Source organism: Sulfitobacter sp. (genome assembly GCF_036961165.1).
Taxonomy (GTDB): domain Bacteria; phylum Pseudomonadota; class Alphaproteobacteria; order Rhodobacterales; family Rhodobacteraceae; genus Sulfitobacter.
The window spans coordinates 57,672-146,146 of the sequence record NZ_JBALVJ010000004.1 but is presented as its reverse complement, the minus strand read 5'-3'; the positions used below and the strand labels follow the sequence as shown (position 1 = coordinate 146,146).

The window sequence follows — 88,475 nt, the reverse complement described above, 5'->3', positions numbered from 1 at the left end:
CCTGAAATCAGAGACGCCGCATGAAATCGGCGGACAACACCTTTGACAAACACCGTTTCCAAATCCGTCAATCCAGCAGGATACAGGACGGCCCCAGATCTTTGCGACGAAAACCACCATCAGAATTGCAGCAATTGCCAAACGCAACGGGCTGCCAATGCCAGTCACCAAGCTGAATGCCGACGCTGCGCTGGCGAAAAAAAAGGATGCCAGCCCTGTGTTCCACTTCCATTTTTTCCCCGATTCCTACCATGCAATCAACGCGGCGAAAGTAGCGGCAAAAATTAGATAGGGGAGATATGGTAGCAGAATGAAGAAAACGGTCCCAAAGAGAATATGGAAAATAAGGATCGGGGCTCCAAACCCATTGAGGTCGGTTGGCGTCAGACCAAGCGCTGTTTCATCGACGACCCCAAGCCACCACAGAAAAGAGGTCACGCAAATGATCAGGAGGTATTTTAAGGCTCGGTCAAAGGTCATTCAAACAGGTTCCGATTACTGTTTATCGACAACCCATAAACGAATTGCGGCACCAATTTGGCAATGATGTCAGTCACTCAGCGTCACCAGCGTTTTCGGGATGTCCTACCTCGCGAGGTGCCCTCGACCGATCTTCAAACTTTTTCCAGAGCGCTGTACCGTGAAAGAGCCACGGCCGATAGAGCACGCGCCTGGGATCCAAGGGGCGTCGGGACGTGGTCGTTATCTTCCGTGTATCCGCACCGAGGCGCATTGCCGGTGTGTTCATGACTGGTGTGTTTTTGCGGCGCTGAGGCGCCTCGCTAACAACTTCTGAACCCGGGCGCTTGATCGCCCGGAGTCCCCCTGTGGCAGCTTGTTGCTTGGACTCCTTGGCGTCATGTGCCGCATAGGGACGTTCTTCGAACCAGTTGTAGTAGATCCGATATATATTCAGGAAAGCAACGAGGACAGCCGGATTGAACGTGGCCCCGTTAATGAAGCTTGGTCCGTTCCGGGCAGACTTCCCGCCTGCGCGTTTGGTCGGATTGATACGTTCCCTCATTGAATTCATGAAAGCGGACACAGGCTGGATAGTCGCATTCAGGTAGCGTCGGGACAATGCAGCGAGCACATCTGGGTCTTGAGGCAGAACGTCAAAGGCAACGGGTTTGAGTTTGTCGCGATAGGCCTTCCGGATCACTGGAAACCCTACGGTCTTCCGTGTCTCGCCGCGCGTCTCGACCTCTGTTCGCACCCACAGTTGCGGGAACTGCCGGGATTGAAAGCTTACAATCGGGAAGGGGGAAATTTGCCCACCCCGTTCGACCCGATGCTGCGGTGACATCGTGCTGGCGCAAAACTTCTCCAGGAGTTCCCAGTTTGACAACTTAGAACGGGTCCCATGGCCTTTCTTGAAGCTCTCGAAAGATAGTTTGAAGCTCTCAAAGCGATGCCTAGCGTCTTTCAGGGGCCGACGCGGGGCTGACCGACAACGACTAGTCGAAGGGTGATTGCGGATAGCCAACGTGCGCCAGATAAAGTCCGTGCGGCGGACAGACAGGTCCGCAAGCAGCGCGGTCACGTGCTTCTAGCGCTGCCTGCACATCATCCGCTGTCATTGAGCCGCTGCCCACACGCTCCAACGTGCCAACAAAGCTGCGCACCTGATTGTGCAGGAACGAGCGGGCGCGCACATCGAAATGCACCTCTGTCCCGTGCGGTGTCTGAACCTCGGTGATCTCCAGCCGACTCAGCGTTTTGACAGGCGTGAGCGCCTGACAAATCGTGGAGCGGAAAGTGGTGAAGTCATGCTGCCCCAATAACCGGCTCGCGGCTTCTTGCATTGCAGTCACATCCAGCTGGTTCTTCACTTGCCAGACATAGCCCCTTTGATGGGTCGCGGGGGCGCGGCGCGTCAGGATGCGGAATAGATAGCGCCGCTCTAGCGCGGAAAAACGCGCGTGGAATTCATCTGTCACCGCCACGCAGCGCATGATTGCAACTGGATGGGGCTTGAGATGGTAATTGACCGCTTCGGACAGGCGGAAGGGTTCCCAGTCACGCTCCATATCGCAATGGGCCACCTGTCCTAACGCGTGTACGCCAGTGTCCGTGCGCCCTGCAGCGGCGATTTTGTGGGTACGCGGCTCGATCTTGGCAAGGGCGTCTTCAATCGCGCCCTGAACCGATGCAAGCGACGTCTGGCGTTGCCAGCCATGGAACGGCGCGCCGTCATATTCAACCTGAAGAGCGTATCTGGGCATAAAAGGGGCTTTATCGCGGGGGCAGGCCTGTGGCAATCCCTGCATAAGCGACCTATGTAGGGTGCGGTAAAGAGGGCAGGGCGCGCGTGGTACTATCTCAAATCGCTGACGGGATCTGGCGACAGGTCGAAGCCGTGCAGGACACGGTGTCCGAGACATTCTTCGAGCCGGTGATCCGGCTGGGCGTCACGGGGCTGGCGCGTTCAGGCAAGACGGTGTTCATCACTTCGTTGGTGGCCAACCTGATCGACCGTGGACGCATGCCGGGCCTAGTGGCCGCAGGTGAGGGGCGGATCGAGGCCGCGTTCTTGCAGCCGCAACCCGATGATACCATTCCGCGTTTCGAGTATGAGGCGCATATGGCCGCGCTGACGGATAAGACGCCGCATTGGCCCGACAGCACCCGCGCCGTGTCGGAATTGCGGCTAAGCCTGCGGGTGCGGCCCAAGGGGCTGCTGTCAGGTCTGCAAGGGCCGCGCACGATACATCTCGATATTGTGGACTACCCCGGCGAATGGTTGTTGGATTTGGGCCTGCTGGATATCAGCTATGATGAATGGAGCGCGCAGACCCTCGGGCGGATCGCCCCACGCACGCAGGCGCAGGCGTATCTGGCGCTGGTCGAAGCAACCGATCCACAGGCGCCGCTGGCCGAGCCTCAGGCCAAAGCACTGGCCGAGGCCTTTGCGAGATACCTTAAACAAGCGCGCAGCGACGGGTTTTCAGATTGTACGCCGGGCCGGTTCTTGCTGCCCGGTGATCTGGCAGGCTCGCCTGTGCTGACATTTGCGCCGCTGCCTGCGGTCGACGGCGATGCGCGCAAAAGCCTGCGCCGTGAGATGGCGCGCCGGTTTGAAGCCTACAAGCGCGAAGTCGTTAAGCCCTTCTTCCGCGATCATTTCGCGCGCATTGATCGGCAGGTCGTGCTGGTGGACGCGCTGGGCGCGATCAACGCAGGCCCGCCCGCCGTCGAAGACCTGCGCGCCGCCATGAGCGAGACCCTAAGCGCGTTCCGGCCCGGCAGTAACAATTTCCTCAGCGGGCTGTTTCGGGGCCGACGGGTAGAAAAAATCCTTTTTGCAGCGACCAAAGCTGACCACCTGCACCACAGCCAGCACGCACAGTTGACCGCCATCATGGAGGCACTCACCCGCGAGGCGTGCGAACGTGCGCGTTTTGCGGGTGCGCAAACGCAGGCGCTGGCGATTGCATCGTTGCGTGCCACCACCGAAGACACGATGACTCATGAGGGCACGGCCCTTGATGTGGTGCGTGGCACTTTGCTGGATAGTGGCAAACAGGCGGCGTTCTACCCCGGTGACTTGCCTGATGATCCGGCCCATCTGCTCAGCCCTGCGCGGTCGGGTGCCACACAATGGCTTGACGCGGACTATAAGATCATGCGCTTTGCACCGGCACAATTAACCTTGCGCCCGGGAGACGGACCTCCACACATCCGCCTTGATCGCGCAGCAGAATTTTTGATCGGAGACCGGCTATGAGCGCTGTTGTGATCCGCCCCGCACGTTCCTTGGATGCGGGCAAGCTTGGCGATATCCTTGCGGCTGCGAACGGACAATTCGAATGGCTCCCACGGCTTTATTCCTCCGCCGAAGAGATCATGCTGATCGGCGACATGATTGATGCCGGCTGGGTGCGGGTGGCCTATGTAGACGATATGCTTGCAGGCTTCATCGCCCGCAAGGGGACCGAAATTCTTGCGCTTTGCCTGCGCCCGCATTTGCAAGGCCAAGGGATCGCCCGCGCGCTGATGCGCGACGCGCAGCGCAACGCCAAAAAACTCGGGTTGTGGAGCTATCAGGCCAATGACCGCGCCACGTTTTTTTATGAAAAAGGCGGGTTCAAAGAAATCACGCGCACGGATGGGGCGGGCAATGATGCCTATCTGCCCGATATCCGATATGAATGGTACAAGGAGGCTGCCTGATGGCCAAAGGCCCAGTCCTGTTCGACCTTGATGCTGACACCGGTGCGCGGCCCTCTGTGGCCGATGCGCCTGCGGTGGTGGACCTGCCGACGCAGGACGCGCCTCAGGGACAGGCGATGCAGATCGCCGCACGTTTGGCCGCCCGCAAACCATCGTTGTTGAGCCGTCTGTTCTGGGGCTTGGGTTCTGTGTTGGTCGGGGCCTTTATATCGCTGGCGGCATGGACCTTTGTCACCGACTTGATGGTCCGCTATCCCCTGCTGGGGACAGCCATGGCTGTCCTGCTATTGGCATTCTTGTTGGTTTTGGCGTTGGTCGCCCTGCGCGAATTGGCCACCTTTGGCCGTCTCGGGCGGTTGGATAGCCTGCGCCACAGTGCCGTTCAGGCATTGGCGCACGAAGACCTGAAGGCCGCGCGGGATGTAACGGACCGTCTGGTGCTTCTTTACAAAGGACGTGAGGATACCCGCTGGGGCCGTGACCGTTTGGCGGAGCTGCGGACAGATCAGTTGGACGCGGCAGGCTTGTTAGCTGTGGCTGAGAAAGAGGTGCTTGCACCGCTTGATCTTGCGGCGCAGCGCGAAGTTGAGGCCGCCGCGCGGCAGGTGGCCACGGTGACGGCATTGGTACCGCTGGCCTTGGCGGATGTGGCCGCAGCGCTCACTTCGAACTTGCGGATGATCCGGCGCATCGCCGAGGTCTATGGCGGACGCTCCGGCTTTTTCGGCAGCTGGCGTCTGACCCGCGCAGTGCTGTCGCATCTGATAGCCACGGGAGCTGTCGCGGTTGGCGATGACATGCTTGAGCCGATCCTTGGCGGTTCATTGCTGGGCAAGCTTAGCCGACGTTTCGGCGAGGGGCTGGTGAATGGTGCGCTGACCGCCCGCGTGGGCGTGGCCGCGATGGAGGTCTGCCGACCATTGCCTTTCACCTCAGCCCAACGGCCCAAGGTGCGCACCATCATCACCCGCAGCCTTGGCGGTCTGTTTGGAAAAGGCAGCAAAGAAAACTGAGGTTTTCCTTACTGTGCTTCCCTTAACGCCATCGCTAAGGTTACTGAAAACTCAAGATAATGTGCGGAGTATATGCATATAGACGGTCTTTTCGTCATTTTGGCGCTCGTGGTTCTGGCGATCCCTGTCACGCTGGTTGCATTGGTCATCGGACAGTCCGGATTGCGCAACAGGCTTGCTGATGCTGAAAGCCAAATCAGGAAGTTACAGCGCTCTCTTGATGCTGCAGGCGCTATGCGGGAAAATCTATCGACCACTCCGGCAGATGTCGTTGAGCCGCCAGAGCAGGTGACTGCCACACTGCCCGAAACTGAGGCGCAGAAACCCCCTGAGCCCGCGCCGGCATCACGGTCCAAAGCGCAAAGCGCGCCGCCGCCTCTTGTCCAATCACCACCAAGCGCCCCTCGATCGCCGTCTCCAATTGCCCAAGCGCTTGCAGATTTCGGACCTTGGCTCCAGCAGAACTGGTTTTACGCTGTCTCTGCTGCGTCGCTTGCCTTGGCGGGGATATTCCTGGTGCAATACGGCATGGAGAACGGACTGCTGCCACCGCGCGCGCGGGTTGCTGCGGCATTGGCCTTTGGCGCGGCGCTCATTGGTGTGGGTGAATATATCCGCTGTAGATTTGGTGATGGGGCGCAATCTGCTTCGGCTTATCTGCCGTCCGTGTTTTCGGGTGCGGGGATCGTCACGTTGTTTGGCGGCATCCTGTCTGCGCGTATGCTCTATGATCTGATCGGGGGTGGCGCGGCCATGGTGGGTATGGTTGGCGTGGCGTTCATTGCCGTTGTTCTGGGCTGGATGCACGGCCCGCTTTTGGTTGCGGTTGGCGTGATCGGCGCCTATGGCGCACCGGTGGTGCTCGGCAGTACCAACACTGACGCCAGCCCACTGTTTGGCTATTTCGCCATTGTGGCGGTGCTGGGGCTTGGCGTGGACACGATCCGCCGCTGGGGCTGGATTGCGGCGCTGACACTGGTGCTGGCCTACATCATGGGTTTCTCCATTCTGCTCGGCGGCGGTGGGGCGACTTCTTGGACAGGTCAACTCTATTTCTTTGCACTGCCGCTTCTGGCGATCCTGATCCCTGCGCGTAGTTTTGCGCCGGACCATGCCGGACCGCCAGCGCTGCTGGGGATTCTGGGCCGAATGACATTAGGCGCAAAAGAGCGCGGCGTTGCGTGGCCCACTTTCCCGACGCTGCTGGCGTTCGCTAGTGTTGCGGCAAGTTGTTTCATCCTGCTTATGATGTGGAAACCGGGCGAGGCAGAAATCTGGCTCAGCGTAGGCCTGCTGGCAGTTCTGGCGGCTGCACTTCTCATGTGGTCGCACCGTGCGCCCGCTTTGCAGGATGTGGCGCTGCTGCCTATGGCTGCGTTGCTCCTGTCGGTTTTTGCTCAGGCCGAGAACCGGCGCGTGAGCTATAGAAACTTCGCTGAGACCTTCAGCGAAAATCCCGAAGCTGCCTTTCCTTGGGTGATTACGGTGTTGGTCGTTCTGGCTGCGGGGCTGTCCGTGCTGGCGCTGTGGCGCGCCCTGCGCGGTGGCCGGTTTGGCGTAATCTGGGCGGCAGTGGCGGCAGTTTTTGCCCCTGCTATGGCAATCGTCCTTGAAATGGGATGGCAGCCTGCGTCGGTGATTGGCGCTTACCCGTGGGCGCTGCATGCCGCCGGTCTTGCCGTTCTAATGGCCGTCTTTGCAGAGCGGTTGGCCCGCGCCGATGGCGAGGCCCGCTTGCGGGTAAGTTTTGCAGTGATGTCGGCACTGGCTTGCATGGCATTTGCCTTTGTTATTGTACTGAGCGCAGTCGCGTTGACAGTGGCCCTTGCGGTGACGGTGGTTGCTGCCGCTGCACTTGATCGCAAGTGGAACCTGCCGCAAAGGGGGTGGTTCATTGCGGTTGGTGTGGTCACGTTGGGCTACCGGTTGGTGGTTGATCCGGGTCTCGATTATGCGGGCAGCGGTCCGTTGCCGGGGGTATTGCTGGCGTATGTCGGGACGTTTGCGGCTTTTGTCGCCTCGCTTTGGCTACTGCGCCCGTTGGAGCGGCCTAGTGCCAAGATCATGCTGGATTCCGCGGCGTGGTCCACAGCGGGCCTGACCGTTAGCATTCTGTTGCTGCGCTGGATCGACCGCGAGATTGGTGAGAGCTTTATCAACACGCACTGGAGCCTCGGCCTGAATGCCGCGATCTGGTTGGGGTTGGCGCTGGCACAAGTGCAACGCTCGGACGGGCAGACCAACGGCTTGCTGGCGCAGGTGCGCTGGGGACTGGCCGCGCTGTTTACTTTATTCGGGGCAGGGGCGCTGCTGGCTGCCTTGACCGAGGCAAACCCGCTGTTTGCGCGCTTTGTTCTCTACCCGCCACTGGGTGAGGGGCCGCAACCTGAGCATGTGTTTGGTCTCGTCGTGTTTAACACGCTGGCGGCGGCTTACTTGATGCCTGCGCTCGTTTTACTGGCAGGTGCATGGCGGCTGCAACGGCTCGACCGTGTCCTGCGGCTGGCGCTTACGACTGTTGGCGGCGGGCTCGCAGTCTTCTGGGCATTCACGGTGATCCGGCATTTCTGGCAAGGCGGCACGCAGATGCCTTTGTCGTGGAATATCTCTCAGCCTGAGCAGTATACCTACACCATCGTCTTACTTATGTCGGGCGCGACGCTGTTCTACCAATCTCTGGCGCGCCGCACTGCGTTGCTCCGCAAGGCGGGGCTGGTGGTGATCGGGTTGGCTGTGGCTAAGGTGTTCTTTTTTGATATCAGCGATCTGGGCGGCCTAACGCGGGTGTTTTCGTTTCTTGCTCTAGGGCTTGCGCTTGCGGCGCTGGCTTGGCTCAACCGTTGGGCGCAAGAGCGTGACAAGGCCGAGCGGGCGGGCAGCACACCACCGACGCTGCCACCTGCGCCGGAGTAGCCAAGACAGGCTTGCTCCCCTCACGGAGCGGGCCTATAAGCCTCACCAAGATGACAGTACAACTGATCATACAGCGAATTACTTCCCCGGCGCTCAGCCAGTCCTGAGCCGCCGGGCAAAGGTGTTTGAGCAGCTCGCACCGACCCCATATCCCCAGACATTGCCTATGACAAAGGACGCCCTCATGTGCGCCGAGACCCCCGACTATAAATCCACACTGAACCTGCCTAAAACCGATTTCCCCATGCGCGCTGGCCTGCCCAAGCGGGAGCCAGCGTGGCTGGAGCGTTGGGAAGAGATGGGTATCTATGACCGCCTGCGCGAAAAGACCGGACGCGAATCCTTTACGCTGCATGACGGCCCTCCCTATGCGAACGGGCATCTGCACATCGGCCACGCGCTGAACAAGACAATCAAAGACATGATCGTGCGCTCCCACCAGATGATGGGCTTTGATGCGCGCTATATCCCTGGGTGGGATTGCCACGGCCTGCCCATCGAATGGAAGATCGAAGAGCAGTACCGCAAAAACGGCCGCGACAAGGATCAGGTGCCAATCAATGAATTCCGCGGCGAATGTCGCAGCTTTGCGGAAGGCTGGGTCGACATCCAGCGTGAGGAGTTCAAACGCCTTGGCATCACCGGCAACTGGAAGAACCCCTATCTGACAATGGACTTCCACGCCGAGCGTGTGATCGCCGAAGAGTTCATGAAGTTCCTCATGACAGGCACGCTCTATCAAGGTTCCAAGCCTGTGATGTGGTCACCGGTCGAGCAGACTGCGCTGGCCGAGGCCGAGGTCGAGTACCACGATAAAGACAGCTTTACGGTTTGGGTTAAGTTCGAGGTTGTTGGTGGTGGTGATCTGGAAGGATCCAAAGTTGTGATCTGGACCACAACGCCTTGGACCATGCCGTCCAACAAGGCTGTCGTCTATGGCGCTGGCATCTCTTACGGCCTGTATGAGATTACAGCGACACCGGACGAATGCTGGGCAAACGTTGGCGACCGCTATCTGCTGGCCGACAATCTGGCCGCGAATGTTCTGGGCCGGGCGCGCCTTGAGGAAGGGCAGTGGACCCGTGTCCGCGATGTCACCAACGCCGAGCTGGAAACCATTAGCCTCAAGCACCCGCTGGCGGGCGCCGAGGGTGGCAACGGCGAGTGGGACGATCTGCGTGACTTCCGCGCGGCGGACTTCGTGACCGACACCGAAGGTACAGGTTTCGTGCACTGCGCGCCTTCACACGGTCTGGAAGAATATGACCTCTACCGTGAACTGGGCATGCTGGAGCAGGTGATCACCTACAACGTGATGCCAGATGGCCGCTACCGTGACGATCTGCCGTTCTTTGGCGGCAAGGCGATCCTCAAGCCGAACGGTAAAGAGGGTAACGCGAACAGCGCTGTGATCGACAAATTGGTCGAGGTTGGCGGCCTGCTGGCCCGTGGCAAGATCAAGCACAGCTATCCGCACAGCTGGCGCTCCAAAGCGCCGGTGATCTACCGCAACACGCCGCAGTGGTTTGCTGCCATCGACCGCCCCGTTGGCGACGGTCAGGACCAGTTTGGCAAGACCATCCGCGAACGTGCGTTGACCGAAATCGACAATGTCAAATGGACGCCAAAATCGGGCCGCAACCGTCTGTATGCGATGATGGAGGCGCGCCCCGACTGGGTGCTGTCGCGCCAGCGCGCATGGGGCGTTCCGCTGACGTGTTTCACGCTCAAAGGCACGCTGCCGGCAGACGCCAACTTCTTGCTGCGCAACGAAGAGGTGAACAAACGCATCGTTGAGGCGTTCGAGGCGGAAGGTGCTGACGCATGGTATGAGGAAGGCGCAAAAGAGCGCTTCCTTGGCGGCGTGGTCAATCCTGACGATTACGAACAGGTCATGGATATTCTTGATGTGTGGTTCGACTCCGGTTCGACCCACGCCTTTACTCTGCGCGACCGCGAAGATGGCTCGGATGACGGGATCGCGGATGTTTATATGGAAGGGACCGACCAACACCGTGGCTGGTTTCATTCGTCCCTGCTGCAATCGTGCGGGACTTATGGCCGCGCGCCTTACCGTCAGGTGGTGACACACGGGTTCACGCTGGATGCGAAGGGCATGAAGATGTCCAAATCCATCGGCAACACCATCGTACCGCAAAAGATCGTGGACCAATACGGCGCGGATATCCTGCGTTTGTGGGTGGCTCAGACCGATTACACTAATGACCAGAGGATCGGGGACGAGATCCTGAAAGGCACGGCAGACAGCTACCGCCGTCTGCGCAACACGATGCGCTACATGCTTGGCTCGCTGCCTGATTTCGATGCGTCAACAGCTGTTTCGCACGAAAAGATGCCAGAGCTAGAGCAGCTCATGCTGCACAAGCTGGTGGTGCTTGATGGCGTGGTGCGTGATGGCTTCACGCGCTTTGATTTCCAAGGCGTGTTCCGCGCGATCTTTGACTTTGCCACGCTTGATCTGTCCTCGTTCTACTTCGATATCCGCAAGGATGCGCTGTATTGCGATGGCGATACGCCACGCCGTCTGGCAGCACTCACCGTGCTGGACCACCTCTATACGCGCCTGACCACATGGCTTGCACCGATCCTGCCATTCACCATGGAAGAGGTCTGGCTTGAGCGGAACAGCGCGGACACATCTGTGCATCTGGTCGATTTCCCCGCCACACCGGCAGAGTGGCGTAATGACGAATTGGCTGCACGCTCTGACAAAGTGCGCACAGTGCGCCGGGTTGTCACCGGCGCGCTGGAAGAACAGCGGACCGCCAAAGTCATCGGCTCTTCATTGGAAGCGGGTCCAACGGTTTACCTGTCATCCGAACTGGCACAGATCGTCACGAACCCCGACACTTTTGCGGATCTATGCATCACAAGTCAGATCACAATCGTCGAGGGTGATGCACCGGAAGGCGCATTCACCCTTAATGAAGTCAAAGGTGTCGGCGTGAGCTTTGTCAAAGCGGAGGGCGAGAAATGCGCGCGCTGCTGGAAAGTGCTGCCTGATGTGGGCACTCATTCCCATGAGGCCGTTTGCGCCCGCTGCTACGAAGCGATGTAATATAGAAATAGACACGGGGCAGGTCATAAGATCTGCCCCGCGTTCTTTGTGCATCATCCGGATTGAGCCTTTACCGCTTAAGCCGCATAATGCCCGCATGAAAACATGCACCGTTTCCACACAATTCGGCAGCCTCGTCCTTGTTGAGGAAGAGGGTCGTATCACCTCCCTGAGTTGGGGGCGCGGCTCTGGCGAGGATAGCACGGAACTGCTTGAGGAGGCCCGCCGCCAATTGCGGGCCTATGACGCAGGCAAGCTTGAGGTGTTCGACTTGCCTCTGCATGTGCGCGGCTCGGACTTCCAGCGCGCGGTTTGCACTGCCATGTCCGCTATCCCGTTCGGAGAGACCTGCACTTACGGCGATATCTCGCACCAGCTTGGCGCGCTGGCTCAGGCAGTTGGTCAGGCATGCGGAGGCAATCCCATTCCAGTGATTATTCCGTGCCACCGCGTTATGGGCGCCAAAGGGCTGACCGGGTTTTCAGGAGCAGGAGGGGTGGAGACAAAAGTCACCCTGTTGCGCCATGAAGGCGCAGGCGGTTTTTTGATCTAGATATCGCGACCGTCAAACAGGATTTGCTGCGCAAAACCGGCGAGCAGCAAGTAGATCGAGGTCACAACCAGTCCCCATTGTGCCCAGCTTTCGGGATGGAAATTCACTAAGGCTGCCCAACCGGCAAAGAATGTCCACGCCAGTGCCATTGGCAGCGTGACTGTGCGCCAGCGTTCAGTGCGCACTGGATGCACGAATTTGATAGGGACAAACATGGTGATCGAAAGGAATGTCACCAGCACAAGGCTGATGTACCACGGGATGCCCAGTGCAAAGATAACAAGAACCAGCATATTCCAGCATCCCGGAAAGCCGGAAAAGGAGTTATCTTTTGTTTTCATGCGGGTATCCGCGAAATACAGCGCGCTTGCAAAGGTGACGATGATGATCATCAGCCACCCGCTCCACCCGTCCATCAGGCCCGATTTGAACAGGGCAAAGGCGGGAATGAAGACGTAAGTCAGATAGTCGATGATCAGATCAAGTAAAACGCCGTCAAACTCGGGCGCGTTGGTCTTTACGTTGTATTTACGTGCTAGCGGCCCGTCGATCCCGTCCACAAAGAAGGCGATCACCAGCCATAAGAACATCAGATCGTATTTTGCCTCTGTGGCTGCCAGCATGGCGAGCATGGCGAAAACGGCACCTGTTGCAGTGAGAAGGTGAACGGCGAGGGCTTTTTTTTGCTTTGTCATAGGGGTGTCTCGCAAATCGGGCTGCATCAATCAAATGGAAAACGGATCAGGCGCGCGGATGGGCGCTGTTGTAGACTTCCATCAGGCGAAGTGTGTCTACGGCGGTGTAGGCTTGGGTCGTCGAAAGAGAGGCGTGGCCCAGTAATTCTTGAATGGCACGTAGATCACCGCCGGCATCCAGCAAATGGGTGGCAAAGCTGTGGCGCATCGCGTGTGGGGTCGCACTTGCGGGCAGGCCAAGTTGCATGCGCGCACTGGCCATGACCTTCTGGATCGCTCCAGCGGATAGCTTCCCGCCGCGCACGCCGCGAAACAGGGGTGCCTTTGGGCCGCTCGCATGCGGGCAGGCCTTTAAATAGGTATCAACCGCATCGCGGGCGGCTGGCAGTACAGGCACAACGCGTTCTTTGCCACCCTTACCAGTGATGCGTAGCACCTGCGGCAATGGTGCATCGGCGCCTGTCAGTCCCAATGCTTCGGATATCCGCAGGCCGCAGCCCCACAGCAGGGTCAGCACGGCAACATCACGCGCCGCAACCCATGGGGCGCGTGCCTGAGTCTCAACACAGTCGATCAATTCGCGCGCTGCATCAATCGCCAGAGGCCGCGGCAGTTTCTTGGTGAACTTCGGGGCACGAGTGGACAAAACGGCGGTCGGCTCGAACCCCTCCCGCTCTGCTAGCCAGCGGTAGAATGCTTTTACAGCCGAGAGTTTGCGCGCAAGGCTGCGTGGGCCGACGCCTGTGCCACGGGTTTGGGCCATCCATGCGCGCATGTCGCTAACGGTGATCTTTGCCAGGGCGCCCAGACCATGCGGCGTGCCGTGATGCACGCTGATAAAGGCCAGAAATTCGGTCACATCGCCGCGGTAAGCAGTCAATGTGTTTTCAGCAGCCCCTTTCAGGGCACGCTGATGATCCAGCCATGTTTGCAAGGCGTCGCGCGCCGCGGCGCTGATGGCAAGGGTGCTTGCCGGATCGCTCAAGACAGCCATCGGCGCATAGAGCGCTCGAATATGCCGGTGAAAAACGCCAGCAGGTCCGTGCCTTGTTGCGGGCCGAACATATGCGGGTCCTCGGCGCCCATTACCAGCATGCCGGGCAGGCGACCTGCGCCAAAGTCCAGCTTTAGACACGCTTCAGAGCGGATCCATTCGGCATTGGGTCCGTAAATATGATCAGACGCGTCTTGAACCGACCGCAGGGTGACCTGCCGTACGGTGCCACCGCGCCCTTGGGTCAGGTAGCGGTCGATAAATCCGGGCTCTGCCACGCTCAATACGGCACCGAGGCGCTGCACGGCTGGATCAGTATCGTTCTGAACTGATTCCAGCACCAGCTTGACCGCATCCACGCGCAAAATCTCGGCCACTTCGCCACCCAGATCACGCAGGAAAGTTTCGAATTCGACCGGATCAAGCATCCGCAGGATGGCGCGGTGGATCTGGTTGGTGCCTGCAAGGTTTTCATAGGCGGCGGCGATGACGCTGCGGTGGGTATCTTCAAGGCGGTCAAGCCGCGTCTCCAGCCGTTCCATCGCGATGCCGCGCAGATCGACGATATTACCGCCCATCGCTTTCTCATTGGCCGCAATCAGCGCCTGCATGAGATCATTGTCATCCAGAATCACATCGGGTTGCGAAATGATCGCCTCACGAAGGGCGTCTTCAATTTTTGGGCTGCTGCTCATGCTGCTCTCATCTTGTTTTGACTTTATATAGCACGGCAGATTTATCTTTTCTGCTCTTTTCTCCCCTGAGTGCAGGGGATCGTGCCAATTTTGCCGTGTGGGGGGAGGGCGCGCTGTCCATTCCCCTGATTTCTATGCGTCGCTTGGAGTAGGCTTGTACTATGGAACATGTACAAAGCAATATGCCCCAACAGCTTTTTCCGCTTAGCCCTGAACAGTTGCGCGCTCTTTTCGCCAGCAAGGCCTGAGAATAAGGGCGGCTGTCGTCAGAGCAGCCGTGGTTATCCAGCGTAAGGTGGGAAAAATCCGCGACAGGGCCGCTTGGCGGTTGGAATGGCGCGCAGGGCGGTTATGTTGGCCAGGCTGTAGCAGTCTAGATGCGGCCGCCGCTGCCCCCCGTTCCGCTCAGCCATAAGGATGCCCCCTTGGCGCAACAGATGTTCTTCGATGAAGGTGCGTTGGTCGCTGTGCTGACCACACAGCCGTTGGATCGTGCGCTTGATTACAAGGCGCCCGAAGGTGGCTGCCATCTGGGTGCGTTTGTCGAAGTGCCGCTGGGGCCACGCAAGGTCATCGGCGTTGTCTGGGGGCCGGGTCAGGGGGATTATGATTATAACAAGGTCCGCTCGGTCATGCGGGTGCTTGATGTCTCCCCCATGCGGGCCGAGATGGTCAGCTTTCTAGAGAAATCCGCCGCTTACACACTGACTCCGCTCAGTGCGATGCTGCGGCTGTGTACCCGTGCGCCGGGCTTGGGCGATCCGCCCTCGATGCGCAAAGTCTACCGGCGCGGCACAGGAGAGCCGGACCGTGCGACCAAGGCGCGCACGCAGGTGTTGGAGGCACTGGCCGAATACGGTGATCTTTCGTTCACGCTCAAGGAGCTGGCTGACATGGCTGGCGTCACGTCATCGGTTATCAAAGGGCTGGTGAAGCAGGACGTCGTACATGAAGAAGACAGCCCGCGTGATCTGCCCTATCCGCGCCTCGACCCTGCCTTGCCGAGCAAAGAGCTGAGCGCGGATCAGGAGGCTGGCGCAAAGATGCTGGCAGAGGGTGTCGCCTCAGGCAGCTACGGCACCACCTTGCTGCGCGGCGTCACCGGATCGGGTAAAACCGAAGTCTATTTGGAGGCTGTGGCCGCTGCCCTGCGGACCGGACGGCAAGCGCTGGTGCTGTTGCCTGAAATCGCGCTGACCTCCGAATTCCTGACCCGCGTTGAGGCGCGCTTTGGTGCGAAGCCGGCCGAATGGCACTCGGGTGCGACCATGACCGAGCGGCGGCGGATTTGGCGCATGGTCGGGCAGGGGCAGGCGCAGCTGGTGATCGGTGCGCGGTCGGCCCTGTTCTTGCCGTTCCAGAACCTTGGCCTGATCGTGGTCGATGAAGAACACGACACCTCCTATAAACAAGAAGACGGTGTGCTGTATAATGCGCGTGATATGGCGGTGCTGCGCGCCTCCATTTGCGGCGCGCATGTGGTGCTGGCCTCTGCCACGCCCAGCCTTGAAAGTTGGGCAAATGTGCAGGCAGGAAAATACGCCAAGCTTGAACTGACCTCGCGCTTTGGTCCTGCGGTGATGCCCGCCATGGGCACGATCGACATGCGCAGTGAGGGGCTGCCCTCTGACAGGTGGGTGTCGCCGACGCTCAAGAAAGAGGTGGATGCGCGGATGGCGCGCGGTGAACAGGCAATGTTGTTCATCAACCGTCGTGGGTACGCGCCGGTCACCCTGTGTCGGGCCTGCGGGCATCAGATAGCTTGCGACCACTGCGATGCGCGTATGGTTGAGCATCGGTTCCTCAAGTGTTTGATCTGCCACCAATGCGGCGAGAGCAAACCCATGCCAAAGGCATGTCCGTCGTGCGAGGCCGTGGACAAGCTGGCGGCAGTCGGCCCCGGAGTCGAACGGCTCGGCGAAGAGGCGGCAGCGCTTTGGCCAGAGGCGCGGATCGCCACGCTTAGCTCTGACATGTACGGATCGGCGCGTGCTTTGAAGGCAGAGATCGCGGGCATTGCCGAGGGGGCGGCGGATATCATCATCGGCACCCAACTGGTGGCGAAGGGGCATAACTTTCCCAAGCTGACGCTGGTTGGGGTGATTGACGCGGACCTTGGCTTGTCGGGCAGTGACCTGCGCGCGGCGGAACGCACGTTCCAGTTGATGCGGCAGGTGGCGGGGCGGGCAGGGCGTGCAGAAGCCCCCGGCGCGGCATTGTTGCAGACCTATCAACCCGACCATCCGGTAATCCGTGCGATTCTGGCGGGGGACGAGGAAGGCTTCTGGAAGGCCGAAGCTAAAGAGCGTGAACAGGCGGGCATGCCGCCCTATGGCAGGCTGGCGGGCATCATTATCAGCGGGCCAGATATTGCTGCGGTGTTCGAGGCGGGCAATCAACTGGCGCGCAATGACCGTGCGTTACGCGATGTTGGCGCACAGGTTTATGGTCCGGCGCCGGCGCCAATTGCACGGGTGCGCGGACGCCACCGCGTGCGGCTTTTGGTCAAGGCGGATAAAACCGTGGCCCTTCAACGTGCGCTGGCGAAATGGGTGAGTCAGATCAGGCTCAAGGGTGACTTACGGCTTGCTGTCGATATCGATCCGCAAAGCTTTTATTAAACCAAATTGAACTTTTCCCGTCTGCTTACGGGCAAACTTCTCTGACCCTGTGCGCGTCGCGGCGTCGTTCAAGACAGCGGCAAAATTGGTATCGCTTTTGGGAAGATGCGGGCGTAAAGCGGAGGGATGATAGAGTATTTGACCCTCGATGATGCCAAGGACCAACCAGTCTGGCGGCGTCCTATTGCGCTTTTGTTTGTGATGGCATTGGCCATGCCGATTGCGTTTTTCACATGGTACGCGCTGCTCAACAATTTTGTGAAAGAAGTGGCGCAGTTTGACGGGGCAGATATTGGCCTGCTGCACACAGTGCGCGAAATCCCCGGATTTCTGGCCTTTCTAGTGATTTTTCTGATCATTATCGTGCGGGAGCAGGTGTTGGGGCTTGTATCGCTTATCCTGCTGGGCGCCGCGACTGCGGTGACGGCATGGTTCCCGCAGCTTACGGGTATTATGATCCTCACGTTCCTCAGCTCCGTCGGGTTTCACTATTACGAGACGGTGAACCAGTCCTTGCAGCTGCAGTGGTTGCCGCGTGACCGTGCGCCGCAAATTTTGGGCTGGCTGATGGCCACAGGATCGGCTGCTACGTTTGTTGTGTATTTTGTGATCATGATCCTGTGGGAGCCGTTGGGCCTGACCTACAACACCGTCTTTATGGCAGGCGGCGGGATCACGATAGCGGCGGCGCTTTTTGCGCTGCTGGCCTTCCCACAATATGAAAGCCCGCATCCGCAGATCAAACGGCTGGTGCTGCGCAAGCGCTACTGGCTCTATTATGCGCTGCAATTCATGTCCGGCGCGCGGCGGCAGATCTTCATGGTTTTTGCCGGCTTTATGATGGTCGAAAAGTTTGGCTTTGCCGTGCATGAGGTGGCGGGGCTGTATCTGATCAACCTCGTACTCAACATGCTGATCGCGCCTATGCTGGGTCGGATTGTCGGCCGCTTTGGAGAGCGTAACGCGCTGTTGTTCGAGTACACCGGCTTGGTCTGTGTGTTCCTTGCTTACGGCGGTGTGTACTTCTTTGACTGGGGATTTCAGATTGCGGCAACGCTGTATGTGCTAGACCATATGTTCTTTGGACTGGCTCTGGCGTTGAAAACCTACTTCCAGAAGATCGGCGCGCCGGGAGATATGGCGCCCACGGCGGCGGTTGCCTTTACCATCAATCACATCGCAGCCGTGTTCTTGCCGGTGACGCTCGGGTTGTTGTGGCTGGTATCGCCTGCGGCCGTGTTCATTCTGGCGGCGGGTATGGCGTTTGTGTCGTTCCTGCTGGCCACGTTGATCCCGCGCCATCCGGACGCGGGCAATGAGACCGTCTTTGTCGCGCGCAGGCTGAAAGCGGCTGAGTGAGCGCGCAAGGCCGCTTCCTCACAGGGTCCACATTGGGGCATGTGGTGCGGATGACGGCTACGGGCGCGCTTGGGATCAAGTTTGTATTTATAGTTGATGCGGCGAATTTGCTGTGAGTATCCCAGTTGGGCGACAAGCAGTTGGTGGCGGCAATTGGTTTCGCCTATGCGGTCCAGGTTTTCTCGGTTTCCGTGGCTGTGGGTCTGATGATCGCCGCGACTGCCGTGGTCTCCCGATCTATCGGTGCGGGTGATCGTGAAAAAGGCGCGGCGGCAGGCTGGCGCTGCGGTGGTGATCGCGGCCAGTACACTGGTTGTCGTAGCCGCCCTGATCGTTGCGTTCTGGCATCAACTGGTCGGCTATGCCGGCGCGCAGGGAGAGACCGCAAGGCTGGCCGCGCGCTACCTTGCGATCACCATTCCTTCCCTTGTTCCAATGTCAGCGGCACTGGTGATGTCGGGCACCTTGCGTGCGGATGGCTACGGGGCAAAGGCGATGTATATCACGCTTTTTCCGGCATGGTTCTGTTGGTGATTGATCCCTTCCTGATCTTTTATTGGGGCTGGGGGTTGGACGGGGCAGCCATCGGCCTTGTCCTGTTTCGCTTTGCGTTGCTGGCGTTGGCGGTACGTTTTGCCATCTATGAGATGCATTTGGTGGACACGCCGCGCCTGAGCACTTTGCGCAACATCGGCGCGCCCTTCGTCGCAGTGGCGATGCCGGCGATAGCGACGCAGATGAGCACGCCTGTCGGCAACTATCTCCTCACTATCGTTATGGCACCCTTTGGCGATGACGCTGTAGCGGCGTGGGCGGTTGTCGGGCGGCTGACCGTGGTGGCGTTCGGAGGCATCTTCGCGCTGTCAGGTGCGATCAGCGGGATCTTTGGCCAGAACTTTGGCGCGGGTCAACTGGACCGCGTGCGCAGTACCTATCGCGATGCGCTTATTTTCTGCTTTCTATATACTCTGGTTGCTTGGGGCCTATTCGTAGCGCTGGTTCCATACATCATCGCAGCTTTTGGCCTGACAGGGCAGGGCGCGGAGGTGCTGCGGGCCTTCGCCCAGATTGGCGTGGGCGGGTTTATCTTCTTCGGTGCGCTGTTTGTCTCTAACGCCGCATTTAACAACCTTGGCAAGCCTGCGCGCTCAACACTGATGAACTGGACCAAGGATGGCGTGCTCAGCAGGCCCGCCGCGCTGTGGTTCTCTGGCATGTTTGGGACCGCGGGCGTGATATACGGACAGGCAGCAGCGGGGATCACCGTGGGCGCGCTTTCCGCGACTTGGGGGTGGTTCTATGTGAAGGGGCTGAAGGTCGATGCGCCGGAAGCCCTTGACGTCACACCGCCGCCCCCATACCCGAACCTTGACAGACACAGGAGCCGATAGATGCCTACCTTTACCGCACTGACCACGCTGACCGGCCGCGAGCCAGCCTACAAACTGGGCGAAGCGATGGAGGGCATGACGCCTGAACCTACAGGTGTTGGTGTATTCGAGATGGAAGACGGCTCGGGCCTGTGGGAAGTTGGTGGCTATTTCGAGGAAGATCCCGACGCGATGGCGCTGGCGGTTTTGGCAGCCGCGATGGGCGCGAAAGCGTTTGTTGTCTCGGAGCTGCCTGAAACCGATTGGGTCGCGCATGTGCGCCGTGAGCTTGCTCCGGTCGAGGCAGGGCGTTTCTTTGTCTATGGCAGCCATGACGCGGATAAAGTGCCTGCCGACTGTGAGCCGTTGCTGATTGAGGCCGCAATGGCCTTTGGCACCGGTCACCATGGCACCACTTTAGGCTGTCTGCGCGCGCTTGACCGTTTGGCAAAGGACGGTTTTGTCGGACGCCGCGTTATCGACATTGGTTGCGGAACCGCAGTGCTGGCGATGGCGGCTGCGCGGATCTGGGAAGGTCCGGTTCTGGCGTCAGACATTGACGAAGTTGCTGTTGATGTGGCGCAGGCCAATGTTGTGGCCAACAACCTTGAAGGCCGCGTGAGCTGTGTCGAGGCGGCAGGCTTTGACCATCCCGCGCTGGCGCAGGCCGCCCCATTTGATCTGGTGTTCGCGAACATCCTGAAAGGGCCACTTATTGCGCTTGCACCAGACATGGCGGACGTTATGGCGCCCGAAGGCTATGCGATTCTATCTGGCATCCTGAACGAGCAGGCTGACGAGGTGATCAAGGTTTATGCACAATCTGGCATCAATCTGCATCACCGCGAAAGCATTGGTGACTGGACGACGATAGTGTTGCGGAGAATGACCTAGAATATAACCCATTTGAGTTCATTTCGCCTCATTTGCCCCATTTCCGCCACATTTCTTGGTTAGGAATATCTTAACAACGGTGGGGGCTGTTGTTGAGAAAGACCACTGTCATGGTTTACACACGAGAAGATTTTGGTACGCGTTTGAACAACGTGGATGGAAAGCGATCCAAGTTGCTTCGCCGCGGTTACACCACGCGTGTTGATAAGAACGGCATCATCATTGCAAAGCAAAAGGCGATGAGGTTGCGGCTGCCTGTAAAGGGCGCATTCCTGACGGTTCTGTGCTTTCTGTGCTTCAAAGCCTTCATGCTCTTTGCAAATGGCGCTGAAACCTACAATTACCGCCTTGAAACCCTGCAGAGCGGCTCGATCGTCGAGCAGTGGGGTGCTGTAGCTTTGGCCGTTGATCCAGCGACACAATTCATCGCGGATCAGCTAGCATACCTGATTAACTAATTTACGATTTGCCAATGCGGCAGGCTTCCCGGGGGGGTGTGCCGGCCGCATCGGATTAGTGCGCGTGTATAGTTTGCGCAAAAAGAATGGCCGCGCCGGATATTTCCCGACGCGGCCTATTTGATTTCTGGTCTCATGTCCCTTGACCGTACGGGACGGTCTGTAGAAAATGCGAAACCGCCAATATCCCGCAATGCTAGGCGTTTGCGAGAACTTTGGCGATTTTTCGTTTATCAGCAGTGTCTGTATCCGCCTCAGCGGATCAGGGCGCTGCGAGCTACGGAGTCGATATCGCCACGCTCAAGGCCGATGTCGGCCAGCTCGCGGTCGGTCAGACCTGCCAGCGCTTTGCTGGTGATGCGGGCACCATTCCATCCGCGCACTCTGTTTGTCATGTCGGCAACAAATGCGCATGCACGGTTTGCGAAGGATGCAACACCATAGGTGGTGCGGGAGGTGTCAAAAGCAGCCATTGGAGCCGTCCTTTTATGTGAGAGTTTTTGCTGACTTCTTCAGCGTTCTGATGTCCAAATAGGCAGAGTGAGAACTTCAGGCAAGGGACAGACGTGCACAGCTGCTATGCGTTTTCTGCATGGCAGCATTCAAGGCCTAACTTACCGATCTTTACGGTGAAATTTGAGTGGAGACAATGTCGTTTTCCGCCTATGGGATGGTGTATTTTGCTGCACTGCAGCGTTTGTGGTTCGAAAGCGACCTATTGTCGGTCGCAAGCGGAGGCTGAGCGGAAAGAAGTAGGCAATGTTCGCGTTTCGTGCTACTGCACCCAAAAAGCAACAATATCGAGAGGCATGGGTGGATGATCAGGGTAATCGGCATTGATCCGGGACTGAGAAACATGGGTTGGGGCGTCATCGACGTGGCCGGTAGCAAGCTTAGCCATGTGGCGAATGGCATCTGCCATTCAGAGACGGGGATGGAGCTTGCCCAGCGGCTGCTCACGTTGCATGCGCAATTGACGCGTGTTTTTGTCACCTATCGGCCCCAAACTGCGGCGGTAGAGCATACATTCGTCAACAAGGACGGCGTTGCGACGCTCAAACTGGGGCAGGCGCGGGGGATTGCCCTGCTGGTACCTGCGCAGATGGGGCTGACGGTGGGTGAATACGCGCCCAATAACGTGAAAAAGACGGTTGTGGGCGTGGGGCACGCCGACAAGGGACAGATAGCCCATATGGTGCGGATGCAATTGCCCGGTGTGCAATTCGAGGGGCCGGATGCCGCAGATGCTTTGGCGATTGCCATCACTCACGCTCATCATGGCGGCGCATCCAGCTACGCCGCAGCAGTCGCGAGGGCGAGCGCATGATCGGAAAGATAACCGGACGTATCGAATATCGCGCGCCGGATCACGTGCTGATCGATGTGCGCGGCGTTGGCTACCTTGTCTATTGTTCGGACAGGACTTTGGCAGGATTGCCGGGCGTCGGCGAAGTTGCGGCGGTCTATACCGACCTGCTGGTGCGCGAGGATCTGATGCAACTCTTCGGCTTTACCACGCTGGCAGAGAAGGAATGGCATCGCTTGCTAACATCGGTGCAAGGCGTCGGCGCGAAAGCGTCGCTTGCGATTCTAGGCGCGCTTGGCCCTGATGGCGTCAGCCGCGCGATTGCGCTGGGTGACTGGAACGCTGTGAAGGTGGCGAAGGGTATTGGTCCAAAGATTGCGCAGCGCGTGGTGCTGGACCTGAAAGACAAGGCGCCTGCGATGATGGCAATGGGGGGCACGGTCGCGCAAGCGATGGGTGACGCAGAAGCAGAAGTGATAGAGACGCCAACACCGCGCCGCGCTCCTGTGGAAGCGCCTAATGCCAGCGCCCAGTCAGAGGCGCTGTCGGCGCTGTCCAATCTGGGATACGGTCCCGGTGATGCAGCCGGAGCAGTTGCGCGCGCAGCTGGTGAGGCGCCTGACGCGGATACGCCCACGTTGATCCGTGCGGCGTTGAAACTTCTGGCACCTAAAGAGTAATGTACGCTGATCAGGCCCTTGGGGCTTTCTTCGCTTGGGGGCGGCATGATTGATAGTGATCCGATAGTTCGACCCGAAGGGATGCCGGGGGACTTTGACCGCGCTTTGCGTCCGCAGATGCTGGATGAATTCGTGGGGCAGGCGGAAGCGCGCGCCAACCTCAAGGTGTTTATCCAAAGCGCCAAACAGCGCGAGGAAGCCATGGATCACACGCTGTTCCACGGCCCTCCGGGCCTTGGCAAGACGACATTGGCGCAGATCATGGCGCGAGAGTTGGGCGTGGGATTCCGGATGACATCAGGTCCGGTTCTGGCAAAAGCTGGCGATCTGGCGGCGATCCTGACCAACCTTGAAGCGCGGGACGTGCTATTTATTGACGAGATTCACAGGCTCAATCCTGCGGTGGAAGAAGTCTTGTATCCCGCGCTAGAGGATTTCGAGCTGGATCTGGTCATCGGTGAAGGCCCTGCGGCACGCACCGTGCGGATCGAATTGCAGCCCTTTACGCTGGTGGGGGCCACAACCCGGATGGGATTGCTGACAACGCCCCTGCGTGACCGCTTTGGCATTCCGACAAGGTTGCAGTTCTACACCGAGGATGAACTTTTTATCATCGTGGAACGCAATGCTCGCAAATTGGGTGCCCCTGCGGACGAAGGCGGCGCCCGCGAGATCGCCAAGCGCGCGCGCGGCACGCCGCGGATTGCGGGGCGTCTGCTGCGCCGTGTCGTGGACTTTGCCGTGGTTGAAGGTGACGGTCGCGTGACCCGCGCACTGGCGGATATGGCGCTGACACGTTTGGGTGTGGACCATCTGGGGCTGGATGGCGCTGATCGCCGTTATCTGAAGCTAATTGCCGAGAATTATCAGGGCGGCCCTGTCGGGATCGAGACGATGTCAGCGGCGTTGTCCGAATCCCGCGATTCTTTGGAAGAAGTGATCGAGCCGTTCTTGTTGCAACAAGGGTTGATCCAGCGCACACCGCGCGGGCGGATGCTGGCCCAGAAGGCGTGGGTGCATTTGGGAATGCAGCCGCCAAAACGGGATTCAGGCTTGTTTGGCTGATGGTGTGATTTGCATGTTTTTGACCAAAAGAAATAGGGTTTGGTAGAGAATGGAACCGGAACAGATTGAAGCGCTGTTTACGCGTGAAGACGGGCAATTTGTATTTGCACGCTGGGGGCGGCCGATTGCACCTGTGGTGTTTGGCGTACAGGAAGAGACCTTGGAGGTGGTCAAAGGCGCGCTTGAGGCAGTAGCGGCATTGGCCGGACACAAGATGGCCGAAACGGATATGGAGCTTGGCTCTAATCTGATGGTATTTTTCTTCGAGCAATGGGCTGAGTTGCTGGATGTGCCGGGGATGGATCGGTTGGTGCCTGAACTGGACGGCTTGGTGGCGAAACTCACGATGATCGACGCGAACCAGTACAGGTTTTTTCGCTTCGATGAGACCGGGGCGATCAAGGCATGCTTTGTGTTTCTGCGCATGGACGCGCATCTGAGCGCTGTGTCGGCGCAAACACTGGCGCTGAGCCAGATTGTGCAATCCTATCTGTTGTGGTCCGATACGGCCTTCCGTGATCAATCGCCCTTGGCGGTGGCTGGGGAAACCACAATCTTGCGGCCCGATGTGGCAGGGTTGATCCGTGCGGCCTATGATCCGGTGTTACCACCGGCCGCGATGGACAGCAGCCATGCGCTGCGGTTGTATGCGCGGATGCAGGCAGGAGGCGTTCAATGATCCACCGTAAAGAAATCCGCGTCTATTACGAAGACACCGACATGGCGGGCATCGTTTATTACGCCAACTATCTCCGCTATATTGAGCGCGCGCGCAGTGATTGGGTGCGTGAGGTCGGCATTGACCAGCTTGCGATGAAAGAGGCAGGTGTCGTCTTCGCCGTAAGGCGCGTCGAGGCGGATTACGTGAGCCCTGCGCGCTTTGACGACGTGTTGGAGGTGCGCACAACCTTGGACAGCCTGAGCTCTGCGCGCATGGTGATGGCGCAAGAGGTCTGGCGCGGTGATGCGCTGATTTTCACTGCAAAAGTGCTGATTGTCTGTATTGGTTCCAGCGGAAAACCGGTCCGTCTTCCGGCGGAATGTCGCCTGCTGGAAACGTGAACAGGCAGGGCTGCGCTTGGCCCTCGCTTTTTACCTTGCGCTGGGATAGATTCTCCCCAAATGGAGCCTGAGAACAGGCCCGACCGAGGCAGAAGAGTAGAGCACAAACATGCAGACAGCATTGATCGCGGCCGAAATTGGCGGCAGCATTACCGTATGGGGCATGTTTGCCCAGGCGACGTTCACCGTAAAGCTGGTGATGTTGGCCCTTGTGGCGGCAAGCTTTTGGACATGGTCCATCATCGTCCAGAAAACCATTCAGTATCGCGCGGCCAAACGTGAGGCCGAAGAGTTCGACCGGGCCTTCTGGTCCGGTGAACCTTTGGACGGGTTGTTTGACCAGATCGGGTCGGAGCCAGAGGGCGCAGCGCAAAAGATTTTCGCCGCTGGCATGATCGAATGGCGCCGCTCGCACCGCGAAGACGGCGGTCTTATTCCCGGCGCCACAGCACGCATCGACCGCTCGATGGATGTGGCCATCGCGAAAGAGGCAGAGCGTCTGCAAAAGGGGCTGCCGGTGTTGGCCACCACAGGTTCAACCGCGCCGTTTGTCGGGCTTTTCGGGACGGTGTTCGGTATCATGAACGCATTTATCGAGATTGCAGAGCAACAGAACACTAACCTTGCCGTGGTAGCCCCAGGTATCGCCGAGGCGTTGCTTGCCACGGGTTTGGGCTTGATGGCTGCGATCCCGGCGGTTGTATTCTACAACAAGCTCAATTCAGACAGCGACAGGATCCTTGGCGGGTATGAGGCATTTGCCGACGAGTTCGCCACCATCCTCAGCCGCCAACTGGATTCCTGAGCCATGGCGGGCGGTGTCATGCCAAAAAGCGGCGGTGGAAACCGGCGGCGCAGGCGGCGCAGTAGCGCGGGGCAGATATCTGAGATCAATATCACGCCATTCGTGGACGTGATGCTGGTGCTGCTGATCATCTTTATGGTGGCCGCACCCCTATTGACGGTGGGCGTGCCGGTTGAACTGCCCAAGACTGCGGCCCAAGCTTTGCCAGCAGAGCAGGAAGAGCCATTGACCGTAACCATCACGGCGGACGGGGTTGTGCAGATCATGACAACCGAGACGGCGCGGGAAGAGCTTATTCCAAAGCTGCGCGCTGTTGCCGCAGAGCGTGAAGGCGACCGTGTCTTTCTGCGTGCAGATGGGACGGTGCCTTACAGCGCTGTGATGGAGATTATGGGCGCATTGAATGCAGGCGGGTTTTCCAACATCGGTCTCGTGACCGATATTGGTGGGCCAACGCTGGACGGTTCCGGGAACTAACCGATGTCGCGCGCGCGCAAAACAGGCAATATCGTATCGGGGGTGGGGCACGCGGCCCTCATCACGTGGATTCTGTTTGGCGGTTTGTTCACCTCGCGGCCCGATCCTGTTGAGGTGCAAGAAGTCGCTATGATCTCGGGTGAGGAGTTTCAGGCGCTGGTCGATGCTTCTCGTCAACCGGTAGAGATTGCGGAAACGCCAACGCCCGCAGCGCCAGAGGTTACCGAGGATGCGCCAGAGGTGGACGTGACGCCCCCGGAACCTGTCGCACCACCACCGCCAGCTGAAGTCGCTGAGCCTGCGCCGGAGCCGGTTGAAGAGGTCGCGCCAGAAGTGTCCGAAGCGGCACCCGAGTTGCCTGAACCACCCGCCGAAGTGACAGTGCAGGACGCCCCTGTATCGCCCCGACCCATTGAGCGGCCGGCTGAGGTAGTCGCGCCCACTCCCGCACCTCGTCCCGAACCGGCAGCTGTGCAGGAACCTGCGCCGCAAGAAGCTGTCGCTCCTGAAGAAACAGGCGAAACAGTCGAACAACCGCGCGAGGTGACACAAACACCAGAAGCCTCCGGCCGCATCGTGACAGAGGCTGCGCAGCCTCCCGCGGCGTCACCCACGGCATCCATGAGACCGCCTGCGCGCAGACCTTCAGCGCCGGCACCCACGCGGACAGTAGAGACACCTGCACCTGCCGCGCCCACGCAGGACACCAGTACTGTGGATGATGCAGCCGTGCAGGCAGCACTTGAAGCGGCGATGAGCTCGGCCACGGCGTCTGCGCCAAGCGGCCCGCCGATGTCATCAGGCGAAAAGGATGCGCTGCGGCTTGCGGTGCAGGCTTGCTGGAACGTCGATCCCGGCGCGCGTTGGGCGCAGACCACGGTGACCATCGCCATGAACATGACGCAGGACGGCAAGGTGGTTGGATCTTCGCTGCGGATGATCGCGAGCGAGGGGGGCGATTCCTCAACTGCCGATGCGGCCTTCGGCGCGGCACGACGTGCGATCCTGCTATGCCAGAAAGGCGGCTTTCCGCTGCCTGTTGAAAAGTATGGCCAGTGGCAAGAGATCGAGATGACTTTTAACCCAGAGCGGATGCGCATTCGATGAGGGTCGCCTTTTCACTGGACCGTGATGCCACGCCTGAGGCAGACTCGGTTATGTTATCGTCAAAGCGTGAGAGCATTGCGCAAGCATCCGCCGCCGCGAAGCGAGCGGTTTTGCGCTGTGGGAACGGGGAATGCACTCTCCCCTTTGAGAAATACGAACAATGGCGGAATATTGAACTAACGTTCAATCCTGAAAGGACGATTTTGCGATGAAGTACTTGAGTATTTGTATGGCGCTTGTATGTGCCTTGGGCTTTGCCACTGGCGCGCAGGCGCAGCAGGGGCCGTTGCGCATCACGATCGAGGAAGGGATTATTCAACCCCTGCCTTTCGCCGTTCCCGGCTTTCAGGCTGAAACCGGCGATGCGGGGCAGCTTGCCTCTGATCTGGCGCGGGTGATTGCGGCTGACTTGCAAGGCACTGGCGTCTTCCGCGAAATTCCCAGCTCGGCCTTTATCGCGCAATACAATGACTTCAACGCACCTGTTTCTTTCCCTGACTGGAAAGCGATCAATGCGCAGGCGTTGGTCACGGGTGCTGTTTCAGTCTCCGGCAACAGCATAAACGTCAAATTCCGCGTTTATGATGTGGTGTCAGGCACCAATCTGGGTGAGGGGCTGCAATTTTCCGGCACCACCGAGGGCTGGCGCCGCATGGCCCACAAAGTCGCTGACGAAGTCTATAGCCGGATCACCGGCGAGGGCGGCTATTTCGACAGCCGCGTGGTCTACGTCTCTGAAACAGGCCCAAAGGACGACCGCAAAAAGCGTTTGGCTATCATGGATTATGACGGCGCTAATGTGCGTTTCCTGACCGACAGCAGCTCGATTGTTCTTGCGCCGCGTTTCTCGCCTTCGGGTGACCGCGTGCTCTACACCAGTTATGAGAGCGGCTTTCCCCGCATCTATGTGCTTGATATAGGGTCGGTCCAGCGCCGTGTGCTGCAAAACGCCGAAGGCACGATGAGCTTTGCGCCGCGTTTCTCTCCCTCCGGTCAGACGGTGGTGTTTTCTATCTCGCAAGGCGGCAACACCGACATCCACAGCATGGACATCAACTCGGGCCAGTCGGTGCGCCTGACCAACACTCCCTCAATCGAGACCGCGCCAAGCTATAGCCCCGATGGCAGCCAGATCGTGTTCGAGAGCGACCGCTCCGGTTCTCCCCAGTTGTACATCATGTCCGCTGGCGGCGGAGAGGCGCGACGCATTTCCTTTGGCGATGGCCGCTATGGCACGCCAGTCTGGTCGCCCCGCGGTGATCTGGTGGCCTTTACCAAGCAAAACGCAGGTCGCTTCCACATCGGCGTTATGCGCACCGACGGCTCTGAAGAGCGCTTGCTCACGGCATCGTTTCTGGATGAGGGGCCGACGTGGTCGCCTAATGGTCGCGTGATCATGTTTACCCGCGAAACCCAAGGGGAGGGCGGTGCGTCATCGCTCTACTCCGTCGACATTACCGGCCGCGTGTTGCGGCAGGTGCAAACCCCGGAAGGCGGATCAGACCCAAGCTGGTCGCCGCTCCAGCAGTAACCCTTCCCCTGACAGGCCGCCTTATGGTAGCCTTGGGAAAACAAAAGACTTTTAGAAAGGTCGAGCAGATGAAATTCCTCCCCATGACCATTTTGGTTGCAGCTGTTGCGCTGTCGGCCTGTACGAACCCGAACCGCTTTGGCGGCGATACCGACTTTCCTGTGAACCCAACCGGCAGCCAGCCGCTGAGCAGTGTTGTACCTGGTAGTGCCAATGACCCGAGCTCGACCGCGTATTTCAACCAGACTGTGGGCGACCGCGTTCTGTTTGAAGTCGACCAGTCTTCATTGACCGCAACGGGCCGCGCTACGCTGGACGGGCAGGCAACTTGGTTGTTGACCAACGCTGACTATCAGGCCGTGATCGAAGGTCACGCGGATGAGCAGGGTACACGCGAATATAACCTTGCATTGGGTGCACGCCGAGCCAACTCGGCCCGTGAGTATCTGCTGTCCAAAGGTGTGCCGGTGGAGCGTCTGCGGGTTGTCAGCTACGGCAAGGAGCGCCCGATCGAGATCTGCTCTAACCAGACATGCTACGCCAAAAACCGCCGCGCGGTGACCGTGTTGGCCGGTGGTCAAACCAGCTAAGGGAGCACGTGATGCGCTTTGCTTTTGTTTTCGCCGTTGTTTTGGGGGCGGTCCCTATGGGGGCCGCAGCCCAGGATGCACAGACCCTTGCTGATATCCGGCAAGAGCTGACCGTGCTCAATGTGGAGATGACCAAGCTCAAGCGTGAGCTGGCCACCACTGGCACCGCAGGGGGCGCACAACTGCCCGCTTCGGTGCTTGATCGGGTGAACGCGATGGAAAGCGAGCTGAGCCGCGTCACGTCTAAGACCGAAGAACTGGAGTTCCGCATCAACCGCATTGTGGATGACGGAACCCGCCGGATTGCCGATTTGGAATTTCGTTTAGTGGAGCTGGAAGGCGGGGATATTTCCGCGCTTGGCTCCGCTACCACTTTGGGTGGTGCGGATCAGGCCACAGCGCCTGCACCCGCTCCCGCAGCAGAAGCCAACACCAGCCAGCTTGCCGTGGGCGAGCAAGACGACTTTAAGCGGGCGCAGGAGGCGCTCGCATCCAGTGACTTTCGCGCCGCCGCAGAGCAGTTTGCGACCTTCAATCAGACCTACCCGGGCTCTCCGCTAGCTGCTGACGCCTACCTGCGGCGCGGTGACGCGCTGGAAGGTATGGGCGATGTCCGCGAAGCTGCACGGGCCTATCTGGCCAGCTTCGGCGCGTCACCAGCTGGCCCCAACGCGCCGGAATCCCTGTTCAAGCTGGGTTCCGCGCTAGGATCACTTGGTCAGAACAGTGAAGCTTGTGTGACGCTGAGCGAAGTCGCGGTGCGTTTCCCTGATAGCGCCTATGTCGCGCAGGCGACCAGCCGCCAGCAGGCTTTGGGCTGTTCATAATCTGATGCCGCAAGAGCCGCTTGAGATCGCGCTTGAGGCGGCTCTTGGCACTCCTCTTCCTGCAAAGCTGGGCGTTGCTGTTTCAGGCGGGGGCGACTCGCTTGCGCTATTGCACCTGTTGGCCAGAATTTATGCGCGGCGTGGCGGTGATCTGCAAGCTGTGACGGTGGACCACGGTTTGCGCGAGGGCTCTGCCGCCGAAGCCGAACATGTCGCAGCGATCTGCGCGGACATGGGGTTGCAACATCAGGTATTTCGTTGGGAGAATTGGGACCGCAGCGGAAACTTGCAAGATGCAGCACGGCAAGCCCGTTATCATTTGATGGCCGATTGGGCCAAATCGCAGAGGTTGAACGCTGTAGCCTTGGGCCACACCGCAGACGATCAGGCCGAAACCGTCTTGTTGCGGCTTGGCCGCCGGTCCGGCGTAGACGGGCTGTCCGCGATGGCGCCACGTCGTCACGATGCAGGTATGCTCTGGTTGCGCCCAATGCTCGGCATCACACGTTTGGCCCTCCGAGACTTCCTGACAGACGCCGGTTTCGATTGGATCGATGATCCGAGTAATGAAGACACCCGTTTTGACCGCATTAAAGCACGCCATGCGATGGGCGCATTGGAAGCTCTTGGAATTGATACGGAAAGTCTGGGCGTGGTGGCCGAGAATATGGCAGAGGCGCGCAATGCGCTGGAAAGCTACGCCACGTTGGCCGCGCAGGAGTGCCTGCGTCTTGTCCACGGCGCAATTGTGGTGCGACGGGACGCATTCGCGACCTATCCGCCCGAGGTCCAGCGGCGCGTTTTGCGCCGCGCGTTGGACTGGATCGCGCCCGCACCCTATCCCCCCCGCCGTGCCGGCCTTGCGCAACTTATGCAGGCGCTGGCAGCGGGAGAGGCGACAACGCTCGCCGGATGCGCACTTGTTTGCCGAAAAGATGACGGTTGGCTTTTTCGCGAATTTTATGCGGTGGCTGATCATGTCGCACAGTCGGATGGCCTCTGGGACGGCCGCTGGCGCTGTTTTTCCTCAGATGGGCAAGCCATGGAAGACCGAATTGAATTGCGCGCGATTTCATCTAATGGATTGAAAAAATGCAGTAATTGGCGTGAACTGGGTCTGCCGCGCGGTGTGCTTCTTAGCCATCCTGGCCTGTGGCATGGTGACACGCTTTTGTCCTCACCAGCCGTCAAAACCAGCCCAAACTGGCGTTGGGAGCTTGCGCGAGGCGCTGATGCCTTTCTTCTATCATAATTATGACATTGAACTGAGCCTGTGCATGTCTATCTTAGGGCAGTAGTCAGAGCTGTCCTCTGGCTGAGATGTATTCAGGAGACTTTCCTTGGGCAATTTTCGCAATCTCGCATTTTGGGCCATATTGCTGATCCTTGTTTTCTCGTTGTTCAATTTGTTCAACGGAAACGCAGGCAGCACGATGCAAAATCGCGAGATCAGCTATTCCGATTTCGTAACATCCGTTACGAATGGCAATGTGAGCAACGTAACCCTTGATGGTGAGCAGGTACGCTTCCGTCAGTCCGACGGGAATGATTATCTGACAATCAAACCGGTGGACGCAGAGGTCACCAAGCTTTTGACCGACAACAGCGTCCCCTTCCGCGCTGAAAGCCAGCAGGAAAGCGGTTTGCAGACATTCCTTGTCTCGCTGCTTCCTATCTTGCTGCTTATCGGTGTGTGGATCTATTTCATGAACCGCATGCAGGGCGGCGGCAAAGGTGGGGCAATGGGTTTTGGCAAATCCAAAGCCAAGATGCTGACAGAAAAGCAGGGCCGTGTGACGTTTGACGACGTAGCGGGCATCGACGAAGCTAAAGAAGAGCTCGAAGAGATCGTGGAATTTCTGCGCAACCCGCAGAAGTTCAGCCGTCTGGGTGGCAAAATTCCAAAAGGCGCGCTGCTTGAGGGCCCTCCCGGTACGGGTAAAACCCTGCTGGCGCGTGCCATTGCGGGCGAGGCGGGTGTACCGTTTTTCACCATCTCGGGCTCCGACTTTGTCGAGATGTTTGTGGGTGTCGGTGCGTCCCGTGTCCGTGACATGTTCGAGCAGGCCAAGAAAAACGCGCCATGCATCGTGTTTATCGATGAAATCGACGCGGTAGGCCGTTCACGTGGTGCGGGCTATGGTGGTGGCAACGATGAACGTGAGCAGACACTCAACCAGTTGCTTGTTGAGATGGACGGTTTTGAAGCCAACGAAGGCGTGATCATCATTGCTGCGACAAACCGTAAAGACGTGTTGGACCCTGCGCTGCTGCGCCCCGGTCGTTTTGACCGTCAGATAACTGTTGGTAACCCCGATATCAAAGGCCGTGAGAAGATTTTGGGCGTGCATGCGCGCAAGACGCCTCTTGGCCCAGACGTTGACCTGCGCATCATTGCGCGCGGTACGCCGGGCTTCTCTGGTGCTGATCTGGCGAACCTCGTTAATGAGGCAGCTCTCACCGCTGCCCGTCTCGGCCGCCGTTTTGTTGCCATGCTTGATTTCGAATCTGCCAAGGATAAGATCATGATGGGCGCGGAGCGCCGGTCGATGGTGCTGACGCAAGACCAGAAGGAAAAGACTGCCTATCATGAATCAGGCCACGCGATCGTTGGTATCATGCTGCCGAAATGTGATCCGGTCTATAAGGCCACGATCATTCCGCGCGGTGGTGCCTTGGGTATGGTGATGAGCCTGCCTGAAATGGACAAGCTGCAAATGTTCAAGGATGAAGCCGAAGAGCGGATTGCTATGACCATGGCGGGCAAGGCGGCTGAAATTTTCAAGTACGGTGCGGATTCGGTATCCTCCGGTCCTGTGGGCGACATTATGCAGGCGAGTGCGCTAGCTCGTGCGATGGTGATGCGCTACGGCATGTCTGACAAGGTTGGTAACATCGACTACCAGGAAGCTGCTGCTGGCTACCAAGCCAACGGCGGGGCAGGTGGCTTTAGCGTTTCTGCGGCGACCAAAGAGCTGATCGAAGCCGAAGTGAAGCACATCATCGACGAGGGCTATGCTCGTGCATACAAGCTGATTGAAGACAACGCCGAAAAGTTCGAGCGTCTGGCACAAGGTCTGCTTGAGTATGAGACGCTGACCGGCGACGAGATCAAGCGCGTGATGGCGGGTAATCCACCGACAGAGCCAGATGAGGATGACAAGCCCGATAGCGGTTCTGCGCCTAGCGTCACGGCAATCCCGAAAGCAAAGGGTAAAAAGAACCCGCCGGCTGGCGGGATGGAGCCTGAACCTTCTGTCTGATCACTTCGTGTGAAACCGACGACACAAAATATGATCGGCCCCGCCTCGTGCGGGGCCTTTTCTTTTGTGGGGCACCCTTGCACACTGCCCAAAAAGGAAGCGCCCTGCCCGCACTGATCCCCACCGACTATTACGCAACTATTACCTGGCTAGGCGTTGTGCCGGACCGTGCGGCGGGCCTGAAAACGGTGCCGCGTGAGGTGTTGACGCTTGGGTTTGCAGGGCCGGATGGCGAAGATCATGGCGGCTTGACGCGCCCCTCTTGCAGCCGCGTGCTGTCACAATACCCCCGCGACACGGTTATCCGTAACACCCGTCAATTGAGTGTTATGAGTGCGGAAGAACTCGCTGTCATTGCCGCCGCGATGGGGCTAGAGACGCTGGACCCTTCCTATACAGGGGCCACTTTGGTGATCGAGGGTATTTCCGATTTCACCCATGTGCCGCCGTCCTCCCGCCTTCAGGCGGCATCGGGTGCGACGATTGTCGTGGATATGGAAAACCGCCCCTGCATGCTACCCGCCCGCGAGATTGAAGCGGATATGCCCGGCTATGGCAAAGCCTTCAAATCCGCCGCCAAAGACCTGCGTGGCGTGACGGCGTGGGTCGAGCGTGAGGGAGTGTTCACACTGGGCGAGCGTTTGCGGCTACACATACCGGACCAGCGGATGTGGGCACCTACGATGATCTAAGGGGCATTACCCCTCCAGAGCATCCAGCGCTTTCGCCACATCCGTGAGATCCAGCTTTGCGATCTCCTCCGGCTCCAGTGTCCACCACTGCGTTTTGAGCAGGCGTTTGATTGTCGTATCGTCAAAGCGGTATCTGAGTAACTTGGCCGGTGTTCCCCCGACAATAGCGTAGGGGGCCACGTCCTTTGTCACAACGGCCCCGGCGCCCACTATCGCGCCATGTCCGATTGTCACGCCGCCCGAGATGATGCAGTGAGAGCCGATCCAGACATCGGCGCCGATCGTGGTGGGTTTGTACTGCTCGAACTCTGACTGCGGGAAAATGTCACCCTCATTGCGGAAGTGGCGTTTTGCGGCGAATGCAACCGGACTGCTGGTCAACCAGTTAACAGGATGCACCGGCACGCCGATTTCGCATGATTTACCAATGGAGCAATACCGCCCCACGGTTGTATTGCGGAAAAAGGTTGTGCCGTCATTGACGAAGGTAAACTGCCTGATTTCGCAGTGCTCGCGCACGTCGCATGCACCACAAAGCCGAACGGGCGCTTCAAGCGTCGCATTTTTCGCGACGGTCGTTTTGCTTGGCACATAGTTTTTCACGTCAGCCCTTTCCGAGCGATTGGTAGGCAAATCCTTCAGGGCTGCAGAGCGTGGCAAGCACGGTGTGATTGCCGGGGGCGAGCGTGAAGGCATGCTGGCGGTGGATAACAAGCTCCGCCTGCAAATAGCGGATCAACGGGCTTAGGTGCCCTGACGTACTATTGTTCAGTCCCGTTGGATGTTCTCTAGGTACGACGCCATATCAATCAGCGCTTTTGGGGTTTTGATGACCTCACCGGACGCTGCCACATAGTCAACGACTGGGCCGTTCAGATCTTTTTGGAATTCCGGCATGCCACCGAATTGGTGGCGGCCTTCGTAGCCGTTGATTTGCGCCATCACGTCTTCGATCGGGAAGACCCCGCCGTTGCGTTCACTGATCAGGGTCAGGTTCGCGGGCGGGACGCGGAAACTGGCGGCAATCGGACCATCCCCTTGCGCCGATGTGCCATGGCAGCTTGTGCAGTACTTGGCATAAAATGCAGCGCCGCGCACTTGCGGGGGCTGGTGTTGCGCACAAGCGGACAGCGCCAGACCCAGCATGGCGATAACAGGGAGAGAACGGATCATATCAGGCTTTCAGATATTGAAGTTCTTGCAAGCTTGGGACATGGCCGCGCGGCGGTCAATGGCCGTCCTTGCGGCATTTAAGGGGGACCGCGGTTTCTTAAAAGAAACGCTGCAATCGTCCAACGCCGCAAGGGAAGGCAGAAATGTCGTTATCCAGACCTGTCCCGGTGGCGCGCCCTTGTATGCATCGGCTAGAACAAGCCCAAGCGGCTCACAACGGGGATTACCATGGCTTTCAAGACTGACATCCAAATCGCGCGTGAAGCGTCCAAGAAACCCATTCTGGAGATCGGCGCAAAGCTGGGTATCTCCAGCGACGATCTGCTGCCCTACGGTCACGACAAGGCGAAAGTGAGCCAGTCGTTCATCAACTCCGTACAGGATCGCCCCGATGGCAAACTAATCCTTGTGACCGCGATTAACCCGACCCCTGCGGGCGAGGGCAAGACGACCACTACTGTGGGTCTAGGCGATGGCCTGAACCGCATCGGGAAGAACGCGGCTGTGTGCATCCGTGAAGCATCGCTTGGGCCAAACTTCGGCATGAAGGGCGGAGCCGCAGGCGGCGGTTACGCACAGATCGTCCCGATGGAAGAGATGAACCTGCACTTCACTGGCGACTTCCACGCCATCACATCGGCGCACTCGCTGCTGAGCGCGATGATCGACAACCACATCTACTGGGGCAACGAGCTGGATATCGACACCCGCCGTGTTGTGTGGCGCCGTGTTGTCGACATGAACGACCGCGCCCTGCGCCAGATCACCACCAGCCTTGGTGGCGTGGCTAATGGCTTCCCGCGTGAGACGGGCTTTGACATCACCGTGGCCTCCGAAGTCATGGCGATCTTGTGTCTGTCAAAGAACCTTGAGGACCTGCAAAAGCGTCTGGGTGACATGATCGTGGCCTACCGCCGTGACCGCACGCCGGTTTTTGCCCGTGACATCAAAGCAGATGGTGCGATGACAGTGCTGTTGAAGGATGCGATGCAGCCTAACCTTGTGCAAACGCTTGAGAACAACCCTGCCTTTGTGCATGGCGGTCCCTTTGCCAACATCGCGCACGGCTGTAACTCTGTCATCGCGACAACCACTGCCCTGAAACTGGCTGACTATGTGGTCACCGAAGCTGGCTTTGGTGCCGATCTGGGTGCTGAAAAGTTCCTCAACATCAAATGCCGTAAGGCGGGCCTTGCACCTTCCGCAGTTGTTCTGGTTGCCACTGTGCGCGCGATGAAGATGAACGGTGGCGTAGCCAAGGCCGATCTGGGAAATGAGGATGTCGCGGCCGTGCAAAGCGGTTGTGCCAACCTTGGCCGTCACATCGAAAACCTCAAATCTTTTGGCGTGCCAGTCGTCGTGGCGATTAACCATTTTGTCACGGATACCGATGCCGAAGTGCAGGCGGTCAAGGACTATGTGGCGACCCAAGGCTCCGAAGCGGTGCTATCGCGCCACTGGGAGTTGGGCTCTGAAGGGTCCGCTGATCTGGCCACTAAAGTGGTTGAGATCATCGAGAAGGGTGAGGCCAACTTCGCGCCGATCTACCCCGACGAGATGAGCCTTGCGGACAAGATCAACACGATTGCGACAAAGATCTACCGCGCGGACGCGGCTGTGATGGACAACAAAATCCTCAGGCAGTTGGCCGACTGGGAAGAGCAGGGCTATGGCAATCTGCCGGTCTGTATGGCCAAGACGCAGTACAGCTTTACCACTGATCCCGAACTCCGTGGCGCGCCAACGGGGTTCAACATCCCTGTTCGCGAAGTGCGCCTGAGCGCGGGCGCCGGTTTCATCGTGGCAATCTGCGGTGAGATCATGACCATGCCGGGCCTGCCACGCGTACCATCGGCAGAAAACATCAAGCTGAACGCTGACGGTGAGGTTGAAGGATTGTTCTGATCCTAACAGGACAGTGGATAGGTGGGGGAAGGGGTGACCCCTCTCCCACTTTGGTTTAGGGCCAGAGTTTAACGGCAACACAAGAATGAGGGGCGCGGGGCATATGGCTGCGACGGTTATTGACGGTAAAGAATTTGCAGCACGGGTGCGGGGGCAGGTGGCAACACAGGTGACCCGCCTGAAGGCTGATCACGGGATTACACCGGGTTTGGCTGTCGTGCTCGTGGGCGAAGACCCGGCCTCACAGGTTTATGTTCGCTCCAAGGGCAAGATGACCGTCGAAGTCGGAATGAAGTCGGTCGAGTATAAGCTGGACATCGATACCGCAGAGGGCGATCTTCTGGCACTGATAGACCAGCTGAACAATGATCCGGAAATCCACGGTATTCTGGTGCAGCTGCCATTGCCCAATCATCTGAACGAAGATCTGGTGATCAACGCGATTGATCCGGCAAAGGACGTCGACGGGTTCCACATCTCCAACGTTGGATTGCTGGGAACCGGCCAAAAGAGCATGGTGCCCTGCACTCCGCTTGGCTGTCTGATGATGCTGCGTGACCACCACGGCTCCATCTCGGGGATGGATGCGGTTGTGATTGGTCGCTCCAATATAGTGGGCAAGCCGATGGCACAGCTTTTGCTGAACGACAGTGCCACAGTGACGATTGCCCACAGCCGGACCAAGGATTTGGCCGATGTAGTGCGCCGCGCTGACATTGTGGTTGCCGCCGTTGGTCGCCCTGAAATGGTGCCCGGTGACTGGATCAAGCCCGGTGCAACAGTGATTGACGTCGGCATCAACCGTCTGGATGCGCCCGAGAAGGGTGAAGGCAAGACCAAGCTGGTCGGCGATGTGCATTATGAAAGCTGCGCTGCTGTTGCGGGGGCCATCACTCCGGTACCGGGTGGCGTTGGGCCGATGACCATTGCGTGCCTCTTGGCCAACACGGTCACGGCCTGCTGCCGCGCCAATGGTCTGGCAGAGCCGGAAGGGCTAACTGCCTAACAGCACCGCATGCATCAGCCGCCCCGGCAGCAGGGTAAAGGCACCCGCCACCAGCAGGGCACCCCAGACCAGCCCCTGCATAGGGCGCTTATGGCTGGTGATACGGTGCGCACGCGCATCGCGTATCGCGCGGACAAGGCTGTAGAGCACTATGAGCGATAGAAAGTGGATCGGGCTAAAAGGGCCGATCCACTTTATCGTATGTATCCAGAAGCTACTGACCGCCACGCTTCCCATCATCAGCACCCACGTCCAGCCCATCGTTCTGTGAAGAGGGCTGCCTTTAGGCAGGCTGAGGATACCAATCGTAAGCACGACTGCGCCAAGGGCGAGCAATGCGTGCAGCTGGATGATCAGCGGCGCGTTGGCAAGGGGGGCAAGGGTCATGTCAAGGCTCCATTGTGTTAGGTTGACCTGTCATGGCAAGGTGACCGGAAGCGGCCCAGCGGGGATACGTGGTAGGATTGAAACCATACGTGAATGACAGAACTGGACGGCACCATGCACTTCGCGCTTCGTGAAATTACACGCTTTCGCGTGCCCGTGGTGATCTGGATTGTGCTGACCGTCGTCGCCGCAGTTGCGGGGCCGTTCGGAACGTTTGAGGCCATGGGCCTTGGCGGTCGCGCGCTTTACTGGGGCAGTGTCATTGCAGGCTCAATCGTGCTGAACCTTTGTGCAGTTGCCTTGGCCGATGGACGTGTGCCTAAAGAGCGTTTTGGGGTTTGGGTCGGGTTTGCCCTGCTGGTGTCAGGTGTCGTGCACGGTGTGAACGGCGTTGTGTTTCCCACATGGGGCGGCATTGAGGATTGGGCCTATCTGGCGGGGATCGTCGGGATGGTAACGGCGGCGGTACATCTTGTGCTGCGGGCTGTCCTCCCAGAAGCTGAACCTGAAAAGGTGCAAAGCGATACCTTTCTACGCCGCCTTCCCATTGAGCTGCGCGCGCCCCTGGTGCGGATTGAGGCGCAGGACCACTATCTGAATGTCGTCACGGCCAAGGGCAACACACTGATCCTGATGCATCTGGGCGACGCCACAGCTGAGCTTTCGGGGCTGGGCATTCAGGTGCATCGCTCCCATTGGGTTGCCCCAGCGGCGGTAAAGACCCGGCGCCGTGAGAAGGGGCGCGATCTGTTGGTGATGGCGGATGGTGCCGAAGTGCCAGTGAGCCGTAGCTACCGTGCCGCGGTACAGGACGCAGGATTGCTCTAGCGCGGGACAGGCACCATCGTACCTTGCAGAATAGCGATAAGGGTTTGCTTCCCGTCCTCTTCTGCGTGGACTTCGGCTGTCACAACGCTCAGTCGCTTGCCCGGCTTGATTACACGGCCCGTCGCAATCAGGCGGCTGCCGCGTGCCGGTGCGAGCAGATTGATCTTAATCTCTGCGGTGACCACCTCCTGATCCAGCGGCAACATCGTCAGAGCCGCATAGCCCGCCGCACTATCGCCAATGGAAAACGTCAGCCCAGCATGCCCAAAACCTTGTTGCTGGCGCGTGCCGGGCAGGATGGGGGCTGTGATACGCACCAGCCCCGGCGTGATCTCTGACAGCTCTGCCCCCAGCGTGGTCATCATGCTTTGTGCGGCAAAACTTTGGATGATGCGGTCTATCGCGAATTGATCCATGGGCTACCTCGGCATTGGAATGGGGGTGGGATTGGGGCCAGTGAGAACGGCAATCGCTTCTGGGCGCATCAGGTCACCCAACACCGGTGTCCGGCTTTGCAGCCCGCCAGTATAGGTGCCATAGGCCGGCAAGATTACGCGGTTGCTGTCAATCAAAAAGGCCGCGCGCGTGATGTTACGACCGCGCGCTTGAAGCGTCGCCTTCGGGTGATAATGCCCTGAAATTTCGCCGCTTGCGCCTGCTTGGGCGATGTGGCGGAAGGTAAGTGGGGGCAGAGGCAGCTCTGCCAGATGCGCACCGCCAAACTCGACCGGACCGGGATCATGATTGCCTTCGATCCAGACCCAGCGGCGGCCCGTTTGCAGGTGAAATATCCACTGGCGTTCTTCTTCGGGCAACGCTTCGGCGGCAACCAGATCGTCAAAGCTGTCGCCTAGACAGACCACCGTACGCGCGTGGGTGAGCGCTAGATCGGCAGCCAAGCGATTCAGCGTGTCGCGGGTATCATAGGGTGGCAGAGAGGTGCCGCCGCGCCGCGCGATCCGTTCGGACTTACCTAGATGCAGGTCACTCACCACCAGCAGGCTTTCTATTGGCCACCACAGTGCGCCTGATCCCAAGGCTTTAAGTGGTGCGCCAGAGAGAGTGAATTCATATCCGTTCATGGGCACTGGTGTGGAACAGAATGCGAACCTGCGCAAGAGGGGCGCTATGTCTCAGAACCCCACACGCCAGCGGGGTTTGTCAGAGGGGGCTGGCGTGATCTGTGCCAGCCCCGATTGCTCCATCAGGCGGTGCGATTCCTCGGCGAGCAGGCGTTCTTCTGCGTCGCCTTTGACCGGCACACGGCCCATCTCCAGAAACATTGGTGCGGCCAATGGTGTGACGCGCGGCAGCGTAAGGTGGTCAATTCGTCCATGCGTGCGCGCCAGCATCTCTTCGATCCGGCCAAAATCCACGAGCCCGCGCATCGCTTCTTCCCGCGTGATGTCTATCATCAGGTGATCGGGATCATATTTGCTAAGCGTGTCATACAGGATGTCCGAGCTGAAGGTCGCCTGCCTTCCTGATTTGCGCGCCTGAGGGCTGTTGCGCTCAATCAGCCCGGCAATCGTGGCACTCGCACGAAAGGTGCGTTTCATCACGGCATTTCCGGCGAGCCATGTCTCTATCCCATCGTGCAGCGCGGTTGGATCGATAAGAGGCTCGGGATCGGTGACGGGGTCAAGGCTCCAGATCAGGGTCGCATAGTCGGTGGCGACAAAACCCAAGGGGCTGAGGCCCAGCTCCTCCATCCGTTTGGTAAGCAGCAAGCCCAGCGTCTGTTGGCCGTTGCGTCCGGAAAATCCGTAAAAGACGGTCTGGGCGCGGCCATCGTGCGGAAAGCTTTCGATCAGCAAGCGGCCGGGTTGCGGCAACTGGCTGTGGGTGCGTTGCAGCTCCAGCCATTGGGCGGTGTGGGCAGGCAGTTCGGGCCAACTGTCTTGGGTGAACAGGCGCTGCACCCGCGCGCTCAGCTGTGTGGAGGTCGCGAATTTCGTGCCCATGAAGGTGGCGATCTTGGGCTTTTTAGCGCTGTCGCGGGAAACTTCGACGGTCATTTCGCGGAGGCCTTCGTATTTCACGATCTGCCCGCCAATAAGGAACGTGTCGCCGGGCGTTAGGGTCGCGGCAAAGCCCTCCTCGATCTCACCCAGCGGTTTGCCGCCACGGTTGCGCTTCATGCGGACCTTGAGCGTATCGGTGTCCTGAATGGTGCCGATGTTCATCCGGATGGCGCGGGCTGTGCGCGGATCGCGCAGTTGCCACCGCCCGTCTGGGCGCTGGATCAGCCGTTGCCAGCGATCATAGCCGCGCAAGGCATAGCCGCCTGTCGCGCAAAAATCGAGGCATGCGTCGAATCCCGCGCGTGTCAGGGCGCTGTAGGCGCCCGCCGAAGTGACTTCGCTGAAAAGCGCATCCGCGTCAAAGGGGCCGGCACAGGCGGTGATCAGGATATGCTGACATAGGACATCACGCGGGCCAGCGCCGCGCGGATCACCGTCAAGCTCACCCTCCAGTACGGCCTCAAGGGCAGCCATACATTCGACGACCTCAAAACGGTTGGCAGGCACCAGCAGCGCCTTGGAGGGCGCGTTATAACGGTGGTTGGCGCGTCCAATACGCTGGACCAACCGCTTGACGTTCTTGGGTGCACCGATCTGGATCACCAGATCAACATCACCCCAATCGATCCCCAGATCGAGGCTACCGGTGCACGCAATCGCGCGCAGTTCTCCACGTACCATCGCCCCTTCGACGCGTGCGCGCTGTTCACGGTCAAGACTGCCGTGGTGAATGCCGATGGGCAGGCTCTCGTCGTTCGCAAGCCATAGTTTGTGAAAGAAAATCTCGGCCTGTGCGCGGGTGTTGTGGAAGATGAGCGTGGTGTTGTGCTGCTTGATTTGTTCCAGCACGGCAGGAATGGCATAGGCCGCGCCGCCGCCGGACCACGGAGGAGCCTCATCGGTTCGCAACATCTGGATATCGGGGGCCGGACCGGGATCGGCGAGCAAAATCTCGCAAGGGTCAGGGTGACGCGCCATCAGATGGGCAATGGCGGCAGGATCATCGACAGTGGCCGACAGGCCCACCCGTTTGAGATCGGGGCAAATAGCGTTGAGCCGCGCAAGCGCGAGCATCATTTGGTCACCGCGTTTAGATTCTGCCAGTGCGTGAATTTCGTCGATCACCACACGCCTGAGGCCCGCAAACATGCGCGGCGCATCCTCGTAGCTGACAAGTAGGGCAAGGCTTTCTGGCGTTGTTAGGAAAATGTGCGGCGGGTCGGCCCGCTGGCGTTTGCGCGCTGTAGCCGTGGTGTCGCCAGTGCGTTCTTCAATCCTGATGGGAAGGCCCATTTCCGCGACCGGCGTGGTGAGGTTGCGTTTGATATCTGCCGCCAGCGCTTTGAGCGGTGAAATGTAGAGCGTGTGCATGCCGTCATGATCGCCCTCGGCCAGATCGATGAGTGTGGGCAGGAAGCCCGACAGCGTTTTACCGCCTCCGGTTGGGGCAATCAGCAGCAGCGCAGGCGCATCCGCACGCTCCAACATTTCTTGCTGGTGAGGGTGGATGGACCAGCCTTTGGTGGCGAACCATTGTTGGAATTTCGGGGGCAAGAATTGCATGGTGTGAAAGATAGCACTGGAGTGCACGGGGGCCAGCCCCCCTTGACGGTGAAGGGCCAAACCCACGGGATATTGACGGAGAAAAGGGGCGGCGAGGTTAACTGCGCGGTTTCAGAGCGGCGATGCTGCGCTGGATAGTCTCGGGCAGAGTGGTGTCTGCGCCCTCGGGCGCGGCGTCTAGCGCGCTTGCGATGTCTTTAACTAGAATGGCGATGGTGTTGTCGGGGGCATGGCCGTCTCGCGCAAATTCGATACTGTTAAATCCTGATGCGAACCAGTTCTGACCCGAAGAGGTGTGGATCAGGTCTAACAGGGCGCTGTCCTCAAGACCGGCCTCGTCCGCCCAATCAAGCACCAGACGGGTCATCGCGGTGTTTGAGGCGGCCAGCAGATTGTTGAGAACCTTGGCCTGCATGCCTGCGCCAAACTCTCCCATCCGGTGAAAGTGTTTGCCCATCGCGCTGAAGAGCGGTTGGGCAGCGTCTAAATCTTCGGCGTCACCGCCGAGCATGAAGCTGAGCCGTGCCTCTTGGGCTGCGACCTGGGCGCCGGACATTGGCGCATCAATCAGTGAGATATGGGAAGGGATACGCGCGCGCAGGCCGCGGACGTATCGCGGCGATAGGGTGGAGCATATGATGATGCGGATCAGGCTGGGGATGGCCGCGAGGTTTTGCTCGCCGAACAGCAGGGCCTCTGTCTGGTCGATGTCACGTACCACGGTGATGAGCGTGTCGAGGTCTTCTGAGAAAACCGCGATATCATCGGTAATGTGGGGGCTGTCCATCGGCACGATGTCATAGCCGCGCGCGGGCAGATCTGCGGCGCGCAATGCCTTGAGCATCGGCGCGCCCATCCGGCCACAGCCCGCAATACCTGTTAACGAACGCATGGCGCTACTTCACAATGTGTTCGTCTTTGACGAACATGTTGGCCCAACCGCGATCCATTAACTCAGGGCTCATCTGGTAGGGTATGCCCTCGAATTCGCAGATCGCGATGATCTGGTCGATCAAGAAGATTGGCTGATAGTTCGCGTAGACGTTGTCGATCGTGGGATATTTGTTTTTCAGGAGGTGGATGAGGGTTGCCTCATCCAACGGCATTTTGCGTTTCTTTGCCACCATGGCAAAGATTTTCAGGAAATTCGCCTGATCCGGCCCATCGATTTTGATCTTGAAGAAGATTCGGCGCAGGGCGGCTTGGTCGAAGATCTCGTTCGGGTGGAAGTTGGTGGAGAAGATCACCAGCGTATCGAAGGGCACTTCGAACTTCTCGCCCGATTGCAGGGCGAGGATGTCCTTGCTTTCTTCGAGCGGGACGATCCAGCGGTTCACGATGCTTTGTGGTGGTTCTTTCTGACGGCCAAGGTCGTCCACAATGAAGATACCGCCGGTTGATTTGAGCTGGAGTGGGGCCTGATATGTTTTGGCAGTCGGGTTATAGACCAGATCGAGCATGTCGATCGTCAGCTCGCCGCCGGTGATAACCGACGGGCGCTCGCAGCAGACATAACGGGCGTCAAAGCGGGTGATGCGGCGCAGGGAGGTTGGGTCCTGCTCGGCGGTGGCGACCTCATTGTGCACAATCGGGTCAAACACGGTGATGACCTGAGAGGCGTATTCGATGGCGCGCGGTACATAAACCTGATCGCCAAGCGCGTCGCGGATGCCGTTGGAGATAGAGGATTTGCCGTTGCCGGGAGGGCCGTACATGAGAATGGAGCGGCCAGCGGAAACGGCGGGGCCGAGATTGCCCAATAACTCGTCCGGTAGGATCAGGTGGCCCATCGCACCCGATAGCTGGGCACGGGTGATCTGCATGTTGCGCACGGACTGGCGCTTGACCTGCTCTTTGTAGACATCAAGCGGGACAGGCATCGGGCCGAAATATTCAGACTGTGCAAGGGCATCCAACGCGCGGGCCTTGCCGCCATCGGTCAGCTGATAGCCCATTTCATTGCCGTTTTGTGCATTCAGCGTGCCCGTCGCCTCGATCAGGCGCTGGGTGCGGCACATATCCACCAGCTCCTGCACGACGGGGATGGGAAGACAGACCGCTTGTGACAGTTCGCTGACAAGATCAAGGTTCTTGCGGAAGATCGTCTTGATCAGAATGTCGCGCATCATGACGATGGGCAGACGCATGTCGGCCAATGTCTTTGGCGGTGGTGGTGCCATTACGGCGGTGTTCGGGGCGTTCATACTGCTTTGTCCCTCTGATTTTCCCGGGGTTTTGCCACGGCATACGGGATAAAAATGGCGTTATTCAGGCACCATAAAGGAGGCCAAGGATCAAATAGAGAATAAGTGTGGCACCAAGGGCGAGGCCCATGGGAAATTTCTTACCTTGTTCCCAGCTTGTCCAATGGGGTGCTAGCTGGCGCAGAGGCGTCAATCTGATGCCGCGATGAGTGACCACAGCGGCAAGCAGAGTTGCCATAAACAGCCATGTCAGCAGGTTCAGATCGCCCAAGTCGATGAAGGGTGCCGCAGCGGCGATGAATTTACTGTCGCCTGCGCCCATCAGACCTGCGGCGTTCAGGAGGACGCCGACGGTCAAGACGATCACAAGGCTCAGTAAACGCCACAGATAGGTGTCGAAGGGCAGCACGATCAGCCCGATTGCTAAAAAGATAGCTACCAGTGCGAGGTTGGCCGTGTTGGTGATCTTCATCCGCGACAGGTCAGTGTACATCACATAAAGGCACACAGGCAGCACGAAAGGCAGATACCACGCAGCGGCGTAGGTCGTGATAGTCATTGCTTAGGCCTCGAGGGCGGCGAGTGAACGTGACGCGGCCTCGAAATGCTGTGGGTGGGTGTCGATGGCTTCGCGCAGCAGACCTTTACCAGTCTCGACGTCGCCCTGTTTGATCGCGGAAAGCGCCATTGTGTGCAGCAGTTGCGCGCGCTCTGTCTGGTCCATCGGGACAACAGGCAGGTTGTAGTTGCGCTGTGCGCCACGCGCGAGCACGAGGTTGTTCTTGGCGGTGAACAGGCTGCTATCCTGTGTCACAGCGCTGGTAAACAGACGCTCTGCGTCTTTGTAGTCACCGCGCGTGAGTTTCGAATAGCCCCAGTTGTTAAGGACAGGCGCGGGCGAGGTCGTCAGGCCAACAGCGATCTCGTAAAAGCTGTCGGCTTTCTTCCATTGCTGTTTGCTGTCAGCGACAATAGCCTCAAGGCGGTAGCGCTTGAATGTCTCATGGGTGGGGGGGATTGCGGTCAATGTTTTCTCGGCTTGGGCCCAGTCACCTGAACGGATCAGCGCATCAGCCAGTTCGACGCGGTCGTCATCGGTGGCACCCTTAAGGGCCACTGTGCGCTGCCATGCGGCGGCGCCTTCATCATGACGCTTGGCGCGGATCAGGGATTGCGACAGGCCGCGGTGGAATTCGACGTTATCGGGCTGTTCTTTGACGATGCGCTGGAAGTAGGTCACCGCCTCGTTCGGGTCGGCCACGGTGAGCATCACATCATTAAGGTTCGCATCATCAATTACATTCACGTCCTGAAAGGCACGCTCTACGGTCTCATCCGCGCTCTTTTCAGAGCAGGCGGTCAAAACGGTTGCCCCAATCAAAAGGGCGCTCAAAACGGAGATGTGGCGCATTGTTGCGTCCTTTACTGCTTCTGCCTCATGCGGTGCCCCTGTGCAGGATTTGCGTCGCTATGCCTATTTTTAGGTCACAGCCCCGAACGGATCAGATAATCAGCCGATCCACGGCGCACCAATTTATATTCACTCAAGTTACTAGAAGGCGTACCAGAATTCTCGGTTTTTTCGAGTGCTAAACGAAGATTGTCACGAATTGAGACACTTTCGCCATTGTCCAGTGCAAAAGCCTTGCGGAATACCTGTGTCGCATCGGCATTTTTGCCACGCTCCATCAGCACGACGCCGAGGTTATTCCAGATCTCAGGCTGCGTTGTGTCACGCTCTACCGCGCGGCGCAGCAGGGTTTCGGCCTGTCCCAGTCGCCCCAATCCCAGATTTGCGGTGCCCAGACCAGAAAGAATTTCAGCATCTACAGTCCCACGATCAATGGCGGCACGGTTGAACGATCGAATAGCAAGCTCGTACTGGCCAGAAGCCACAAGGCGGTGGCCCGCTTCGAGATTGTCTGCTCCATCGGCGCGCAGATCAACGCCAGGTGCGTCCAGACTGTTTTTCTTTGGTCCGAACACGGACGTGCCAAAGCCGCCTGAAGAACAAGCGGCCAAAGCAAGAGACAGGATCAGAAGGACGAACGTTCGCCCCAGCCGTGATATCATTAGTTCGCTCCAGGAGCACCCATTTCGCCCATTTTCGAGATGCCCATGACCGAAGGACCAACAAGGATGACCAGCAGCGGGGGAACCGTGAACATCATTGTGGCAAGTGTCATCTTGGTTGGCAACTTGTTTGCGGCTTCTTCCGCGCGCATCACGCGTTTGTCCCGCATCTCGGCCGCATAAACCCGCAGAGCGTCAGCGATTGAAGTACCGAACGCCGCAGATTGCACCAGCACGGTTACGAAAGAGGAAACGTCTTGCACCCCACACCGGGTTCCCATGTCGTTAAGCACGTTAACCTTGTCTTTACCGGCTTTCATTTCATGGGCGACGACTTCGAACTCATCGGCCAACGCTGCATAAGAGGCCCGCAGTTCTCCTGCCACACGCACAATACATTGATCCAGCGACTGACCGGCTTCGACGCAGACCAGCATCATATCCAGCGCATCAGGGAAACCACGCTCGATCTCTTCTTTACGCGCAGCCACGCGACGGGTGACCCAGTACTTTGGCAACCAGTACCCAACGGCGCCGGGCCCGAGGGTCCACATGATGGTTTTCTGTGCGGTCATCTCTGCTTCGACGATCATGTTCGTATAAATCACGCCGATAAGAAGGCCGAGCAGACCCAAAGACATCTGCGCGAAATAGAACATGCGCACCGCATCACGTGACTGATACCCCGCCTGGCGCAACTCAAGTTGCTTCTGGCTCAATTCTTTGTCGTCAGACGGCTCAAGAAAGGTCGAAAATTTTTCCAGCTGGGCGTTGCCGTCTTTCTGGCGCAAGGCTTTGGTTGAATCCGCGACCCCTTTGCCGGCATGTTTCTGCTGGCGTTTGAGCTTATCGAGCGGATCTTCGGGCTGGTTCATCATCATCGCAACCGTGGCCAAGACAAGGACGATCCCGATCATGCCAAGGATGATGATCATCCCGAAAGGCCCCATCACGTCACCGATTGCTGTATTGATGGTATTGAGCATGACTGCCCCCTAAACTTTGATGTTGGTGAGGACGCGCATCACCAGAAGGTTAATGCCCAGAAAAATTCCGACGAAGAAGCAGGCAGGGATGAAGTAAGGTGTTTCCTTGACCTCATCATAATAGCCCGGCTTTGCAACGTTGATGAAAATCAGGGCCATTACAGGAAAGCCTGACAGAAATTTGCCCGACCATTTTGCTTCGGCGGTGATGGCTTTGACCTTGCGGAACAGGCGGAAACGGGCGCGGATCACCTTAGCCAGACCAGCAAGAATTTCTGCGAGGTTACCGCCTGATTGCTGCTGGATCGTCACAGCCACCGCAAGGAAGCGCATATCCTGCATGTCCAACCGCTCGGCCATATCCTTGAGCGCTTCACCAATGTCGCGGCCATATGCCGCTTCATCCGCGATCACACCAAATTCGGAGGCGAGCGGGTCCTGGATTTCTTTGGAGACGATCGAAATCGCATTGGTAAACGGGTGGCCCACACGCAAGGAACGAACCATCAGTTCAACCGCGTCGGGCAACTGTTCTTCGATCATGCTCATCCGTTTGTTGGCTTTCATGGATATCCACATGAACACGCCACCGATGCCCATGCCGACAGACATAACAAGACGTACGGGTGTTTCTGTAGCTGTGCCGATGGTCAGCCCCATAAAGATGATGACGGATGCTGCAGCCATAACCATAAGCAACTGTTGCGGGGTGAAGGCGATTGCGGCCTTTTGTGCCTTTTCGGAAAGCAGCGAATAAAGCGGGATCGTGCGCGCTTTCATATGCTGCTGCATTTCCTTGCGCAGCTTGTCCAACACCTCTTCGCGGCGCTCGCCCTTTTCCAACATCTCAAGTCGGCGGTTTACCTTGCTGTTAAGCGAAATGGATTTGCCAAACGCCACCAGGTAAAGGCCCTCAACGAGTACCAGTACACCGATAAAGATCAGCCCGTAGATGATTGGTTCTGCACTCATGACCTTGGTCCTTATTGCGCCAGAGGCGCATCGTGGTTAGCACGCCGGGGGTGGCGCTTTGTGTTTGGCGCGCCAATGGCGCGACGATGTTACTGGGCCGCGATGGGCTCATAGATGGATGACGGCAAATCATAGCCCCACATCCGGAAACGTTCTGCGTAGTGGCTGCGCACGCCGGTAGCGGTGAAGTGGCCGATGATTTTATTCTCTGGTGTCAGGCCCACACGCTGGTAGCGGAAGATTTCCTGCATGGAGATGACATCCCCCTCCATCCCGGTAATTTCGGTGATCGAGGTCATCCGGCGCGAGCCGTCCTGCAAGCGCGAGGCCTGTACAATCAGGTTCACAGCGCTAGAAATTTGCGAACGCACCGCTTTCAGCGGCATTTCGATACCGGCCATAGCGATCATGTTCTCCAGACGAGATACACCGTCCCGAGCAGAGTTCGCGTGGATCGTCGTCATGGAGCCGTCATGGCCGGTGTTCATGGCCTGAAGCATGTCGATCACTTCCTCACCACGGGTTTCACCTACAATGATCCGGTCTGGACGCATACGCAGGGCGTTTTTGAGACAGTCGCGGGGGGAAACCTCGCCCTTGCCTTCCACGTTTGGCGGACGGCTTTCCATCCGGCCAACGTGGGTCTGTTGCAGCTGGAGTTCCGCCGTATCCTCGATGGTCAGGATGCGTTCAGCGTTGTCGATGAAAGACGAAAGCGCGTTGAGCGTGGTCGTTTTACCCGAACCCGTACCACCCGACACGATTATGTTCAGACGTGTCGCCACAGCGGCTTGCAGATATGCAGCCATTTCCTCGGTGAAGGCGCCGAATTGCACCAGATCGTCGATGCCCAGCTTGTCCTTTTTAAACTTACGAATGGAAACCAGCGATCCATCCACCGCAACCGGCGGGACCATCGCGTTGAAACGCGAGCCGTCTTTAAGACGCGCATCGACGTAAGGGTTACTTTCGTCCACGCGGCGACCAACAGCCGATACGATCTTATCGATGATACGCAGCAGGTGGCGCTCGTCTTTGAACGTCACATCGGTCAGCTCCAGCTTGCCGGAGCGTTCAACAAAGATCTGCTGCGGGCCGTTCACCAGAATATCGTTCACGGTGTCGTCTTTAAGCAATGTTTCAAGCGGGCCAAGGCCGGTAACTTCGTCGTAAAGCTCGGAGTTGAGCGTCATGCGATCCTCGCGGCCTAGCACGATCGATTTTTCGCTCAAATACTCTGCTGAGATCGCGTTGATCTCCTGGCGCAGGTCCGCTTCCGATGCATGCTCAAGGGCTGCAAGGTTCAGGCTGTCGAGTAGGACGCGGTGCAGGTCAAGTTTGATATCGCCCATGCGCTGCTTGCGCTTCACCTCTTTGTCGACCGGTGCTACGGCGGCGGGCTGAGACGCGCGGCGCATGGACGCCGAAGTAGCAGCTTCATTTTTCGCCGTCTCGATTGGGGTTGCCGCAGCTACTGGGGTAGGGGCGGCGGCCGGCTTTTTATATCTGGAGAACATTGCTATGTGCTTTCTTTTCTCGGAGCTCAGGCCGCCGCGGCATCATTGTCGCGCAGGGTATGAAGAGACGCTGCCAGCTTTGCTATTTCCTTGCGTAGCGGGCTTTTGGGCGCTGAAGTGGCCAACGGCATGCCGTGGTCATTTGCTTGTGTGATCGGCTTGCCGCCGTCGGGCAGCTGCAAATCAATGCTGATTTCCAGGCTCTCGGCCATCCGCTTAACACGGCTTTTGGCATTGAGATCGGTGAATTTCGGTGCGCGGTTCAGCACGTAGCGCAGCTTTTCAACTGGTAGTTCTTCGGATTGCAACGCGCGCTTAAACCGAAGCGTGTTCTGGGCAGAACGCATATCAAGCTCAAGCATTACAAAATAGATGTGCGCAGAGGTCAGGACCCTTTCGGACCACTGAACAAGCGTCGAAGGCATGTCGATGATGACATAATCGAACTGGTTGCGTGCCATATCCAGAACCCGGCCGATGTCCTCGGACGTGAGCAGATCCAGCGGTAGCATGTCAGAAGGAGCTGTTAGCACCTGCAGCTTGTCTTCATAACCGATCAGCGCCTGACCGAAGATCTCTTCGTCCATAGCTTCGGTATCCGACAGCATTTCATAAACCACTTCGCGGCGGGGCAGATCAAGGTAGGTCGAGGCGGAACCAAACTGCAAATCCAGATCAAGCAGGCAGACCGAAGGTGAGTCTGTTTTGCCGAGGTTTGCCAATTCCCACGCTAGGTTCACCGCCAAAGTGGTGGAGCCTGTGCCACCGGCAAGGCCGTGCACAACAATGACAGCACCATCTTTCTGGGCGCCTGCGCGCAGTGGTGAGGCCGAAGTGGCGGCAACCGGTGCGGGGGCAGTGGTGCGGATGCGCTCGATAGCCAGCGCCAGTTCTCCCTCGGGAAGCGGATAGGTGACGAATTCATCTGCGCCCTGCCGCAACAGCGAGTGGAGAGCCGCTGGGGTAACATCCTCGGCGATCAGTATCACTTTGATATCGCGTTTTTTGGCCTGAAGGATGATCTCGGTCATCATGGGCAGATTGTCTTCGTCCGCATCATCCAGCGCGAGGGCAATGAACTCCATTGCCTGTGCTTCGGGTTGCCCGAAGAACGCCAGTGCTTCGGCAAAGCCCAGATCACCCCAGCTTTCACCCAGTACACTCTCCATGTCTTCGATCAGCAGATCGAAGTTCTGTACATCACGGCTGACCGTGCATGCTAGGATCATATCCTGTTCTGGTTGCGGCATTACGCTGCTCATTGCCTTCATTCCTTCTATCAAAGGGCGTTTTACCTGGCCTGACGTACCCGATCGGCACTTTGTCAGATCACGTTCGCCCCCCGCCGGACTTTTTGCCCAGACAGAGTTTTCTCGTTGAGGAATTAATCGCAGTGAAGTTAGGCAGGATTGGGGCCGAAAAGCTGCTATTGTTGGGTATCTTGAAACGATGACGGGCTTATGGGCAGATTGACCCGTCTGCCAAAGGGGATGGCAGATAGCAAAAAACCGCCCTGTTGGGGCGGTTTTCAAAATTAGATAAAGTACTTAGTTGGAAGTTACAGAACCGACCGCCGCGTTTGAGAGCGAGGGGGGCGCGATCGCGCTCGTTACATAATCACGGTATATGATCTGCGCGTATTTGCCGTCCAACACGGTCGGATGTCGCGACACGAAGCCGCTCACTTCCGTAACCGTCCGGCGGTTGCGACGCTCGCGGCCCTGAGTTACGACTAAAGGCTGGGTTTCCCCATAGGAAACAACAGCTTCAAGACGGCTCGAGCTGATTCCAAGTGTCGAAAGATAACGAACGACCGCATTCGCACGGCGCTGGCCCAAAGCCTTGTTTGTCCGGTTCGAGCCGACAGCGTCGGTGTGGCCGTATACGCGGAAGCGTATCTCGGGGAACTGACGGATCCAATCGGCTTGCTTTCGCAGGATCGCTTGCGCACCTGGCTCCAGTTGGGCGGAGTTGAATGCAAAGTTAACAGTACTGTCGACTTCAGTTGAGAAACGCTTGGCCAGATCGAAGGTGTATTGGCGCTCTCCGGTCATTATCAGGCGGTTATTCAGCGTTGCTTCGCCAAAACCGCCCGTATCAACCAGCGAACCGGCCTCTGAATAGAACTGCGTGTAGATTGTATCCGAGCTGGTGGCGCTGCACGCACCAAGGCCTACAACTGCTGACAGTAGGCTGCCTGTAATGATGTTCCGATAGGTCATGCGTTGCATTGTGTTAATCCAGTACATAGCCATATGACCCGGTAAAGTCCTGTTTGGCAACCTCGCCTGCAGCACCCTTTTTCGGAGTGCGCGTGCCGGCGGCTGTGCGGCCATGAAGGAATAGGTCTTGTTCGGTGGGGGGCTTAATGCGGTCAGTCGGCAGCGCCAGAGCTTCGCCGCGTGTTGGCGTAACCAGATGCGCACTGATGATGATCACCAATTCCGTCTGGCTGCGCCGGTAGTTGGCAGAGCGGAACAGCGCGCCGAGCACCGGCACATCGCCGATCCATGGCAGTTGTGACGAGCTATCCGTGAAATCATCCTGCAACAGGCCGGCAATCGCAAAGCTCTCACCATCGCGCATCTCGACCGTGGTCGAGGTTTCGCGCCGCGAGAAGGCAGAGATGGAGAAACCACCATTGAGTGTGATCCCGTTGGAGGGGTCAATTGCGGAGACTGCGGCCTTCAGTTCGAGGTTGATCAAATCTTTGTCCACGACACGCGGGATAAAGGACAGTTCGACACCGAAGGGCTTGAATTCAACAGATGTTACGCCGTCTGACTGTGACACAGGAATGGGGTATTCACCACCGGCGAGAAATTTTGCTTCCTGACCCGAGAGTGCAACAAGGTTCGGCTCTGCGAGGAAGCGAACAACGCCTTTTTGCTCAAGTGCTTCAAGCAGAATGCCGACCTGAGTTGAACCAGCATTAAAGCCGAAAAGGATCGCGCCAGTATTTGTGTTTGTGTCGGGCAGGGAGCCAGCAAGGGCTGACGTGCTCCCACCGTTTGTGGTCAAGGTTCCAGAACCGGCCCGTACGCCAAGATCGCTACCAATACCCCCGCTAAGCGACAGGGAGGAGCTGAGGGATTTCGAAACCGAGCGCTGCATCTCTGCAAAACGGACCTTCAGCATGACCTGCTGGATGCCGCCGACGCTCATCAGGTTCGAGACCCGATCAGGCGCATAACGCTCTGCCAGTTCCATCGCGCGCTCGAGCTTTTGGGCTGATGTCACAACACCGGAAAGAACAATCCCGTCATTGGCCGAGCGTACTTCGATACGCTCGCCCGGCAGGATTTGCCGCAGACGTTCTTTGAATTCGGACAGGTCGGGGGTCACGACCACGTCGACATTTGTGATCAATCGGCCTCCGGCGTCAAACAGTGTCAGGGTTGTTGTGCCCGGCGATTTGCCAAGAACATAAATTGTGCGATCCGACAGCGAAGAGAGATCCGCAATGCCGGGATTTGCAATGCTCAGCTCTGCAAATGGTGTATCGCTCTCAACCACGATTGCGCGGTTGAGTGGCACCTGTAGCTTGGTGCTGGTGCCGCTTTTCACTATGCGCAAGTTATCGGCATAGGCCGCCGTAGGGGCGGTCACTGCAAATGCGGATGCGCTGAGTGCCAGCCCCAGTAGAGCTGCCTTCATAAATCTGTCGATTTTCATGTGACCTGCCTTTTTGATCACGCCTCAAAATAGGGTCTTTTTGCCCGACGTTTGAATAACTGTGCGGCAATTCGAATTTTATTGCAAGAATCAATGCACTCCGAGGGGCAATTGCTGTGGGTAAATGGCAACACAGCCGCAACGCGCAATGCCGCCCCAAGTCTGGAGCGGCGTTGTTATTACCTTTAGTACAAGGGATATGGTGTCGTTTTACGCACCTTAGTTGGTGCAGGGGATCGGCAGGTTAACTACCTCGGCTCCGCGACGTGTCCGGATGGTACAAACCTTTTCTTGGGCGGCAGTCGGTGCCTCAACCTTGTCTTCGATGCCAAGCAGGTCACGCTGGTTGACCTCGATGTTCTGCGCGATCTCGACATCATCGCCGACGCCAACCAGTGACAAGGACAAGCGGCCGGATGATTGCGCTTGTGCCAGAGATGCGACCTGGTTCGGGCTGACTGCAACAGTCACAGTGCGCGCGATCTGGGTGCCTTCAACGCTACCGGAGCTTTGATCGACAGCGATCAGCGGCACAGTGGTTTCAATGAGCTTTGTTACTTCTGATGTGTTTGCTCCGCTACCAACGCGTCCGGTCCAATAAACGTCGACACGGTCACCGGGGCGCAGGAAGCCTGACACACCGGAAGACACGTCAACTCTGATTGCAAAAGCACGCATGCCACGCTCAAGCCGCGATGTCAGTCCAGCGTCTTCACCTGGTTTTGTAACCTTGATGGCAAGCAGTGCCTCGTCCTTTTCAATGGGGCGCAGCACAACGCGGGGCAGGTCGGTGTTTTCAGGAAAGATGACAGCTAGATCGTCAAAGTGACCTTCGGGAAGGGCCGCAACGGGGAAATCTACCGCCCGTACATCGTCCTTACTAATTTTTTCGCCATATTTCAGAGCGCGGTTCACAACAAAGATGCTCTTTGTCGGAACAATTTTGGATTTCGCGGCTTCTGCACGCGCAATGGCGTTCTTGTATTGGCCAATTTGGCCCTTTGCGAGATACACCGCGCCACCAGCCAACGCGATGCCGACCAACAACACGAGTCCAAAAATCATACGCATTTTGTGTTCCTCTTTCGTTTAGGGTGAATGGAAAAAATCCGAAAATATTCGGTATGCTTTGCAGTACCCCTAGAATGTGGCGGCATTGTATCCGTTTGTGGGTCAATTCTGGCCGTTGCGGGCTTATTGGTTCGGGTTTCGAAGCGCGTCCTGGTCGGTATCTGTTAGGTACGTCCCGACAGATGCGCTCATCGCACTACTTGACTGCTGGATGACAGCAAAAGCAACGATAGCGATAAATATTATTGCTGCCGTAAGAACTACCCAGTCAACCGTGACGGCCCCGTCTTCATCGTTTTTGAAAGTGTGGATTTGCTTCATCATAATGACACTTTTGCTTCTTGGACCGGTACGTTCGGCTGCGAAAAATGAATTGGGGGCTGCATTCCATGCAGAACGCAGCCCCCTGGATAATTCGGGTTCGATCAGGCGAGCTTATGGAGCTGCTTGTGTACCGAAGTCAGCTGCGCCAACTGTCTGTGCGCCAAGGAAGGCGCCGGTGTTTGCTGTCATGCCTTCGGCACCGGACTGGATGGAGCCATAAGCAGCAATCGCCAGGCCAACAACGGCAGCTGTCAGAACAACCCAGTCAACTGTTACGGCGCCGTCTTCGTCATTGCGGAAGTTTTTTACGAATTTCATCATGTTGTATCCCTCCAAAGGATTTGTAAGTTTTAAGTTCCAACCCTGTCTTGCGTTCCGGCCCGCTCTCATTCAGGCCTACTCGACTTGGTATGACGCTATATAGCCGGATGAATGGGGCATGAATTTGGCGGCAATTGCGGCTTTTGAGTTGGTAACCGATAAAAGTGCGTAAATTTATTTAAATATCTGTTTTTGTTGGGTAATTAATTATTGTTCGGATGCAAATAGTTAATTTGTGCGGCTGAAACACCCCAATTGTGGCGAAATCGCGATCATTAGAGGTCACATTTGCTGGATCGAGGGGGTGTTGTGAGCAATATTACTGGAAAAAAGCAGTCTAAAAACGAGAGCAGGCATCATGAAACGCACAACCCTATCTATTGTATTGGGTGCCGCTTTGGCATTTTCGCCTGTCGGAGCCCAATTACGTGCAGATTCTCCGCAGCCATTTCCTGATTTTAAGCCAAAGTTTGTAAAACCACCTAAAGCTGGTGTGCGAAAACGGGTGAATGTGCAGATTAACCGGCCCACGCAGAACGTGACACCCGCACCCGCGGTTGCTGCTGCGCCCTCTGGTGCGATTACACGACCCAATGCCGGACAGTACGATTGGTTCTGGGCTAAGGTTTCACCGGACGCAGCAGAGTCTGGCCCAGGGCGGCTGGAATTGGCGATGAATGCACTCTCAGCGTCCAACTTCCGCGTGCCGGCACCACGTTTGCAGCACATGCAGGATATTGCAAAGGTTCACGGCGTTGATATTCTGCGTTCAACCATTGGAACGGACGTCTCTCCGGCATTAGCGCTTGCCGTGATTTCGGTCGAGTCGTCGGGCAAGTCTGATGCTGTCAGCAGCGCAGGGGCACAGGGGTTGATGCAACTGATGCCGGATACCGCAAGCCGTTTCGGTGTTGTTGATAGTACGGTGGCACAACAGAACATTTCCGGCGGGATCAAATATCTTGATTGGCTGATGGGTGAATTCGCCAATGATCCTATTCTGGTTCTAGCTGGGTATAATGCGGGTGAGGGCTCTGTGCGCAAACACGCAGGCGTGCCGCCGTTCCCCGAGACCCGTGATTATGTGCCAAAGGTGCTGGCAGCTTTCCAAGTGGCCAAGGGGTTATGTAAAACGCCGCCCGAGTTGATCTCGGACGGCTGTGTTTTCAACCAGATGAAGTGAAGGGCAGGCAAAGTATCTCAGAGGCTTTGCCTGCCCCTTACATTATACCAGTGTTGCTTCGGTTGCTGCGCGCAGCTCTTCTTCTGTGACGCCATCAGCGCATTCAACGATGCGCAAGCCGCCCTCAACGACATCGAGCACGCCCATGTTCGTGATGATACGGTCTACGACGCCTTTACCGGTCAGCGGCAGGGTACATTCTTTCAGCACTTTGCTTTCGCCGTGTTTGTTTGCGTGATCCATAACAACGATAACGCGGCCAACACCGGCCACCAGATCCATCGCGCCGCCCATGCCTTTGACCAGCTTGCCGGGAATCATCCAGTTTGCCAGATCGCCGTTCTCGGCGACTTCCATCGCACCAAGGATCGCGGCAGCTATTTTACCGCCACGGATCATCGCAAAGGAGGTGGCCGAGTCGAAATAGGCCGTGCGATCCATTTCGGTGATGGTCTGCTTGCCGGCATTGATCAGATCAGGGTCCTCGTCGCCCTCGACAGGGAAGGGCCCCATGCCCAGCATGCCGTTCTCCGATTGCAGGGTGATGTCTTTGTCGCCGACATAGTTTGCCACCAGCGTCGGGATGCCAATGCCTAGGTTCACATACATGCCGTCTTCAAGTTCTTGCGCGGCGCGTGCCGCCATTTGATTACGATCCCACATGATTATGCTGCCTCACGTTTACGGGTTGTGCGCTGTTCGATGCGCTTTTCATGCGTGCCTTGGATGATGCGGTGCACATAAATGCCGGGCAGGTGGATGTGATCAGGATCAAGGCTGCCTGTCGGCACGATCTCTTCGACTTCAACCACACAGACTTTGCCGCACATCGCTGCGGGCGGATTGAAGTTGCGGGCGGTCTTGCGGAAAATCAGGTTACCTGTCGCATCTGCTTTCCAGGCTTTGACGATTGCGAGATCGGCAAAGATGCCCTCTTCGAGGATATAGTCCTGACCGTTCCAGCTCTTCACGTCCTTGCCTTCGGCAATTACGGTACCAACGCCAGTCTTCGTGTAGAAGCCGGGGATGCCTGCGCCACCTGCGCGCATACGCTCGGCCAATGTGCCCTGTGGCGTGAATTCAAGCTCCAGCTCACCGCTAAGATATTGGCGCATGAATTCTGCGTTCTCACCCACATAAGATGAGATCATCTTTTTTACTTGCTTGGTTTGCAACAGGATGCCGATGCCGAAGTCATCCACGCCGGCGTTGTTTGAAGCAAACGTCAGATCCTTGACCCCGGTATCGCGGATCGCGGCCAGCAGCAATTCGGGGATGCCACACAGGCCGAAACCACCTGCGGCGATTAGCATGCCATCTGTCAGAACCCCATCGAGGGCCTCAGCGGCGTTTTGGTAGATTTTTTTCATCAGATGGTGCTCCCCTTCTGTGTGTACCTTCGAGGGAGTTTGTGACGGTGCGTCATGGCCGTGTCAATGGAATGCCGCACCGCGGCGCACGTCGGTCAGATGATATGGACCTGTGTGCCCACGGGGGCCGATGCATAAAGTTGCGCAATCATCTTGTTATATAGACCGATGCACCCGCTAGAGGATTGGCGGCCGATCTTGCGTTCATCATGGGTCCCATGAATGAGATACGCGGGCCAGCCCAAATACATCGCATGAGTGCCTAGCGGGTTATGCGGACCGGGGGGCATGTATTTCAGATCTGGGTTAGCTTCCATCATAGAGGTGGTAGGGGTCCAGTCGGGACCAACCCGTTTGCGTACGATCGTTGTGTAGCCTCGTTTTGTCAGATCGTCGCTGCGCGGCACAGATGTCGGGTAGACTTTGTAGGTCTTGCCGTCACCGTTCCAGAAATGCAGCGCACGAGAGCTGGTGTCTGCAACAATGCTTGCTTTTCCAAGGGTGTCGAAATGATCACGCCAATCATGGGTGGAGCATCCCATGATGTTGTGACGGTTCACCGCGGGGCGTGGATTTTGCTCTGCCAATAGAAAGGAAGGGGCCGAAAGGGCCAAACCTGTCGCGCCAAGCATCAGCCGGCGCGTTATCCGTGAAATCGTCATACTGCTCTCGTTTTCTGCTCGTTTTGGGCAGAAACAATCACATGATGCCGAAATTACAAAGCGCCGAGCAGGGATGAGGCACGTTTATTACAAAACTGCGACATCCCTGCGCCGGATTATTCTTTGGCTGTCTTCGCGGCAGGTTTCTTTGCCGCGGGCTTCTTGGCAGGCGCCTTCTTCTTTGCAGCAGGCTTTTTGGCTGGGGCCTTCTTCTTGGCCGAAGGTTTCTTCTTGCCTGCCTTCTCCGCGCGCTCGTCAATCAGGTGAATTGCCTGCGCCAGCGTGATTTCTTCGGGGTCTACCGTGTCGGGGATTGTCGCGTTGATCTTTTCCCACTTCACATAAGGCCCGTATTTACCCTTCATCACGTTGACAGGTCCGCCTGCCTCCGGATGCTCGCCCAATTCACGCAAAGGGGCTGCGGCCTGGCCCCGCGCGCCACGCGACGCGACTTTCTCTGCGAGCAACTGAACCGCGCGGTTCATGCCCACGGTAAAGACTTCGTCGATACCCTCAAGGTTGGCGTTTGTGCCACCGCGATCAGAAGTGCTGGGCGCGTGCTTGATGTAAGGGCCATAGCGGCCAATGTTGGCCCAGACCATGATCCCGTCTTCTGGGTGAGGCCCGATTTCACGCGGCAGCGATAGCAGCATAACAGCGCGCTCCAGCTCCAGCTCTTCGGGCGGCCAGTCTTTTGGAATAGACTGACGTGGTGGCTTCTTGTTCTCTTCGGTTAGCTCGCCCCGCTGCACGTAGGGCCCAAAGCGGCCTTTGAATACGCGGATCTCCTCGCCCATGTCCTCACCCAAAAGCTTACCCTCTGGCGGAATGGCGGATGCTTCTGCTTCGGGGTTCGGGGGACCGAAGGGGCGGGTATAGCGACACTCGGGATAGTTGGAGCAGCCAATGAAGGCGCCACCGGAGCGGGCTGTGCGCATGCTAAGGCGACCGGCACCACAGTTGGGGCACAGGCGTGGATCGGAGCCATCCTCTGTCGCGGGGAAGATGTGCGGTGCCAGCACATCGTTGATCTTCTCAAGCACTTCGGTGATCCGCAGCTCGGATGTTTCTGCAATCGCAGCCGAGAAATCACGCCAGAAGCGGTCGAGAACCTTTTTGTAATCCGCGTCACCGGCAGAGACTTTGTCCAACTGGTCTTCCAGATCGGCTGTGAAGTCATAGCCGACATAGCGGCGGAAGTAATTTTCAAGGAAGGCAGTGACCAGACGACCCTTGTCTTCGGGGATCAGGCGCTGGCCCTCGCGGCAGACATAGCCGCGGTCCTGAATAGTTGTGACAATACTTGCGTAGGTGGACGGTCGGCCGATACCGAGCTCTTCCATACGTTTGACCAGCGTAGCCTCGGTATAGCGTGGGGGCGGCTGGGTGAAATGCTGCGCCCCAAGAACGGCGTCCTTCTCGGCCAGCAGTGCACCTGATTTGCGTTGCATACCGGCCTGACCCTTGTCGCCGGCATCAACCAACTCATCGGTCTCAAGCCCTGCGGCTTTGCCGAAATCATCGCTATAGCGGGCGGCAGCGGCTTTTTTCAGCGTATCACCCTGAGTGATCTGGGGCAGGCGGCGTTCGTCCTCGTCGGTGACATCGTCACGGCCTTCCTCATAGACTTTGAGGAAACCATCAAACAGCACGACCTGACCGGTGGCGCGCAGGGTCACCTGTTTATCAGCCGAAGAAATATCAACCGTCGTCCGCTCAAGTCGTGCGCTTTCCATCTGGCAGGCAAGCGTGCGTTTCCAGATCAGATCATAAAGTTTGCGCTGGTCGCCATCCATCAGCTTAAGCGCTTCGGCGTCCTTGGACATTTCCGTTGGGCGGATACATTCGTGCGCTTCTTGGGCGTTCTTGGCCTTGTTCTTATAGACGCGGGGGCTGGACGGCACGTATTTGCTGCCGTAGCGATCTGAGATCGCATCGCGGGCCATTTGCACAGCCTCCGGCGCCATATCGATGCCGTCTGTCCTCATATAAGTAATGTGACCCGCCTCATAGAGACGCTGGGCGGTGCTCATGGTCTGGCGTGCGCCCATGCCGAATTTCCGGCTCGCCTCCTGCTGGAGGGTTGAGGTCATGAAGGGGGCTGAGGGGTTACGCGTTGCAGGCTTTGCCTCAACCGACGCGACCTTAAGATCGCGGCTGGATACGGCCTGCACTGCCATTTCTGTCTGTGTGATGTCGGCCAGATCGAATTTATCAAGCTTTTTGCCAGCAAGCTCGGTTAGGCGTGCTTCAAATTCCTGCCCCGATGGCGTGCTGAGCAGGGCCTTCACGCTCCAGTATTCGCGGGGGCGGAACGCTTCGATTTCCATCTCGCGCTCGACGATCAGGCGCAGGGTAACCGATTGCACCCGGCCGGCGGATTTGGCGCCGGGCAGTTTGCGCCACAGTACCGGGCTCAGGTTGAAGCCCACCAGATAGTCCAGCGCACGGCGGGCAAGGTATGCCTCGACCAGCGGCATATCCACCTGACGGGGATTTTTCATAGCCTCGGTCACGGCCGTTTTGGTGATCGCGTTAAACACGACGCGGCTAACGGGGGTGTCTTTCTTGATAGCTTTGCGCTGTGTTAGTGCTTCTTGAAGATGCCAGCTGATCGCTTCGCCCTCGCGGTCGGGGTCAGTCGCGAGAATGAGTTCATTGTCATTCTTCAGCGCATCGGTGATCGCTTTCATGTGCTTTTTGGAGCCGGAATCAATTTCCCACAGCATCTCGAAATCGTTTTCGGTATCAACCGATCCGTTCTTGGGCGGCAGGTCGCGAACGTGGCCGTAGGAGGCCAGAACCGTAAAATTGTCACCGAGATATTTGTTGATCGTCTTGGCCTTGGCGGGAGATTCGACAACGACTACTGGCATAAAACTAAGGTCCTTCGACGGGGTGTTTTGCGGCGTCTATGGCCTTTGACATGTGGGATGCAAGGGGTCTTTGTCAATGCGTCCCGCGTTGTTGCAAGGGATCAAGCCCGTAGACGAGGGCTGAATATGCTAGGTTTTGACGTGTAAACTGCAGGCAAGTTCGTCAGCTGAAAGTGCGTGTTTTGCAACTTGCCGCTGATCCGTAGTGCAGGGGCATGGATCGTGTTTTGGGGCAACCATGCTGCTCATAACCGCGTCAGACCGGTCGTGACAGTTACCCCCCAGCAGAGCGCATTACCTTGCCGTCCAGTTCCAATTCCACAACCGCAGGAGTTAAGGCGGCCGACGTGATTTGCAGATCGCGGATCAACTGGTCCTCGGCAACAGGCGATGGCCCGAGCCGTTGCAGGATTGACAGGTGAAGGCTGGCGGTTTCGCGCAATGTGCGGCGCGGCTGCTTCGTTGGTTGCGCGGCTGCTTCGTTGGTTGCGGGGCAGGTGCTGTCACGGTGGACGAGGTAAGCGGCAGTTGCTCTTGATCTTCAAAAGCGGGGCCCAATGCCTCAATGATGTCGGCAGCGTTGCGGACCAGTGTTGCACCATCGCGGATCAACATATCGCCGCCAGCCGCGCGCGCATCAAAGGGGTGGCCCGGCACAGCAAGCACATCGGGACCTTGATCCAGCGCGTCGCGGGCAGTGATCAGGCTGCCCGACCTTGCAGCGGCTTCGACGACAACGGTAGCGCGGGCAAGGCCTGATATGATCCGATTGCGCGTTGGAAAGTGACGCGCCATTGGTTGCAGGCCGATCGCTTGTTCGGAAAGACGTAGACCCTGTTTGGCGATGTCCTGTGCTAGGCCAGTATTTTCTGCGGGGTACATAACGTCGACGCCGCCGGCTTGGACAGCAATGGTGCTATGGGGCAGGGCGGCCAGATGGGCGGCTGTATCAATGCCGCGCGCAAGGCCCGAGACTACCACAAAACCGGCCTCTCCCAGTTCATGCGCCAAGGTTCGTGCCATTCGTGTGCCCAGCGATGACGCATTGCGCGCGCCCACTAGCGCAATCATCGGCCGTGCGAGCAGTTCAGGGTTGCCCATGAGCCACAGAAACGGGGGAGCATCGTCCAGTTCTGCCAAACTGGTCGGATAGTCGGGATGGTCCGAATGCAGCAGCTTCGCGCCCGCCGCATGCCCTGCACGCAATTCGGCGCGTACGACTCCCTCGGGGCAAATCTCGTATCCAGAGACGCCCGCGGCGCGCGCTACCTCTGGCAGCGCGGCCAGCGCGTTTTGCGCAGTGCCGTGTTCAATCAGCAGTCGTTTATACGTGGATATACCGACCCGGCGCGAGCGCAACAGACGGAGACGGGCAAACTGTTCGTCTTCTGGGGTGGGTGGGAGTGGGGGGTGAGTGGAAGAAGGATTGGTGTTCCTGTCAGTCATTCCCGTAGCTCCGACTGTTGCTGGAATCAGTATTACCTTTTGCTGGTTAACAGGGGATGAATCGATTTGAGCAAATTCGGTTCAATGGTGATATTTGAAGACCTCGGGCGCGCGTATCCGTAAAATGAGCCAGCATAGCGCTGCTGTCATCGCGCCATGCAGTACAAAAAAGGTCCAGAAACCTACGTAAAATGCCGAACTAAACGTAGCTTGAAATAATACAATGGTCGCTGAACCGAGGACTACGCCAAGCGAAACCGCAACGCCCCATCCGCCAAGGCCCAGTCTGATCGCGCCTTCGAGAAGTAGACCTCCGACGAGGGCAACAAACCATGTAACAACAGGCCCCGGCAGAACAAGAAAGGAGATGTAATAGATGGCTGCCGCTACGTTCGACTGCGCAACCTGCGCGGAATCGATCAAAAGAACTGGGATTAGCGCCGCGCAGGGTGGTATTAACACGGCCCCCAGAACGGCGTAAAGCCAATCGCGGGTTGAGAGAGCGGCAGCCGCCTCGACGTCAGTGCGCCATACCGGCCAAGCTATCGCTTTGCTCACGCTGCCGCACCACCAATCGTCAGACCTCCGATCATTAGCGTTGGCTGGCCCACGCCCACGGGCACCCACTGGCCCTGCTTGCCGCAGTTGCCCATGCCGGGGTCGAGGCTTGGGTCGTTGCCGATGGCGCGGATTTGTTTGAGCGCTGTGGCGCCATCGCCGATCAGCGTGGCTCCTTTTACAGGGGCGCCGACGATGCCGTTTTGAACGCGGTAGGCCTCGGTGCAGGAAAACACGAATTTGCCGTTAGTGATGTCGACTTGGCCGCCGCCGAATCCCACGGCGTAGATGCCATCTTTGAGGCCTGCCACGATATCACCGGGGGCCGTGTCGCCGCCCAGCATATAGGTGTTGGTCATGCGCGGCATGGGGATGTGCGCGAAGCTTTGGCGGCGGCCGTTGCCAGTGCTTTTCACGCCCATCAGGCGTGCGTTCTGGCGGTCTTGCATGTAGCCAACCAGCCTGCCGTCTTCGATCAGCACATTCTTAGCGCTGGGCGTGCCTTCGTCATCCACCGAGATGCTGCCACGGCGGTCGGGAATCGTGCCGTCATCCAATACAGTAACGCCTTTGGCTGCAATCTGCTGACCCATTAGCCCTGCAAAGGCGCTGGAGCCCTTGCGGTTGAAGTCACCCTCCAGCCCGTGACCAATGGCCTCGTGTAGCAGGATGCCGGGCCAGCCGGGGCCAAGGACCACGTCCATCACGCCCGCAGGGGCAGGAACGGCTTCAAGGTTCACAAGGGCGACGCGCAACGCTTCGCGTGCTTTGGCCTGCCAGTCTTCGGGTTTGAGCATCCCGTCGAGGCCGATCCGACCACCACCACCTGCTGTGCCGCTCTCGCGGCGGCCCTCATGTTCGACAATCACCGACACGTTGACGCGGGTCATCGGGCGGATATCGCGTACGGACGTACCTTCGGGGCGCAGGATTTCGACCTCTTGAATCGACGCAGCGATAGAGGCGCTGACCTGCACCACACGGCCATCAAGGCTTCGGCAGAAATCGTCGATCTCACGCAGTGCTTCTACTTTTACAGAAAATGCTGCACCTGCGATGGGGTCTTCATCAGTATAGAGCTTTTGGTTGGTGCCGTCGGGCGCATCGGCCCATGTGCCACCTCCATCACCCACCGCAAGGCGTGCGGTTTGGGCCGCGCGGCGCAGGGCGGCTTCGGAAATCTCGGTAGAGTGGGCATAGCCTGCCACTTCGCCGCGCACCGCCCTTAGACCAAAGCCAGTTGCGGCGTCATAACTTGCTGTCTTGAGGCGTCCGTCATCGAACACCAACCCTTCGGAGCGGCGGCGCTCGAAAAACAGCTCGCCGTCGTCGGCACCTGCCACCGCTTCGCGCAGGACGTGCAGCGCGGTATCACGGTCAAGGCTGTCGTCAAAAGGCGAGAAAGGGGTGTCTGACATGGGAAGGTGCTCCTGAGGGCGGGGAAGGGGCGCTTCGCGTCCATCTGACGCAAGCATAGGACTTTCTTTCGTTCTCAGAATATGATTGTAAGGCGCAGGATTACAACGGCGGGGGCGCATCTCCGTGCGTTTTAGCCACCTAGGGTCAAGAAAATCAGGACGAAAATGATGACAAAGCACCTCACACTTGCGGGCCTTATGGCCGCCTTTACAAGCCTGCCCGCGTGGGCACAAAGCATTGATCCACAGGGTCTTGAGATCATTGGTGCTCCGGTAGACGGCAAGATGGGCTTTCAGCCCGGCGTGACGGAGCTGGCGACGGATCTTCAATGGCTTGACGGAATGATTCTTGTGATCATCACTGCGATCACGCTGTTCGTAACAGGTCTGATCCTCTGGGTTGCCTTCCGCTACAATGCCAAGCGTAACAAAACGCCTGCGACATTCACCCACCACACACCGGTTGAGATCGCTTGGACAATCGTTCCGATCCTGATTCTTGTCGGTATTGGTGCGTGGTCCCTGCCAATTCTGTTCCGCCAGCAGGAAATTCCCGTCGCTGACATTACGATCAAAGCAACGGGCAACCAGTGGTACTGGTCCTATGAATACGTGGACGACAATTTCGGTTTTGACAGCTACATGATCGGCGCACCTGCGTTGGGTGGCGAGAACCGCAAAACACCCGAAGTGATCGCTCAGCTTGAAGCTGCTGGCTATTCGGAAAGCGAATGGCTGTTGGCAACCGATACTGCGGTTGTTGTTCCAGTGAACAAGACGATTGTTGTTCAGGTCACTGGGTCTGACGTGATTCATGCCTGGACTGTACCCGCCTTCGGCGTGAAGCAGGACGCCGTACCGGGCCGTCTGGCACAGCTTTGGTTCAAGGCGGAAAAAGAAGGCGTGTTCTTCGGTCAGTGTTCAGAGCTGTGTGGCATTGCCCACGCTTACATGCCGATCACCGTTAAGGTTGTGTCCGAAGAAGCTTATGCTGAATGGCTCGGCCGCGCGAAAGAAGAGTACGCGGGTATTCCGCAGCCGCTGACAGTGGCATCGGCTGACTAAAGTCCTATCGTCGGTGCGCTTTGTCCCGATGACATCCGCCACAGTGCCTGACCCTGTACTGTGGCGTCCCCATATAAGCCTTGTTTTGGAATGAGCCTCGGATGACTGACGTGACAAATGCACAAAGCTATGACGCAGACCCGCAGTTGGGGGATTACTATGCCCTGCTGAAGCCGCGGGTGATGCAGCTTGTTGTGTTCACAGCTGTTGTGGGCATGCTCGCAGCGCCGGTTTCCGTGAATCCCGTGATCGGCTTCGCTTCTATTCTGTTTCTGGCCATCGGGGCTGGTGCGTCCGGCGCGCTGAACATGTGGTGGGATGCCGATATCGATGCGGTAATGAAGCGCACGGTGAATCGGCCTATCCCGGCGGGCAAGGTTACGGCACAAGCTGCTTTGTATCTAGGTGCCGCTCTTTCTGGCCTTGCGGTGATGATGCTGTCGCTGAGTGCCAACTTGTTGGCCGGCTTCATGCTTGCCTTCACCATCTTTTTCTACGTAGTGCCATACACAATGTGGCTCAAACGCTCGACCCCGCAGAACATTGTTATTGGTGGTGCGGCGGGGGCGTTTCCTCCGGTCATCGGTTGGGTGATCGCAACGGGTAGCTTTGCGGTAGAACCATGGTTGATGTTCGCGCTGATCTTCATGTGGACACCGCCGCACTTCTGGGCGCTGGCGCTGTTCATGCGCAATGACTACGACGATGCGAAAGTGCCGATGCTGACCGTCACGCACGGTCGCCGCGCCACACGCAATCATATCCTTGCATACACAATACTGTTGGTGATCCTCGCTTTTGGCACCGCTTTCTCCGCAATCGGCGGTTGGGTCTATCTGGTGACAGCGCTGGTGCTCAATGCGCTGTTCCTCAAAGGCGCTTATGACATCTGGCAGCGGGACGAAGTAATGTCCGAGGCAGATAACTTCGCGGTTGAACGTAAGTTCTTCCGCTTGTCGCTTTGGTATCTGTTCGCCCATTTTGGCGCGATCCTGATCGAAGCGACCCTGAAACCTGTAGGATTTGGAGGCTGGTAATGGCACTTAGACGCGAGCACGAACTCCATTCACGTCGCAAAAGCCTCAACATCGGCGTTGGTCTGATGCTGGGCGCGTTTGTGATCGTCGTGATGGTTTTGACCTACACCAAAATCACTTCAGTCGAATTTCGTATCCCTGCCTCGCAGGCGACCGGCGTAGGTGAGCAGACTGGTACGGGAGGCAACAACTAATGGCGATGTCCGGACCACAAAAGACTGTTGCCCAGACCGTTGGTCTGGTGGTTGTGATGGGTGGCCTCGCTTGGGCCTCCGTTCCGTTCTATAACTGGTTTTGCCGCGTAACGGGCTTTGGCGGCGTGCCAGGCGTATCCTTGGTGGCCTCAGACGAAATTCTGGAGCAAACCATCAAGATTCGTTTTGACGGTTCCGTTAACAGCAAAATGGCATGGGAATTCAAACCCGTCGTCCACGAGATGGAAATTCGTATCGGTGAGACCGGTCTTGCTTTTTATGAGGCCTACAACCCCACGGATAAGCCGATCGCCGGCCAAGCAGCCTATAACGTGACCCCCTATCAGGCGGGTGCGTTTTTCGAGAAGATCGACTGCTTCTGTTTCGAAGAGCAGGTGCTTGCCCCCGGCGAGCGCGTGCAAATGCCCGTCAGCTTCTTTGTTGACCCCGAAATCGTATCGGATCGTGAAGGTCAGTATATACATACCATCACGCTCTCCTATACATTCTACGAAATTGATCTGCCCGAAGGGTATGCCGCCCTCGATACCGATCAGCCAACTGACCTGAACTAAACAAAAGGACATAGGGACGCGCGCCATGGCCCATGCAAAAAATCACGACTATCATATCCTAACTCCCTCCATCTGGCCGCTGCTGAGCGCGCTGTTTGCTTTTGTCATGCTCACAGGCGGTGTTCTGTGGATGCATGACGTGACACCTTTCGTCTTTCTGATCGGTTTCGTCGGCACGCTCTACTGCTGCTTTGCTTGGTGGTCCGAAGTTGTTGAAGACAGTAAGATTGGCGACCACACCAAAGTGGTCCAGATCGGCCTGCGTTACGGCTTCATCCTGTTCATCATGTCCGAAGTGATGTTCTTTGCTGCGTGGTTCTGGAGCTTCTTCAAGCACGCGATTTACCCGATGAACGAGTATTTTGGCACTACTTACGTACCTCCAGTGATCTACCAAGTGGACGCATTCCACCTGCCGCTGATCAATACGTTGATTTTGCTACTGTCCGGTTGTGCTGTGACATGGGCGCACCATGCGCTGGTACACGGCAACAACCGTGCAGACCTCAAAAACGGTCTGATCATCGCAGTTGTGCTCGGTGTCCTCTTTACCTGCCTGCAGGCATATGAATATCAGCACCTGCTGCACGAAGGCTGGGTATTTGGCGGCGACGCGTTCTTCTCCAATTTCTTCATGGCCACAGGTTTCCACGGCTTCCACGTTGTCATCGGTACAATCTTCCTGTTCGTTTGCTGGATGCGCGCCCGCGCGGGTCACTTCACATCCGAACAGCACGTAGGGTTTGAGGCCGCTGCTTGGTACTGGCACTTTGTTGATGTTGTATGGCTCTTCCTTTTCTTCGCCGTCTACGTCTGGGGCATTCCGTCCTAAGGGCGGGCTTGCACCTTTAGCCTATAAGGTTAAGCACCAACGCGCGGGGCCAATGCCTCGCGCGTTTTTTGTCTCTAGCCACTGATGGGATACCTCATGCGCCGTAGTCTTTTTCTTGTTGTCATCGGTCTGGGCGGGGCTGCTATTTTGCTATGGCTTGGCTTTTGGCAGATGCAGCGGTTGGACTGGAAGCTGAGTGTGATTGCCGACATTGATGCGCGGATCATGGCAAAGCCTGTGGCGCTGCCTGAGGCTCCCGATCAACAAAATGATTCCTACCTGCCAGTGGAAGTGTCCGGCAAGGTTGGAGAACCTTATCTTCGTGTGCTGGTCAGCCAGAAAGAGATCGGCGCGGGCTACCGCATTATCTCGGCTCTAGATACTGGAAGCCGCCAGGTGCTGCTTGACCGTGGATTTGTCCCTGTCGCGCTGATAGAAATACCTGCCCAGAATGACGCTGTGACCGTTCAGGGCAACTTGCAATGGCCACAAGAGACCGACGGTTTTACGCCGGAGGCCGATATGGACAAGAACATCTGGTTCGCCCGTGATGTGGACGCTATGGCCGCCGCACTGGGAACCGAGCCGGTCCTTGTCGTGGCCAAGCAAACCTCTTTCGACGATGCGCCCGTGATGCCGCTGCCGGTTGACACGGCTGCGATTCCAAACGACCACCTGCAATACGCGATTACGTGGTTCTCGCTTGCCGCGATCTGGATCGCGATGAGCATTGCCTTTATCCTGCGCGCCCGCCGCGCCCCCCAACAGACGAGCTGACCCATGCGCTATATCTCCACCCGCGGAACCGCCCCGATCCTGTCTTTCGAGGAAGCGATGCTGACAGGGCTTGCCCGTGACGGTGGACTTTACGTGCCGGAAACCATCCCGCTGCTAAGCCACGCAGAGATCAAAGCGATGGCGGGCAAACCCTATGAGGAAGTCGCCTTCACGGTCATGCGCCCGTTTATCGGGGATACTTTCACCGACGCCGAATTTCGCGATCTGATTGCTAAGGCGTACGAAGGCTTCGGCCACGACAGCCGTGCCCCGCTCAAAGAACTTGCACCCAATCATTTCCTGCTGGAGCTGTTTCACGGCCCGACATTGGCGTTCAAAGACTTTGCCATGCAGTTGATCGGGCAGATGTTCCAGCTGGCCCTTGGCCGCAAGGGGGAGCGGGTGACGATTGTTGGCGCGACCTCTGGTGATACAGGTTCGGCGGCGATAGAGGCGTTTCGCGGCCTTGATAACGTGGATGTCGTTATCCTTTATCCCCACGGCCGGGTGTCCGAAGTGCAGCGCCGCCAGATGACCACCCCGTCCGAGAGCAACGTGCATGCGTTGGCCATGGACGGTGATTTTGATGACTGTCAGGCCCGTCTCAAGGATATGTTCAACGATTTCGAATTCCGCGACGGGGTGAAGCTCGCTGGCGTGAACTCAATCAACTGGGGGCGTGTGCTGGCACAGGTGGTGTATTATTTCTCCTCCGCGGTAAGCCTAGGCGCGCCGGAGCGCAAAATCAGCTTCACAGTGCCAACCGGAAACTTCGGCGATATTTTCGCCGGCTACATCGCCAAACAGATGGGCCTGCCGATTGACCAGCTTGTCGTGGCGACCAATCAGAACGACATTTTGCACCGCTGTCTGAACGGGCAGGGCTATCACAAGGATACGGTGCATCCCTCAATCAGCCCCTCGATGGACATTCAGGTCAGTTCGAACTTCGAGCGGGCGTTGTTTGACGCCTATGACCGTGACGGCAATGCCGTGGCGCAGCTGATGGCAGAGTTGGGACAGGGAGGCTTTGACGTCTCCCAAGGGGCGGCACAGGCGTTGTCCGAACACTACACCTCTGGCCCCGCGTCAGAAGAGGAAACCTCGGCCACCATCACACAGGTGCTCGCGCATAGTGCCGAGCTGCTTTGCCCGCACTCCGCCGTTGGCGTGAAAGTCGCAAACGAGATGCGCGATCCGGCAACGCCGATGGTCACATTGGCCACCGCCCATCCCGCGAAATTCCCTGACGCTGTTGAAGCGGCGACAGGCATCCGTCCCCCCTTGCCCCCGCGCATGGCGGACCTTTATGACCGCCCCGAGCGTTTGACCCGTGTGCCAAACGATCTTGACGCGCTCAAGACCCATATCAAAGGACTAATTGCTTAGTGACACTGCAAACGCACCGCCTCTCCAACGGCTTTCGTATCGTGACAGAATATATGCCGGGGCTTGCTTCGGCCTCTATCGGGGTCTGGGTCGGCGCCGGAGGGCGGCACGAAACGCCTGCCCAAAACGGCATCGCCCATTTTCTTGAGCATATGGCGTTCAAGGGAACCAAGACGCGCACAGCGCTCCAGATCGCCGAGGCGATCGAGGACGTGGGCGGCTATATTAACGCTTACACTTCGCGTGAGGTGACGGCCTATTACGTGCGCGTGTTGGAAAATGATGTGCCGCTGGGCCTTGAGGTGATCGCGGATATTCTGCGCAACCCGATCATGGAAGATTCCGAGATCGAGGTAGAGCGGGGCGTGATCTTGCAAGAGATCGGTCAAGCGTTGGATACACCCGACGATGTGATCTTTGACTGGCTGCAAGAGCAGGCCTTCCCCGACCAGCCCATGGGCCGCACGATCCTTGGCCCGTCCGAGCGTGTGTCGAATTTCACCCGCAAAGACCTCACCGGATTTATCAACCAGCACTATGGCCCAGAGCAGATGATCCTTTCGGCTGCTGGCGCGGTGGACCATGATGCGCTGGTGGCTATGGCCGAAGACTTGTTTGGCGATATGAAGCCCAAACCACTGATGCAAGCGCTGCCTGCTTTGTTCGCGGGCGGCGAGTATCGCCAATCCAAGGAACTGGAGCAGGCGCATTTTGCACTGGGCTTTGAATCCCCCGGTTATCGCGCAGACGATATCTATGTCGCACAAATCTATGCCTCGGCCCTTGGCGGCGGCATGTCGAGCCGCCTGTTTCAGGAAATCCGCGAAAACCGTGGTTTGTGCTATACGATTTTTGCCCAAGCGGGTGCCTATGCCGATACTGGCATGATGACGGTCTATGCAGGCACCTCCGGTGAGCAATTGGCTGAACTTGCCGGCATCACCATCGACGAGATGAAGCGGGCGGCGTCTGACATGTCTCCTGCCGAAGTGGCACGGGCGCGTGCCCAGATGAAAGCGGGTTTGTTGATGGGCCTGGAAAGCCCCTCCAACCGCGCCGAGCGTCTGGCCCGTCTGCTACAGATCTGGGACCGTATTCCGCCGCTTGAGGAAACGATTGCACAGATTGATGCTGTGACCACAGGTGACGTGCGCGACTTTGCCGAACAGATGGCCACGACAGCACCCGCCGCGTTGGCGCTTTATGGTCCGGTCGACAGGGCGCCCACGCTAGAAGCGCTTGAGGCAAGGCGCGCTGCCTAATGCTTCTCGCAAGGCGTAAACTCAAGCTTGAGACAGAGCGGATGACCTTGCGGTCACCCCTGCACAATGATTTCCGCGCTTGGGTGGCGCTGCGCAGCACCAGTCGTGAGTTTCTGACCCCGTGGGAGCCTGCGTGGTCGCCGGATCACCTGTCACGCAAGGCGTTCTCGAACCGCGTCTATTGGGCCAACCGTTCAATCAACGCAGGCACCGCCCTGCCGCTGTTTTTGATCCGGCGCGAAGACCAGATGCTGTTGGGGGCGATCACGCTGGACAACATCCGCCGCGGCCCCGCGATGGCGGGCACTTTGGGGTATTGGACCGGAGAGACGTTTTCGCGCCGGGGCTACATGCGGGAGGCGATCGAAACAGTCGTGCATTACGCGTTTACTCATCTGGAACTGAGCCGCATTGAGGCCGCCTGCCTGCCTGAGAACACGCCTTCGCGCAGATTGCTGGAAAGGTCCGGCTTCAAGTATGAAGGTGTTGCGCAAAGCTATCTCGAGATTGACGGGCGCTGGCGGACTCATGTTCTGTATGCGGCGTTGCGCGGCGACAGGCGCGGTAAAACAAGCGTTTCGTGACTGATCTGGTTGCAAGGCGGGCAATCGAGTGGGGGGGGGCGCTAACCGTATTGCAACTTGGCTTTGGTGAATCGCACAACTGATGTTACCGTCTTATTCATGATGATCCGTGTGCTTGCTGCTTTGATGCTGATGTCCGCGCCGCTTTATGCGCAGGATGTCCCAACCCGCACACCCAGCCATTGCCATGCCTTAGCTGACGCCGCGCCAGGGCTGGAATACCTGCACCACGCTTCACTACGCGCGGTACAAGACGAGACGGTTGATCTGCACTATATCTCACACGCCAGCTTTCTGATCCGCAGTACAGGCGGGCTCAACCTGGTCACAGATTTCACAGGCTTCATCGGCAATACCCGAATGATCCCCGACGTGGTGACGATGAACCACGCCCATGACACGCATTGGACGGCCTACCCTGATCCTGCCATTCCGCATGTGCTGCCGGGTTGGGGGCCCTTCGGAGAGGGGGTGACCCACCGTCTGGATCTGGGTGAAGTGCTGGTGCGCAATGTCTCGACCGATATCCGGTCGCAGTTTGCCGGTGTGGAAGAGAACGGCAATTCGGTCTTCGTGTTCGAGATCGCGGGGCTTTGCATCGGACATCTGGGGCATCTCCATCACGCACCAAATGATGAGCAATACGCCGCCATCGGGCGGCTGGATGTGGTGATGGTGCCAGTGGACGGTGGCATGACCCTTGATCTGCCGACGATGATTTCTGTGGTCAAACGCCTGCGCTCGCGCATTGTGCTGCCGATGCATTGGTTCTCGGGTTTCGCGCTGGAGGATTTTCTGGACGGGATAGAGGATGAATTTTCGGTGGTGCGGGTCGAAGGGTCAATGCTGAACGTCCGGCGTAATTCGTTGCCTTCGCAGCCCACGGTCATGGTTTTGCGTCCGCAATATCTGCGGGATGAGTGATCCTTAGCCCTTGCATCTGGCTGGCCTGCGTTAGATCAATAACTATGACAGATCACCTGAACCCCGCCGACGCCGCCTTTGCCGAAAAACTTCGTGCAGCCCTGCCCGAAGGCACGCTGCATGAGGCTACCGCGAATTACCTTGAAGAGCCGCGCGGACGTTATGCCGGGCAGGCTGGCCTGCTGGCCAAGCCGCGCACAGTGCAAGAAGTCTCTACCTTGATACGAATGGCTGCCGAGGCCCGCGTGGGGGTGGTTCCTTATGGCGGCGGCACTGGCCTTGTCGGAGGGCAGGTGGCCGAAGAGGGGGCTATTCCGCTGATCTTGTCGCTGGAACGGATGACCGCCATTCGCTCGGTCTACCCTGATGAAAATGTTCTGGTGGCAGAGGCCGGCGCGATTTTGGCTGATGTGCAAAACGCCGCAGAAGCGGCCGAACGGCTGTTCCCTTTGTCGCTGGCGGCAGAAGGCACGGCGCGTATTGGTGGCAATCTTGCGACCAACGCAGGCGGGACGGGCGTGCTGCGTTACGGTAATGCGCGCGATCTGTGTCTGGGGCTTGAGGCCGTGTTGCCGGACGGCCAAATCTGGAACGGTCTGACGCGTCTGCGCAAGAACAACACCGGCTATGACCTGCGCCACCTTCTGATCGGTGCGGAAGGAACGCTGGGTGTGATCACTGCCGCGACGCTCAAGCTGTTTGCGCGGCCCGCAAAGACCGGTACGGCCTTGTTGGTTGTGGAGGACCCTGAGAGCGCGCTTAAGTTGCTGAGCATGGCGCGAGAACTGTTCGGCGAGATGGTGAGCGCGTTTGAGTTGATCCACCGTCAGGGCTTTGACTTCCTGACCGAGACGATGCCGGACGTACGCCAGCCTTTTGCCACGCCGCCCGAGTGGTGCGTGCTGATTGATCTTGGGCTTGCGGCTGACATGGACCCCCAAGCATCGCTTGAAACGCTCTTCGCGAATGCGTTGGAGGCGGGCCTTGTCTCTGATGGTCTCATCGCGCAATCCACGGCACAGGCTCAGGATTTCTGGGCCATACGTGAAAGCATTCCAGAGGCAAACCGTCGCGTCGGATCGATATCGAGTCACGACATTTCCGTACCGCTGGGTGCCATTCCTGAGTTCATTGAGCAGGCCGGTGCGCGGCTGGCGCAGATGGGTGATTTCCGGATCAACTGCTTCGGTCACGTGGGCGACGGTAACCTGCATTATAACGTCTTTCCGCAAGTTGGACGGATACGCGACGACCATGAAAACCAACGCGATACTATCAAGACCTGCGTGCATGACCTCACCCATGAGTTGGGCGGATCAATCTCGGCCGAGCATGGTGTCGGGCGGCTTAAGGTTGGCGATCTTGAGAAATACGGCGATCCGGCCAAGCTGTCGGCCATGCGGGCAATCAAGGCTGCGCTTGATCCCGTTGGCATCATGAACCCGGGGGCGGTGCTGCGCGCTTAAGGGCGCAAGCAATCGATCAGCTTCCACACCGATTAATCCACAGCAGGATTGGCGATATCGCCGTGTGCTGCAATGATACCTGTTGCTTCTAGATAGAGGACCTCGTCGGATTGCTGTGATGATCGGCAGGGACCATCAAGTGACGCAATGGCATCGCGCGAGGTGATCTTGGCTTTTTCGAATATGTCGACGAACCCCGCCTCGCTGTAGATACGGTGTGCGACTGCTTTGCCACCCACATGCAGCGCTCCTGTCGCAAAACGCGCGACGGGGTTAGCGGTGTCTTTTGCGGACCAGGCCATGGCCATACGGCCATTGGGGCCAGCGTGATTTTGGTGAGGGCCGCCTTCGCCTGAGAGTATCCAGCGAACGGGTGGAACCAGTTTATATTCGGGTAGTGACCTTTTGGCGTTGAGATGATGGTTTGCGATGCCGTAGCCGATTTCATCTGCATAGCGTGCTCTTGTCGGATAGCTGCCAAGGTGGGAGGCACGGTTTGCCAGATCCACCACCGAGGTACCGCCCCAGACCGAAGGCCACGTGAGCCCGATGACCAGCGGATCCAATGCCGCGCCTTGCGCAAGCGCCGCACGGCGGCTGTGTTGAACCACTGCATTGCAGCGCGCAATCGCTTCGAACTGGTCATTGTTCCAACCCATCGAGGCAAACAGCAAGTGCGTGTAGGGACGACCATCGGCGCGCGCAGTCCGGACGTCTTTGATCACCAACTCTTCCATCTTGTCCAGCGCGGTCCAGTCGGTCTGATCGCTGTCCGTGAGCAGAGCACCGGCGTAAGGACCAAAAGCTGTTTTGCTGTAGGCGCTGTGGATCAACTCGACCGCGCTGTCAGCTGGCTCGGCACTGCTGCAGTACCGCTGGATATGAGAAACGAACATAACTATGGGATCATCAAGGGCAGCGTCAAAAGAGCTGCGCTGCTGGGCCACATCGCGCGGATGTATTTCCATGGTTGAAGCAAAAGGCGCGCGCAGGCGGGTGAAATCGGCGCTATCCCCCTGAAAACCGATCTTCGCGTGCGGGCTTTTTCAATGCCGATGATGTAGCGCTGGGCGTTGAGCGGATGGGTGAACAGGGTGTTGAGCAGGGCGTGGAAGCGCTAAATCGTTCCATCCGTCGCGAGCGCTTTTTCCTAGTCTGGTGGGACGTGTTTATTGAGGGTGCTGCACTGCGCCAGAAGTCCTGCTGCGATCAGGGCTATAGGCCAGTGTCTAAATTGGATCGATGCCGCCATAACCAGCCTCCTTGCGCCCGCCTAAGCTCAGCGTTGCGCAAGTTGGAGTATTTTCAGCCTGTGCGATAAATCCTAGTGGCCGTCGAAGGCGCACAAGGCTTGAATATCTATGCCCATTGCCTCAAGCCGCTTACGACCACCCAACTCGGGTAAGTCGATGATAAAGCTGACCGAAACAACCTCAGCGCCCAAACGCTCCAGTAGTTTGATGCCTGCCTCTGCGGTGCCGCCAGTGGCAAGCAGATCATCCACGACCAATACTTTCTCACCCGGTTGCACGGCGTCTTCGTGGATTTCCATCGTGGCTTGGCCGTATTCAAGCTGGTAGTCTTGGCTCAGCGTCTTGCCCGGCAGTTTGCCCTTTTTGCGGATCGGCACAAAGCCAAGGCTGAGTTGGTGCGCAATCGCGCCGCCCATGATGAAACCGCGCGCCTCAAGCCCCACGACCTTGTCTATGCGCATGCCCGCATAGGGGTGCAACATCTGGTCAATCGCCATGCGAAATCCGCGCGGATCGGCAAACAGCGTGGTCACGTCGCGGAACATGATGCCTTCATGGGGAAAGTCGGGGATCGTGCGGATATATTCACGGACGGTTTTCATGCAGCACTCCTGCGCAATGTGGCGGTTAGAACGCCCATGGTAATAAGGGCAGCACCGCCTGCGCGGGTGATCCACGTGATGATGCCGGGTTTTGCGATGACGCGGCGCAGCCGGTCAGCCGCCAGTGCATAGGCCAATGCGTTTAGCGCGGCAAGCCCGACGAAGGTCGCGATCAGAATGGCAAACTGCGGCAGCAGGGGGGGCGTCTGTCCGGACAAACTGTGGAACGAACGCGATGAAGAACGCGATGCTTTTGGGATTAAGGGCCGTGACCGCTGCGGCATGGGTGAACACCCGGCCTGCGGTGACACTTTCGGCCTCTGGAGGTGCCAGACCGTTCGAGGGGGCCGAGCGGATAAGCTTGATTCTGAGATAGACCAAATAGACCGCCCCAACCCATTTGAGAACGGTGAACAGCGTGGCAGAAGCCAACACCAGCGCGCCAAGCCCCAGCAAGGAGGCAGTCATGGCCACCAGATCACCTAAGGCAACGCCGGCAGCGGAGGCCACCGCAACGGACCGACCTTTGGACAGCGCATAGCTGAGGACTAATAGGATCGTCGGGCCGGGAATGAGCAGAAGCGCCATAGAGGCAGCAGCAAAGGTGAGCCATAGATCAAAAGGCATAAGTGCGGGCTTTCACTTGGGAGGGTAATGGCGGATCAGCGCCACCCTGTCCTGCGCGCCCAGAGTTTTCAAGCTGTTGTCGGCATTTTGTGACAGGATCGAGCGGCTGCGGTAATAGGGATTCTGGATGTCGGTGATCAGCCCCAACGCTTGGGTGATTTCTTTGAGCATCACAGATTCATACTGGCGCATGGTCATGGTGCTGGAAAACCCGATGGCGGCTGCGTTGATCGTACTGCCGTCAATATCGAGCGCTATGATGGCATTGGCCATGGTAAGCCCGTCCAGCAGATTGATTTCATCCAGTGATGATCCGATCGCCGCGCGCGGTGTCGAGGAGATGGATTGCGATGTCCGGCGCTTGCGCACGCTCAACCAACCGCACCGCCATGCCGATCTTGTTCAGCCGTTGCACCGCCCGCACTACAGAGGCTTCAGCCCGCTTCAACTTGCCGCCTAAGAAGTCAGGCGCACGGGTAACAATGCCAACTGTGATGACCTCCTGATCCCATCGGTAGAAAGGTTTGGCGCAATCACCTTTCGGTGACGCACCACAGGCGACAAGTCGGTAGAAGGCCGTGTCACCCAGAGGGCCTTCGCGGTCGACAAAATCCTGTGCCCGCGAGGGGAGCGCGGCACAGGCCAGCAGCGCGCCGATGCGCCCCAAATGGGTCAGAGCACGCGCCCAGCGACGGCATCAAGCTTCGCCACCAGCGCGGGATCGCGCGCCTCTGCGCTGGTCATCACGGCGTATTCCAACGCGCGGTCACAGCCGTGCGGGCAAAGCGCGCGCTCGGACCCCAACAGCGAAGGCAGGCGCGCCACCAAGTTGCGGGCATTGGCTGCATTGCCTTGTAATGTCTTGATGATCTCGGTCACGTCCACTTCGCCGTGGTCGGGATGCCAGCTGTCATAATCGGTGATCATCGCGACGGAAGCATAGCACAGCTCGGCTTCGCGGGCGAGCTTGGCCTCTGGCATGTTGGTCATACCGATCACATCCGCGCCCCAACTGTTGCGGTACATATTGCTTTCCGCCAGCGTCGAAAACTGTGGGCCTTCCATTGCCAGATAGGTGCCGCCGCGGTGCACGGTAACACCTGTGGCCTTTGCGGCTTCCTCGCAGGCGTCCGACAGGCGCGGGCAAGTGGGATGTGCCACGCTCACATGGGCGACACAGCCGGTGCCGAAGAACGATTTCTCGCGCGCAAAGGTGCGGTCAATGAACTGGTCCACAATCACAAAATGCCTCGGGGCCATTTCCTCGCGGAAGGAACCGCAGGCGGAGACCGAGATCACATCCGTACAGCCCAGCCGCTTAAGCGCGTCGATGTTGGCGCGGTAGGGCACTGTCGAAGGCGTATGCACATGGCCCCGACCGTGGCGCGGAAGAAAGGCCATCTCGATCCCGTTAAGCTTTCCCGTCAGGATCGCGTCCGACGGCGTCCCCCAAGGGGTCTGCACCGTGGTCCACTGGGCATCCGTCAACCCGTCAATATCGTAGATGCCAGAGCCGCCGATTACGGCAATTTTTGTGGATGTCATGGGAGCCTCGTTTGCTGAATTAGTCTGCAGTCTGCCTTGCCCCGTGAGCGGTGAAAAGCCCCAAAGCCTTCGTGCTCACGCCTCGGTGAGCGCAGATGACCGTCTTTTCTGGTTTCCGACCCATCCCGTCGGATGCCCCCGAGATGATGAAAGATGGCGATCTCTCGTCGGCTCGGGACCGTTCGTAACATGCCGATGACCGCCCTGACTGCGGGTTTTCTTTTGGTGCGCTATGGTCTAGGTGCTGCGCAACACATCCCATTCCCCTACATCTCAGGAGAGATCATGGCGCGTAGTATCTTCCGCAGCTTTACCCAGAACCTGTCGCCGAAAAACATGGACATGACCGATCTACGCTGGATGGGCGAGCACGGCTTTTCCGTATCACGCATGCGCATCGAGCTTTTGTCCGGCCTGACCGTGGCCTTGGCGCTGGTGCCCGAGGCCGTAGCCTTTGCTTTTGTGGCCGGTGTTCACCCATTGGTCGGCCTTTATGCCGCGTTCATTGTCGGGCTAATCACCGCGTTGATTGGCGGGCGTCCGGGCATGATTTCGGGCGCGACGGGCGCTTTGGCGGTTGTGATGGTGGCACTTGTGGCGCAGCACGGCGTTGAATATCTATTCGCGACCGTCGTCCTAATGGGTCTTTTGCAGATTTTTGCAGGCGTCATGCAATGGGGCAAGTTCATCCGGTTGGTGCCGCATCCGGTGATGCTGGGCTTTGTGAACGGCCTCGCGATCGTTATTTTTCTGGCGCAAATGGGCCAGTTCAAGGTCCCGGGGTCGATGGTTGAAACCGGTCACGGGCTTGGCGGAGGAGAGTGGCTCTCTGGTATGCCGATGGTCCTGATGTTGGCGCTGGTTGCGGCCACGATGGCGATTATTTGGGTCATGCCGCGCATCACAAAGGTTATTCCAGCACCGCTAGCCGGGATTGGCATTGTGGCTGCTGTGGTCATCTTCACAGGCATGGAAGTGCCACGCGTGGGTGATCTGGCTTCTATTCAGGGCGGTCTGCCAAGCTTCCACAATCCGTTCGGCACCGGTGAGGGGATTTATGGAACGGCCCTTGCGCCAATGAACCTTGAGACGCTGTACATCATCGCGCCTTATGCCGTGATCCTCGCGGCCATTGGCCTGATCGAAAGCTTGCTGACGCTGAACCTTGTGGGCGACATGATCAATAAACGCGGCGGCGCAAGTCAGGAATGCGTGGCCCAAGGTGTTGCAAACACTGTTACGGGTTTCTTCGGTGGCATGGGTGGCTGTGCGATGATCGGCCAGTCGATGATCAACGTGAAATCTGGTGGCCGCACGCGCGTCGCGGGGATCGCGGCAGCGGTCTGTTTGCTGTTGTTCATCGTTGTTGCCGCGCCGCTGATCGAGCTGATCCCGCTGGCCGCTCTTGTGGGCGTGATGTTCATGGTGGTGATCGGCACGTTCGCATGGAATTCGCTTACCATCCTGCGCAAAGTGCCGCTGACAGATTCTTTTGTGATCCTGCTGGTGACTGTTGTTACGGTGTACAAAGACCTCGCGATGGCCGTTGTTGTTGGCGTGATCGTCAGCGCGTTGGCCTATGCGTGGAACAACGCGCGCCGCATCCATGCCAAGACCTATGTCACGTCTGAAGGGGCTAAGGTTTATCAGGTACAAGGGCCGTTATTCTTTGGGTCTGCCGAAGGTTTTTCCGAGCTTTTCGACGTGCGAAATGATCCGTCAGTGGTAATCGTGGACTTTAACGACAGCCGTGTAGTGGACCAATCTGCCCTGCAGGCGATCGAAGCGATTGCTGGTAAATACGAGGACGCAGGAAAACGGATCGAGCTGCGCCATCTGAGCCGTGATTGCCACGCGCTGTTGACCAAAGCAGGCCACTTGGTGGTCGATAGCGATGATGATCCCGACTATCAGATCGCAGTGGACTATAAGGTGCGCACTGGTATCCTTGGCGCCCACTAAGCCTACCGAAAGACACAAGAAAAGCCCCGCCAACTGACCAGTTGGCGGGGCTTTTCTTTTGTAAAAATATCAGACCTTCAGCGGCGTTTCGCTGGGGGTCCATGCCAGCGGTTTAACCGCATCATCCAGTGGCGTTTCCGCAACGTGGTTCACGTAGTTGGACATGGTTTTTTGGGCAATGCCAAGGATCACGTCCAGAACCGCACGGTGGCCATAGCCTGCGGCAAAGAACTCGGCCATTTGGGCATCGTCTACGTTGCCGCGACCACGAACCATGCGCAGAGTAAAGGTGCGCAGTGCTTCCAGTTTTTCGGAAGGCAGGGGCGTCTCGTTGCGCAGCGCCTGAGTGATCGCGTCATCAACTTTCATCATCTTTGCGATGCCGGAGTGCGCGGGCACACAGTAGTGGCACTCATGCTCGACGTTGATCGCCTGCCAGACAACGGTCAGTTCGTCAGCGTCAAAGTCTGTCTCGGTGAACAGTTTGTGCAGGATCTGGTAGCCTTCCAGCATTTGGGGGCTTTCCGCCATTACCTTGTGCAGACCGGGCAGGCGGCCAAACGCGGCTTGGGATTTTTCAAGCAGGGGCTTGGAGCCTTCTGGTGCGCTGTCGATGTCGTGTGATGGGAAATCGGTCATGGGTCACTTCCTTTGGAAATTTTTAAGATGATTCCGAATTAGGCTTTCTTGATCGATCATTCAAGTATATAGTTGAGTGACCGTTCAACTAATGGTGATCTATGGCCCGTAAACCTGATTATGACCGCGAAGCTTTGATTGATGCCGCAAGGGACCTGTTTTGGCAGCAGGGCTGGGCAGGGACATCCATGAAAGATCTTGAGCGTGTTCTGAAGATCAAACCGGGCAGCTTCTATGCCGCCTTCGGGTCCAAGGATGCACTGTATGGTTTGGCGATGGATCGCTATGCCCGTGACGGGTCGGCGCGACTGGACGCGCTGGCGGCGGAATTCGGGGCGCTGGGCGCACTCAAACGGCAGCCGATGGTTGTCGTGTCGGGGGCGGGCCAGACGCGGGCCTGTATGCTGGCCAAGACCTATGTGGAATTTCTGGGTACAAAAAATGAGTTGGGCGCAAAGGCGGCAGAGCGGCTGAGCCAGATGGAATCGCGATTTGCCGCTCTGTTTGCGGCTGCACAGACGGCGGGCGACATTGCAGCTGACTTAGACCCAAAACTGTTGGCGCAGAGATATCAATCGGATTTGGTGGGCTTGCGCATCATGGCAGAGCGCGCTGATGTCGACGCCACGGCCCTTGCACAGGCCATGGCGGATGATCTTGATCGCCTACGGTAAGGTTTATCAATCGTCGGGGCGGATGATCTCGAACACTTCGCGCACGGCGGTATAATCGCGGTAGCCAAGGCGGCTAAGCGGCACATAGCGCGTCACGTCAAAGCGGCCGTCGACCACGCAATCGTCGCGCAGGTGCACGCCGATGACCTCACCAAAACAGACGAAATTCGACGCGCCCTCAATCTGGACGATCTGGGTCATCTTACACTCAAGCGCTGCGGGGGCATTGCCGACGCGCGGAGCATTGATCGCTTCGCAATCGGCTTTTTCGATACCAGCGTGGGCGAATTCATCCGTGCCGTGGGGCAGGGTGGCCGAGGAGGCGTTCATGGAGTCGCGCGCGGCGTATTCCACGATGTTCACGCAAAACACGCCTGTTTCGCGGATGTTCGCCATCGAATCTTTGGTTCCGTCCACATCGTCTTTCACGCCGGTTGAGGCGAACATCACCTGTGGCGGCACATAAGCCACGCCGTTGAAGAATGAATAGGGCGCGATGTTGTCACGGCCCAGTGCATCACGGGTCGAAATCCAACCGATGGGCCGTGGCGTTACGATGGCGTTGAATGGATTATGTGGCAGGCCGTGACCTTCGGCGGGACGATAGAACATTTTGCGCAAGACTTTCTGTTGTGATTGAACACAGAGCTAACGCCGTGATAGGCGGCTGACCAGTAGAAAACTCCGGAGCGCCTAAGTTGTACGAGCTTGCCGCCGAAAATACAGACGACCTTTGGGAGGTAGAAGCACTCTATGACACGTGCTTTGCGCCGGGGCGCACTGCGTTGTCGTCTTACCGCTTGCGCGAGGGTGTGCCGCCTGTCTCTGGCCTTAGCCTTGTGGCGCGCGATGAGTTGCGTATTTTGGCGGGCGCGATCCGGTTTTGGCCTGTTTCGGTCGGAGGCCACGCTTCGTTGCTGCTGGGGCCCGTAGCGGTGCACCCGACCCGTCAGGGCGAAGGTTTGGGCGCGTTGTTGATCGAAACCTCGTTAGAGCTGGCAGGCCCGCAAGGCTGGGACCGTGTGATGCTGGTTGGCGATGCGCCCTATTATGGTCGCTACGGGTTTGAGCGTTTGGACCATGTGATCATGCCGCCGCCCACCAATCCCGACCGTGTGTTGGGGCGTGCCCTAAGCGATGGCGCGTGGGATGGAATTGCGGGTGAGGTCACGCGCGTGCGTTGAAAAACTCCACCACCTTGCCCACATTGACGGCAAAGGAGATTCCGATGCCAAAAACCCAGCTACCTGCGACGATAGACGTGGAAGCCGAACTTGAGAAGATCGCGCGCCGCTACAAGGCGGCTGGCGGGGTCGGGATCAATGTCCTCAATCTGATTGGCGGACAGGCTGAAAACCTGTTGGACCGGTTGCCGGCAAGCGTGCGCAAGCAGCTTGAGGGCGCGACCGTGCGCGCGCTGGATCACGCGATGAGTGCGGCCCACAAAAGCCGTGGCCATGTGCCGGATCAGGCGTCATGGCTGAACTCGGCGGTGTCGGCGGCTATGGGCGCAGTTGGCGGGGCAGGCGGGTTACCGACCGCCTTGGCAGAGCTGCCGGTGACGACCACGCTGCTGCTGCGCGTGATCGAGGGCGTCGCGGTAGAACATGGCTTTGACCCGGAGCTGGAATCAGTTCGCTTTGATTGCGTTCAGGTGTTTTCGGCTGCTGGGCCGCTGTCAGATGATGACGGGTCTGACCTTGCGTTCCTCACCGCGCGGATTGCGCTGTCGGGCAAGGCAGTTCAAACGATCATCCACAAGGTCGCGCCGCGTCTGGCGGTGGTGATGGGGCAAAAGCTGGCGGCGCAGACTGTGCCTATCTTGGGCGCTGTCGCAGGGGCTGCAACGAATTACGCCTACACCAGCTATTATCAAGACATGGCGCATGTGCATTTCGGCCTGCGCAAACTGGCGATTGAGGTGGATGTCGCGCCTGAAGAACTTAACAAGCGACTCGTTGTTAAGATGCGCGCGCTGACCGTGGCCTAAGTGCCTGTGCCGCGGGCATCAATCGCGGGCGGCGGGTGCCGCCGATATTTTGCGTCTAAATGCTCTTGCCAACCGGTTTTTGGAGCGTCATAGGCGAAATATGGTTACACAACTGCCGATCTCGCTCCATGGAGGCGCAAAGAGCAGCGCGCGCACGCAGTTCGCCGCGCTGTGTTGGCGCGTTCGGCGGGGCAAAGTGCAGGTCCTCCTCATCACCTCTAGGCGGCGCAAGCGCTGGATCGTGCCGAAGGGCTGGCCGATGGACGGTAAAACGCCTGCTCAATGTGCGGCGGTTGAGGCTTGGGAAGAAGCGGGCGTTGTAGGTGCCGCGAGCGATACGTGTATCGGCGTCTATTCCTACGCGCGTATGCGCGATGAGGAAGAAGTATTTCCCTGTCTTGCCATGCTCTACCCCATCAAGGTGAAATCGCTGAAAAAGAAGTTTCCCGAAGTGAAAGATCGCCGTCGAAAATGGGTTTCGCGCAAGAAGGCGGCCAAAATGGTGCCACACAGGGAGCTGGCAGAGCTGATTATCGGCTTTTCGCCTCCGCAAGAGGCAAAGCAAGCTTGACCTGTGGGGTTGTGATGCCACATCGTGATGCACTGCAGCTACATTTAGGAATAGACCAATGATCCGCTATGCGCTGAAATGTCGGGAGGGCCATGAATTTGAAAGCTGGTTCCAGTCGGCCTCTGCGTTCGATGCGTTGGTAAAAAGCGGGCATGTCACCTGCGCGATGTGTGGCAGCGGTGAAGTAAAAAAGGCGCTTATGGCGCCACGGGTTAACGCCGCATCAGAGCCTGCGAAACAAGACAAACAGGCTGAACTAATAGCAAAGATGCGCAACGAGGTTGAGAAGAACGCGACCTATGTAGGCGGAGAGTTTGCGCAAAAGGCCCGCGATATGCACGAAGGGTTGGCGCCTGAAATCTCGATCTACGGCGAAACGAGCCTGGACGAGGCGCGGGCGCTTCTTGACGACGGCGTGCCTGTGATGCCGCTGCCGTTTAAGTCGAAACAGAAAATGCAATAATCCTCGAGGATTGATAGATGACAGTTGTGATTACAGGCGCAAGCCGAGGCATTGGTGCAGGACTTGCAGCCTACTACCGCGATCAGGGCGTAGACGTGATGGGGACCGGACGCTCTGTCACTGCTGATATCACGCTGGATGTCACCCAACCCTCTAGCCAAACCGAGATGGCTGAGAAGCTGGGTGATCAAGCGGTTGAGCTGTTGGTCTGCAATGCGGGCGTCTATCTGGACAAGGGCGCTGATCTGGATAAGGGGTATGGCGTGGATATCTGGGCGCAAAGCTTTGCCACCAATGTCACGGGTGTATTTCTGAGCATTCAGGCACTGCTGCCGCATCTTCGGCGTGCGCGTAACCCGCGCATCGCGATCATCTCTTCGCAGATGGCCTCGTCTGAACTGGCGCCCGGTGGCAGCTATATCTACCGCGCGTCAAAGGCTGCGGTCCTCAATCTGGGACGCAATCTGGCGACTGACCTCAAATCCGAAGGCATTGCGGTGGGCATTTACCACCCCGGCTGGGTGCAGACGGATATGGGTGGATCTACAGCTGCGATCACTGTGGATGAAGCGGTGGCAGGGCTTACTGCGCGGTTTGCAGCGCTAAGTCTGGACACCACAGGTTGCTTCGAGACATGGGACGGTCGCACGCATCCCTACTAACGGCTTGCGCCTAGTGATCTTGCACCTGACCCTCCGCTCGCGTAAAGCCATCGCGGAATGACAACAGTGAGGGTCTGATGCCTGTATTGGTGATGAAATTCGGTGGTACCTCGGTTGCCACACTGGACCGTATCCGCCGCGCGGCAAAACGCGTAGGCGTGGAAGTGGCCAAGGGCTATGACGTGATTGTCATTGTCTCTGCCATGTCGGGGAAGACCAACGAGCTGGTCGGCTGGGTCAATGAGACGTCGGCCCTTTATGACGCGCGCGAATACGATGCGGTTGTCTCAAGCGGAGAGAACGTGACAGCGGGGCTGATGGCGCTTACGTTGCAGGAAATGGACGTACCGGCGCGCAGTTGGCAAGGCTGGCAAGTGCCGGTCAAAACGACCTCTGCCCATGCCTCTGCGCGGATCGAAGAAATCCCGCCCGAAAACATCACAGCGAAATTTGCTGATGGTATGCGGGTTGCGGTCGTGGCAGGTTTTCAGGGCGTAAGTCCTGAAGGTCGGATCACCACCCTTGGTCGCGGCGGCTCTGACACCACGGCGGTGGCGTTTGCGGCCGCGTTCAATGCTGAACGGTGTGATATCTACACGGATGTGGACGGCGTTTACACTACCGACCCTCGCGTTGAGGCGAAAGCGCGCAAGCTCGACAAAATCTCGTTCGAAGAGATGCTGGAGCTGGCGAGCCTTGGGGCGAAGGTGTTGCAGACACGGTCCGTTGAATTGGCAATGCGCTATAAGGTTAAGCTGCGCGTGCTGTCGAGTTTTGAAGAACAAAGCGACGATGCTGGTACGCTCGTTTGCGCTGAGGAGGAAATCATGGAAAGCAATGTGGTAGCGGGCGTGGCGTTCAGCCGTGATGAAGCCAAGATGACGTTGGTATCGGTCGCGGACCGTCCGGGTATTGCGGCCACGATCTTTACCGCGCTCAGCGAAGGTGGCGTGAACGTTGACATGATCGTTCAGAACATCGCCGAAGAGGGCCGGACGGATATGACGTGGTCCTGCCCTGTGGATCAGGTTAAGCGCGCCGACATCGCGATGCAAAAAGCCGCGCAGGATGGTGTCATTAACTACGATGAACTGATCGTGGATGAGGGCGTTGCCAAGGTGTCTGTTGTGGGCATCGGGATGCGTAGCCATACGGGTGTTGCCGCCAAGATGTTCAAGGTTCTCTCGGATGAGGGGATCAACATCAAAGTCATCACAACCTCCGAGATCAAAATCAGCGTTCTGATCGATCGCAAATATATGGAACTGGCCGTGCAGGCGCTGCATGATGCGTTCGAATTGGACAAGGCTGCCTAAGGCGGTCAACTGATATATGGTTCGAGTTTCCATCTTATTTCAGATGGATGGCCGGTATTGTTCACCCAGTGCTCGATGATTGGGCAAAGGAGAGGCGACTTCGCGCTATAGGCGCATTTCCTCTCCCCATCGGAGCAGGCAGGCGCTATGGTGAGGCCAAGCAAAGACTAGGGACATCATGCCAGAACGTACAGAAAGCGACAGCCGCAAGCTGCTGGGGCGTCTGCGTGACGCCATGGCGGGGGATGACGCCGGACAGGCTCGGCTTGATAAAATTACGCACCTGATTGCAAGCTCGATGG

At 58.0% G+C, this 88,475-nt stretch carries 87 protein-coding genes and 2 pseudogenes (1 of these 89 only partly in view); 50 read left to right on the top strand and 39 right to left on the bottom strand.

Annotated features, from left to right (window positions below; all coding sequences use genetic code 11):
• Positions 1-1,457: 1,457 nt before the first annotated feature.
• Positions 1,458-2,225, bottom strand: a complete 768-nt coding sequence (gene truA / locus V7730_RS04080; RefSeq protein ID WP_335746308.1) for a tRNA pseudouridine(38-40) synthase TruA — start codon at positions 2,223-2,225, stop codon at positions 1,458-1,460.
• A gap of 86 nt (positions 2,226-2,311) precedes the next feature.
• Here truA and V7730_RS04075 point away from each other — a divergent pair, with 86 nt between their 5' ends.
• From V7730_RS04075 to V7730_RS04050, 6 genes are all read left to right on the top strand, one after another.
• Positions 2,312-3,727 carry a YcjX family protein gene (locus V7730_RS04075; protein ID WP_335746307.1) on the top strand — a complete coding sequence of 472 codons (1,416 nt, stop codon included), beginning with the start codon at positions 2,312-2,314 and terminating at the stop codon, positions 3,725-3,727.
• The gene (locus V7730_RS04070; RefSeq protein WP_335746306.1) at positions 3,724-4,173 is read left to right on the top strand and encodes a GNAT family N-acetyltransferase; all 450 of its coding nucleotides are present in this window, start codon (positions 3,724-3,726) and stop codon (positions 4,171-4,173) included. Before V7730_RS04075 ends, V7730_RS04070 begins: the two co-directional genes overlap by 4 nt.
• Entirely contained in the window at positions 4,173-5,186 is a 1,014-nt protein-coding gene (locus V7730_RS04065) for a YcjF family protein (RefSeq protein ID WP_335746305.1), read from the top strand. The genes V7730_RS04070 and V7730_RS04065 overlap by 1 nt, the downstream gene beginning before the upstream one ends.
• A gap of 72 nt (positions 5,187-5,258) precedes the next feature.
• A complete protein-coding gene (locus V7730_RS04060; protein ID WP_335746304.1) occupies positions 5,259-8,099 on the top strand; it encodes a DUF2339 domain-containing protein in 2,841 nt (946 codons plus the stop codon).
• Between the two features lie 184 nt (positions 8,100-8,283).
• The gene (gene ileS, locus V7730_RS04055) at positions 8,284-11,178 is read left to right on the top strand and encodes an isoleucine--tRNA ligase (RefSeq protein WP_335746303.1); all 2,895 of its coding nucleotides are present in this window, start codon (positions 8,284-8,286) and stop codon (positions 11,176-11,178) included.
• 97 nt (positions 11,179-11,275) lie between these two features.
• The gene (locus V7730_RS04050; RefSeq protein ID WP_335746302.1) at positions 11,276-11,731 is read left to right on the top strand and encodes a methylated-DNA--[protein]-cysteine S-methyltransferase; all 456 of its coding nucleotides are present in this window, start codon (positions 11,276-11,278) and stop codon (positions 11,729-11,731) included.
• Here the strand turns inward: V7730_RS04050 and V7730_RS04045 are convergent.
• Genes V7730_RS04045 through V7730_RS04035 form a run of 3 tightly spaced genes read right to left on the bottom strand, consistent with a single transcriptional unit; the run spans position 11,728 to position 14,115 of the window.
• Positions 11,728-12,426: a CDP-alcohol phosphatidyltransferase family protein gene (locus V7730_RS04045; protein WP_335746301.1), complete on the bottom strand. Its 699-nt coding sequence runs from the start codon at positions 12,424-12,426 to the stop codon at positions 11,728-11,730. The genes V7730_RS04050 and V7730_RS04045 overlap by 4 nt on opposite strands.
• 46 nt (positions 12,427-12,472) lie before the next feature.
• Positions 12,473-13,420, bottom strand: coding sequence for a tyrosine recombinase XerC (locus V7730_RS04040; protein ID WP_335746300.1), 948 nt, complete (start codon positions 13,418-13,420; stop codon positions 12,473-12,475).
• Positions 13,408-14,115, bottom strand: coding sequence for a DUF484 family protein (locus V7730_RS04035; RefSeq protein WP_335746299.1), 708 nt, complete (start codon positions 14,113-14,115; stop codon positions 13,408-13,410). The genes V7730_RS04040 and V7730_RS04035 overlap by 13 nt, the downstream gene beginning before the upstream one ends.
• 437 nt (positions 14,116-14,552) lie before the next feature.
• Here V7730_RS04035 and V7730_RS04030 point away from each other — a divergent pair, with 437 nt between their 5' ends.
• The 6 genes from V7730_RS04030 to V7730_RS04005 all read left to right on the top strand — a co-directional run bounded on the left by V7730_RS04030 (position 14,553) and on the right by V7730_RS04005 (position 20,817).
• Positions 14,553-16,736 carry a primosomal protein N' gene (locus V7730_RS04030; protein WP_335746317.1) on the top strand — a complete coding sequence of 728 codons (2,184 nt, stop codon included), beginning with the start codon at positions 14,553-14,555 and terminating at the stop codon, positions 16,734-16,736.
• Between the two features lie 126 nt (positions 16,737-16,862).
• Positions 16,863-18,095, top strand: a complete 1,233-nt coding sequence (locus tag V7730_RS04025) for an MFS transporter (RefSeq protein ID WP_335746298.1) — start codon at positions 16,863-16,865, stop codon at positions 18,093-18,095.
• A 255-nt stretch (positions 18,096-18,350) separates the two neighbouring features.
• Entirely contained in the window at positions 18,351-18,629 is a 279-nt protein-coding gene (locus V7730_RS04020; RefSeq protein WP_335746297.1) for an MATE family efflux transporter, read from the top strand.
• Positions 18,626-19,486 carry an MATE family efflux transporter gene (locus V7730_RS04015; protein ID WP_335746296.1) on the top strand — a complete coding sequence of 287 codons (861 nt, stop codon included), beginning with the start codon at positions 18,626-18,628 and terminating at the stop codon, positions 19,484-19,486. The genes V7730_RS04020 and V7730_RS04015 overlap by 4 nt, the downstream gene beginning before the upstream one ends.
• Positions 19,487-20,359, top strand: coding sequence for a 50S ribosomal protein L11 methyltransferase (locus V7730_RS04010; protein ID WP_335746295.1), 873 nt, complete (start codon positions 19,487-19,489; stop codon positions 20,357-20,359).
• Between the two features lie 110 nt (positions 20,360-20,469).
• Complete coding sequence (locus tag V7730_RS04005; RefSeq protein ID WP_335746294.1) at positions 20,470-20,817, top strand: hypothetical protein; 348 nt, start codon at positions 20,470-20,472, stop codon at positions 20,815-20,817.
• Positions 20,818-21,071: 254 nt separating this feature from the next.
• Here V7730_RS04005 and V7730_RS04000 read toward each other — a convergent pair whose 3' ends face one another.
• Positions 21,072-21,290: a DUF1127 domain-containing protein gene (locus V7730_RS04000; RefSeq protein WP_335746293.1), complete on the bottom strand. Its 219-nt coding sequence runs from the start codon at positions 21,288-21,290 to the stop codon at positions 21,072-21,074.
• A gap of 347 nt (positions 21,291-21,637) precedes the next feature.
• Between V7730_RS04000 and ruvC the strand changes: the two genes are divergently transcribed.
• The 14 genes from ruvC (at position 21,638) to V7730_RS03930 (ending at position 34,222) form a co-directional block, all read left to right on the top strand.
• Positions 21,638-22,144, top strand: coding sequence for a crossover junction endodeoxyribonuclease RuvC (gene ruvC, locus V7730_RS03995; RefSeq protein ID WP_335746316.1), 507 nt, complete (start codon positions 21,638-21,640; stop codon positions 22,142-22,144).
• Positions 22,141-22,803 (top strand): Holliday junction branch migration protein RuvA, encoded by a 663-nt coding sequence (gene ruvA / locus V7730_RS03990; protein WP_335746292.1) that lies wholly within the window; start codon positions 22,141-22,143, stop codon positions 22,801-22,803. Before ruvC ends, ruvA begins: the two co-directional genes overlap by 4 nt.
• A gap of 45 nt (positions 22,804-22,848) precedes the next feature.
• Positions 22,849-23,868: a Holliday junction branch migration DNA helicase RuvB gene (ruvB, locus tag V7730_RS03985; protein ID WP_335746291.1), complete on the top strand. Its 1,020-nt coding sequence runs from the start codon at positions 22,849-22,851 to the stop codon at positions 23,866-23,868.
• A gap of 49 nt (positions 23,869-23,917) precedes the next feature.
• A complete protein-coding gene (locus V7730_RS03980; protein ID WP_335746290.1) occupies positions 23,918-24,547 on the top strand; it encodes a hypothetical protein in 630 nt (209 codons plus the stop codon).
• The gene (gene ybgC, locus V7730_RS03975) at positions 24,544-24,930 is read left to right on the top strand and encodes a tol-pal system-associated acyl-CoA thioesterase (protein ID WP_335746289.1); all 387 of its coding nucleotides are present in this window, start codon (positions 24,544-24,546) and stop codon (positions 24,928-24,930) included. The genes V7730_RS03980 and ybgC overlap by 4 nt, the downstream gene beginning before the upstream one ends.
• A 109-nt stretch (positions 24,931-25,039) precedes the next feature.
• Positions 25,040-25,735 (top strand): protein TolQ, encoded by a 696-nt coding sequence (gene tolQ, locus V7730_RS03970; protein WP_335746288.1) that lies wholly within the window; start codon positions 25,040-25,042, stop codon positions 25,733-25,735.
• Between the two features lie 3 nt (positions 25,736-25,738).
• On the top strand, positions 25,739-26,212 hold the full coding sequence (tolR, locus tag V7730_RS03965) for a protein TolR (RefSeq protein ID WP_335746287.1): 474 nt from the start codon (positions 25,739-25,741) through the stop codon (positions 26,210-26,212).
• 3 nt (positions 26,213-26,215) lie between these two features.
• Positions 26,216-27,319 (top strand): energy transducer TonB, encoded by a 1,104-nt coding sequence (locus V7730_RS03960; RefSeq protein ID WP_335746286.1) that lies wholly within the window; start codon positions 26,216-26,218, stop codon positions 27,317-27,319.
• A 229-nt stretch (positions 27,320-27,548) separates the two neighbouring features.
• Complete coding sequence (gene tolB, locus V7730_RS03955) at positions 27,549-28,850, top strand: Tol-Pal system beta propeller repeat protein TolB (RefSeq protein ID WP_335746315.1); 1,302 nt, start codon at positions 27,549-27,551, stop codon at positions 28,848-28,850.
• Between the two features lie 68 nt (positions 28,851-28,918).
• On the top strand, positions 28,919-29,440 hold the full coding sequence (gene pal / locus V7730_RS03950) for a peptidoglycan-associated lipoprotein Pal (protein WP_335746285.1): 522 nt from the start codon (positions 28,919-28,921) through the stop codon (positions 29,438-29,440).
• An 11-nt stretch (positions 29,441-29,451) separates the two neighbouring features.
• On the top strand, positions 29,452-30,267 hold the full coding sequence (gene ybgF / locus V7730_RS03945; protein ID WP_335746284.1) for a tol-pal system protein YbgF: 816 nt from the start codon (positions 29,452-29,454) through the stop codon (positions 30,265-30,267).
• Positions 30,221-31,519, top strand: coding sequence for a tRNA lysidine(34) synthetase TilS (tilS, locus tag V7730_RS03940; RefSeq protein WP_335746283.1), 1,299 nt, complete (start codon positions 30,221-30,223; stop codon positions 31,517-31,519). The genes ybgF and tilS overlap by 47 nt, the downstream gene beginning before the upstream one ends.
• Before the next feature lie 88 nt (positions 31,520-31,607).
• Positions 31,608-33,530 carry an ATP-dependent zinc metalloprotease FtsH gene (gene ftsH / locus V7730_RS03935; RefSeq protein ID WP_335746282.1) on the top strand — a complete coding sequence of 641 codons (1,923 nt, stop codon included), beginning with the start codon at positions 31,608-31,610 and terminating at the stop codon, positions 33,528-33,530.
• 104 nt (positions 33,531-33,634) lie between these two features.
• Positions 33,635-34,222, top strand: coding sequence for an MOSC domain-containing protein (locus V7730_RS03930; protein WP_335746314.1), 588 nt, complete (start codon positions 33,635-33,637; stop codon positions 34,220-34,222).
• A gap of 6 nt (positions 34,223-34,228) precedes the next feature.
• Here the strand turns inward: V7730_RS03930 and V7730_RS03925 are convergent, their stop codons facing one another.
• Both V7730_RS03925 and V7730_RS03920 read right to left on the bottom strand, forming a co-directional pair.
• Complete coding sequence (locus V7730_RS03925; protein ID WP_335746281.1) at positions 34,229-34,825, bottom strand: CatB-related O-acetyltransferase; 597 nt, start codon at positions 34,823-34,825, stop codon at positions 34,229-34,231.
• Positions 34,826-34,990: 165 nt separating this feature from the next.
• A complete protein-coding gene (locus V7730_RS03920; RefSeq protein ID WP_335746280.1) occupies positions 34,991-35,395 on the bottom strand; it encodes a c-type cytochrome in 405 nt (134 codons plus the stop codon).
• 228 nt (positions 35,396-35,623) lie between these two features.
• On the opposite strand from V7730_RS03920, the gene V7730_RS03915 reads away from it, so the two are divergent.
• Positions 35,624-37,300, top strand: coding sequence for a formate--tetrahydrofolate ligase (locus V7730_RS03915; protein WP_335746279.1), 1,677 nt, complete (start codon positions 35,624-35,626; stop codon positions 37,298-37,300).
• Between the two features lie 103 nt (positions 37,301-37,403).
• Complete coding sequence (folD, locus tag V7730_RS03910; RefSeq protein WP_335746278.1) at positions 37,404-38,306, top strand: bifunctional methylenetetrahydrofolate dehydrogenase/methenyltetrahydrofolate cyclohydrolase FolD; 903 nt, start codon at positions 37,404-37,406, stop codon at positions 38,304-38,306.
• Here folD and V7730_RS03905 read toward each other — a convergent pair.
• Positions 38,295-38,693, bottom strand: a complete 399-nt coding sequence (locus tag V7730_RS03905) for a DUF2306 domain-containing protein (RefSeq protein ID WP_335746277.1) — start codon at positions 38,691-38,693, stop codon at positions 38,295-38,297. The two genes, folD and V7730_RS03905, sit on opposite strands and share 12 nt — an antisense overlap.
• 93 nt (positions 38,694-38,786) lie before the next feature.
• Here V7730_RS03905 and V7730_RS03900 point away from each other — a divergent pair, with 93 nt between their 5' ends.
• Positions 38,787-39,521, top strand: coding sequence for a LytTR family DNA-binding domain-containing protein (locus V7730_RS03900; protein ID WP_335746276.1), 735 nt, complete (start codon positions 38,787-38,789; stop codon positions 39,519-39,521).
• Here V7730_RS03900 and V7730_RS03895 read toward each other — a convergent pair.
• The 16 genes from V7730_RS03895 to V7730_RS03820 form a co-directional block, all read right to left on the bottom strand.
• Entirely contained in the window at positions 39,518-39,937 is a 420-nt protein-coding gene (locus tag V7730_RS03895) for a PaaI family thioesterase (protein ID WP_335746275.1), read from the bottom strand. The two genes, V7730_RS03900 and V7730_RS03895, sit on opposite strands and share 4 nt — an antisense overlap.
• Before the next feature lie 3 nt (positions 39,938-39,940).
• Positions 39,941-40,603, bottom strand: coding sequence for a ligase-associated DNA damage response endonuclease PdeM (gene pdeM / locus V7730_RS03890; RefSeq protein ID WP_335746274.1), 663 nt, complete (start codon positions 40,601-40,603; stop codon positions 39,941-39,943).
• 51 nt (positions 40,604-40,654) lie between these two features.
• Complete coding sequence (locus V7730_RS03885; protein WP_335746313.1) at positions 40,655-43,108, bottom strand: ligase-associated DNA damage response DEXH box helicase; 2,454 nt, start codon at positions 43,106-43,108, stop codon at positions 40,655-40,657.
• A 97-nt stretch (positions 43,109-43,205) separates the two neighbouring features.
• Positions 43,206-44,000, bottom strand: coding sequence for an NAD(P)-dependent oxidoreductase (locus V7730_RS03880; RefSeq protein ID WP_335746273.1), 795 nt, complete (start codon positions 43,998-44,000; stop codon positions 43,206-43,208).
• A gap of 4 nt (positions 44,001-44,004) precedes the next feature.
• Complete coding sequence (locus tag V7730_RS03875) at positions 44,005-45,312, bottom strand: ATPase (RefSeq protein ID WP_335746272.1); 1,308 nt, start codon at positions 45,310-45,312, stop codon at positions 44,005-44,007.
• A gap of 64 nt (positions 45,313-45,376) precedes the next feature.
• The gene (locus V7730_RS03870) at positions 45,377-45,871 is read right to left on the bottom strand and encodes a prepilin peptidase (protein WP_335746271.1); all 495 of its coding nucleotides are present in this window, start codon (positions 45,869-45,871) and stop codon (positions 45,377-45,379) included.
• A gap of 3 nt (positions 45,872-45,874) precedes the next feature.
• Positions 45,875-46,723, bottom strand: coding sequence for a tetratricopeptide repeat protein (locus tag V7730_RS03865; protein ID WP_335746270.1), 849 nt, complete (start codon positions 46,721-46,723; stop codon positions 45,875-45,877).
• Positions 46,724-46,797: 74 nt separating this feature from the next.
• The gene (locus V7730_RS03860; protein WP_335746269.1) at positions 46,798-47,385 is read right to left on the bottom strand and encodes a tetratricopeptide repeat protein; all 588 of its coding nucleotides are present in this window, start codon (positions 47,383-47,385) and stop codon (positions 46,798-46,800) included.
• Positions 47,385-48,371: a type II secretion system F family protein gene (locus tag V7730_RS03855; RefSeq protein ID WP_335746268.1), complete on the bottom strand. Its 987-nt coding sequence runs from the start codon at positions 48,369-48,371 to the stop codon at positions 47,385-47,387. The genes V7730_RS03860 and V7730_RS03855 overlap by 1 nt, the downstream gene beginning before the upstream one ends.
• A 9-nt stretch (positions 48,372-48,380) precedes the next feature.
• Positions 48,381-49,343, bottom strand: coding sequence for a type II secretion system F family protein (locus V7730_RS03850; protein WP_335746267.1), 963 nt, complete (start codon positions 49,341-49,343; stop codon positions 48,381-48,383).
• A gap of 89 nt (positions 49,344-49,432) precedes the next feature.
• A complete protein-coding gene (locus V7730_RS03845; RefSeq protein WP_335746266.1) occupies positions 49,433-50,860 on the bottom strand; it encodes a CpaF family protein in 1,428 nt (475 codons plus the stop codon).
• A gap of 26 nt (positions 50,861-50,886) precedes the next feature.
• Entirely contained in the window at positions 50,887-52,122 is a 1,236-nt protein-coding gene (locus V7730_RS03840) for an AAA family ATPase (protein ID WP_335746265.1), read from the bottom strand.
• Between the two features lie 285 nt (positions 52,123-52,407).
• Positions 52,408-53,091: an OmpA family protein gene (locus V7730_RS03835; protein ID WP_443070183.1), complete on the bottom strand. Its 684-nt coding sequence runs from the start codon at positions 53,089-53,091 to the stop codon at positions 52,408-52,410.
• Positions 53,092-53,095: 4 nt separating this feature from the next.
• A complete protein-coding gene (locus V7730_RS03830; protein WP_335746264.1) occupies positions 53,096-54,535 on the bottom strand; it encodes a type II and III secretion system protein family protein in 1,440 nt (479 codons plus the stop codon).
• Between the two features lie 219 nt (positions 54,536-54,754).
• A complete protein-coding gene (gene cpaB / locus V7730_RS03825; RefSeq protein WP_335746263.1) occupies positions 54,755-55,606 on the bottom strand; it encodes a Flp pilus assembly protein CpaB in 852 nt (283 codons plus the stop codon).
• Between the two features lie 435 nt (positions 55,607-56,041).
• Positions 56,042-56,251 (bottom strand): Flp family type IVb pilin, encoded by a 210-nt coding sequence (locus V7730_RS03820; RefSeq protein ID WP_335746262.1) that lies wholly within the window; start codon positions 56,249-56,251, stop codon positions 56,042-56,044.
• Between the two features lie 358 nt (positions 56,252-56,609).
• Here V7730_RS03820 and V7730_RS03815 point away from each other — a divergent pair, with 358 nt between their 5' ends.
• Positions 56,610-57,434, top strand: a complete 825-nt coding sequence (locus V7730_RS03815) for a lytic transglycosylase domain-containing protein (RefSeq protein ID WP_335746261.1) — start codon at positions 56,610-56,612, stop codon at positions 57,432-57,434.
• A gap of 42 nt (positions 57,435-57,476) precedes the next feature.
• On the opposite strand, the gene V7730_RS03810 is transcribed toward V7730_RS03815, so the two are convergent.
• The 7 genes and pseudogenes from V7730_RS03810 to tldD all read right to left on the bottom strand — a co-directional run bounded on the left by V7730_RS03810 (position 57,477) and on the right by tldD (position 65,764).
• Positions 57,477-58,100 (bottom strand): CoA transferase subunit B, encoded by a 624-nt coding sequence (locus V7730_RS03810; RefSeq protein ID WP_335746311.1) that lies wholly within the window; start codon positions 58,098-58,100, stop codon positions 57,477-57,479.
• Complete coding sequence (locus V7730_RS03805; protein ID WP_335746260.1) at positions 58,100-58,804, bottom strand: CoA transferase subunit A; 705 nt, start codon at positions 58,802-58,804, stop codon at positions 58,100-58,102. Before V7730_RS03805 ends, V7730_RS03810 begins: the two co-directional genes overlap by 1 nt.
• Positions 58,805-58,899: 95 nt before the next feature.
• Complete coding sequence (locus V7730_RS03800; protein WP_335746259.1) at positions 58,900-59,466, bottom strand: L,D-transpeptidase; 567 nt, start codon at positions 59,464-59,466, stop codon at positions 58,900-58,902.
• A gap of 116 nt (positions 59,467-59,582) precedes the next feature.
• Complete coding sequence (gene topA, locus V7730_RS03795) at positions 59,583-62,342, bottom strand: type I DNA topoisomerase (RefSeq protein WP_335746258.1); 2,760 nt, start codon at positions 62,340-62,342, stop codon at positions 59,583-59,585.
• Between the two features lie 274 nt (positions 62,343-62,616).
• Positions 62,617-63,788 (bottom strand): annotated as a pseudogene (gene dprA / locus V7730_RS03790) (DNA-processing protein DprA).
• 81 nt (positions 63,789-63,869) lie between these two features.
• Entirely contained in the window at positions 63,870-64,346 is a 477-nt protein-coding gene (locus tag V7730_RS03785) for a hypothetical protein (protein WP_335746257.1), read from the bottom strand.
• A complete protein-coding gene (gene tldD / locus V7730_RS03780; RefSeq protein WP_335746256.1) occupies positions 64,343-65,764 on the bottom strand; it encodes a metalloprotease TldD in 1,422 nt (473 codons plus the stop codon). Before tldD ends, V7730_RS03785 begins: the two co-directional genes overlap by 4 nt.
• 168 nt (positions 65,765-65,932) lie before the next feature.
• Between tldD and coxB the strand changes: the two genes are divergently transcribed.
• From coxB to V7730_RS03725, 11 genes are all read left to right on the top strand, one after another.
• Positions 65,933-66,829 carry a cytochrome c oxidase subunit II gene (gene coxB / locus V7730_RS03775; protein WP_335746255.1) on the top strand — a complete coding sequence of 299 codons (897 nt, stop codon included), beginning with the start codon at positions 65,933-65,935 and terminating at the stop codon, positions 66,827-66,829.
• Between the two features lie 101 nt (positions 66,830-66,930).
• Positions 66,931-67,866, top strand: coding sequence for a heme o synthase (gene cyoE / locus V7730_RS03770; protein WP_335746254.1), 936 nt, complete (start codon positions 66,931-66,933; stop codon positions 67,864-67,866).
• Positions 67,866-68,060 (top strand): cytochrome C oxidase assembly protein, encoded by a 195-nt coding sequence (locus V7730_RS03765; protein ID WP_335746253.1) that lies wholly within the window; start codon positions 67,866-67,868, stop codon positions 68,058-68,060. Before cyoE ends, V7730_RS03765 begins: the two co-directional genes overlap by 1 nt.
• Positions 68,060-68,635, top strand: a complete 576-nt coding sequence (locus V7730_RS03760; protein WP_335746252.1) for a cytochrome c oxidase assembly protein — start codon at positions 68,060-68,062, stop codon at positions 68,633-68,635. Before V7730_RS03765 ends, V7730_RS03760 begins: the two co-directional genes overlap by 1 nt.
• Before the next feature lie 25 nt (positions 68,636-68,660).
• Entirely contained in the window at positions 68,661-69,467 is an 807-nt protein-coding gene (locus V7730_RS03755; RefSeq protein ID WP_335746251.1) for a cytochrome c oxidase subunit 3, read from the top strand.
• Between the two features lie 96 nt (positions 69,468-69,563).
• Positions 69,564-70,244 (top strand): SURF1 family protein, encoded by a 681-nt coding sequence (locus tag V7730_RS03750; protein WP_335746250.1) that lies wholly within the window; start codon positions 69,564-69,566, stop codon positions 70,242-70,244.
• A 3-nt stretch (positions 70,245-70,247) separates the two neighbouring features.
• Positions 70,248-71,633, top strand: coding sequence for a threonine synthase (thrC, locus tag V7730_RS03745; protein ID WP_335746249.1), 1,386 nt, complete (start codon positions 70,248-70,250; stop codon positions 71,631-71,633).
• Positions 71,633-72,895, top strand: a complete 1,263-nt coding sequence (locus V7730_RS03740) for a M16 family metallopeptidase (protein WP_335746248.1) — start codon at positions 71,633-71,635, stop codon at positions 72,893-72,895. The genes thrC and V7730_RS03740 overlap by 1 nt, the downstream gene beginning before the upstream one ends.
• Entirely contained in the window at positions 72,895-73,479 is a 585-nt protein-coding gene (locus tag V7730_RS03735) for a GNAT family N-acetyltransferase (RefSeq protein ID WP_335746247.1), read from the top strand. The genes V7730_RS03740 and V7730_RS03735 overlap by 1 nt, the downstream gene beginning before the upstream one ends.
• A gap of 126 nt (positions 73,480-73,605) precedes the next feature.
• On the top strand, positions 73,606-74,403 hold the full coding sequence (locus tag V7730_RS03730; protein ID WP_443070184.1) for an MBL fold metallo-hydrolase: 798 nt from the start codon (positions 73,606-73,608) through the stop codon (positions 74,401-74,403).
• Positions 74,404-74,447: 44 nt separating this feature from the next.
• Positions 74,448-75,869, top strand: a complete 1,422-nt coding sequence (locus tag V7730_RS03725) for an FAD-binding oxidoreductase (protein ID WP_335746246.1) — start codon at positions 74,448-74,450, stop codon at positions 75,867-75,869.
• A 32-nt stretch (positions 75,870-75,901) separates the two neighbouring features.
• Here V7730_RS03725 and V7730_RS03720 read toward each other — a convergent pair whose 3' ends face one another.
• The 6 genes and pseudogenes from V7730_RS03720 to V7730_RS03695 all read right to left on the bottom strand — a co-directional run bounded on the left by V7730_RS03720 (position 75,902) and on the right by V7730_RS03695 (position 79,896).
• Positions 75,902-76,837 carry a hypothetical protein gene (locus V7730_RS03720; protein ID WP_335746245.1) on the bottom strand — a complete coding sequence of 312 codons (936 nt, stop codon included), beginning with the start codon at positions 76,835-76,837 and terminating at the stop codon, positions 75,902-75,904.
• Between the two features lie 356 nt (positions 76,838-77,193).
• Positions 77,194-77,724 carry an adenine phosphoribosyltransferase gene (locus V7730_RS03715; RefSeq protein ID WP_335746244.1) on the bottom strand — a complete coding sequence of 177 codons (531 nt, stop codon included), beginning with the start codon at positions 77,722-77,724 and terminating at the stop codon, positions 77,194-77,196.
• Positions 77,721-78,351: pseudogene (locus V7730_RS03710) on the bottom strand (LysE family translocator). Before V7730_RS03710 ends, V7730_RS03715 begins: the two are co-directional and overlap by 4 nt.
• A 12-nt stretch (positions 78,352-78,363) precedes the next feature.
• The gene (locus V7730_RS03705; RefSeq protein ID WP_335746243.1) at positions 78,364-78,624 is read right to left on the bottom strand and encodes a hypothetical protein; all 261 of its coding nucleotides are present in this window, start codon (positions 78,622-78,624) and stop codon (positions 78,364-78,366) included.
• 25 nt (positions 78,625-78,649) lie between these two features.
• Entirely contained in the window at positions 78,650-79,018 is a 369-nt protein-coding gene (locus tag V7730_RS03700; RefSeq protein ID WP_335746242.1) for a hypothetical protein, read from the bottom strand.
• Between the two features lie 5 nt (positions 79,019-79,023).
• Entirely contained in the window at positions 79,024-79,896 is an 873-nt protein-coding gene (locus tag V7730_RS03695; protein ID WP_335746241.1) for an S-methyl-5'-thioadenosine phosphorylase, read from the bottom strand.
• Positions 79,897-80,181: 285 nt separating this feature from the next.
• Here V7730_RS03695 and V7730_RS03690 point away from each other — a divergent pair, with 285 nt between their 5' ends.
• Complete coding sequence (locus V7730_RS03690; RefSeq protein ID WP_335746309.1) at positions 80,182-81,858, top strand: SulP family inorganic anion transporter; 1,677 nt, start codon at positions 80,182-80,184, stop codon at positions 81,856-81,858.
• A gap of 69 nt (positions 81,859-81,927) precedes the next feature.
• On the opposite strand, the gene V7730_RS03685 is transcribed toward V7730_RS03690, so the two are convergent.
• Entirely contained in the window at positions 81,928-82,497 is a 570-nt protein-coding gene (locus tag V7730_RS03685; RefSeq protein WP_335746240.1) for a carboxymuconolactone decarboxylase family protein, read from the bottom strand.
• A gap of 101 nt (positions 82,498-82,598) precedes the next feature.
• Here V7730_RS03685 and V7730_RS03680 point away from each other — a divergent pair, with 101 nt between their 5' ends.
• On the top strand, positions 82,599-83,171 hold the full coding sequence (locus tag V7730_RS03680) for a TetR/AcrR family transcriptional regulator (protein WP_335746239.1): 573 nt from the start codon (positions 82,599-82,601) through the stop codon (positions 83,169-83,171).
• A 6-nt stretch (positions 83,172-83,177) separates the two neighbouring features.
• On the opposite strand, the gene V7730_RS03675 is transcribed toward V7730_RS03680, so the two are convergent.
• Positions 83,178-83,783 carry a flavin reductase family protein gene (locus V7730_RS03675; RefSeq protein ID WP_335746238.1) on the bottom strand — a complete coding sequence of 202 codons (606 nt, stop codon included), beginning with the start codon at positions 83,781-83,783 and terminating at the stop codon, positions 83,178-83,180.
• Between the two features lie 86 nt (positions 83,784-83,869).
• Here V7730_RS03675 and V7730_RS03670 point away from each other — a divergent pair, with 86 nt between their 5' ends.
• The 7 genes from V7730_RS03670 to ptsP form a co-directional block, all read left to right on the top strand.
• Positions 83,870-84,355 carry a GNAT family N-acetyltransferase gene (locus V7730_RS03670; protein WP_335746237.1) on the top strand — a complete coding sequence of 162 codons (486 nt, stop codon included), beginning with the start codon at positions 83,870-83,872 and terminating at the stop codon, positions 84,353-84,355.
• Between the two features lie 44 nt (positions 84,356-84,399).
• A complete protein-coding gene (locus tag V7730_RS03665; protein ID WP_335746236.1) occupies positions 84,400-85,161 on the top strand; it encodes an EcsC family protein in 762 nt (253 codons plus the stop codon).
• 100 nt (positions 85,162-85,261) lie between these two features.
• Positions 85,262-85,732, top strand: coding sequence for an NUDIX hydrolase (locus V7730_RS03660; RefSeq protein ID WP_335746235.1), 471 nt, complete (start codon positions 85,262-85,264; stop codon positions 85,730-85,732).
• Positions 85,733-85,790: 58 nt separating this feature from the next.
• Positions 85,791-86,195 carry a DUF1178 family protein gene (locus V7730_RS03655; protein ID WP_335746234.1) on the top strand — a complete coding sequence of 135 codons (405 nt, stop codon included), beginning with the start codon at positions 85,791-85,793 and terminating at the stop codon, positions 86,193-86,195.
• A gap of 17 nt (positions 86,196-86,212) precedes the next feature.
• On the top strand, positions 86,213-86,857 hold the full coding sequence (locus tag V7730_RS03650) for an SDR family NAD(P)-dependent oxidoreductase (protein WP_335746233.1): 645 nt from the start codon (positions 86,213-86,215) through the stop codon (positions 86,855-86,857).
• 77 nt (positions 86,858-86,934) lie between these two features.
• On the top strand, positions 86,935-88,173 hold the full coding sequence (locus V7730_RS03645; protein WP_335746232.1) for an aspartate kinase: 1,239 nt from the start codon (positions 86,935-86,937) through the stop codon (positions 88,171-88,173).
• Between the two features lie 178 nt (positions 88,174-88,351).
• Positions 88,352-88,475 carry the start of a phosphoenolpyruvate--protein phosphotransferase gene (gene ptsP / locus V7730_RS03640; RefSeq protein ID WP_335746231.1) on the top strand. It continues 2,117 nt past the right edge of the window, so 124 of the gene's 2,241 nt are visible here — the first part of the coding sequence; its start codon is at positions 88,352-88,354; its stop codon lies off the right edge, out of view.

Bases quoted from the DNA above. Each gene is read 5' to 3' on its own strand.
- truA (WP_335746308.1), bottom strand. From the start codon at position 2,225: ATGCCCAGATACGCTCTTCAGGTTGAATATGACGGCGCGCCGTTCCAT.
- V7730_RS04070 (WP_335746306.1), top strand. From the start codon at position 3,724: ATGAGCGCTGTTGTGATCCGCCCCGCACGTTCCTTGGATGCGGGCAAG.
- V7730_RS04065 (WP_335746305.1), top strand. From the start codon at position 4,173: ATGGCCAAAGGCCCAGTCCTGTTCGACCTTGATGCTGACACCGGTGCG.
- V7730_RS04060 (WP_335746304.1), top strand. From the start codon at position 5,259: ATGCATATAGACGGTCTTTTCGTCATTTTGGCGCTCGTGGTTCTGGCG.
- ileS (WP_335746303.1), top strand. From the start codon at position 8,284: ATGTGCGCCGAGACCCCCGACTATAAATCCACACTGAACCTGCCTAAA.
- V7730_RS04050 (WP_335746302.1), top strand. From the start codon at position 11,276: ATGAAAACATGCACCGTTTCCACACAATTCGGCAGCCTCGTCCTTGTT.
- V7730_RS04045 (WP_335746301.1), bottom strand. From the start codon at position 12,426: ATGACAAAGCAAAAAAAAGCCCTCGCCGTTCACCTTCTCACTGCAACA.
- V7730_RS04040 (WP_335746300.1), bottom strand. From the start codon at position 13,420: ATGGCTGTCTTGAGCGATCCGGCAAGCACCCTTGCCATCAGCGCCGCG.
- V7730_RS04035 (WP_335746299.1), bottom strand. From the start codon at position 14,115: ATGAGCAGCAGCCCAAAAATTGAAGACGCCCTTCGTGAGGCGATCATT.
- V7730_RS04030 (WP_335746317.1), top strand. From the start codon at position 14,553: ATGTTCTTCGATGAAGGTGCGTTGGTCGCTGTGCTGACCACACAGCCG.
- V7730_RS04025 (WP_335746298.1), top strand. From the start codon at position 16,863: ATGATAGAGTATTTGACCCTCGATGATGCCAAGGACCAACCAGTCTGG.
- V7730_RS04010 (WP_335746295.1), top strand. From the start codon at position 19,487: ATGCCTACCTTTACCGCACTGACCACGCTGACCGGCCGCGAGCCAGCC.
- V7730_RS04005 (WP_335746294.1), top strand. From the start codon at position 20,470: ATGGTTTACACACGAGAAGATTTTGGTACGCGTTTGAACAACGTGGAT.
- V7730_RS04000 (WP_335746293.1), bottom strand. From the start codon at position 21,290: ATGGCTGCTTTTGACACCTCCCGCACCACCTATGGTGTTGCATCCTTC.
- ruvA (WP_335746292.1), top strand. From the start codon at position 22,141: ATGATCGGAAAGATAACCGGACGTATCGAATATCGCGCGCCGGATCAC.
- ruvB (WP_335746291.1), top strand. From the start codon at position 22,849: ATGATTGATAGTGATCCGATAGTTCGACCCGAAGGGATGCCGGGGGAC.
- V7730_RS03980 (WP_335746290.1), top strand. From the start codon at position 23,918: ATGGAACCGGAACAGATTGAAGCGCTGTTTACGCGTGAAGACGGGCAA.
- ybgC (WP_335746289.1), top strand. From the start codon at position 24,544: ATGATCCACCGTAAAGAAATCCGCGTCTATTACGAAGACACCGACATG.
- tolQ (WP_335746288.1), top strand. From the start codon at position 25,040: ATGCAGACAGCATTGATCGCGGCCGAAATTGGCGGCAGCATTACCGTA.
- tolR (WP_335746287.1), top strand. From the start codon at position 25,739: ATGGCGGGCGGTGTCATGCCAAAAAGCGGCGGTGGAAACCGGCGGCGC.
- V7730_RS03960 (WP_335746286.1), top strand. From the start codon at position 26,216: ATGTCGCGCGCGCGCAAAACAGGCAATATCGTATCGGGGGTGGGGCAC.
- tolB (WP_335746315.1), top strand. From the start codon at position 27,549: ATGGCGCTTGTATGTGCCTTGGGCTTTGCCACTGGCGCGCAGGCGCAG.
- pal (WP_335746285.1), top strand. From the start codon at position 28,919: ATGAAATTCCTCCCCATGACCATTTTGGTTGCAGCTGTTGCGCTGTCG.
- ybgF (WP_335746284.1), top strand. From the start codon at position 29,452: ATGCGCTTTGCTTTTGTTTTCGCCGTTGTTTTGGGGGCGGTCCCTATG.
- tilS (WP_335746283.1), top strand. From the start codon at position 30,221: ATGTCGCGCAGGCGACCAGCCGCCAGCAGGCTTTGGGCTGTTCATAAT.
- V7730_RS03920 (WP_335746280.1), bottom strand. From the start codon at position 35,395: ATGATCCGTTCTCTCCCTGTTATCGCCATGCTGGGTCTGGCGCTGTCC.
- V7730_RS03915 (WP_335746279.1), top strand. From the start codon at position 35,624: ATGGCTTTCAAGACTGACATCCAAATCGCGCGTGAAGCGTCCAAGAAA.
- folD (WP_335746278.1), top strand. From the start codon at position 37,404: ATGGCTGCGACGGTTATTGACGGTAAAGAATTTGCAGCACGGGTGCGG.
- V7730_RS03905 (WP_335746277.1), bottom strand. From the start codon at position 38,693: ATGACCCTTGCCCCCCTTGCCAACGCGCCGCTGATCATCCAGCTGCAC.
- V7730_RS03900 (WP_335746276.1), top strand. From the start codon at position 38,787: ATGACAGAACTGGACGGCACCATGCACTTCGCGCTTCGTGAAATTACA.
- V7730_RS03895 (WP_335746275.1), bottom strand. From the start codon at position 39,937: ATGGATCAATTCGCGATAGACCGCATCATCCAAAGTTTTGCCGCACAA.
- pdeM (WP_335746274.1), bottom strand. From the start codon at position 40,603: ATGAACGGATATGAATTCACTCTCTCTGGCGCACCACTTAAAGCCTTG.
- V7730_RS03885 (WP_335746313.1), bottom strand. From the start codon at position 43,108: ATGCAATTCTTGCCCCCGAAATTCCAACAATGGTTCGCCACCAAAGGC.
- V7730_RS03880 (WP_335746273.1), bottom strand. From the start codon at position 44,000: ATGCGTTCGTTAACAGGTATTGCGGGCTGTGGCCGGATGGGCGCGCCG.
- V7730_RS03875 (WP_335746272.1), bottom strand. From the start codon at position 45,312: ATGAACGCCCCGAACACCGCCGTAATGGCACCACCACCGCCAAAGACA.
- V7730_RS03870 (WP_335746271.1), bottom strand. From the start codon at position 45,871: ATGACTATCACGACCTACGCCGCTGCGTGGTATCTGCCTTTCGTGCTG.
- V7730_RS03865 (WP_335746270.1), bottom strand. From the start codon at position 46,723: ATGCGCCACATCTCCGTTTTGAGCGCCCTTTTGATTGGGGCAACCGTT.
- V7730_RS03860 (WP_335746269.1), bottom strand. From the start codon at position 47,385: ATGATATCACGGCTGGGGCGAACGTTCGTCCTTCTGATCCTGTCTCTT.
- V7730_RS03855 (WP_335746268.1), bottom strand. From the start codon at position 48,371: ATGCTCAATACCATCAATACAGCAATCGGTGACGTGATGGGGCCTTTC.
- V7730_RS03850 (WP_335746267.1), bottom strand. From the start codon at position 49,343: ATGAGTGCAGAACCAATCATCTACGGGCTGATCTTTATCGGTGTACTG.
- V7730_RS03845 (WP_335746266.1), bottom strand. From the start codon at position 50,860: ATGTTCTCCAGATATAAAAAGCCGGCCGCCGCCCCTACCCCAGTAGCT.
- V7730_RS03840 (WP_335746265.1), bottom strand. From the start codon at position 52,122: ATGAGCAGCGTAATGCCGCAACCAGAACAGGATATGATCCTAGCATGC.
- V7730_RS03835 (WP_443070183.1), bottom strand. From the start codon at position 53,091: ATGCAACGCATGACCTATCGGAACATCATTACAGGCAGCCTACTGTCA.
- V7730_RS03830 (WP_335746264.1), bottom strand. From the start codon at position 54,535: ATGAAAATCGACAGATTTATGAAGGCAGCTCTACTGGGGCTGGCACTC.
- cpaB (WP_335746263.1), bottom strand. From the start codon at position 55,606: ATGCGTATGATTTTTGGACTCGTGTTGTTGGTCGGCATCGCGTTGGCT.
- V7730_RS03820 (WP_335746262.1), bottom strand. From the start codon at position 56,251: ATGATGAAATTCGTAAAAAACTTCCGCAATGACGAAGACGGCGCCGTA.
- V7730_RS03815 (WP_335746261.1), top strand. From the start codon at position 56,610: ATGAAACGCACAACCCTATCTATTGTATTGGGTGCCGCTTTGGCATTT.
- V7730_RS03805 (WP_335746260.1), bottom strand. From the start codon at position 58,804: ATGAAAAAAATCTACCAAAACGCCGCTGAGGCCCTCGATGGGGTTCTG.
- V7730_RS03800 (WP_335746259.1), bottom strand. From the start codon at position 59,466: ATGACGATTTCACGGATAACGCGCCGGCTGATGCTTGGCGCGACAGGT.
- topA (WP_335746258.1), bottom strand. From the start codon at position 62,342: ATGCCAGTAGTCGTTGTCGAATCTCCCGCCAAGGCCAAGACGATCAAC.
- tldD (WP_335746256.1), bottom strand. From the start codon at position 65,764: ATGTCAGACACCCCTTTCTCGCCTTTTGACGACAGCCTTGACCGTGAT.
- coxB (WP_335746255.1), top strand. From the start codon at position 65,933: ATGACAAAGCACCTCACACTTGCGGGCCTTATGGCCGCCTTTACAAGC.
- cyoE (WP_335746254.1), top strand. From the start codon at position 66,931: ATGACTGACGTGACAAATGCACAAAGCTATGACGCAGACCCGCAGTTG.
- V7730_RS03765 (WP_335746253.1), top strand. From the start codon at position 67,866: ATGGCACTTAGACGCGAGCACGAACTCCATTCACGTCGCAAAAGCCTC.
- V7730_RS03760 (WP_335746252.1), top strand. From the start codon at position 68,060: ATGGCGATGTCCGGACCACAAAAGACTGTTGCCCAGACCGTTGGTCTG.
- V7730_RS03755 (WP_335746251.1), top strand. From the start codon at position 68,661: ATGGCCCATGCAAAAAATCACGACTATCATATCCTAACTCCCTCCATC.
- V7730_RS03750 (WP_335746250.1), top strand. From the start codon at position 69,564: ATGCGCCGTAGTCTTTTTCTTGTTGTCATCGGTCTGGGCGGGGCTGCT.
- thrC (WP_335746249.1), top strand. From the start codon at position 70,248: ATGCGCTATATCTCCACCCGCGGAACCGCCCCGATCCTGTCTTTCGAG.
- V7730_RS03735 (WP_335746247.1), top strand. From the start codon at position 72,895: ATGCTTCTCGCAAGGCGTAAACTCAAGCTTGAGACAGAGCGGATGACC.
- V7730_RS03730 (WP_443070184.1), top strand. From the start codon at position 73,606: ATGCTGATGTCCGCGCCGCTTTATGCGCAGGATGTCCCAACCCGCACA.
- V7730_RS03725 (WP_335746246.1), top strand. From the start codon at position 74,448: ATGACAGATCACCTGAACCCCGCCGACGCCGCCTTTGCCGAAAAACTT.
- V7730_RS03720 (WP_335746245.1), bottom strand. From the start codon at position 76,837: ATGGAAATACATCCGCGCGATGTGGCCCAGCAGCGCAGCTCTTTTGAC.
- V7730_RS03715 (WP_335746244.1), bottom strand. From the start codon at position 77,724: ATGAAAACCGTCCGTGAATATATCCGCACGATCCCCGACTTTCCCCAT.
- V7730_RS03705 (WP_335746243.1), bottom strand. From the start codon at position 78,624: ATGGCCAATGCCATCATAGCGCTCGATATTGACGGCAGTACGATCAAC.
- V7730_RS03695 (WP_335746241.1), bottom strand. From the start codon at position 79,896: ATGACATCCACAAAAATTGCCGTAATCGGCGGCTCTGGCATCTACGAT.
- V7730_RS03690 (WP_335746309.1), top strand. From the start codon at position 80,182: ATGGCGCGTAGTATCTTCCGCAGCTTTACCCAGAACCTGTCGCCGAAA.
- V7730_RS03685 (WP_335746240.1), bottom strand. From the start codon at position 82,497: ATGACCGATTTCCCATCACACGACATCGACAGCGCACCAGAAGGCTCC.
- V7730_RS03680 (WP_335746239.1), top strand. From the start codon at position 82,599: ATGGCCCGTAAACCTGATTATGACCGCGAAGCTTTGATTGATGCCGCA.
- V7730_RS03675 (WP_335746238.1), bottom strand. From the start codon at position 83,783: ATGTTCTATCGTCCCGCCGAAGGTCACGGCCTGCCACATAATCCATTC.
- V7730_RS03665 (WP_335746236.1), top strand. From the start codon at position 84,400: ATGCCAAAAACCCAGCTACCTGCGACGATAGACGTGGAAGCCGAACTT.
- V7730_RS03660 (WP_335746235.1), top strand. From the start codon at position 85,262: ATGGTTACACAACTGCCGATCTCGCTCCATGGAGGCGCAAAGAGCAGC.
- V7730_RS03655 (WP_335746234.1), top strand. From the start codon at position 85,791: ATGATCCGCTATGCGCTGAAATGTCGGGAGGGCCATGAATTTGAAAGC.
- V7730_RS03650 (WP_335746233.1), top strand. From the start codon at position 86,213: ATGACAGTTGTGATTACAGGCGCAAGCCGAGGCATTGGTGCAGGACTT.
- V7730_RS03645 (WP_335746232.1), top strand. From the start codon at position 86,935: ATGCCTGTATTGGTGATGAAATTCGGTGGTACCTCGGTTGCCACACTG.